Origin of the sequence: Solibacillus sp. FSL R7-0668, assembly GCF_038006205.1 — a bacterium.
GTDB lineage: Bacteria > Bacillota > Bacilli > Bacillales_A > Planococcaceae > Solibacillus.
The window spans coordinates 1-115,343 of the sequence record NZ_JBBOUU010000002.1 but is presented as its reverse complement, the minus strand read 5'-3'; the positions used below and the strand labels follow the sequence as shown (position 1 = coordinate 115,343).

Genomic DNA, 115,343 nt, shown 5'->3' with positions numbered 1-115,343 from the left:
TTAAAAAAAGAGTGGTTTAGCCCCATTCCATTATTTCACTACTATTTTCCCAACCATCCCCGACTCTTTATGCCCAGGAACTGTACAAATAAATTCGAATGAACCAGTCATTGTTGGAGTAAAACCTATTCTCTGTGTTTCTTTAGGCTTTGCGTGTAAATGAATCAAATTATCTTGCGCACGATGTTTATGCTCCAATTGAGAGTCATCGTTAAAATTTGGAATTATCACTTCGATATCATGTTCTACATTATCTTGATTGCTTAGTATTAGATTTACTTGTTGACCCTTTTCTAATACAATTTCTGTTGAGGAATATTTCATATTAATAGTCTGAATAGTAATATCCCTCGAATCTATGGCCTGTTTGTCCTCTGTTTTGGGCTGTGAATGGTTGTTATGTATTAATGGCTCTTTAATTTTGACCTGTTTCTCTGCAAATGTTACCCCTCCCAAAAAATAAGCTGTAATAAATATTCCAATTAATAAAGGTTTTAAAATTGCCACTCTGCTTTGCAAGTATTCTTTACCATTTTTTCTTGGAAGAATAGCAAATAAAAAGAGTGTTGAAATTGATAAGAAGAGGAAAATTCTCACTAAATAAATTGACTGATCTTCATTTATCATTTCTCCTAACATTGCACCCATCATGCCACTCATTAATCCAGTCATTATGCCCTCTAATACAGATAGCAAACTATAGTTCATACCAATTAATAACCCTACAACAGAACCTATTAGGCAAGCTAATATTGTTGAAAAAAATAAATCACCTTGAAATGAAGCACCAAAGAGGATCCCTACTGTTAAACCAGTGTTCATACTAAAAAACATTGTTATCATCATGCATTGCATCGAATTAATTTGTTTTTTTGCATTTCTAGATATCAGCAATACCAAAATTGTTAGTACTGTCAGTGAGGCTAAAATGAATATTTGATAAAATGCCATCAATCCACCCTTTCTAACTTCTTATAATTTTATACCCTTATATGGTATGCATGCATTTGTTATTTAATTAAAGATTCTTATGACTACAACAAGAAACTAAATAAATACAAGATTTATAGAGCAATTGAAGGAATTTAAACAATTATTTTGCATTAATCTGCATAATTTTGTTACCTAAATGAAAAATTAAACTTCTCTTTTCTGTGTTAATCTTACATTGTTCATATAAATCGGTGTTGCTGAGAGGAGTAAGGTAATAGTTGAAGAAAAAATGGTTACTACCAATTTTTGCATCCTTCATGATTTTCACAAGTGTAGGTGCACATAATACAGAAGCAGCAGCAGTATCTGACTTAACAACTACTGCAAAAAATTATCTTGGTGCTCCCTATAAACTGGGAGGAACAAATATAAATACAGGTGTTGATTGTTCGGCCTATACACAATTAGTATTTTCAAATTTGAGTATTTCCTTAGACCGAACTTCAAAAGCACAATATCAACAAGGTACTTCTGTTTCAAAGAGCGAATTAGTCGCTGGCGATCTCGTATTTTTTAATACTTTCGGTTCAGGTGTTTCTCATGTTGGAATATACATAGGAAGTGGCAAATTTATATCAGCAACACCAAGCTCGGGTGTTAAGATAGATAAAATAAACGACCCTTATTACTGGGGATCTCGTTACATTGGAGCCAAACGTGTTGCAGATTTCACAACTGAAGAAAAAGGTGAAGTTAAAAATGCTGAAATTGACTTCAGTGTTTATGCATCTCGTGGTGAAGTAGCTCTTCAACTTGCAAAAGCATTAGGATTAAATATCTCTGAGACAAGTTCATCATTCACAGATGTAAAACCAGCTTCTGAATATGCAGGTGCTGTAACAGTATTAAACAAGCTAGGTATATTTAGTGGTGATGCGAACGGTAAATTTAATCCTGCATCCCCTATTACACGTGTACAGCTTGCAAAAGTTTTAGTAGAGGCTTTCAATCTAAAACAACAAGGTGATGTTAAAAACTTCTCAGATGTTTCAACATCTCATTGGGCAAGTGATTATGTAGCAATTTTAGCTTCAAATCAGATTACAAATGGTAAAGATAATGGAGAATTTGGTGTAAACGATAAGGTGACTTTAAAACATTTAGATGTTTTTTTAAATCGTTTAACTAAATAAAATAACGAATAATGTATATTAGAAAAGAACAATAAGTCTATACAAAAATAATGCTTAGGGCAATGGATCCCCCCAAGCATTATTTTTAGTTTTAAAATCCCCAATAAGTAATTGTATCAAGGAAGCCAATGAAAATTAGCATAAATCCAGCAATCCTTTGAATGACTCTTCCAACCTTCATGCTCTTTTTCATGATTAAGCCTTTTACATCAAAATACCATATTAGCCCTAAGATAATAATAAGAGGAATAGATGTTGCAATCCCAAATATTGCAGGGAGCACTAGCCCGTAAGAAGTCGACACTACCGTAGGCATTAACCAAACGAAAAAGAGGACAAACATTGTTGGACAAAATGCAATGGCAAAACTTGCTCCTAAAAGGAATGAGCCTACCTTTCCCTTTTTCAAACTTTCTGGAATATGAAGAGTTAAGCGATCTAAAAATTGGAACTTTAAAAACCCTACCAGGACAAGTCCAGTAATAATTAATAAAGGACCAATTATTTTACGGAATAATGGAAAGTACTCCGTCATTTTTGTTTCAAACGATTGTCCGAAAAACCATGCTAATAATCCGATTGCGCTATAGACCATTACTTTCCCAATAATGAAAGAGGTAATTACCCCCCAACTATTGTTCATTTGAATCGTTCGGTTTCCATAAAGGGTTATTGCACTAATGTTTCCTGTCAACTGACATGGTGCAACAGCGCCAATTAACCCTAGAAGAAGAGCTATAAAAATTGGTGAATGATCATATGAATGTAAAAAAGTAGAGACTGGGTCACTTATTATTTGACTTATTTGAGACAAAAAACTATACATTTTATTGTCACCTTCTAGTTAGTTATTGGAAGTTAATTTACCATTGAAAGCTAGATTGTCCCAAGTTAATCCTTGATCTTTAGATTGGTATATATTTAAATTATTTGTAATTATAACAATCTCTTTTTCATTATTAGGATTTAGGGCGATAAAGATAATAGGGTCTGTCATTATTTCTTCAGGTAATTCTATATTCTTTTCTGAACCCTTCTCTAAAGAAAAAGACTTTAGATGTACTTTGTTATTATCAAAATTTGTATAATATCCGGCAGCCTCATTTAATGTAACGTACGTGACCATCTGATTTGAATTTAATATTGAAAAGTTTTGTCCATAATCGGTTGAAATATATATGCCCTCTTTACTACCTACTAAGAGTAATTCTTCTTTTGATGGGTGTGCAGCAAAATTTGATATATAAGTTGTACTAAGACCATTCATTGTTGCTTGGGTCCAAGTTTTTCCCTCATCTAGAGAATAATTTAATCCACCCTTTAATTTTTCAGTGGGTGTCTCATTGAATACATAGACAGCATTCGAATCATATCCCGCAGTTAAGTAATGAAAATCAATTTCTCCATAAAAAGCTAATTGTTCTAAAGTTGCACCTCTATCTGTGCTTTTAATAAGTCCCAATGGATTTTTAAGTTTTGATCCTTTCTCTGGATGCCCACTTGCATAAAATCCCTCTCGTACAGCAGAAAAGCCCATATAATCATGTTTTTCACTATTAGCTTCTTGCCAACCATCATTCCCGTACTGGTATAAACCATAATGGGTGGCAACGACGAACTCTTCTCCTCCATTTGTATAGCCTAAACCATGTACATGGTCAATTTGACTATTTTTCACTTCCTCAAAAGAGTATTTATCTTCAGAGTTACAAGCTGTTAAAATTGCAATGGCTGATAGTATTCCAATAAAAAGCTTAAATTTTTTCACAACTTTTCCCCTCATTTATATAAATTTTGACACCTTACCTTTTGTATTTCATTAGAACATACTTTAATGAAATGTGTTTAATCCCTAAATTAATTGCATTGTTGTGATACAAGTACCGTCATTTTCAAATGTAGAAAATTCGGATTCAACCGTTTTTCCTTGATGCTCAATTTTTATTTGAAACGATTGTTGACGGGGTAACCATAAATCAATAAACCCATTTGCTTCTGTTTTTAATGTGTCATCTACTAGGACATTACCTTCAGTATCCTCAATGTATACATCGAACTGTTCACTCACCATTTCACCCTGGCATCCGGTTAAACTGTGGTTTTCGCAAGGATGTGTTTCGTTTATGTAAGGGGCAATTGAAACAAAAAATTCATCTTTCGGAAGTTCATAAGCTTGCTCATTTCCATTATTATCTGTCACCAATAGTTGTTTGGATGTTATAGAAGCGGACTTAGCTGTAATAGTTCGTGCACTATAATCTTCTACTAATTCCTTAATCTCTCGAGTTTCTTTTTTTATGGAACTGTTTACCTCAATCTTATTTTCTTCACTACAACCTACCAGTAGAACAACTACAAAAATAGTACTAATAAGCATTTTTAATTTCATATTGTTTTTTACCTCATGTATTTTATTTAAATTAATTCCATTTATAACCGATCCCCCAGGCCGTCTTTAGAAATTCATTTGTAGGAAAGCCTGCTTTTTTTAATTTATCCCTCAAATTCCGAATATGTGAATCAACTGTTCGTATATCTGTTTCTGTTTCATAATCCCAAGCAGCATTGAGCAATTCTTCACGAATATAAATTTTAGAAGGTCTAGAAATTAGCGCTTTCACAATATAAAATTCTTTTAATGTGAGCTGGGCTTTCAAATTTCCGTAATGTAAGGAGTACTTTTCCGTATCTAAAAAAAACTTATTGTAAACAATATTTGCATTATTACCTTTTTCTTCTTCCGAAAATCTCCGTAAAATCGCATTTACTCTCGCAATCAATTCTCCCTCATCAAATGGTTTAGAGAGATAATCGTCAGCACCGATGTTTAATCCCTTTACTAAATTTTGTTTATCTGATCTTGCAGTAAGCATAATTATAGGGACTTGTGAAAACTCACGTATCTTTTTACAAACTTCCCATCCATCCATTTCGGGCATCATTACATCTAAAATAACTAAATTTACTTTTTCTTTTTTTAGTATTTCTAAAGCATTTTTTCCGCTTGTTTCTTTTATACATTCAAACCCTTGTGGGATTAGAAATAATTCAACTAGATCTAACATCCTTTGTTCATCATCCACTAAAAGAACGGTTTGCATTTACTCTCACCCCCTTTATATTATTATTTTAAATGTACTTCCTTGCCCTATTTTGCTTTTAACCTCGATGGTCCCTCCGTGCGCCTCTACTAACTCTTTCACAACAGCGAGACCAATTCCTGAGCCGCCGTATGCACGTGACCTTGATTTTTCAACTCGATATAATTTTTCAAAAATATACTCTATTTCATCTGATGGAATCCCAATACCAGTGTCAGTTACAGAAATAACTGTTTTGCCATCCTTTTCATATGCGTTTAAAACGACTTCTGAATTTTCACTAGAATACTTTAAGGCATTATCCAATAAATTTAGAATAACTTGTTCTAATCGAATAGAATCAGCATATATTTGAAAGTTGCTTTCACAAACAAGATTTAGTTTTATTTCTTTTATATCAAACGAAGGAAGAACAAACTTGTAAATACTTTCTAAAAATGGTTTGGCAAAAAAATGTTCTTTAGAAACGGTGAAGGAGTTTTCATCCATTCTAGCCAAATCTAATAAATTCTTCATTAGATCCTTCATTCGATCGGATTCTTCACCAATAATTTTCAGATAATATTTACGTTCCCCTTCACTCAATTCTTCTCTTATTGCAACTTTCGAATACCCTATCAAATATGTTAACGGTGTATTTAATTCATGAGCAATAGAAGCTAGGAATTCATTTCTTTCTTTCTTTAAGCGTTCTAAGTCTTTTGCTAATTTATGAATGGATTTTGATAAATCACCTAGTTCATCATTTCCTAAACGCGGTAAATTTACTTCAAAATCACCTTTACTTAATTTCTCAGTTGCTTCTTTCATTCGGATTAACGGTCTAGTTAGAACTTTAGATAGTAAGGCATACACAAGAAATAAAACAATCAAACCTATAATGCCTGATATGACAAAATGCATATTCATATCTTCTACCATTTGATTAATTGAATTTGTACTTTGAAACATAAGGACAAAACCTGATTGATTGCTCTCAACTTTGTAAGGATGTACGCTAACAATGTACGGTAGATTTCTCCAATCTGAAACTAATATTTCATCTTTATCCCTATTAAAATCATCTACAAAAAGTTGATACTCTTCTTGCAACATATAGGATTTATCGGAACTACCAATAATGGTACCTGTTTTGTCTAATATCATTACCTCTCGATTTCCATTCTTTTCCATCAACACGATATGTTTTATCGTTGTATCTGAATAATGTTCCATTAGCACGTCTCGGTGATTTGCACCATTTGCTAATAACAACGAAAACTCTTCTTCTATTTTATTATCAATCATATTTTGATGAAGGTAATACATCAAAAGCGACTCCATTATTAGCACCACTATAAAGAAGCATACTGCCAATTTTGTAGATATTTTATTCACTTTTATTTTTACTCTCCTCGCATCAAAAATCTTATAACCACATTTGGAATGGATCATTTTTATTTAAATTCAATTGGCTTTCTAAAACCCTGTGAATCCACCAAAAAAGGGTGTTAATAACGCAATAATTTTTGTCATCCAATCAAAATACAATAAAATTCCCATGATAATCATAATTATGCCACCTATTTTCATAAAAAGGTCGCTACGTTTTTGAAGAAACTTCATTTTTCCTATAAATAGGGACATGATTAAAAATGGGATAGAAAAACCAAGTACATAAAATAACATATACCACATGCCTCTATCTGGATCCGATATTCCTAAAGCAATAACTCCTGCTAAGATTGGTCCAGTGCATGGAGTCCAACCTGCAGCAAACCCCATACCGATAATGATCGTACCTAAATATCCCTTTGGTCTTTTTTTAAATAAAAACCTTTTTTCCGATTGAAGAAAATCAAATTTGAAGACTCCGAGAATTACTAAACCAAAAATGACAATAATAATTGCACCCACTTGTCTAAGTAAATCTTGATACTGAATGAACAGCGTCCCAATAAAAGAAGTTGAAAAACCTAATGCCATAAAGATGATAGAAAAGCCTAATAAAAAAAGTAATGTATGTAATAATGCTTTGCGATTAAATATGCCCTTTTCTTCTTTCAGTTCATTAAAGGAGATTCCTGTAATATAAGAAAGAAATGCTGGATATAGCGGTAGTGAACATGGAGATATAAAAGATAAAAGTCCAGCTCCAAATGCAAGAAATAGATTTAATTGACTAACCAAATATCTTCACTTATCCTTTCATAAAACCGTATTCATTTCTTTAGTAATAGTTCTTGTTATTTCTACGAAGCTAGTATAAGAAATAAATATGGAGAAATTATGCAGATTAATTGGACTGATCCTAGTACTATTTATATACAGATCAATAACTCTACATTATTTGCTACCCAAACCACTAGCCGATTTTATAATGTCAAGGGGAATATGATTACCAATGGAAATATCTTTGCAATATTAGGCTTCTTAAATATTACAAAGATATTTATTGCGTTTAGTTAATCGCTTTAGAAAATGAGAGATTGAAGATATAGGAAAAAGATATGCAAAATTTAAACCAGATATAGCAGCATTTATGACATGCTGTTTCATCTGGTTTATTAGTAAATATTTTTAAATAAAAGTTTAGGTAAATACAAAAAGGCTTAGGACCGCTGGTTTTCTGGAATTTTAAAACTCTTCTATAAACATTGGTTATACTGTTTTTATGACTTTCAATAAACTTCAGTCATAGTTGTTTTTCTACTTTAAGTGGTTTTGCAAAAATAATTGAGCTCTTCTACTTTGAGGATTACTAAAAAATTCCCTTGGTGAACCACTTTCAATAATCTCACCACTATCCATAAATACAATACGGTCAGCTACTTCTTTTGCAAAGCCCATTTCATGGGTCACAACAAGCATTGTCATATTTTCCTGCGCTAATTCTTTCATAACCTTTAATACCTCTCCTGTTAATTCAGGATCAAGGGCTGATGTCGGCTCATCAAACAGCAAAATTTTGGGCTTTAACATTAACGCTCTTGCAATCGCTACGCGCTGTTTTTGCCCACCCGATAGCTTTGCTGGATATTCGTTCGCCTTTTCTATTAATCCTACCTTTGTTAGAAGCTCTTCACTTTGTCTTTGAATCTCCTCTTTTGAGAATAATTTCAATTGCTTCGGAGTTAATTCTAGATTTTCACGCACTGTTAAATGAGGAAACAAATTAAAATTTTGAAATACCATCCCCATTTTAGCTGTGATTTGTTTCCTCGTTTGAGGTGTTGCATATGCCCCATTCTTCACTAAAGCCTGTCCATCAATGATAATATCACCAAAATCAATACGCTCTAAATTGACTAAGCTTCTAAGTAACGTACTTTTTCCAGAACCAGAGGGACCAAGAATGGCAATCACTTCATTTTTTTCTACCGAAAAGGAAATATCCTGTAGAACTTTTGATATGCCAAATGCTTTCGCCAAATTTTTCACTTCAATCATTGTACACACCTCTATTCGTATTTAAATCTTTTTTCTAAGCCTTTAAAGAACCATGTTAGTAGTAACGTCATCAGTAAATAAATCACACCGGCCACAAAATAAGGCGTAATCGTAAAGTCACGATTGACGGCTGTTTGCGCAAAGTGTAACAGCTCCGGTACTGCTACTGCATATAGAAGTGCTGTATCTTTTACTAAAGTCACAGATTCATTTGATATAGCTGGTAATGCTACACGAATCATTTGTGGAATAATTACTTTTGTCATCGTTTGAAATTTATTTAATCCAAGAACTTGTGCAGCCTCGTATTGCCCTTTATCAATCGATAGTAAGCCACCTCTAAAAATCTCTGCAAAATACGCTGCGTAATTTAAAATAAAGCCAATACATGCTGCGACAAATCGGTCTAGTACAAGGTATTCACCAATACCTGGAATCATCGGCAGACCAAAACAAATGATAAGTAATTGTAAAAGCAGCGGTGTACCACGCATGACATATATATACGTACTTGCTAACGCTACAACTGCTTTCCATTTACTTTGAACTGCTAATGTGAGTAAGAAACCGAGTGGAACAGCAAGTATAATGACGATTATAAATAGTAAAACGGTCATTTTTGCGCCTTCTAGCATTGGAAGGACAACGGTTTGAAAATCCATTACTTACACTCCCTCTCTATCATGAACAGAAAAAGATAAGAGCTTTTTAAATGAAGCTCTTACCTTTTGTCATTATTTTAAAATGCGGTCTTCGCCAAACCATTTCTCTGAAATTTTGGCTGCAACACCGTTTTCATTCATTATGTCTAACGCTGCCTGTAACTCTTCTAAAAGTTCCTCATTCCCTTTTTTCACACCAACTCCGTACTGCTCTGGCGCTAAGGCGTCATCTAAAATTTTGAATGTGTCTGGCTCCTGTGTCATGTAATATTCGCCAACGACTGAATCAATAATAACCGCCTGTGTACGGCCTGCCTTTAAATCTGTTAATGCTAATACGTTATCACCGTATTCAGATAAAGAAGCAATTTCATCTTTAACAGAATGCGCGTTAATCGCATCTACTGCCGAAGATAAGGCTTGAATCCCTACATCTTTTCCTGCTAAGTCTTCAATTGACGCAAGTTCAGAATCTTTCAGCGTCATTACAACTTGAGCATTTTCTAAATAAGGTTCCGTGAATAACACTTTCTCCTTACGTTCATCTGTAATCGTATAACCATTCCAAATTAAATCGATACGACTACTTGCAAGTTCTACTTCTTTAGTTTTCCAATCAATTGGTTGAAATTCTACCTCAACTCCCATTTGATCTGCAGCAGCACGTGCATAATCAATATCAAAGCCCACAATCTCATTGGTTTCATCTCTGAATCCCATTGGGGCAAATTTATCATCAATCCCAATAATTAATACTTCCTTCTCTTCTGTTTTACTCGAAGAAGTCGATTCCTCTGTATCGCCACAAGCAGCTAAGATTGTTGCTGTTGCAGCTAGACCCACTAATAATGTTGTAATTTTTTTCATGTCAAAGCTCCTAAACTCATTTAATTTAATTCCACTCACTAATACACTAGTGAACTAAAGTGTTTGTGCAAAAAAATGAATTGTTAAAGATTGGCCTTCTCTTTAACAATACTACTAAATCCACTTTATTAAGATGTGCGCTCTAGCGAATAATTGCGATTATAATATCGAAATGTGGAGAAAGTATGGAGAAAAATTAAAATGAAGAATTTTGATTTGTGACAAAATAATTAATTGAAAAATTTTTACTTGTCAGCAACATTTCTATGCTGTATATTTACACTCATTAAACGTAATCGTTACGATTTGAAAGGAATTAGAACATGAAAAAATGGTTAGCCCCCCTTCTAGTAACTAGTGGCTTATTACTAGCAGCCTGCGGGAATACTGAAGAAGAAAAACAAACAACTGAGAATACGACGGAACAAGTAAAAGTATATACAACGGTTTATCCGCTTACTTACTTCACTGAGGTTATCGGCGGTGAATATGTAGATGTCGAATCGGTTTACCCACCTGGTGCAAATGAACATTCATTTGAGCCAACTCAAAAAGACATGATTGATTTTGCCAATGCAGATGTGCTCTTTTATATTGGTCTCGGCTTAGAGGGCTTTGTAGAGAATGCGAAGGAAACATTAGCAAATGAAGATTTGCAATTTATTGCAACGACGGACAATGTTTCAGATGAAAAATTAGCGATTAGCACAGGCGAAGTGGATTCACATGAAGGCGAAACGGCTGAGGAACACGCAGAGCATTCGGAAGAGCCAAACACAGATTCACATGAGGATGAAACGGTTGAAGAAGAATCGGGCCATAAAGGTCATGGTCACGGTGAATTAGATCCACATGTTTGGCTATCTACAGACATTTCAAAAGACTTAGCCTTAGCGATTAAAGAAAATTTAGTCGAAGAAATGCCTGAACAAGCTGCTGTTTTTGAAGATAACTACACACAGTTAGTCACTGAATTAGAAAGCTTAGATACTGCCTTTGAAGAAATGACTACAAGTGTATCAAATAACACCTTCTTCGTTTCACATGCAGCATTTGGCTATATTGCAGGTGCCTATAATTTAGAGCAAGTAGCCATCTCTGGTCTAAACTCTCAAGATGAGCCTTCTCAAGCTGAGCTTGTCGAGCTTGTCAAAATGGCAAAAGAGCGCAATATCCAGTATGTATTATTTGAACAAAATGTATCATCAAAACTAACGGAAGTCATCCAAGAAGAGCTTGGGGCAAAATCGCTTACGCTGCATAACTTAAGTGTCTTAACCGATGAAGATTTTCAAAATAACGAAAATTATTTCACCCTAATGGAAAAAAATATCGAAACATTACGCCAAGCTTTAACAAAGTAATTGGCTTTTTCGAAGAACTTATTTAAGTTCTCCCTCTTTTTACATAAAAATATCCCCTGTCCTACAAGCAATTGGGGATACAAAATCACCGTTATAAAGCACTGCTATTGGTATGTGGGGTATCCGTATTTTAGGGGTATATTTATTAGGGATTTATTTAGAAATGGGTATCCTTGGTGTATGGTTATCCATTGCAATTTATTTGGTAATACGTGCCATTTTTCTTACATGGAAATATCATTCGCATTTCAAAAAACTACTACAAAAAATATAAATACTACACACTTTTCACAAACTTTCTCGTTATACTATCTTCATTGTTTTAACATTAAAGATTAGGAGAAATTTTTCATGCAATTATTTCAAAAATTCGGACCAGGAATTGGAATTGACCTAGGAACAGCCAATACATTAATTTATGTGAAAAACAAAGGTATCGTTTATAACGAGCCTTCTATACTTGCTAAAAATACACTTACAAAAAAAACGATTGCGGTTGGTCATGATGCAAAGGCAATGCAAGGTCGTACACATGCTGGAATTGAAACCATTCGTCCCATTCGTGACGGAGTAGTTGCAGATTTTCAGGCAACAACTGAAATGATTCAACATTTTATAAAGGCATTAACACAAAAAAGTTTGGTTGGACGAAAACCGTTTATAGTTGTCTCTACCCCAACGCATCTAACGAGTGTGGAGCGTAGAGCTGTAATTGATGCTACGATGCAAGCTGGAGCAAAAGAAGCCATTATCATTGAGGAAACTTTTGCTGCTGCCATTGGTGCAGGACTGCCCGTTTGGGAACCAACGGGCTCAATGATTGTCGATATTGGAGGGGGCACAACAGAAGTAGCCATTCTTTCACTCGGTGGAGTTGTTGTCTCAAATTCAATAAAAATCGCTGGGGATGAAATGGATCGCCTTATAACCAAGCATGTTAAAAATAATCATCAATTAGTTATTGGAGAAGCAACAGCTGAACATATTAAAATTAATCTCTTTAAAGAAGAAGAAAACGGGATACTTGATGTGCGTGGTCGAGACATAGTCACAGGTCTCCCACGTACAGTAAAAGTTACAGCTAGTGAAATTGCCTTAGTTTTAGAAGAGGCGATTGAGCAGATTAGTTTGGTTATTAAACAAACTTTAGAACAAACCCCGCCAGAACTTGCCTCGGATATTATTGAGCGTGGCCTAATATTAAGTGGTGGTGTGGCACTTTTACCACAACTTGAAAGAATTATAAGCGAAATCACTCAATTACCTGTAATTATAGCGGAAACTCCCTTAGAAAGCGTTGCTAAAGGGACTGCGAAAATTGTTGATGCGCCTAACATAATTAAGTGAAAAGGAGCGATTTGTATGAAAAAGATTTTAATCGTTGAAGACGAACAATATATGCAGGAACTCATGCAAATCCAACTTCAAAGTCAATTTAATTTAACAATTAGTGGTAACGGCGCAGATGCCCTGCAAATACTTGAAACACAAGAATTTGATCTCATTTTATTAGACGTCATGCTACCTTATATCAGTGGCTTTGATCTATGTAAGGAAATTCGAAATTCTTCAAACGTGCCCATTCTAATGGTTACAGCTCGCACCGATTTATCTGATACTGTAAAAGGGCTAGAGCTAGGGGCTGATGATTATGTTACAAAGCCTTTTGAATTTAAAGAGCTTATTGCTCGTATGAAGTCTCTCCTACGCCGTTCTGCCTTTAATGAAGATGAAAAAAGTGATACACAAATTTTATCGTTAAACAACAGAACTCTAGTTATCAACCTTGATAATCGCAGCGTGACGTTTGATCATCATCTAATTGAGCTTACAAGTAAAGAATTTCAGCTACTTGTACTTCTTGCTGAATCACCTGAACGCGTATTTACTCGTGAAAAATTACTTGAACTGTTATGGGATTATTCTGATGAACGTGAACTACGAGCCATTGACTCACATGTAAAAAATATTCGTTTAAAATTTAAGAAAGTGCGACCTGGTGCGAAAATTATTCAAACCGTTTGGGGTGTGGGCTATCAGCTAATCATACCAGAGGCACGGGTATGAAAAAAAATAGTGTTGTAACGAAGCTTGGCATCGTAATTATGCTACTATTCCTAAGCATCCTAATCCCATTTGCAATTTTAATCGATCGTATTTTCTTAAACGTCTATTCACTGTATTTAGATGAAAATGTTCGTGCTTTGGGCGATCGAATTGAAGTGGCAATTATAGAAACGATGAAGGATGATCCGAATGTGTATTCGAATATTGAGTCGCTTACTGATCATAATTTAGCTTTTTTTGATAAGAATGGCTTCATTCAGTCAGAAGGTTACCTTGAATACCATAAGGGCAGTAAAATCTCTGAAGACTGGCTTTCACGCATACAAGTGGAGAAATATTTAGCTGGTGAGCGCGTGATACCTGAAACAGAAGAAAATATTTATTATATTGTAAAGCCTTTCATGAAAGATGGAAACCTCAGTGGAGGTGTAATCATTTTTTCTTCGATTAGTGAAATTCACGACAAAATGCACGCCGTACGTGACTGGATTATTCGTACCATACTTGGTGCCATCATTTTAGCTTTAGGTTATACAATTTTCCTTTCATGGCGCTTGAGCCGTCCGTTAGTTGAAATGGAAAAGGCCACGCGTGAAATTGCCAAGGGAAACCTTAAAACAAAAGTAAACGTACCTTCAAGTGACGAAATAGGCTCTTTGGCGAAGGCCATTAATGACTTAAGTGTAGAGCTTAATGATTACCGGACCAACCGAAGTGAATTTTTAGCAAATATTTCACATGAACTTCGAACACCGACATCGTATTTAAAGGGCTACGGCGAAATTATTAAAAATAAACGCTATGAAACCCCTGAAGAACTCGAAAAATATGCTTCGATTATAGAAAGTGAAGCGAATCGATTAGCAAAGTTAATTCAAGAATTGTTCGAACTTTCCAAAATGGAAGAAGGTTCTTTCCAACTGTATAGGCAATATATCGATATTGAAGATTTAGTCGAATCCATTGTAGAAAAAGTAAATCTAAAGGTAAACAATACGAATAATCGTATAATTTTATGCTTACAACCGAACTTACCCGATATATATACAGATGGCCTACGTCTTGAACAAATTTTAATGAATCTCGTCGAAAATGCAGTTCATTACTCAGAAGATGGCGATATCAACATTCAAGTTTGCTTTATAGAAAAACAAATCCAATTTATCGTTCGTGATGAAGGACCAGGTATTCCCCAAGAGGATTTACCTTTTATTTTCAATCGTTTTCATCGTGTAGAAAAATCACGTGCACGAAATTTAGGTGGATCTGGACTTGGATTAGCAATTGTTTCTGAATTAACAAAACATTTATATGGTGAAATTGATGTGCAAAGTTCAATCGGCAAGGGCACTACATTTACTTTAAGTCTGCCTATTGACTTACCTAAAAATTAATAATATGCCATTAGATTCAAGGAAAACAATATTAGGAGGGGTTATTATATGAATGAAATCGTTATTTACGGATTTGCAAGGTTTTGAAAAAGCCTAGGCAACTTGTTGAAGCTGCTGTCTGGATTTTGCAGGCGGCAGCTTTTTTAATTTCATTGCCCACGATAATGATTGTAGTACGTCATGTAACTCTTGATTTCTCGTTATACTTCTTCTATTGTTCGAATCGTTTAGATTTATTTCGTCTTTAAAATGACCAAGAAGGATTCTTGAGGCGCAATGTCCCAACAGTTCCCTCAATGTGACATGGATTGGCCTAAATCCATTCGTTTCACCATTGCTGGGAATTGGGGATAGGATTACATTTCAATTGTTCCTGTTCTTTTTTCATAAAGTATCTTTTAGGCATTTCAATCCGCTCTCCATCTTCTTTCTCATTATAAACAAAATTACCCTATAGGATAGACTACTTTCAAAATGTCTATCTTATTAGGTACAGTTTATACTTTTCAAAAGTTTATTTTCTACATATTTTCTACAAATCCCTCCTCTATACTGTTGCTTATCAAGATTAATGAGGTGTACAAAATGTGCGGATTTGTAGGATTTATACATGGCTCACAGCCAATTCAATATAAAGAAACAATTGAACAAATGTTAAAAACAATTATTCACCGAGGCCCTAACAGTGACGGTATTTACTCGGATGACCGAGTTACTTTAGGTTTCCGTCGACTAAGCATTCTCGATTTAAGCTCAGCTGCTAGTCAGCCTTTTTCATCAGAAGATGGTGACGTAGTGCTTGTTTTTAACGGCGAAATTTATAATTTCCGTGAATTACGGGAAGAGCTGACACATTATGGATATACGTTTAATACGTCTTCAGATACAGAAGTTTTATTAAAAGGTTATCTACATTACGGGCTTAAAATCTTACAAAAGCTCCGTGGCATGTTCGCCTTTTGTATTTGGGATAAAAAACGAGATATTCAGTTCATTGCACGTGACCCTTTTGGCATTAAGCCACTTTATTATACACAGCAGACAACGGATCAATCGCTTCTATTTGGCTCTGAAATCAAATCGTTTCTTTCACATCCAACATTTAAAAAAGAATTAAATGAAAAGGCATTACGTCCATATTTAACATTTCAATATCCAGCAATGGATGAAACATTTTTCAAAGGCGTTTATAAGCTAACACCAGGTTCATATATGCTCATTCAAAATGGTAATATTCAAATAAAATCCTACTGGTCACATCAATTTATGACTTCAACAGACCCCTTGACGACACATGTTCAGAACATTAAAGAGGTCATACAGAATTCTGTCGAGGCACATACAGTAAGTGATGTTAAAGTGGGTTCATTTTTATCAGGTGGTGTGGATTCTAGCTATATCGCTAAGTTACTACAACCAGATATAACATATAGTGTCGGTTTTAAAGGTTATGAATCGATGTTTGATGAAACGTCTTTAGCGAAAGCCTTATCAGAGGAATTGCAATTTGAAAATAAGCATAAGCATATTACAGCAGATGAAGTATTTGAAGCCTTGCCTAAAATCCAGTGGCATATGGATGAACCAGATTCAAACCTTTCGTCACTCCCTCTTTACTTCTTAGCCGAGCTAGCGAGTAAGGATGTAACGGTTGTTCTTTCTGGTGAAGGGGCAGACGAATTGTTTGGCGGTTATGAGTGGTATAAGCCTTCTGTGAAAATGAATAAGTATACAAAAATCCCTGCACCTGTACGCCAAATGCTAGCAGCCATTGCAAAACCTTTACCGAAAAACCGTTACACAAACTTTTTAAACAACGGGGCAAAATCCATTGAAGAACGTTTTATTGGGCATGCCTTTGTTTGGCGGGAAGATGATGCACTTGCACTTCTTAATGAAAAATATCATAAAGGACCATCTGTTTGGGATATTGTAAAGCCGTATTATGACAAAATACAAGGTGCAGACGATGCAACAAAAATGCAGTACCTCGACTTACATGTTTGGCTACCGAGTCAGATTTTACTGAAAGCCGACAAGATGAGCATGGCCCATTCACTGGAATTACGCGTACCATTTTTAGATAAGGAAGTTTTTAATGTGGCAAGTAGTATTCCAACCGACTATAAAGTTACAACAGCTGATACAAAGATTGCACTTCGTAAAGCTGCTCTGGAAGAATTGCCTGAAGACTGGGCAAAACGTAAAAAACTTGGCTTCCCTGTTCCTATGCGTCACTGGTTACGGGAAGAAAAATACTTTCAAATGGTATTACACACATTTAAAAAAGCATATATCCATGAATTTTTCGATCAACAGCTTTTATTACACTACTTAGATGCTCACTATGAAAAGAAAGCCGATTATGGTCGCTACGTTTGGACAGTTTATGTATTTTGTATCTGGTACGAACAATATTTCCCTGAAAAATGTGTGGAGCTCGATTGGCCATATTAAATTAGCTATACTAAAGCTAAAACAACTTAAAGGAACTATTATGGATCAATTATTATTAGACATCATACAAAATGAAAGACCATTAGCATGGCTTTATCATTTTTTTCTGATGGTACTCGTTTCGATGATTCCTTTTGCGCCAATTCCTATACTGGCAACATTCATTGCAAGTAATCATGCGTTTTTGCCTGGTCTTGCAATTAATATGCTTGGGACAACGCTCGGGTCCGTCCTTTTATTTCTCTTAAGTAAAAACTTACTACGGCCTATCGCTCAAAAATATTTAATAAAGAGACAGTATTTAACGAAATACCTTGCTTTAATTGAAGAAAACGGGTTTTTAGCTATTTTGCTTGGTCGTATCATTCCAGTTTTACCTTCTGCGGGCATTAATTTAATTGCAGGTATATCAAATGTAAATCTCAGTGCCTTTTTCGCTGCAACATTTTTAGGTAAGCTACCAACTATAGTAGCCTTTTCCCTTGCTGGTCATCAAATAGCAGCCGGCAATTGGGATACTGTATTTATCATTGCGCTTTATATACTCGTACTATTTTTAATCGGGAAAAAGCTGAAGCAAAAGTGGCGCCAATAAACCTAGTCAACGCAAAATAATGGACTATCCCCTCTTTAAACAAATCATTTAAGGAGGGGGTTTCCTATCACCCTACTAAGGAGAACATCCGTGATTACAACACAGCTTATCATCATTGCTTTATTTATCTGTATGATTCATTCCATTGAAACACTCGCTTATGCTGTGCGATTATCTGGCGCAAGAGTCAAACTACTCGCTTCAGCCTTTGCTTTATTTAATATACTTGTGATGGTGTCACGGCTAGCGAATATGATGCAGCAGCCCTTTACAGGCAGTCTCATTGATTTGGCTCCAAAAGAAGATGCACTTACGTATGTAGAAAGTCAATTTCGTATCATTATTGGCGCTGCTTCTATTGGAACAATTATAGGTGCCCTATTGTTTCCAACATTTATTGCACTATTTTCTAGAGCCATTGTTCATTTGGCTAACAATCGTGGCTCAATGCCAGCATTGCTTAAAACCGTTTGTACGCGTAGCTATATTATTCAAAGTATAAAACATATACAAATCCCAAGTTTACAGCATTTTAAGGGGATCTCACTTAAAACCATACCTATTAAACTGATGCTATTTAACATACTGATAACTGCTATATATACAATTGGTGTTCTATCAGCACTGTATGCTGCATTACTCGTACCGGAGCGAGCTGCAACAGCTGTTATGGCATCTGGTTTAATTAATGGCATGGCAACTATATTATTAATTCTTTTCATTGATCCCAAAATTTCTATTCTAGCAGATGATGTACTGAATGGTCGTGGCAGTTATGTGCAATTAAAACAAACGACTATGTTTATGGTCATGTCACGTCTGCTTGGTACACTTTTTGCACAAGTGCTCTTTATTCCAGGTGCGCATTATATCGCATGGTTTACTAAATTTATAGCTTAACTTTAATCATACTAACGAGAGGACCAAATGGATAAATAAATGTACATATACTGTTTCACCATTTGCAGTTTAAATTTGGCTCTGTATACGTTTTACGTGGACATGTCATAAAAGCACGCTCCCTTAAGTTAGTAGTCTAATTTTACAAGCCCTAATTTAATCTGTCCAACTTAGTGTAGCCTATCCAGTTTGTTAGACCTATTAAGGAGATTGGCAAAACGGCACAGTCCAGGTGTTACGCCACATGCATGCCACAGAGCTCATTAGAAACGGCAGGGATGCCTGGACTTCTACTATAGTTGGAAAAGTAACAAATCATAAATAGGTATAAAAAACACCTGAAGTTAAATTACTCTTTTTCAAGTGTCCTAACCACAGGTATCATATTATATTATAAATTTTCAGGATGCATTTTTTAATTCAGTTTGTTCCAGTATTAGATGCAACTTTGTTCTCTAGAGGCACTTCTTGTAAAACAAGGGAAATCGCTCTAGAAAGTACTGATATGGTGCGATTAATCTCATCTTGAGTATTTTCTATCCCTCCAAGTTCAATTAATATCATATTTTTAGAAAGATCTTGATTATAGATACCGTCTACATGATCGCCCTTTTTCCCGATAACACCGCGGGATATTCCAGGTATCATTTCGTTCAATTTAGATGACAAGGTATCAGCCAATCCTTTATTTGAGGAATAATTCGGATTATTTTCGCCTACTACAAAATAAAGTTTTCCATAATTTACATTTTTGTGATTTAATGTTGTAATATCTCTCTTTGCGGAATCTCTGTGTAAATCAATGATAATATCATAGTTACTAGTTTTTATTTGTTTAAAAAGATAAGGACGAACAACTGCATATGCCTCTGAGAACTTGCGATTAGTTTTTTCCATTTCAGCCATTGTATCAACTTCAAGGAATTCCGTACGGATGGAATTAAGCTCAAAATCATTTTTAATAACATTTTCAAATTCCATAATGTTTGAGTTTGAATGGTAAACTGGTGTTTTGCCATATTCACTTTCTACCATAGGAATAAAAGTCTCGTGTGAATGTGTGAAAAGTACTAAAGCTAATTTAGATTCAGTTTGTTTAATACTAATAGAATCCATACTGTTGGAAGTTTGTTCAAGTGGTTTATTATCATCTTGCTCTGGGTGACTTTTATCCTGTTCTGCAACCACGTCTTTTTCAGCATTATTTTTACCCTGTTCTTGAACCACATTTTCTTGGAGGTTACTTGGTTCTACAATTGATTGTTCTAGATTACTTTCATATTGTTCAGCAACTACAATTTTTTCTTGATAAACATTACTAGTAAAATTGGCTACAATCATTGGTAATACAAATAATAGAAGCATATATCCTAAAAAAAATTGTACCTTATATTTCATATTAGATTCACCTCGAATAACTATATGTTAGAGGTAAATCTAATATTAAAATTTGAGCGTTTGTCAAATTAAGTTTAACAGTCTTCTCAAAAGCCTCCTACGCAGTTTCAAGGCATTTCCTTGGTCGAATGTTAATGAAATCGAGTGCTTGTTTCATCTTATCCGGTGCGACATTAGCGAAATTCGTTTTCTTGAATAGAACTCCCGCAGTAAGCCGTTCCCGTTTTCATCCATAATTCTAACAAGTAGGGAGCACTATTTGTATTTTAGTAACGATGGTAACCACTGCATAGATATATAGCAATGATTTTGTGATTCTATACGTTAACAAGCTTTTGGAAAATCAGTCACAGATTAATTGTCTTCTTCTAAATAAAGATGAATTGTACCATCTTGTTGAATTAGATTGTTTGGTTCTGGTAATTGGGACGTTACAATTTTCCCCTTTCCATGTATTTCAATTTTAAATGGATATTGCAATTTCTTAATTTGATCAACAGAATACCCCACTAAATTTGGAACTCTGTCTGTTAACGGGTCACCCCAACGATATTGCTTTTCAAGTTGACCTTCACGATCAACTTTAATACCAACCTTTGGTGCAATATCTTCAATTATTTGTCCAACAATTGGCGCAGCAATGGTACTACCAAAAACAGTAGAACTCTTCGGATTATCGATCGCAACATAAACAACCACTTTTGGATTATCAGCAGGTGCAAATCCAATAAATGATACGATATATTCTCCATCTTTATAACGACCATCTACTACTTTTTGTGCAGTTCCGGTTTTCCCTCCAATGCGTAGACCATCTCGATATGCTGCTCGACCAGAACCATTGGCCACGACTGATTCTAATGCAGCGCGAACTTTTGCAGAAGTTTCTTCGCTAATCACCGTACGTTTCAATTCTGTTTTATTTTCAAGTACGGTATTACCAGTTTCTAAATCAACTACTTTTGATACAACGTACGGGGTATATAAATTCCCACCATTTACTGCAGCCGCAACGGCTTGGACTTGTTGGATTGGTGTAACGGCAATCCCTTGACCAAACGAGGTCGTCGCGTGTTCCACTGGTCCAAATCCTTCTTCAGAAAATAAAATTCCTGAGGATTCACCAGTAATGTTCGAACCAGTACTTTTACCAAAGCCAAAATCTTTTATATATTGTAAGAGCTTCTTAGAACCAACACGTTGACCCATTTCAATGAAACCTGGGTTACATGAATCTTCTACAACTTCTAAAAATGTTTCACTGCCATGCCCTTCACGTTTCCAACAACGAAGCCTTGTTCCTTCTACCATTGTATATCCCTTGTCATAAAACATATCTTTTTCTAAATCTACAACATTTTCTTCAAGTGCTGCACTTAGTGTAATAATTTTAAATGTAGAACCTGGTTCATATGTCATCCATACAGGTAAATTTCGGTTATATATTGATTGGTCTACGTCTTCAAATTTAGCAGGATTAAATGTAGGATAGGATGAGAGCGCTAATATTTCGCCAGTATTAACATCCATCGCAATGGCTAAAGCTTGGTCAGCATTATATTTTTCCATTGCTTGCGATAATTCTCTTTCAACAACCATTTGCACTTCCAAATCAATGGTTAGTTCTATGGTTGCTCCTTGCTTACCCTCACGCTGTTCATCATCAACATGAGGTAAAGAATTTCCTTTTGCATCTGTAAATAGTCGAATCGCTGCATCTTTAGAAGTTAATGCTTTATCATATTGATATTCAATACCTGCAAGACCTTGAGTATCATACCCTGTAAATCCAATAAATCGAGATAATAAGTTTCCATATGGATACATTCTGATATAATCTACTCCACTATACAGCCCGTCAATTTCAAGATTTTGAATTTCTACAGCTTGCTTATACGTAATATTTTTTGCTTCTGGTGCAAGTTTAACTAAATAAGCGCGCTTGTTCATTTTCTCATACAATTTTTGAGCATCTAAATCTAACACCGAAGCAATTTGTTTTGCTGCTTCTTCAATATTATCGTTTTGTGAAGGCATAAAATAAAGTGTCGGCGCAAGTTCATTCGTAACAATAACTTCACCATTACGATCTACAATTTCACCTCTTTCAAAAGCAAACGGAATTTCTCTATCCCAGTTTTCTTTCGCAAGTTCTGTTAGTTCATCATGTTTTATAACTTGAACATAAAACAGTCTGATAACAACGGCTAACCCAAATAGAATGAATCCATAGATGATTAAATTTAAGCGTTTTTTTGAATTGGTTGCTATCCACTTCATTCGAAACTCACACCTCATTTTTAACAAAGTATGAATTCAAATAATTATCTATTCTAATACTTTGGTTAATCTTGTGGGGTATTCTTCTCTTTTCAACAGGTGTTTCTTCGAAAGTTCGAGATTTGTACAATTCTTCTGGTATCCATTGTTCCATAATAGATAACATTCAACATGGTAAGCTTACTGTGAACATCGGTGTTAAAATCTCAATAATAACGGTTTAAAATTCCCCAGAATTCACGGATAATCTATTTCCACTAGAGATAGATTGGAAGTGTTAGAAGAGCTTTTGAAAAGTAATACGGATAAAAAGAAATAAGCAGGTAGAGCTACATTCGTAGCTTCACCTGCTTTTCTATCAAATATATTCCAATACCAATTTGGGAATATATTCGGTAAATTATAGAAGAAACTCTGCAAAATTCAAAAGCGCTCAGACGTTTTTTGCAAGTTAGCGGGTAATCCCCATTTCGATTCGTCTGAACGCTCTTTTTTTTGAGATCATTGAGTATTGACGATATAACATCTATATCTATTCATATATACCTGATATACCTGATATATCATAGTCTTAGCGAGCCGATATGTTCCTAGGGTTTCGCCTAAAAGTCTTATTGCCCCCAAATCTAATTAGGTTTCCCTCCAAAATTTCCACCAGGACTTTTTCTTCTCTTCCTCTGTAGCTAATTGTCTTCTTGTTTCCATAGATTCTTTTATGGCCAACATTAACTTCTTATCTCTTTCATCAATACTATTTTCAATATAGTTTTGCTGCTTTTCTAATCGCTCCAACAGTTTCTGGTTGAACTGCATTTGATTATTTTTAAATGTCTCAAACTCTTCTAATAGCTTACTGTAATCAGGGTTTGCTATAGGTGCTGCATCTGTTATATCGTCTATATCAGACTCCAATATCGCTTTTACTGCTTCACTCAATGTTAACGATCCCGAATTTTTAAGCGTTACAATTTTCTTTATAATCTCTACATCTCTTGGAAAAAAAACACGATGCCCTACTGAATTTTTATTAAATTTATAGTGATGCTTTTGCATTAACGCACAATATTTTCTCAGCGTACTTTCCTGGACCCCCATCATTTTACTTACCGTTACAGTGTCATAAATAAGCTCGCCATCACTTGTTGTATCAGATATATCCGATATAAAAGTTATATTCGATGTATCAGACATAACCTATCACCCCTTTAATACTAACAATTCGTAAAAACTCACTACATTCCTTTATAAATCGTTCTACAAATTAAGACATATCAGATATAGCTGACGTAACTGATATATCCGACATATCTGATGTAACTGACATAACCGTTATAACTGATATAACAAGCACGTAGAGAAGGACCTGGTAGAAGTAGAACGAACGTATCAGACGAATTTACAAGCCCAAAATGACAAGTACAACGATAAAGTCGCTGAGATGCATGTAGAGGATGAGCGGATCAGACAGAATTACGAAAGCCGTTTAGAAACCTTTAATAAGGACAATAAAAAATAGGGGCATGCGTACACATTGAATACGAGGAAAAAATTATCCGTTTTTTACATTTAATGTTCCCAAACGTTAACAGGGAGCGTTTTTTATATGCCAAAAACCAGGGGTAATGTTTGAATTTTCTGCTTTATTTAATTATAATAAGGTTAACTTATAAAAACTAGGTTAACCCTTTGATAATACTAAATTTATTAGTTAACTATAAAGGAGGAAATAAAGATGGCTGATAAAACATTTGGTGTCAAAGTAAGCGAAGAAATGTATGAAAAGGCTAAAATGGTTATCGAATCAAGTGGTGTCTCTTCAAAAGATTGGTTTGAGAAGGCTGTTGCATTGTATGAATTGAATACCATTAAGCAAGGTTCAAGTGACTACACGCAAGATTTAACAGAACTTGAACACCATACAACACGCATGTATGAACTAATCGTTAATATGATTCAGCGTTCGGTCTATTTGAAGGATCATGCAGTAAAAGATATTAGCGATAAATTAGAGAGCAAAGAAGCCATCATCAGCGATTTCCAACATCAATTTTTACAATTTAAAGAAGAAATCAAATTGAAAACTGATATGATAAACTACTTGGAAGAACTAGAAAAAGAATCTAAAGAAAAATTAAAGGCCAATGAAACAACCTTGGAAAACAATCAGGCCCTAATTGCTGAATATAAAGAAAAAAATGATACGTTAAGCGGTCTGGTCGCGAAATATCAAGCTTTTGCGGACGAAAACGAACAGCTAAAAATTGCATTTAGCAAAGAAAAATCAGCATTAATCGAACAGGCAAATGCTGCAGAAGCAAAAGGCAATACGCTTCAGCAGGAACTTGCTGAAGCCCAAAAGACCTTAGCTACAGAAAAACAAAAGTTTGAAGATGCCCTCCAGCTATCCCTCGAGCGCAAAGATCTGGAACGTGAGAGAGCCCTAGTCGAACTGGAACGTCAGCAACAAGCCCAGCTAACAAAGGTAAACGAGCAGCACAATGAGCAGATTCAAGCACTTTATGCGGGAATCGCTGAACTGCGTAAAACCAACGAAGCCAATCGTGAGAAGTATCAGGCTGAGATTGAAGCGTTAAAAGCACAGGATGATAAATGAAAAACCGCTAAATCCTTTTTATTGAAAAAGGTTTAGCGGTTGTTTTTTCCTGTTTTACTTTTTACATCATTCTGCCAATATAAGAACAAATATTCCGTGATTTGGAGGCGATGAAATGAATAATAGAAACCGGGATCGCGGCACAATTTAATGGACAGCGATGATGCTGCCCGAGCATGTAAAACTGATACGTAAATGGTACGAGAAAGATCATTTTGTCGCTGAGCCACAGCTCGATGAATTTGACTTTGAAGAACTCGCCCAAACAGCCGTCCAAACGCATAGTATGGTCCTCATTCATTACTGGAACAATGGTGAATCATTCACAGTCGAAGGAACAATAAAAAAGCTGCCCGTGAATACACCTTATATCACAATTCAATCTCCTCAAGGGGACAAAAGGATTTATACCCCACAAATCATGAAAATTCATTTATATGACGTGTAAGACTCATTAATATTTAACCTAAACCTTTAATCCATTGAGAACCGATCTGAAGGGTTGTATCTCACTGACTCTTATCCATCTAATAGAAAAGCAGAAAGTACCATTGTCGCAAGTGATAAACGCCCATTGCAAGATAATGTAACGGATTTAATATCTTCATTTCAAGCCTCACTTGATAAAGCTCAAAAGCCTGCAAAAAACGCACAAAAAGCTGAGATGCATGCGGAGAATGAGCGTATTCGGGGGAGTTATGAAAGCCGTTTAGAAGCCTTTAATAAAGACACTAAAAAATAGGGGAATGCGTACGAGGAAAACGTTATTCGTTTTTTACACCTAATGTTCCCAAACGTCGGTTTGGGGACGTTTACGTAATAACTAATAAAGTCATTTAGTTCAATAACGCTCACTTAGTGGTAAAATATGTATATCTATAAATACTACTATCGCTAAGATGAGGTGTTGTGAATGGAAATAGCAATAACATTATTAATTACTGCAATTTATGTGATATTAATTCAAATCTTTTTTAACACAGAGAAACTTTTGCTATGGATAAAGCAACGGATGAAGAAAGTAGAACCTCTATTATCTAAAGCTGTAATTGATAATACGAAGATGGCAGCTCTAGTCACAATTCTTATGATAACAGTTGTGTTAATAATTACTTTTATAAATACAAGTGTAGAGATAGGGAACTATCAATAAGCAAACAATGTTACCAAACAACGCTTTGGGAATTTTATTAGGAATAAATACACTTCCAAAATATGTTACAATTAATTTGTGGAGGTGTAAAAAATGTTTAATAAGGATGACTTTAGAAAGATTGAAAAGAATAAAAATCATTTCTTGCTTTTTAACATCACCGTTATTTTATTTGTAAGTGGAATAACTTTCACAGCAGTTATTCCAAACTTAAAAGGTTTTGACTTAGCTACCTCATTTGTCACACTTGGATTTTATATTTTAATTGGAAATATTTTTGTAGGCATTTTTAAAAATAATATCGGATTAGTTTTTATTATTTCTTTAATATTATCTTCATTAGGAATGGGTTGGCGTTTATGGTTAGAGTGGGGCGAGTTTAGTTTAATCGAACATACAAATGTCGTCGTAATTATTGGATATCCTTGTATTTTAGCGTTTATTATCACTTTGATTTATTCTGTTTCTGAAAAATTAAAAACTAAAAAAATCATAATTGTAAATAGAGATTAGAATTAACATATTGCATACTATAAACACATCACATCAAAATAACGTTCCCAAATGACACTTTGGGAGTCTTAACCGAATTTATATAACAAAGGGGTTTAAGAATTTGAGTTCATGTACAAATATCTATTGTTCACTAAATTTCGTTAGCGATGAAATAGTTGATTTAAAAGAGTTTCGTAAGGATTTTCAGCTATATGAAAGGTTAACGTGGGTAAAAGGTGATTTGCAATTCCCAGAATATGATACATCAGCACGTTTAGAAAGCAGCATTACAATCCGTTCAGAGATTTCCGAGAATAACGATGGTGAATCTATTATAAACGCTTTTTTTGAAGATTTATCACAAAAAAAAGAAAGGCTTTTACAGTTGAAAGAAATATATAGTGGAGAAATATTTTTCGAAATTATTATAAACTTAGAGTCAGATGATTCGCCTATTGTTCGCTTACAGTCACCACATTTAGCTTTCTTAACTGAATTAGACGCAACGTTAGATAGCTATGTGTACGATTATAAAGAAAGAGCCTAATCATATTTTTCATTATTTATTGAGATATACAATCCCATACAAATAACGTTCCCAAATGAAAGTTAGGTAACTATACACCCCCCATTCATTATTTTGAATGGGGTATTTGTTTTGGGCTGCTTATGATTAGATTTTTAAAAGTCGTTAAAATAATTTAGCATTCTTTGTAACGAATCTTTGTTTCATTCTATATATAAGTGAGCTCTATTTAAGAATGTTGATTGAAGGGGGGATTTAGTGGAGGATTTAAGTGAAATCTATAAATCCTATGCAAATGAAGTGAAACTTTTTCTTCTTTGTTTGACATCAAGTGAGGATTTAGCAGAAGAATTAACTCAAGAAACATTTTATCAAGCGGTTAAATCTATTCATCGTTACAATGGCAAATGCAAAATTTCGGTTTGGTTATGTCAAATTGCTAAGCACAGCTATTTTGATTATTTAAAGAAGGCAAAGCATCGAAATCATACGAGTATTGATTATTTGACGAAAACAGGTGTTGATATACGTTCAAAGGAAGATTTGCCTGATATCGCAATGATTAAAGAAAGTACATTACGTGAAATCCATCAAGAAATTCGTCAATTACAAGAACCGTATGCTGAAATCCTTTTACTTCGAATAACGATGGATTTAAGTTTTAAGGAACTAGGAGATATCTATGAGAAAAGTGAAAACTGGGCAAGAGTTACATATTATCGTGCAAAATGTAAACTAGCAGAAAGGGTGAATTCAGATGAATTGTAATATTATAAAGGATTTAATGCCGTCCTATATAGATTGTATTTGTAGTAAAGAAACCGTTGCTGCAATTGAAGAACATATTGAACAGTGCCAAAAATGTAAAGAAACTCTGCAACTGATGCAGCAACCACCAGTGCAAATAGTCGAAACAAATGTGGAGGCTGCGAAAGAACCATTTAAGCTCATTAACAAAAAACGACGATATCAAGTTATTATAGCTATTTTGATGACTTTTATGATTACTACAATAAGTACTCTAGTAGTGCAAGATGTAGGGGTTGTTAATCAATTCTTTTTTCCAATGGCTATGGGAAATGCAGTTATAACGGATGACAATGAAGAATGGCAAAGTGTTAGCTTCTCGGATGATTTGATTAATTATCAAGAGTATGTGATATATGATAGTCTTTTTTGGAAAAAAGAGATCGTTAATCATGCGAATAATGAAAGTGAAGTATTACTAAGAGTAAAAGACGCAAAGGGTAATGTAATTATTGATGAAATTCTAATCCCCCCTGGAAAAAGTGTTGAATTAGAAGATTTGAAGAGAGGGGAAAAATATTATTTGGAAATAAAAGCTTCACCTGGGCATTTCACGATTAATGCGGTATAGGATGCATCTAATCCAAAGTTGCATATGTAATTCAAAAAACGTTCCCAAATGGAAGTTTGGGGGCATACCAAAAAGGTGAAAACGCTGTTACATCAACGTTTTCACCTTTTTTAATGGAACATTATTTATACAGGATTTTATGCACGTTTTTACAAAGCCACTAACAGCAATCGTTTAGGGGTGTTTTGGTGATGATCGCACTTCCCACAATCTTGCATAAAATCCTGCATATTTTAATAGCCCTTAGCGTACAAAATTTCCGAAATGTTGGCGATACCTTAGACAATAAAAATAAGCAGCATGACAATTACGCCATGCTGCTCTCACAAAAAGCGACAAAGTACTTCCCTAGTGTAGCATAGGATTACTCGATTCTTTACTTTTTGCATTAGTCTGACAAAATAGGAACAAATGTTCTTTTTTGGGGGTGAGCGTATGGAGTGTCGGAATCGAGATAGAGGGACGATTAAATGGACGGCGATGATGCTACCAGAACACGTGAAGCTGTTACGTGAATGGCACGCTGAAGATAACTACTTACCTGAGCCGCAGCATGATGAATACGACTTTGAAGAGCTGGCTCACCAAATACAAACGGCTGTACAAACAAATAGCTTAGTACACGTGACCTACTGGCAAAATGGTGAAGCGTTCAGTGTTGAATGTACCGTTCAAGCATTGCCGGTACAATCACCTAAGCTTGTTATTTTGTCACCATAGGGGTCGTACCAACAAAACGCGGAAAACATACGCTAAGGATTTATAACCCATAAAAAACAGGTACTTCAAATTTTGAAGTACCTGTTTTGACCTGTTTAGGAATTTTCTTTTCCTGCTGATCTTCAACAAACGCGCCCTTTAATGGAACAAAAAGATTTGAATTCCTGTTATAAAAAAAGGATCAATTTTGAACTCTCTCCCAAAGTTGATCCCTTAACGATTTAGAAATCCCTTTGAGAATGTTTATATACATTCAAGGTAACCAGCCAACTAATGACAATGATTCCTGAAAAAAGTAATAACAAATTACTATACAGATAAGTTGACTGATCAACTTCCATAGGTAACAACCTTTGATCAAGTAAGGGTATGGATAATAAACCACCTACAATTGCAATACCTGTTCCCTCTGATAAAAAGCTGGTAAAGTTAAGCAAACTCATTCCAGCACCAGCTTCCTGCTGTTTCAAGCTACTTGAAACAATTGTTGATATAACTGTTTTGGTGAACGAAAGCCCACCTAAAACAAATACGATTATAATTGTCATGAACCATGATGTTGTTTCTAAAAGAAAGGAAGCAGTTAAAAAGCTAACAGAAAGAAATGTAACTCCGATGTTTAACACGTATAAAGGACCTCTTCTATCAACAAGTATCCCACCAATGTAGCCGAAAATAATGACACTCATTGTTCCAGGGAAAATAATTACACTTCCGATTTCGGCAGTACTTAGCTGGTGAACATCTTTCATCATATAAGGAACCATAGAGACAAACCCTGCTACTGTTCCAAATATAATTCCCCCACAAAGAACTCCAATCATAAAAGGTATATTTTTCCCTAATCCGGGATCAACAAAAGGATCTGTTACTTTCCTGATATGTTTTACAAATATCAGGAATGACAGCACGCTAACGATAAGAAAAGAAATGCTATATGATGTTGTAAACAACATAAAAAATACAATGCCTACAGACATTAGTATAATTCCTTTGATATCAAAATGACCTTTTATCCTTACTTCTTTCTTTAATAATTTCATAAGAAACGGAACAGTGATAATTGTTATCATAGGAATGAGTAGAAGATAGGACCAATGAATATAATGGGCTATCATTCCACCAATCGCTGGACCGACTCCTTCTCCCATGGCTACTATCGATCCAATAAGACCAAATGCTTTACCCCTATTTTCCTTTGGAATATAGCGCGCAACTACAACCATTACGAGTGCTGGAAATGCAGCTGCACCAGCCCCTTGAATAAAACGAGCCATAATAAGTAAGGAAAAGAAAGAATGGCCAACAAACCCAATTACCGACCCGAAACAATTTATTATAATTCCAAATAGGAGTAACCTTTTGATGCCTAATTGATCAGATAGCTTTCCATATACAGCTGTTCCAATGGAAAAGGTTAACATAAAGGCTGTGTTCACCCAGTTTGTACTCGCAGGTGGTTTATTAAAATCATTTGCAATATCAGGTAATGAGACGTTCAAAACCATTTCATTTAATACGCTAAAAAAAGATAAAATGCAAAGCCAAATTAAAATTTGGTTGTGTCGTAAATTCGATTGTGAATAGGATGTATTCACATTTCACCCTCCAATAATGAGGGCAGACGTAGTTTATAGGGTTAATGATACGCTTCCCTCTTTTAATTGAACCCTGTTACATTCATTACACTTCATAATTAATTCCTCCTAAACTTGATTAAAACATTTTACCACATATAAACTAAGTTTTAAATTCAGTATTTCATCACTTATACAACAATATGGCCCGTTTGTTGCATTGCCACTAATCAACTTTAATTATACCAAACATCTTTATAAATGAACGTTAGCAAACTGCTAAATAGACGCCTACGAACGCTATAAATGGGTAATAAATCAAATCCACCTCACTATCCGTAAAAGTGTACATTTATGGAAAACCTCTTAACATAGGAAATATCGCATTTCATTGTGTAAAATTTTGCTTAGCGTATGTTTTCCGCGATTTGTTGGCAGTACCCCCCATAAGGCAATAAAGTCATTTATATCCCACACATTTTAAAATTACACCTGTACGACGCATAAAAGAGAAGTGGCAGCTCGCTACTTCTCTTTTGTTCGGTTTCGTTTCATTGGAATTTTTTCAATGCGTCCAAAACAATCGTCATCCGTAAACTCACTTAGTGTTAGCCCCAATCCTGAAGCAATTTGGTACACCGCCTGCATGGAAGGATTTCGACTCTTCCCTTTTGCAATATCCTGCACTGTTGATTGCCTTAATGCCGAGCGACGTGCTAATTCCGAAATCGTAAGCCCCTGTTCATTCATTAATTGTTCTAATCGTTGGCGAACAGCCTCCTGTATCGTAATCATTTCATAACCCTTCCTTCAAGCTCCTTATACCACTCTGCATCCTCTAGCTCAATCGCCAAATTTTGCAGCTCACCAATATCCTCTTCTAATAACCGAACCTCTTCACGAGACGACAGTAACTCAACCGGAATCCATTTCATATCGACCTCACTAGATAGCCCAAACTGTACTAAGCATTTACGCTCCTTGACGTTTTTCACTAAAATAAAGCCTAACGTATGCTGAAAACTCACCCATTCACCAATTGAAAAATGCATCAAAACCGCCCCCTTTTTCTACTTCTTTACCACAAAACTGATGTCAATAATCGTTAATTAAATAATTAATATATTAATCAATAAATATATTAATGAATTTACGCAGTAATTACTTAATAAACTAATGTATTTATATAGGGGATTTGTTATAATAAATATACTACTTCCATTTTGAGGAGCGTGAAACGAGTGGCAATCAAAATTACGTTAGGTAACAGTAAAGGAGGCGTTGGGAAAACAACGACAACCTGCTTACTGGCCATTTCACTAGCGAAGCATTTTAACCAGCGTGTCTTAGTCGTGGATTTCGATGCACAGGCAGATGCAACAGACTTTTTAATGCGTACATTTAAAAATAAGACAGACCTGAGTGATCACCCATCGATTTTCACAGCGATTAAAGACCCGAAGCTCTCAGCTGATACAGTCATCCAACTAGATCCAAACTTACATATCATGCCGAGTGGTCGTGAGCTTGCCGGGCTGGACCTTTTATTATTTGAAAAAGGAGCATTCGGGAAATTTGAAGCCGGTCTGTACCTTGACCTTGTCATTCAGCAGGTTGAAGCAAACTACGACTTTATTTTGTACGACGTTCCACCGACATCAAATATTCAAAACATCAATGCGATTGTGGCAAGTGACTACTATATCGGGGTTATGATGACGCAGGCAAAATCATACCGTCAAATGGCAGGCTTTTTAGAGGAATCTGCTAAAACAGCGACAAGTGCCAAAGCTTCTGGCTACGGCTACGAGGGCGCAAAACTACTTGGCATTTTAATGTATCTAGAAAATAAGAAGAGTAATATCGACTTTACCGTGATTTCAGCCGCATTAAAAACATACGGCGACAATATTCTTTATTCTCGCGTCTATGAGCGTGAGCGTGTCAAACGCTACGACCTGGTGCCACCAAACCCGAAAAAGTTTGACCACCATGACCGTAATATATTCTTTATGTATGATTCACTGGCACAGGAGATTTTAATTCGCACGGGCAAGCTACCAGAAGATACGACGAAATTACGCGTAGAGCAGCTGCTAGAGCTTGCGAAAGACGAATTGAATGGTAAAGACTATACTCGACTAGCAAATGCCTTTGACGAGGCTGTATTTTACCGTGACGAGGTATTAGAGGACCGTGGCTTTAATGCCGGACAACTTGCAGCAGCCTTACGTGATTTACTGAAGGACACGACACCACAAAAGCGTAAATCCCTTGTTTCAAAAATTGAGGCATGGATTCAAACAGACCAAGACCTAAAAACACTTGAAGCGGAACTGGTCAACTAGGAGGAAACAGTATGGCACGAAAAAATATTATTCAAACTGATGCACTAAATGAGCAAATCGGCTCAACAAACGAAAACCCACATCAAACAGCATTCGCTAGCCCGCAACCACGTGGACTTGCTGCAATGGGGCAAACAGAGACACCTGAAGTAGCAGCTCCTGTTAAAAAAGAAAAAGTAGAACGCCGTAACATTTTAGGTTCAGCAGATGCTCACTTCTACTTCAAAACAACGAGTGCTCAGCATGACGTAAAAATGCTTGAACTTGTAGACTTTGCTGTAGAGCAACTGCGTCAGATGGATCCAGAAGACCTTACTACAAAACTTAAAAGCTTCTTAAACAAGTAATATGTATGTGGCCACCTAAAACAATTAGGTGGCTCTTTTTCATTATCCGTATCATTTAAAACAACCCATGCTCCTTCAAACTATAAAATCCTGTATCATTCACAATTAAATGATCAATTAACTGTATCCCTAAAATCTCCCCTGCAGCTGCAAGTCGATGCGTCACATCAATATCTTCAGGTGACGGACTGAGCGACTGGCTGGGATGATTATGAAACACCAAAATCCCCGCACAGCTCATCTTTACAGCACGTGCGTACAACTCACGTGGATGTACGATACTCGCATTAAGTGAACCAATAAAAATCGTTTCAAAATGCTTCACTTGATTTTTCGTATCTAAAAACATTGCCACAAAGTGCTCCTGCTTCATACCTTGTAAATACTGAATCGCTACATTTGCTGCATCCTCAGGCGAACGAATTACCATATTCGGTATAAACGCTCCCTTTTGGAATTTACGCGTTAAACTAATCGCTCCCTTTAATTTATATGCCTGTGCTTTCGTTAATCCTAACGCTAACATTTCTTCAAAGGACAGCTCCATCAAATCCGTTGCTCCAAGCTGGGTTAACGCTTGTAACGCCTCTGCTTTCACAGATTGCCCTAATAATAAATAAAGCGTATCCTCTAATGATAGCTGCTCTGCTGATCCATAAAGCTCTGCTACTTCCTTTAATTTAATACGATTCATATTCCTTCCTCCTTTTAGGCATAATAAAAAAGCTACCAAATACCTTAGTAACTTTTACGCTACAGCTTACGAGACGTAAACCGCTTCACCGTTTTCACTTGTCCGTACTGACTAAGCTCCTGATCCTCCCAGCCAATCCGTTTTAAATCCTTCGCTGCAAAGGATAAAAAATCCCACGGGTTTACACCATCACTGGCTAACCGCTTCGCAATATCCTTTGTTGCCCCTTTATTAAATGACCAACTTTCTGCATGAATAAAATCCCAACGCTCATAGCTCGTTTCCACTGGCCCATTCTGCTCTACAAATTCCTTTAATAATCCCTTTGCTGCTTTCACTACTGCCTCCAAACGCTCAATCTCATTGGCAAGTACCACTGCTTCCTCATGCGTTGCTGGTACTGTACTTGATATCGTTTGCATACAGATTCCTCCTTTAACTTTTTATCCACCATTCTTCTTTAAAACACAAAAAAAAGCACAGAAAGACCCAATTGTCTTTTTGTGCTTTTAATAAATCTCACGAACGAGATCCCTCTTATGCTTTAAACTAACCAAAATATTTGACCGAATCTTTTCCTTAAGAAATATTCCGGCTATCCACTACTGTGGGAAGATTAATAGATGCCCCCTATTATACACTAGACAATTTAAATTATCAAAATATTAAAACTACTAATGTTAACTCAATTAACCAGTTAACCAATCTCTATTTGACATTCTATCTGCTTATATAACAATACATCCTCAAGCTCTTTTCCCCCAATATAACCAATAGCAATCGGATTAGGTGCACGAAAGGCCATATAATACAACACGTCCTCCCACTTCACCTCATAACGCGTAAGTAACTCTCTTAAAAGTTCATCCGTTATCTCAAATAAACAGTCCTCTGTTGACACATCTAATCCATACTTCCCCAGTACCTGCTTATAATGGCTTAAAAAATATGGATAAGCATACTGAGAATAATCCCTATTAAATAAAACTACCTGGTCTTCCCCATCATGCTGTAAATATACCTTCACCTAGATCCCCTCCAAGTAAAACCAAATACTATATAAAAACTAGATTATTAGTATATCTATGCCCAAAGGAGCACCCCCACCAAACGTAACTAGAAATATGTTAGGCAGAGTGGAGTATTAGTTTAACCAGAGCTATTTTGCTGTCTTTCGTGCGTCACCGATGGGGCTGTTCGTAAAAGCTTTACGAGTTTTGCTTGTAATTCACTAAAGCCCGCCACTGGCTCAAGCTCTGCTACTGTTTCCTCTACCATCGCTACTACTAAATGACGGTAACGTGCTTTTGCAGCTTGTAGCTCATGCATAACGTGTTGTAAGAAAAGTGTTACAGTCGTCCAGCCCGTTTTGGCTCCGCGACCTTTACCTGTTACTGTTTTAATCAGTTGTTTCGAGCGTTTTAATAGTTCATTTAACGAGCTTTGTGCAATGCCCACTGCTTCACACAGCTCTTTTTGTGTACGCCAAATAAACGGTCCTGAAATTTGTTTTTCAGCCGTGATGTATTCGATAATATCCTGTTCCCACTCGTCGTAGTGGCTGCGTGTACGGTCTTCACGCTCCTTTTTAAATTTGTACCAAGCCCGGTTGCCAAATGACACTGTAAACGAATCACCATTTTTCACATGATGTGCTAGTAAGCTTTCTACATATTCCTTACTTGGGCCCGAATACTTGCCTGAATACGCCGAGTTCAGTGTAGATTTTAAATCTGCTGCGTTCATTGGATAGTCCAAGCGACTATTGAACTCGTCTAAAAAGTTCTCTGTACGCTCCACTTCCCAGCCTTCTGCAAAGCCAATAAGAGCCAGTGTAAATAACGTATTGTTACGTCCAATGATGCCTGATTGCCCTTTTATGTTTGTTGTATGAATCAGTGCATCAAACCAGTCTGTACGCGTAAGATCCTGTACCTTTTGTGTTGGCACGACAAATAGAGGTCGCTCTCCGTCATCACGGCGCATCGACCACTGAATAAGCTCATGCATGGTATATGTATTTTGTAGCTCCATATATTTCACGTTCTCTATTGTTGGCATACGGAAAAAGCCAAAGTCGTTGCAGTAAATATCTGCATCCACGCACTTTAGACTACGTTTAATGTTGTCGCTAATACGCTTTGCGACCTTTAGTCCTTTGAAATTCTCTTTATTCGTAATAAACAGAGGCGTCTCAAGCACAAAATACAGCTGGTAGCCACGGTCACTTTCAATGATCCATGTTGGCAGACCAACCGATTCGTCTAAGCACGCCAGTAGTAAATCATTTACCGTATGACGCTTTGTGTCGATATCCACAACAAATGTGTTAATTTGCTGCAGGTTTTCCTCACTGAAGCCTTTAATAAACGAACGCTTTTCATCTGAGTACGTGCCGTAACGGTACACGTTTGGCGTAAAATGCGAAAGTGCACCAGCGTCCTCTAGTAAACTTTCTTTCGACGTTAAAATATAGCCCTTCACTTGGCCATTCGCAAAGTGTGCTTTTTCACGCACCGCAAATAGCACGCCCTGGCGATTTTGTTTATCCTTCTTCTCCGCCGCAACACGCTTTGGTAAACTAGCTTTAGAGCCAATCTTTTTATATGTTAAAAGTCCTTTTGGTAGTAATGTATCAAATACGTCGACTAGATTCATCTGGTGACACCTCCCCCGATTTTTTCATACCTACAGTATAAAAAATCGAAGGTGCCGCATATGCCGCTCTCTATAGAGAAAAATGCACCAAAATGCACCACCCTTGAGCCCAGTCGTAGCAAGGGTTTGACGAAATGTGTAAAAAAGTTTGCTATGGCGGGTTTGTCCGAAAAATTACAGGCACCCACACGTAAATGCACCACTCTCATGTCTCTCGTAAACTATGAAATCCCTTGCTATATCTAGCTTTCTCAAAGTTTCGGACTTTTCGTTACTACACGCCTTTGTCCCGCTAAAAAGTGTAGTGGTGCATTTTTTGTACACGCCTTCGGAAATGCACCACGAGAAAAATTGTTTAAAATGCACCATTTTCTAAAAAATACTGATTTATAGCGATTCCTTAGTACACACCTTTGTCTAGGTTGGTGCATAATCGTTTGAATACTACACGCCTTTGTCCCGTTTTTGTGCACACCTTTGTCCCAAATGACCGCTTTTCATGAAATGTAGTACTCATCTCTCAAAGTAGTACACTCTTTCTATACACTTTTGCACCAAATGAAGAAATAGAACACAATTTGCACCATCATAAGGCATAGATGTGGTGCAAAACATGAAAAGTAGGACAAGTGCGTGTAGTAATGTGTCAAAATGGTGCATTTTTTGGTGCACGTTTGAATAAAAAGTACATGGCTTTGCACCAAAAATCGTGTAGTGGTGCATTTTCTGTCCAATTTACTCGAATAAATGCATCACTTTATGGGCTACTAGACGAAGGTGTACACGATTGTTGGTGCGTTTTTATTAAAATGTACACGCGATTGTTCGACATTCCGTTATTTTTTGCACCAATCCACGAATACATGTGTACTTTTACCCGTGAAATGCACCAAGATATCAGAAGTGGTGCATTTCATCGGTATTTTCTTTATTCTGTGGTGCATTTTGCTATAATAAAAGGAACAAAACTCGTGGAATAGAGGTGGCCTATGGATTATCAAGCATTAAGTGACACAAAAATCTTAAACTATGAGCAGCGTAAAGTGGCTGTATTTGAGGAAGTGAAGGTGCTCTTTACAGAATTACCGTTTTTACTCGACTTATGGTACCAGGACGCCTACCTCACACAACCGACAGATAAAAACCAGCTCGCTCCGGGTGAAGAGGTTAGTGAAAGCTTTCGTTCCATCTATCATTTAATCATCGAAGAGCTGAGCGACTTTAAACGCTCAACAAAACGAATCATTCGTAACACCGTTGAAAACTTTGAAGATACGATCAAGGAGCACGTGAGTCCGTTTCTTGTAGAGCTCGTAGAACAAACAGCAGACATTCCACTTGCTGAGCGAGATTATATTTATGCCAACACCTCTACACCGTTTCATTTAATGCGAAATATCGTCACGAATAAAACGAACTTCTCAGAAAAGGAAACGGGCTTCATGGGTACAGAGCTTGTCGATAACCAAGGAACCTTGCACGGCTTTGCGGAGCTTCGACCTGCACCACTGTTTCAAACAGAAGCGGATCCTAGTCCAAATTACGGCATCGATTTACTTGAAACGACGCTTAGCTCACTCGACGAGCTAACAGCGGATATTTTTGACCTTGTGAGCTATCAGTGGATGACCGGCAAACGTGACACAGAGGGCTTTATTGAATTTCATAGCGATGACGCTTTACTCCTTCGTCACTACGAAAAAGGGGAAATTCCAGAGAAGGTAAAGTTTAAGGAACGCGACCGCTTCAACATCATGCGACGCGTGGCCGCCTTATCAAGTGTTTGGATTACCCTACATGACGGGCCAGAGCGTGTGAAGATTGTCAATGCGAGTGAGATTGATTCAAAGCTTTATAACTTCCAAGATTTTAAACGCATGTTTGATGTGGGCAGTGTACGGATTGCCTTTGATAAGAAGACAAATAAACCAAAAGGCATCTACGCACTTCAAATTAAACCGTCCACGCTCTTGCAGCCGTATTTAGATGGTACGAAGTCCTCTTTAGGCGTGCTTGATTTAAAGGTGTTTAAATACAGCTACGTGTCGCAGCGTGAGCATAAACGTTTAACACGCTATTTAAGTCGCCAATGGAAGATTCGCTCGATTAAGGGCACTGTGAACCAACCGTTTAAAATCGCAACTTTACTTAGTGAAATGAACTTCCCCGCTCGCCTAAACGGTGGACAGCTACGCGACCGCTTTGAAGAGGTGTTAGATGAATTGCAGCGTGATGAAGTCATTGCAGATTGGTCCTATACAGAGGAGATTGACGAAACGCGAGTGGGGAAACGTGGGTGGATACAAAATTATTGGAGCCAAATTAGTGTACAAATTACACCGCCATCCGTTGTCCTACTTGAAAATAAAAAGAAGATAAGTTTGCCAAATGCACCACTAGCTGAAAGTGCACCAGCCGAAACAAAGCCGTCTACAAACGAGCCGATTGAAGCTGAATATACAGAAGTCATTGTGGAAAAAACGGAGCAAACCGAATTTGTCTTTGAATCGCCAAAGAAAGTGCAGGAGCTAACACCTGAGATTATGCGTGCGAAGATTGATGAGCTCGGCTATTCGATTCGAAAGGCTGCTGAAGAGATTGGTATTAGCCATACAACGTTGTCTCGCTACATGGCGCGTAAAATTAAGCGTCAGAACCTAGATAACGATCAGAAGATGATTCATTGGTTGGAGATGAATTAAACTATCGATAAATAAACCAACTAACACTGATGGCTAGTTGGTTTATTTCATTTTACTATTATAATATAAGTAATTTTAATTCTTTTTCTTTAACAATTTTTCACCGTTGCTCATTTTCATTACAACATATTTAGAATAGAATGGCGGGAATTTTCCCTCTCCTGTTGTTAAAATGACCTGAAATGGTAAGGTGCTATTAATTGAAACTTCATAATTCCTTTCATGTTCTAAATACACTAAGTTTAATAAGCCTATCCCCTTATTTAATTTGTCATCATCAATTCCTAAATTCTCAGGTGTATCTATTAATAAAAATTTCGGAAACAATACATCCGAATCTTTAACTGAAATTAATAGTAATGAGATGTAAAATGCAATTTTTCTCAAAACTGCTAAACTGGCTTCTTTATAAGTACCATTATTAATAATCGGTAAATAATCATCATTTAAATCTACATGATTAATACTATCTTCAATCGCCAATAAGCTGTCCGAATAAATAGATTTAAATTTTTCAACTTGGGTACTAAAATCATTATTAACTTGGGATTCTAAAATAAATAACTCCTTTTGTTTTAATTTTGTTGCCTTATCTTTTCCATTAAACTCCTTGTTGATTTTTTCAAATTGACTATAAAATTCTAGTTTATTTTGGATTACTTCTATTGCTGACTTTATTTTAAACAAACTTTCATTCACACCAACTAAATCCGAATCAATAATTTTTGTCTCATCCGATTCTAATTTTTCAATTTCGGCGATTAAATCATTTACGCTTTTTTTTGAAAATACGAGTTTAGATTTCACATTTTCCAGTTCAACTTTACAACTTTCAATAGCATTATCAATTGTATTTATAGACTTCTTTTTTGATTTTAAAATAGTTAAGTATTCATCTGTAGTATAGAAGAATTTTTCATATTCTCCTTCTTCTAAATCATTACCACAAATACACTTATTTTCCTGCTTACTAATTTCTTTTAAACAGCACGGGCAAGTATTAATGGAAAAAAGCATTAATTTATCATGAGTTAATAAAATTTTTTCTATTTGATTAATTTCATCAATTAATGTGACCTTTAATCTCTGTAAATCGTTTAGTTCTCTTAATAAATTTTCATATTCTATTTCTAATGACATATTTGCTTTTTTTACTGAGTCGAACTGTGATTTTAATTCATCTAAATATTTATTTGTATTTTTAATGCTATCTGGTTTAGCAATAATACTTTGTTTGTATGCATTCAATCTTTTTTCTCTAATATTTAAATTTTGGAGTTGTTGAGTTTCATTGTTTTTATCAAATTTTTCAACATCAATCCCCATCTTCATATACGTTTCTTTAATATTTTTAAGAGCTAAGGCTAAACTTTCTTTTTCTTTTAAAAGTTTATTCAATTCTCCTATTACTTTATGATATTCAGCAAATCCTTTACCTAAAAGCACTTGAAAAATAGTTTGTCTAACTAATGCAGAATCAGAAACAAAATTATTTGAATTTCTATGCTCTTTAAAAATTTTATGTACTAATGAAGATTGATCATAATATATCAACCTTGATAAATCCCAAAAGTTAATCTTGAAATTTTTACTACCTTGATATATATCAAAAATGGGTATTCCTAGTTTATTTAATAACCAATCAGAGAAAATTATGTTACCGTCATTTCTATAAACATCAAAACTTTTAGTTGCACCATTTTCTTCTACTAAAATAATATTTGAGGTATTTCCAAAAAACCTTTTAATAATATATTCTCGATTGTTAATGTCAATTAATAACTGTACGTAATTATTTTGATCCTGTTTTATCTCACTATGGTGTTCTTCCTTATCACTATTGAAGTTGAACTTTGGAACATAAATACCCAAGCCAAAACTAATCAACGAGCTAAATGTTGTCTTACCCGAACCATTTTCAGCCTCAATTATTTGTAGGCCATCAGAAAAACGTGGAGATTCAAAAGAATAGTTATCCCCTTCATATATTACTTTCCTAATTTTTATACTTCCCATATAATCACCCCATTCTTTTTAAATATTGCTTCAATAATTGAATCTGTTTTCATTGTTCGAACTCTCGGTATTAGTCTTTTAATTTCCTGATAATGGTTCCTTTCTGTTAAAAAACTATCCATATTCAGAAATTCAATAGTGTCCTCACTTTCTAACCAAATGTCCAATGAGTGTCTTACTTCATTCTTTTTAATTCCAACAATGCCTTTATTCTTCAAAACCAATAATAAATTTATAACGACGTGCATTTTGGTTATGGCATTATAAGAATGTAAGTTATGGCGGTTAATTTATGTATGAAAAAACCACTTGCCAACAATCCCCAATAAAAGTAAACTCCTCGTTGGACCAACAACGTTTAACAGGAGGGATTGGAGATGTTAGAAGTGGTAGAAATCCATTATATCAGACATGAAGTAAACCAAAAAGGCAAAACTTATGCGGAAGTGGCACGACAGGTGCAGCACGATCCACGTACGGTAAAGAAATATGCCAACCAAGAGGAATTTCCTCAAAAACAGAAGCAAACGAGAAAAGCACCGGTTATGGATCGAGTGAAGCCAATCTTAGATGAATGGATTCGCGAAGATTTAAAAATGAAAAAGAAGTATCAACGAACAGCGCAGCGTATGTTTAATCAGCTAGTACAGGAGCATAACTTTGAAGGAAAGGCGCGTACCGTTCGCGAATATGTTTCAAAAAGGAAAAGAGAGCTTACAGCAGAAGCTGAAGGCGCAACATTACCTTTGGAAACGATACCTGGAACAGCACAAGTTGATTTTGGGAAGGCACCATTCAAATACTTAAATGAAATCATTGAATTACCCTTCTTGGTGATGTCATTTCCACACGCAAATACCTTTTATTTTCAAGTATTTCCTTCGGAAAATACTGAGTGCTTACTAGAAGGCTTACAACGTATATTTCAGCATATGGGTAGCGTACCGAAAACGATTCGCTTTGATAATTTGAAGCCCGCTGTGAAAAAGGTTTTCGCAAAAGGTGAACGCGAATTAACGGATATGTTTGAACGGTTTGTGTTGCACTATGGCTTTGAATATGAATTCTGTAATCCAGCCCAAGGAAACGAAAAGGGTCACGTTGAGAATATGGTAAAATATGTGAGGAATAACTTTTTATTGCCGGCACAGACGATTGTAGATTTAGAGGATTTTAATGAAACCTTATGGGCATTAGCCGAAGACAATCGTAATCGACTTCACTATGAAAAGGAAATTGCCTTAAACACTTTACATAAAGAAACATGTACGGCCCATCTTGTGTTACCCGAGAAATCATTCCTTTGCGCTCGATTGATGGAAGCGAAAGCAGATAAAAGTGGATTAATCCACTTAGAGACAAAGGTATACTCTACCTCGCCACGTTTCGCCCAAAAGAAGGTAATGGTACAAATCACTTATAATGAGGTGCAAATTTTAGATGAACACCAGCAGGTGATTGTTACACACCCTCGCTTATATGGCAGTAATGCCAAATCTATGGTTTGGCAGCCTTATTTGAAGCTTTTATCACAACGGCCCCGTGCCATTAAATATTCAGGTGTATACGATCATCTACCCGTAGATTGGCAAGTCTATTTAAAGGCTTGTACGGAGGAAGAACAAAAAGAAGGCTTCGCCCTTTTAGCAGATTTAATGAAATCAGCGACGTTTGAACAGCTGACGCAGGCATTAAAGATTGCCAGTAAAACCGGACATCCAAAAGCGGAGCACATTCATCAAGCTTTTAATTCGCTTATCTTCGATGGCGCAATGCATCAGCCGATTACACCAGCAGCAGAGTTACCAGCACTTCCGAATATTGAGCGTAGTATTTCCCGGTATGACACGCTTTTTGAGGAGGTGAGTTCCTCATGAGTGAACGATTACAGGAATACGCCAAACGACTAAAATTAAGTCATTTACGTGCGAATCACATGAATTTCACCCCTGAACAGGTGACGTTTTTAGAACATATTTTTGAAGAGGAAATCGAGCAACGTGAAACATCAAGAATTAACCTCTTATTAAAACAGGCGAATCTACCGAAGTGTGGCAATGAGCCTTACGTTTGGCAGCATGTGCAATTGCCAAAGACAATTACATCAGAAGAAATACTAAGCGGTCAGTTCATTGCCGAAAGGGAGAATCTGATTTTATATGGTGGGGTCGGAGTAGGAAAAACCTATTTGAGCCGTTTGATTGCCTTAAATGCCATAACTAGTTTTGGCTATAAAGTACGCTTTTATACGGTAGCTGGCTTAGTCAATCAATTGATTGATGCCAATCAGAAGGGACAATTGACGAAGCTGATGAATCAGATTGAGAAGTTAGATTTACTAATTTTAGATGAGATGGGCTATCTCCCACTCGGTAAAGAAGGAGCAGAGCTTCTTTTTCAAGTAATTTCCATGTGTTACGAGCAAAAGAGTATTATCATCACGACCAATTTACAGTTTGGCCAGTGGAATCATGTATTTGGCAATCAGATTTTGACAGAGGCAGTAATTGATCGACTTATTCATCATTCACATCTCGTGATTTTTACAGGTGAAAGTCATCGTTACCGTGCATCGACAGTAAGAAATTAACGAAAAACGGGGCTGTTGGCAATACATACAAAATTAAATACCAAAAACGTCATTTTTTGATTGCCAAATCCATGCATTTTTAATCTACTCTCATAAAATGTTCTAGAAAGTAGTTCCAGCTCTTCAGTTTCTAAATAAGTATTGTCGAAATCATTTATTTTTTTTAATATTTTTGCCAGATTTTTATTTGCAACAAATGGGTACAAATATGCTAACTTAGTAAAATCGATACATTTAGACGAACTATTATTGCATTTCATTTCTTGCATTAAAATCAGAATATTATATAAAATATAATAAAAATCTTCCTGTTTTTCGTACATTATTCTTCTTTTTATTAAAAAGGGGTCTTCGGAATATATAGTGGAATTACTTTCTTAATAGTTTAAAAACAACTGGTGTTTAAATCGGATTTTCTGGTGGGATGTTAGGATAATCAATAGTATTATATAAAAGTATCAATCACATACGAGTGATACTTTGGGAAAAAAATAAAATAGTCCAATTTACTTGACCGTGTACTATGGTACACGGTTTATAATATTCATGGGGTGAAATAAGATGATTTATCGCATTAGTGAGTTTGCAGATAAATGTGGAGTTAATAAAGAAACGATCAGATATTACGAGCGAAAAAATTTATTACAAGAACCTCACCGAACGGAAGCTGGTTATCGGATATATTCATATGATGACGTTAAGCGTGTTGGGTTTATTAAACGAATACAGGAACTTGGTTTTTCTTTAAGCGAGATTTATAAATTACTTGGTGTTGTAGATAAAGATGAAGTTCGTTGTCAAGATATGTTCGAATTTGTTTCTAAAAAACAAAAGGAAGTGCAAAAACAAATAGAGGATTTAAAACGAATTGAAACTATGTTAGACGACTTAAAACAACGATGTCCAGATGAAAAGCAATTACATTCGTGTCCAATAATAGAAACATTAACATGAGAGATTAATTAACGAAAGGAGCTTTTTTATGAATAAATTTAAGGTAAACATTTCAGGAATGACTTGTACGGGTTGTGAAAAACACGTAGAATCAGCACTTGAAAAGATAGGTGCTAAAAATATTGAGTCTAGTTATCGTCGTGGTGAAGCAGTATTTGAACTGCCCGATGATATTGAGGTTGAAAGTGCAATAAAGGCGATTGATGAAGCAAATTACCAAGCCGGAGAAATTGAAGAAGTATCATCACTAGAAAACGTGGCGTTAATTAATGAAGACAATTATGACCTTCTTATTATTGGTTCTGGTGCTGCTGCCTTTTCTTCGGCAATTAAAGCTATAGAATACGGTGCAAAAGTTGGAATGATTGAGCGTGGAACGGTTGGGGGAACCTGTGTGAATATTGGCTGTGTTCCGTCAAAAACTCTTCTTAGGGCAGGGGAAATCAATCATTTATCAAAAGACAATCCGTTTATAGGTTTACAAACATCCGCTGGAGAAGTGGATTTAGCTAGTTTAATCACGCAAAAGGATAAATTGGTGAGCGAACTTCGGAATCAAAAATATATGGATTTAATTGATGAATATAATTTTGATTTAATTAAAGGTGAAGCAAAATTCGTTGATGCTAGTACGGTTGAGGTCAATGGGGCAAAGTTATCTGCAAAACGCTTTTTAATTGCAACAGGTGCATCGCCTTCGTTGCCCCAAATTTCAGGACTTGAAAAAATGGACTATTTAACTAGTACAACACTTCTTGAGTTAAAGAAAATACCAAAACGATTAACTGTAATTGGTTCAGGATACATTGGAATGGAGCTTGGACAACTATTTCATCATTTAGGTTCAGAAATAACGCTTATGCAAAGAAGTGAGCGACTTTTAAAGGAGTATGATCCTGAGATTTCAGAGTCAGTTGAAAAAGCGTTAATTGAACAGGGTATAAACCTTGTCAAAGGGGCAACTTTTGAGCGTGTTGAACAAAGTGGAGAGATAAAAAGGGTTTACGTAACAGTAAATGGCAGTAGAGAAGTCATTGAATCAGATCAGTTACTTGTTGCCACTGGAAGAAAACCAAATACGGATTCTTTAAATTTAAGTGCAGCAGGTGTTGAAACTGGAAAAAATAATGAAATCCTGATCAATGATTTTGGTCAAACAAGTAATGAAAAGATTTATGCAGCAGGAGATGTGACTTTAGGACCACAATTTGTATATGTAGTAGCCTATGAAGGTGGAATTATTACTGATAATGCTATTGGTGGATTAAACAAAAAAATAGATTTATCGGTAGTTCCTGCTGTTACGTTTACGAATCCGACGGTTGCAACGGTTGGTTTAACAGAAGAACAAGCAAAAGAGAAAGGGTATGATGTGAAGACATCTGTATTACCTTTAGATGCTGTTCCAAGAGCAATTGTAAACCGTGAAACAACCGGTGTATTTAAACTAGTAGCAGATGCAGAAACACTAAAAGTATTAGGGGTTCATATTGTATCTGAGAATGCAGGAGATGTCATCTATGCAGCATCATTAGCTGTTAAATTTGGCTTAACGATAGAAGATTTAACAGAAACCCTAGCACCATATTTAACAATGGCTGAAGGGCTAAAATTAGCTGCACTTACGTTCGATAAAGATATTTCGAAATTATCTTGTTGTGCAGGCTAAGGGAACTTTTTTACAACTCCCTATTCAAGTGAACCAGCTAATGCTTTAAGGGATTTTCTAAGTGCATTTGTGGTCACAAAAATAATTTAACACTGATGATTTCGACATCAAATCTATAATTGATACCTTAACACCGCAGAGTAATAAAGGATGAATAATATGTCAGACTTATTATCCCTACCAGACATTAAAACAATAGAACCGCCACAAGAAAATGAAACCGATATGATGTTTAAAGTTGAAGCAGTCGGACCACCTGAACGTTGTCCTGAATGTGGTTTTGACAAGTTGTACAAACACAGTTCAAGAAATCAACTAATTATGGATTTGCCCATTCGTTTAAAGCGAGTGGGCTTACAATTGAACCGTAGACGATACAAGTGTCGTGAATGCGGATCTACCTTCTGGGAACGCCTAATATCTGTAGATGAAAAGCGTAGTATGACCAAAAGGCTTTTAAAGTCCATTCAAGAGCAATCCATGTCTAAGACCTTTGTAGAAGTCGCAGAAAGCGTTGGTGTTGACGAGAAAACCATTAGGAACGTTTTTAAGGACTATGTGGCACTCAAAGAACGTGAATACCAGTTTGAAACTCCTAAGTGGCTTGGGATAGACGAGATACATATTATCCGTAGACCTCGGCTTGTATTGACTAATATTGAACGCAGGACTATTTATGACATCAAGCCTAACCGTAACAAGGAAACAGTCATCCAACGTCTTTCAGAAATCAGTGACAGGACTTACATTGAGTACGTCACAATGGATATGTGGAAGCCCTACAAAGACGCAGTGAACACTATCCTTCCACACGCTAAAGTTGTCGTAGATAAGTTTCATGTAGTTAGAATGGCTAATCAAGCCTTAGATAACGTCAGAAAGTCTTTGAAAGCCCATATGAGCCAAAAAGAAAGACGTACCCTTATGCGTGAAAGGTTTATCCTTCTAAAGCGTAAACACGATCTAAATGAACGTGAATCATTCCTCTTAGATACTTGGTTAGGTAATCTTCCTGCTTTAAAAGAAGCCTATGAACTCAAAGAAGAGTTTTACTGGATATGGGATACTCCTGATCCAGATGAAGGTCATCTTCGTTATAGTCAATGGAGACACCGTTGTATGTCCAGCAACTCTAAAGACGCATATAAAGACCTCGTGAGAGCCGTAGACAACTGGCATGTCGAAATATTCAACTACTTTGATAAAAGGCTCACTAATGCTTATACGGAGTCAATTAACAGCATTATTAGGCAGGTAGAGCGAATGGGTAGAGGTTACTCGTTTGATGCCTTACGAGCCAAAATCCTTTTCAATGAGAAGCTCCATAAAAAGCGTAAGCCACGATTTAATTCAAGTGCTTTCAATAAAGCTATGTTATACGATACTTTCAATTGGTATGAAGTGAATGATCACGACATTACAGACAACTTTGGTGTCGATTTTTCCACACTTATTAAGAATTTGGAGAAGGGTGATTTATAAGCCCTTTTCCACCATAAAATCCGAATACCCTTAAAAAGTTCTTATGTTTATCGTTCTCCATAAAAAGTCTATACCTCCTCAAATTGCAAGTAACAGCTATCAAAAAGTTCTAATATAGTATTTTGCAAAGAATCTCTATTTTTCAAGGGAATTGTATAGTCTTTGGACTTATCATCGAGTACGTCCTGTACATGGGTGAACAAACTAGATATCCATGCTTTAATCATATCTTCATTAAATTCTTCTATTCTGTTATCCTTCAGTTCGAATAACATATCATCACTAGCTGAAAAAACTCTAAACATGTATGCTTTATAACCAATCCGATCTTTAAGATTTAAATCACTTAGCTCTAATTTTACAGTAGCAACCTTTCTTTCATACCTAGCTATACGCTGCAGACTAAAATCTGGACAGACATCTAAAATCTTTTCTTTAATTATTCTTGTATCATTAGGCTTATCGATTTGATCCCATAGTTCCCCTATCGGATCGGAATGTTTGTAATTATTTGTCGCTACTTCTAAAAGAATTCTACGAAAAATGTCATTCGTAACAAACCTAGTATATAAATCTGGAAGTGTTTGTTTTTTTTCAAATTCGTCTAGTAGAGCAGAAACAACCAAATGTTCCTTTCCTTCAATATTTAAAATTGGAGAGTTAAAAGTTTTAATTTTTTCAATTAAAGTCACTAGCGTCGCATTAAAATAATCCAACACGCTAGATTAAACTGAATTTTCTGTAATGTAATCCAAACACAAAAAAATCCTTTATAATGGTTGGGCGGTAGGTAACCATCCAAATCCAATACAAAGGACCATAAACATGGATAAGTTTACACGAAAAACATCATTTGAACAATGGTTTTCACCGATTTCCTCAAGAAAACTTGAGGAATTGGTGGAAGCCTATCAATTAAATACCTATACAAAGAAGCTACACATCGCTTCATTCTTGAAATTATTCGTATTCGCGCAGCTCAACGAAACCGAAAGTCTGCGTGCGGTTAGTGAGACCTTGTTTTCTGAGGATCTTCAAAAAGCAACGGATTTAGAATCGATTAGCTTTTCTCAACTAGGACGCCGATTGAATCAAGTTCCAACTGACGTATTTCAAGTGCTCTTTCTCGATTTGGTTGCACAAATTCATCACAAAACGCATTATGCACAGCGCCGAAAAACGACAACACCACTGAACATTATTGATTCGAGTACGTTGCCACTCAACTTAAACAATCACAAGTGGGCGGAGTTCCGTAAAACAAAATCCGGTATCAAGCTTCATTTGCGCCTTGTTTACGTTGAAAAAGGCTGTTCGTATCCAGATAAAGCCGTGCTGACGAACGCGAAAGAACATGATCGTGGCCAACTGGAAGTACTCGTTGATGACAAGGAATGCATGTACGTGTTTGACCGTGGTTACTTGGATTACGAGCGATTTGACCGCATGACGGATGATGGCTATTTCTTCGTCTCACGCTTGCGAAAAAACGCTGTCACGCATTCCATCGAAACATTCCATCTCCCAAAAGAATCCTCCGTTTTATCGGATGAAATGATTTCTTTAGGCACGGCACAAAGTCTGGCTGGCAATGAGTTTCGTTTACTAAAAGTGATGGATTCAAAAGGAAATGAACTGCATCTGATTACGAATCGCTTCGACTTGAGTGCTGATGAAATCGCCGAACTGTACAAATCACGCTGGGCAATTGAGTTGTTTTTCAAATGGCTGAAGCAGCACTTGAATATCAAAAAATTCTACGCACAGAGCGAACAAGGCGTACATAATCAAGTGTACATTGCGATGATTGTCTATTGCCTGCATGTGCTAGCGCAGTTAAACACGAATAGTTCAAGAACGTACTTACAAATCAGCCGCTTATTGAAAGCAGCACCTTGGAAATCCGCTCATTTATGGCAACGAAAAATCGCTGGAAAAGCGGTCCCATAAAGGGTTTCTTGTTTCTGTCGCACTCGTCAAAGGTTATAGTAAAAAAATGGATGTTCACTACCTCTGTTCCAGTGTCTTCGTTTTTCTTCTCAAACGGAAAAATAAGAAAACAGAAAATTCAGTTAAAATTTATGCGACGCTAGTGAATTAAAGTATCTTCTAATTCTTTTTCATCTTCTTGCCCAAATTGCCAGTCAATTGATTCTAAAAAGTTTAGATATAAATCCTCATCAAGTGTCTCTAGTATTTTTAAATTTCCCTTGCTCTCTTTTCCTTCATATTGACTAGTGTACTCTTTAACCAAAATAGCCTTTGTAATTTCCAATACATTTATATTTACTTCCTCATTGTTAATTTGTTCTTTAAATTTATACTCTTTATTAATCAAACATCTAATTAATGATTTACTTGGCAACTTTAACCCTAACTCTTTTACTATGCCTACATTTCGTTCTTCACCAATACCTATATTAGTATAAAAGCAAAAATACAAAGATTCTTTTCTCTTGCCACATTCGACCCATGTATCAAAAAAGCTTACGATACTATTTCTAACTTCTTTAGTAGCAAAAGTAAATGTATCACGAGAAGAATAGTTTTTATCGCTTTCAGCAACCTCTTCTACTTCATGCATTGTCACAGATTTTATATACACGTCATCTAGGTGTTCCGTTGCAACATAGACTTCTCTCCCTTCTAAAATTTTATCAATTAACAACTTTATAGCCCTCAATCTTTGCAATCGAAATCCTTTACCTTGAGCACCAACCTCACGATTTATTATCATTAAGACACCTCCAAATGAACCACAAAAACCCTTTTATATAATTATTATACATTTTTTTGCTTTGTATTTTGTTAGTTAAATATTTAAAAAATCTAGAAATTCGCTATTGCATTTATATGTTTTCAAATTTTTCTATTCTCTCTGAAAACAATTAAAAAGCTACCAGTAATTATGGTAGCTTTTCATATCTCATATCTTATTTAAATAACATTCAATCGAAAACGGACACGTCTTACACCGTGATGACGGCCGAGCTGGGAACAATACTTGCTCTAAGTTCGGCTGCTTTTTTAGCTGATCCAGTGCCCAGTTGATTTCACTGGCTAAGCCAATCGCCCACATGCGTGCTGCTTGTAGGTCACTATCGGTAAAAATGGTCGTTCGCTCCTCGTTAAAGCGAAGAAATGAAAGTGTACCACGCACTTTTTCAAATGCATAATACTCATTCACCGCCCATGCATACAAGGCGAGCTGCTTTGTATCACGGATGTCATACATCTTGCGATTTGTCTTCCAGTCCACAATCTCCCCGTCTATGGTAATGAGATCTATCACTCCGCGAAACGTCAGAACGTTTGTTAAAGGCAGCTGAAACGAAAATTCCACTGCCTCTAGTTTGCCGAGGTACCGGTCTAGCTTCACACGACGAGTTAACTTCTCAACTTCAGAAAAGCTCAGTTCCTTGTGAAAGTTCGCCTCCTGAAAGCCACGTGCGATACTAGCGCCCTCTGGAAAGCCCTTTAACCGCAGTTCAATCGCTTTATGCACTGCTTTTCCAAGAGCGAGTGGCAAGGTAACATTTTCTTTCTCCTCGTCCACATGTACCTTTTTAAAGCGGTACGGGCACTGCTCGTAGAGACTTAATCTTGAATATGAAAAAATCATCCATCTCACATCCTTAAAAAAGGTGGCAAATTGCTTCGCCACCTTCATCAGTTAAAACGGTAAGTCCTCACTCATCACTTTTTCCTTACGAGGGCGTACACGTTCTTTTTTCTCAGGCTCGGCACTCACCACTTTTGGCTCTAAAAACTGCACGGAATCTGCGACAACGGTCGTTGTGTAGATGCGTGTGCCGTTTTTTTCGTAGCTCCCTGTTTCGATGCGTCCTTCAACCCCGATTAATTGTCCTTTTGTCATAAAGTTCGCTAAGTTTTCTGCGGTTTTACGCCATGCGACACATGAAATAAAATCAGCCTCCTGCTCCCCGTCCTTATTTTTAAATGGACGGTTCACTGCGACCATAAAACGTGCACGGGCAATACCTGACTGCGTGTATTCAAATTCAGGGTCCTTAGTTAAGCGACCCACAATCGTTACATGATTCATCATAGAAAAAACCTCGCTTCTGTTTGGATTTTTACGTTCAGTGCGTGACCAAATTTTGTTTGAAACTGACCACGCTGCCACAGGTCCTTTTCATCTACAAGTGTATAAAAAAGCAAAAACGAAACGTTTTTCACAATGTCTAAGAGCTCAAAATCACCCGTTTCCTTGCAGACGGAAAACGCCATGTCTGCTAATAACTGTCCTTCTTGTTGCCACCGGGCATCTTGCTGCATGCCACCGATTAACGTTGACGCAAGCAGTGGGATTTCCGTACGCCGCACCTCTTCGTACCACCAAGCGACAAGCTCGTTTCGTCTTACGTCATCATCAATGAGTAAAATGACAGACAAGTACGCGAAGTATTTACGGCACATGAAAAACTGGTACGTTTCCCATTCTGCCTTTAATTGGGTGATTTGCTTTTTATACGTGTCCTTTGGAATTGAAGTATGGCCAAGCTTTTGTCGTTGCTTGGCGTTGGGGGAACTCTTTGATTTATAGGGGAAATACTGCTGTTTGACTTCTGTAAAGGTTTTACCGGTGAGCTTTGCCTCAAACTCTAGCACCCCACCAGACTCGCCGCAGTGCCAGCACTTAAACACATTTTTCGCTGGGTTTAACGAGAGCTTCGGGTTATGGTGATGGCAAAATGGACAGCGGTAGTAGACTTCCTTTTTACTGCGTGTCCGCTCAACACATTCTAGACCTTGATCGTCTGCCACATCGAGAATGCTCGGTAACATGTTATACCTTCAGGGCTTTTAAGAGATTAAAGTTATTACGCTTAGCGACGACGGCTAAAATGTCGGTATCATCCTCCAGTTGACTCACTTCAAACGCAAGATCCCCTTTCGCGATTACCTCAATCTCATCACCGTCTTCGTCTTCTAAAATACACGTAAAGTACCAGTCGCCGTTTTTCGATTCATTTTCCGTTGCAGATACAAATACATACGGCTTTTCATCTGCGAACGGACGCTCTTCACGACGAGGTGTTTCCTCACGTTTCTCAGGCTCTGTTACACCTGCTACTTCCTTTGCTTTTTCAAGCCAAGACTGAAGACGTGCCTTCATTTCTAGCACCTCTGGCTCCTTTAATGCTTTTAGCTCGTCTCTTGTCACACCAAACTGCTCCCACACACGTAGGACATCCGTTTCCCGTAGGTCAGCAAACGCTTCAGCTAACTGTTCAAGTTCACGTAGCTGCTCATTCGAAACCGGTGCAGCTGGCTTTGTTTGGGCTACTTGATCCTGGAAACTATCCGGGTCCTGTGCGTCTGTAGCGATGACAAACTGCGATAAGAAGAAGTTCTTCGTCGCATACGTCAATGCCTTACCGACACCCTTTTCACCCCCGATTTCCATCCCTTGTGAATAGAACGGAATTTCGAGCGTGTCCCCGCTTTCTACATCAATAAACGTGTACAGTAAATCGAGCTCCGTTGTTAAAGTTAACGTGACCTTTTCGTTGCCGTACTTGTCCTTATTGCGGACCTCATCATAGCGTACGGATTTATCGACAATTTTCGTCACAAGTAACAACCCAACACGATCAAGCTCTGGACGCACCGCCCCAAACACCTGCGAAGCGGAAACGTAACTGTACTGATGCCCACTATTGTTCTTCTGTAAATACGGCACCGCCTTGCGTACCTCTACTAACTTTTGATACACACGATTCGTTGCTGCCATAACACTTCACTCCTCTTTTTAAAATGTAATCCATTCCCCTTCTACACACTATCCACCGACTTTTAGGCAATAAAAAAACGTAACAAAATAAGCATGTAGCTTAATCTGTTACGTTTATAGGACTGTCACGAGGACAGTAAAGACTATTCATTTTGATGAAACCAAGGTTTCGCTCTTACCGAGTGTGTTTGACCGAACCTTTCTCAACAAAGAGAATGCGACGGCGACTTCATATGAAATGAAGAGGGAATTGATTATTACAGAATATTATAATAATTATCAGGGTATTTTTCAAATGAAAGCATTTATACCGAGCGTATATCCTTACTGATTCTTTTAAAAGACATCTTTCCAGTAGTTTTTCTGCCTGTAAAGTAATGACCTTCTAAAGTTAGATTGCCATTTGAATCCTTACATACTCTTAATTTTGCTGTACCATCATGATTAGGATTATTGTCTCGATTATGATCCGCATCATTATAATATGTGTAACAAAGATATTTTCTATCCGCTTCGTCAGTCCAAATGTCACTCACATAGCTACTACTAAAACTTTGCCCTGTTTCTAATTTTACTTTAACTGAATCAAAATCGTGTTTAATTTCTAATTTAGCAGGTATCGGGTCACCTTTTTGCCCTGTATCTGGATAAATATAATCAGAATGTAATTCGCCTTCCCATGTTCCACCTAAATGTGGAATAGAACATAACCAAGGGTAAAACCAATCCGGTTTCTTTTTCCAAATAAATTGTTTGAAAATCAAAGCCTCAATTAATAATGTTGCCCCTCCTGCACTTACAGCTGATAAAATGAGGCCAACATTAAGCGAAAAGCCTTTTATTAAAAGGGTTGCAAAGAAAATTAAGATACCAATAGTAATCCATATTCTCCAATACAGTGTAGTATTAAACATTTACTTATCCTTTCTTATCGATACCCGTAAAATTGACGAAGATCGTTTATGAAATTTTTTATATTAGTCATAAATTCTTGAGTAGGACATAAATCTTTAATACCGTTAGCTTCTTTATAAGTTGCAAGATTATACTGATTTGAATAAAGATACTCTATTAAGTTATCAAACATATATACTTTTCGATAATCCTTGAACTCCAAATATTTTTCATTCGGTATATTCCACATTAAAGATTCCAAAGCAAATGAGCTCACTTTATCTGCTGAATCAATACCTTGTTCACACATTAAATATTTCATTTTCTTTATGATACGGACCATCTTTTTATAATAAAAATTCGTTGCTGTATTTTTTTCTTTTCCATTTTTAATATGCTGCTCTGGGTAATTGATTATTCTTTCACCAGAATCAGCGATTATAACAATGCCTCCAACATAGTTATTCGGGTCATTACCGAAATCCCACCTAAAATCCTTATGTCTTCTACATGGAACACCGTCAGCATCTTTTCTATAAGTGTTGCCATTGATTTTTATAGATTTATTTTTTCTTTCTACATCTGAACCGAATTTACTTTTTAATGCGTCTTCCACTTCATCTTTAAAAGTTTTCGTTCTAGGGCTAGCAGTAACAAAACCATAATTAGAATCAGTAACACCAGAACGATAAGCTGTTTGGAAAATATCTTCTTCAACAACAGCAATATCTACATCACTTTGAGTTCGAACATTTGTATTATTAGCATAAGAACCCTGTAAGAACACTTTTATTTTCCTACTACCGTAGTTTGATTTTAATTCTTGGTAGTAAGCGTGAGATTCACCATACATTCGCTCAACAGCACTTCTTGTTTCACTAAATCCTAAAGGCTTAATTGCGTCAATTACCATCCTAATAGCATTTTGACATTGTTGATCTTCTGTCGCACTCAAAGGTTGTGCATAATTATTTAGCATATCCTCAGTAAACACCATTTTATTTCCGTTTAAAGTTGAGTTCATTTTCATAAATTCCATCAACCTTTCTGTGGATACGGATCGTTTCCGTAACTATTTTTCTCACGAATTTTGCCTTCACGATTATGAATAACAACTTCGCTTTTTTGATTCTTTGCTATGCCTGTTGCAATTTTTATTGCCTCTTTTTGAGTTGAAACATTAACTGTTGCTTTAGCATTCCCAGCCCCTTTAACATTCCAACCTCCATTTTTATTAAGTGTTACATGTTGATTTTTTCCCATTTAATTCGCTCCCTTAAAATATTATTTAAGAAGAGCTATCCGTCCACTACTAGCTCAATATATTAATTATTTGTCATTCGCTACTTCATCACTCGTATTTTTCGTTTCATTTTTTTGCTTTTGAAGTGCTTTTTTAGCCAAATACGCTTCGTGTTTCTCTCTAGTCACGTACCAGCAAAAAGCTTTTAAACCATAGTCTGTCGCATATTTCCGAACTCCGTTACGTGTGATAAATGGACTACAAACCTTAATGTTCTCTTGCATTGTATCCTCTCCTTAAGTTTTGATAAATTTCTATCATTTCCTTGCAAGAGAGGTCTAAATATGTTAAGATTCAGATAATTTTCATTTAAAAACTCTACTATCGCTTCTGCAAAAGCGATGTGGGCGGAAGTAGTTGGTACTTCTGAATCTTAGACTGTAGTTGGCTCCCTGCAAGGAGTCCATCTACAGTTTTTTTTCGTTTTTACCCCCATTGCATCACTCCTTCCAACTTGAGATAATTTAATAACAGATAAATTTAAATAAAATTTATATTCTGATTTTTCAAAGCGTAATTTGCATTATACTGAGCTCATTTTTAAAATGCAAGTAATTTCACCAAACGTAAGTTCCTATCAATAGTATAAACTATTTTAAGAAATAAACCCATAAAAAACAAGTCGCTAAACACAATATTTAGTGTTTAGCGTAAATTTAAATACTATATATAGTTATTATACCAAATAAGGAGCATTTTACAAACTTGAAAAAAATACATTCAACAGTACTTAAACTAACCAGATTAGATTTTTTATCAAAAACCGAGTTAGTTCTTATCTTTTTACAAGCAGTTGCACTAATATTAATTTCAGTACCCATTATATCTGGGGAGATAAGAGTATATGCTCTGTTAATTATTTTGTCAATATCTCTAATAAAAATCACAATTTTCTTCTTTAGATGCACATTTTCTAATTATAACATGAAATATAAAATATTATTGGTTTTATATGTCGTCCAAATTTTCTTGTTTATTTACCTTATTGTTGTCCTTGCACGAATTGAAACATCTATTTTTCTTCAAAATATTTTAACTGTTAGCGTATTAATTTTACTTAGTATAATTGGGTTTCTCAATTTAACTATTGTGATAAAATACGGATTCTACTGGCACCTAAAAAGGATTTTTCCGACTCACGGCGATCAAGATCATTTCGTCTCTATAAAGTTGAAAAATTTAGCTCCCCTTATGTCACTTGAAAAACAAGGGACTTATTTAGTTCTTCATTACGGAATCCACATTACAATTTATGGATTTTATTTATATGTTTGTTTATTAGCTTTTAAATCATTAGATTTTGCTTCATGGCCACTATTTGAACAGGTACATGCCTACATTAAAAATTGGGCATTTATTAATTCTTCAAATCTAATTGGATTATTTTCAATTTTTTTAGCCATTCTAACTATTTGCATTCCTATACAACGGAAAATCCTGAGTGAAGCTGAAATGAAATATATCTCAAAATTAAGCTCTACTAAATAACTTGATAGAGCTTTTCTTAGGATTAAATGAATAACCAATAAATTAGGAGGAACTTATGATTAATTTGAGGAATGAAAACTGGGTAGTAAAACATATAGAAAAGCCGATATACTTAATGGTTAACCATAAATGGGCATTTATCATATGGGAGTATAACAAAATCAAAAAGTTTATTAAAGAGCATGCTTGCTTAGTGCACGTAGATACACATTTAGATGATGTACCTGAATTAGTTCTCAATCAAAATGTAATATTAGCCTCTACACCACAAGATTTAGTTGACATTGTAAATTATGAGCAAGGTGAAGACAGGTATGAACCTGAACTTCGTATGGATAATTTTATAATCCCTAGTTTTTTAAGAGGAACTATACAAGACATTATTTATGTCAGCAATCCTGAAAATAAAAAAGAGGCAACAACTAAAGAAATTACGGTTGAAGATATGTCTGAAGATGCAAATGAGCTAATGCTTTTCAAATGTTTTAAATTAATTAATGGGCAAGAAAAGTCAATTTCACGTTTTATGGGTGTACAAGATTTTATTTCAAAAACTGTTTCCTTTAAAGAAAAACAGCATGAAATTTTGGATTTAGACTTAGACTATTTTAACAATTCTCTTCTTTATCGTACCGCTGATTTAAAAAATGAAGACGTCATTTTTTCAGATTTAGCCGCTTTAAAAGCATACACAGATTGGGATTTGATTACAGTGGCACTTTCTCCCGATTTTTGCGGTGAAGATCAAGATTGTTTATATCTTTTAGAGCTATTTTTAAAGGTCTTTGATTTAAATTTAAGTGAATTTAAAGTATGGTCAATTTAAAATCCTAATTTAGGAGCGTCATTACCTATGTGATAACGCTCCTAAATTAATTTTCAAGCCAATAATTAACCTGATATTCCCCCAAATCCAAAATTACTGCTCCAAATGAGGACAACGTATAATACGTGATACCATTCACCAAATGCTTCAGGATTTTTTCATCACGAATGAGTCTTGAGATTTGTTTCTGATGTAAGTCATATAATTTCATTCCCTGTGATTTCGACAAACACCCGTAATACCACAAATCCTCCAAAAAATTATGCACGTTTTTCTGCATTTCGCGTCTAGCCATCTTTAAGTACGGCGATTCTTTAAATTCGTCTGAAAGGTAACGGTGGAACTGGGTATCAAGTGCCCAGTCCACCTCTACATTACTTGCTTGAATCTTTTTAAGCTGCTCCATTTACGTCCCCACCTTTACAATGCGTGAGACGATACGGCGCTCCTTACGGTCAATATGACGAATCCGTACGAGCACTCGGTCATTCATTTTCACGTGTTCAAACTTTAAATGCGGTGCAATTGCATCTACACCTTGTGCTAAGTTAATGAAATTCCCGAAATCCGCTGTTCCTGTGACACGTCCCATGTACTCGTTGCCGACTTTAAAACGATCAATCACATCCGATTCCCACGGGTCCTGCTGCAACGCTTTGGCACTAACTGTCACTCCGGTATCCGTTACCGCTAACACTTTTACTTCAATTACGTCACCGACCGAAAGCTCCTGCTGAATCGACTGAATCCAGCCATGGCGAATTTCCATAACGGGTAGGCTTACTTCAATACCACCAATATCTAAAATCGCCTCTTTGGCTAAAATGCGACGCACGACACTTAAAATGACGTCCCCTTCTTTTAGCTTACGACGCGTAATTTCCGCTTTTTTCGCAAGTGCCTCCTTACGTGAGCCGATGACAACGCCCTTGTCCTGATCAAACTCTTTGACGATAAAGCTAATTCGCAGCCCTGCGTATTCACGAAATTCCTTATACGTTGCGTAGCCTGACAACTCCACCGGGATTAAAATACGTATGTTATCTAAGTACGCCACACCGCATGTTTTTTCTGAAATCTTTTCAAAGCCTTCTAGCTCTGCCTCTAAAATAAAGTCATTTTGATAAGAGTTGAAAATTTGTGACCAATCCTGCTCCTGTTCTTCTTGTCCCAAGTGGCGAATACGCTTCGGGTCAAAGCCCTCTAATAAGCGTCCTTGTGTTGTATGCTCTGTCATGGTCCTCATCCTTTCTCATTTTTAATTGGATTAATTCATAAATGTATTAACCTTTTTATTAGTTAACTCATTAATTCATTAATATATTTATCTATTCAACTTTTCCAAAAATCCTCATCCTCTAGCTTCACGTGTGGTTTCTTCTTACGCAGCAGTGGCGTTGGGTCCACAGTCCGCATATCAGGATGCTCGTCCTCGATTTCATAATTTGGTCGCTCTAGTGCTTCCGCTTGTAGCTCCTTTGGTTCATTACTTGTTTCAGTTTCCTGTACAGGTAGTTCTACTGAAGCAAGTGGTTCGGTTACCTCTTCCACTACAGGTTCTAAAGGAGGTTCCACAATTGGTTCTTCAATTTTTTCAGCTAGTGGCTCTGGCTGTTCGGCAGGGACACCTCTTTTTCGTCTAAACAAACCCTTAAATCGAGCCCATTTGCTCTCCCAAGAACGCCTCTTTTGCCAGTTCGCCGGAATAAACTCTCCACGTGCGACGCCTGGCTTTTGCGGGACACCACCGACCATTAGCTTATGAATGTATTCAAAGCGACCTAGCCCGTCTGCGATATCGGTTGGATCAAAACGAAATTCCTCTGCCTCTTGATCACGGTAGCTTTTAGGGAAAAAGCTTGGTATCAATAAACGATGCTCATACATTGACTGCCTGAGCGTCACCTTATCCTTTCCGAATTCTTCCGCAAATTCTTTTGCATCTTCCATAGATACACCGCCAAAGCAAATTTTGCTACGGCAGTTCGTCAAAATGGAACGTTTCATATTTTGGGCAGACAGCTTACCCGATTCCACGGCTAGCTGCCCAAGTGACTGAATGGCGAGTGTCGCTGAAACCTTATATTCCGCTGCAAGAGATAAAAAGATCTCCACATCTGGGTTCATGTAACGCGAATATTCATCAATGATTAAAAAGTGAGGCATACGCGAGCGTTCACTGCCCTTTCGTCTAAACGTGCCGTTTTGCAAATGCATCGTGACAAACTGGCCAAATGCATCCCCGCTTGTTCGCAGTAGTCCGAGGGCTGTATTCACCGCTAAGACCCCGCCTGTTTCAAAATGCGTATCAATATCAATCGAGGATTTCCCCGTCATGATTTTGCGTAGGTTGTGGTTTGATAAAATATTTTCAAGCTGTGCACGTAAACCTAAAATAAACTGTCTGTACACCTGTGCCTGCTTTTCACTACCGAGCAGCTCATTTTCAAAGAAATGCACAAGGTCATGGGTTGGGTCTTTCTCTCTCAATTCGCGTACACGTTTTTTTAAAATTTTCTCATCTCGTAGTGTTAGCAGTACATCACTAATATCGAGTTCGTCATCATACAGCGTTTTTAACAGCTTTGTGACGTTACGCGTCGATAGCTCTTGAATCGTCGCAAAGAACGCTTCCTGTCGTCCAAACAAGCCCTTTAAGACGACCACAGCTGCCTCCGCCACGTCCTCAATATTGCCCTCCATAACGTTAAAGCGCGCTGAATGTTCTTTCGTTGGGTCAATGTGTGTGTAATCGAGCCCCATCACCTCACAGCACTCCACGACAAAATCAGCGAGGTCGCCCTTAGGTTCGATGACCGATAAGCCGACCTCAACGCCACGTGCCTTCTGTCTTAAAATTTGAAAGATTTGCTGCTTGATGATGGTGGCACTTTTCCCGGATCGTGTGGGTCCGCAAATGAGTAAATGCGTAAAGCAATCACTTCCTCCCCATATGACCGGCTCGCCGGCACGTAATGTATCCACCCTCCTCACTCCTTTCATTAATCGATTAATGTATTACCTAATAAATTGATTAATATATTAATGAATTTCTCTATAAATTAAAAAACACATTTACCGGTTTCTAGGTAAACGTATTTCTACACAAATGTATTACTTTATTAATTCGTTACTATCTAAATTAATTAACATTTTAATCAATAAATATATTAATTGATTACTTTATTAAAACTACCGTAACGAGTCCGAGCCTCTGTTTGCAATGCTTGTAAGAAGGGCGAGTGATTCGTGCTTATTACGAGCTGTCCGTTTTCTAAAACAACAGGCTCTACATAACGCTCCTTCACACTTGCGTCATACGCTTCACTCGTACCTGCTACTAATTCAATCATGGACGCGTGTAACGTCGCATCTTCACAGCTACATAGCTTTTGAAAGAGGGCGTCATCTGAGAGTAGAAAATCTTGCTCTGTGATGATGCCAAGTTGCTGGGCGAGACTCAAAATACTTGTGAACTTACCGTATGCCCAAATATTACGTTCATCTAAAAAGAGATCAAACACTTGTTTGTAAAACGTTTCGACAAACCACTCAGCCTGCGTCATGTTCATAATGACCAGCTGCTGATTCACGACACCAACAGCGGCTAAAAACCAGTGAGCATCGAGTAGGTCAATAAAACCGTACTGAACCATATCCCGCAGTGTGTAATCAAGTCGGTCTACCGATAAATGCGGGCCGTCGATTTCAAGTAACGGGCTTTTCATGAACGGTGCCGCATCTAGCTCATACTTTTGCAAAATGAGTGGGATGGTAGACTGATAAATCACGTCCTTAAAAATCAATTCATGATAGTTTTCTTCTTCTAGCCGGTACACGTGATCGACAACATGGGAAAAGGCGGTATGCGACACATCGTGTAGTAGGGCGTGAATTTGTACATCCAGTGGCTGCCCGAGCATCTTCATACAAAGCATCGTGCCAATCGAATGCTCAAAGCGGGTGGTGTTCCATTTCGGATTCGCAAAAATCGTCGCACCGCCCTGATGTACCCTTTTCAGTCGCTGCATTTCCTTCGTTTCAATTAATTCCTGTAAGACGGTCTCTAGCTCATAGCTGCCGTATAAGTCATCGGTTAGCCTCACTTTTCTCACATCCTCTCACATATTAATGAATTAATATATTAATTGATAAACTAACTTATTGATTAATAGCTTCGTATAAACATAAATAAAGCGAGTAAAATAAAATAACTAAAGAATAGTAGCACGTTTAATACAATGAACGATGTGGCTCGTGCCTTGTACGCAAAATACGCACCGATTAATCCAAGCGGAAAGGATAATAGCCACAGAGGACTTGGTACTTTGAGTAATGTCGGTACCCAAACGAGTGCACCGATCACTAAGGTGAGCATGGCGAGTTGTTTCTTTCGCTCAAGTGTCAGCTGCATCAAATCACTCCTTTACTTGATTAATATATAAATCTATTAATATATTAATTTATTTACGTTCTACTGATTGCCCGAGTATAAGATTTAACTCCCCACGTTTCGGACGCTTTTTCTTTTGCGTGTGCAGGCGACTGTTGGTCCGTTTCGTTTTATGGGCACGCTCTAAGCGAATCCATGTTAGCTGTAAGAAGACGGACAAACAGAATAAGACTGCCGCAAAACCGTATGCCACTAGTTCAGCCTTTAAAAAATTTTCATAGGGCCACCATGTATAAATAAACTGTGCACTGGTTATAATAAGTGCACTTAGTAAAATAAAACGCACGAGACTATTTACGATACTACTTTTCCTTTGATTGAGTAGTAGCGTAAGAACTGCCAGTAGCACCGATCCAGTTGCTACGATATACAGCTGCTTTGAAACTAACGTCTGGCTAATAAAGCCACATACTAGAATCACAAGCAGTAGGGTGCTACCTGTTATACTTACAAGTTTCAAAGGCTACACCTCCAAATTAATAGATTAATTGATAAAACGATTAATTGATTAATGAACTAATTCATTACATTCTTTAAATAGCCGAGTGGATTTTGCGGCTCACCGTTTACGCGTGTTTCAAAATGCAGGTGGGGACCTGTTGATTTCCCAGTACTGCCCACATAGCCAATAACCTGACCTGCCTTTACCTTTGTGCCAACTGCAATGCCCGGCTTGATCATATGTGCGTAAATTGTATGAAAGTTATTTCCGTGGTCAATGCGAACATAATGCCCCCAGCCGAGCTCCTTCCCGTTTGGTAGAACCTCATAGTGATAGGCGGATTTGATGACCACACCGTCCATAAACGCCACAATTTCTGTTCCGTTAATCCCTGGTGCTGCCACATCTAAGCCGTCATGATTATTCCTTGACGGGTCATGATAAGTCGATGTAATCCGCTGCGTGAACGGGGCTGGCCATGCTTGGTTACCAATGACCACTGCGCCGATACCTTGTTTCTTTTCAATAAAGCCGTCTGCGTACAGTACAAAACGGTCAAATACCTCCTGTACATATTCACTCGACTTGTTATAAATAAAGAGAGCGTTTTTAATCTTTTCATTTTCTGTTGCGCCTTTTAGATTTTTCGAAATGTAGTGGGCTGTTGAATGAATCGCATCCTCTACGTCCCACGGGTCTGCTTTGCCGTCACCATTTGCGTCCACCCCGTAGCCTCCGTATTTTTTAATCTCAGCAGGGGAGGTAAGAACACTTTTCGGAATCCCACCATTACCGAGCCCGCCACACGTCGGGTAGCTCCATCCAACAAACGTACAATCCATGAAGTAGAGTAAGAACCCAGCGCCTTGGCATATTTCTATGCTAGGTTTCCAAGAACTCCTCCCCGAACCGTACGTACACCTCTCAGCGTATACGGCTCTCCACCTATCAGTCTAATTTACCGTTGTGTAAGTCAACGTGGCATTTCTTGCATAGTGCCATCGTCTTACGGTTTCTTTCAATCATACGCTTTTCCCATCGTTTTTTGCCCTCGAGGTCTTTTAACTTCTTAATATGATGAATTTCTAAATCCACATTTGTGGCATGGCACCATTCACATTCCTTTGCTACAAGTCTTTCAATAAGCCCTGTTCGGTTGTAAATAATGTTTCTTGTCTTAGAAATAACATCAACATCGGCATATGAAGATGGTAATAGTTTCTTTTTGAATCCATCTTTGTAGAAGAAAGCGATTTTACTGCCGTTGGCAGTTTCATATCTAACCGCAAAATCTCCGTTAATACTGTATTTTCTATGGATTTTTCTAACGCTTGATTTATATTTGTTTGCGAATGTTTTATACATGCTATATTCCATAATGAATTTAAAGCCATCTAGTTTATAGACATTGTTCGCTAACTTGTAATAATTATATAAACCTCTAATTTCCGCATTGTAAATCATCAATATTTCAAGGTCATCGTTTTGCAGAAGATGCGCTCGATGCGTGGACTTCCATTTTTGTGTCTTTTGATCTATTTCTAACGCTTTATATTCGATTAATTTATTTCGCCATACTTCATGTGGCAAAAGAAGTTCACAGCTCATTGTACGTGTTCTTTGTTTATGTCCACTTGCTGTATACTTTGTCGTTTTATTATCATGACTGATTTTAATATCATATCCAAGAAATCTTGCTCTTTTACTTGAATGCGTAATGAGCGTCTTTTCTTGTGATAATTCAATTTTCAGTTCTTCACTTAGGAAAGTGCTGATGTCATGTTTTATTTGCTGACAATCTTCTTTACTACCGATTACACCGATTATGAAATCATCGGCATATCGCACATATTGTATTCGTTTGTAGTTTTCATCCATTGGGTCTTTATAGGGCAATTCCATCATGTGATTTTTCAACTCGTCCAAGTGTTGAAGTGCTTGTTCCTTTTCTTCCTCGTTCATTTCTTCCCATTTTTCCTTATATCTAGCATTAGCTCTGTATAATCTGGCTTCTCTTGTGCGGTATTCCGTTAAGCGTTTTCTCCCTTTACCTCTATCAAACTTTTCTTTATAAGCTAGTACAAAGTTATCTAATTCATTTAGATATATATTTGAGAGAATCGGGCTAATGATGCCGCCTTGTGGTGTACCACTGTACGTTTTGTGATATTGCCAGTCCTCTAGAAAACCCGCTTTCAGGAATTTCCAAATTAAATCGATGAATTTTTCATCGTTAATTCTTCTTTTAAGGATTTCTATTAGTTTGTGATGATTAATGTTATCAAAGAAACCTTTAATATCACCTTCCACAAACCATTTAGCGCCAGTAAATCTGTCTTTTACTTGCATGAGTGCAGTATGACAGCTTTTTTCCGGTCTGAAACCATGGGAATGGTTCGAGAAAGTTTTTTCATACATTGCTTCCAGTAGTGTTCTTACAACTTCTTGAACTAATTTATCTTCGAAAGATGGTATACCTAATGGTCTTTTACCACCGTTCTTTTTTGGAATGTAAACCCTTTTGGACGGTTTTGGTTGATAACTACAATCTTTTAGACTTTCAATTAATCTTTCAATGCGTTCTAGACTCATACCATCAATAGTTTGTCCGTCGACACCTTGTGTCATATTGCCTTCTTTCGCGTAAATCTTTGCGTAAGCCATTAAATAGAATTCCACGTTATACAGATTTCGATAGATTCGTTCGAATTTGTAATCTTCGCGCGTTGATTGTTTTGTTAGAATGTCTAACACAGTGTTTGGACTTCTCATAGAGCCTCACGCTCCTTTCCAATTTTAGTTAGACGAGATAAGCTGTTCCCCTTCGCCATGTAGTGGGCTTTCCCCACCTCGGACTACTACGGGAACTCCGTTACCATATCAGATATTCAGATACATATTTATCATAGCTCTTATACATAAGCGTTCTGACGTAGGTAATCACCATTTAGCACATATAAGAACAAGCACGATGTAATGTCGGATATGACGTTCGCCCTTTACCATTTATTATAGTTGGTCAGCGATAGACTACGCACTTTTGACATGCAGTTAATCAAAGTGTATCCAGAGATGGTCTCCAATTCCCCATTCTGTTTCGCTGTATGACGTAAATAATCATCTTCCGTCATAGGTGGGACAATAACCCCCTCGGACTGTCATTCAGGCAGTTTAGCTTTTATCCTCGTTTACATCTTTTCATTTTGCTATTCAGTCGTATCGTGATGATTCGATAACTCATAGCTTTCCCAACATGCTACACTCCCCGATATTTGGTTTCCCTCACGGATAAGTTGGGTAATGATAGGCATTGTAGTCTCGCCTACTCCTTGCTAATGGAGATTTCTTATATGACCTTATGGTCGCACCTGGGTATGCCCCACAGCACCGGCTGAGGACACCGCAACGTTCTGTGAAAAGTTCGTTTCCTGACGATGGATCGAAGCGAGTAGGAGCCAGTTGACCCCGTATTTCGTACCCGCTGCTTGGTAGTACGGAATGAATTCACTTGGGATTTCATTTTCTGCAAGCTCTGACATATCAAATGAATACATCGGGGCTTCGTTTTGATTCCCGCCAATAATTGCCCCTAAAAACATGACACCGACAAATAATAGGCCGATGACGAGAAAAGGGGACAGTAAAAGCAAAATAGGTGGTAGCCATTTTAGTTTGTTCAAATCGCCTCAACTCACTTTCTGCGGCTGCCATTTTGTTATCCAAAGACGATCGCTACTCGATAAAAACACATGATAGTCATAGGTAACCGTTTCAAGCTTCTGCCCGTTCTGCGTAAAAACGTCACCGCTCACACGCACGACCCAGTGGATTTTGTCTTGCTGATCATATGCCTCAAATATTTCGAGTGAGGTTAATGTACGCGTTGCACGGGCATTTGTGACGCGTCCACTCAGTACGGCTTCATATACATCCTTGCTGACAAAGCCCTGTATTTCCGCTGTGTCCTTCGGCTGCTCGTCATATGGAAAAGCCCAGCGTACAAATTGTTCAGCGAGCTGTTTCGACTGCTTAATCGTTGCTTCGTCATATTTAGCTGCAAGGGTCGTGACCGGCTCCGTATTTTTTAGTTCAAATGCTAGCTTTTTTTCTGCCTCAGAAGTACTTGAAGCGTTGGTATCACTAGGGGTTTCATGTGAAACATCCTGTGAAACATTTCTAACTATTCTGTCATCTGAAAACATACTTTTTCCGACATTGATTGCGATAATGACAATTGTTACGTAAATGATGTACTGAATAATGCGCTGTTTATTCATCTGCCTCCCTCATTCATTTTTTATTTTTTCGACTTAGCTCTACTTCAATTAGAAAATGGACTTCATCTCGAAAGACTTCACGAAAGAGCTGATTTAGGTACAGCTGCTCTTTTTCCGTGAAATGCGTTCGAATTAAGTACACGGCTTTGGGGCTATTGGCGATTCGCATGACTTCGTCTAATTCTGTAATTAAAGGGTACACACATTCTCACCTCCCGTATAAATTGATTTATACGTTAATTAATAAATATATTAAGCAATTACTCTATTTATTGTTTAATGGACTGCTCTCTTTTCTGTAAAATGCTCCTCAATAATTTCTTCTTCCATTAGTTGAAAATGCACATGCTTTAAATGTCCGAGTAGCTGGTGATGTACACTGACGAGCTTTGGTGTTGTAAAGACTTTAAACCCTTTGATTCGCTCTAATTGGTAATCGGTATACGACAACATCTCATGCACCTTGACTAAATCGGTATCGAGTAAATTCACGGCAATGAATCCATCCTCTGTGATCCATTGCTCAAAGAGATGGGTGGTTTCTCTCTTTGTGACGGGATAGCCAATTGCTTGTAAAAATGAAAAAAATTCTTCATCGGTTGACATGTAACGTACATAGGCCTCGACCATAAATTGTGGGAGGACTTTGCAGCTTCCCAAAAATCGTAACAGGCTTTCCTCCTCCTTGAAGAACTCTACAATGGCTTCAAGGGCTGGCATATCCTTTGTGAAAATTGCTTTATCAAAATAATTTCCACTTGCACTTTCCATCTCTTGCTTAAATTTCGCGAGTGTCGATTTATTCACATGAGATAACGTCACAAAAAATACCCAATTCACACCTGCTGGGGAAGTGAGCATTCCTTTTACTACGCCTTGTCGATTTAAATTTAACCTTGCTTTGTAATAGCGAGATTGCTCAAATTGCCACCCATGATCGCACAGATAAAATGCTAAATCATAGCTCGTTAATAAGTAAGGTAACTGCGCTTTAGGAATTCTTAGGGCATCAGCATTTAACGTAATGTCATGTCCATGCTTTCGAAGAAGACTCACGCCCTTTCCTGTAATTGAATAGGCTTTCCTTTCTTCAAGTTGTCCTGGAGGTGGTTGGTAGCCACCTGTAATAGCATTTGCTTGTAAATAGCCTGAATCAATTAACAGCTTCTTTTTTCGCCTTGAGTAATATTCTGTTAGGTCTACAAAACGCCTAACTTGTAGCAGTGTTAGAACACGGAATTCATGCGTACAAAGCAAAAAGCCAATATCTTTTTCTGTCGGTTTTTTAATCACTTGCACCGGTTGTTTTTTCATCTTTTTCCCCATAGGTATCCTCCTTTTATCATCAGGTTGACTGATACGTTTCGTATTGTCGTAGATGACAACACTCAACATATCTTCTCTAATTGGTATGAAAAAACACTATTCGTTGAAAATGCATTAAATTCAATACTATCAATGGTTTGTGTGCTAGCTTCATGTACTTTTGACGTAATATATTTCATGTACTTTTCAAAACACATCATCTTTTGCCAAAAGTACATGAAATTAATGTGAAACGAACCTACCTTGAAGTAAAAAATATGGGAAATTTTCCTGCTCCATCACGAACACCTCTACATAGCTTTTCTCTGATAACACCCCTTCCTCATAGATAGCACATTGCTGCCAATTATCATCTGAAATAACTTGATTGTTCCGCAGTGCATCTATTAATAATTTACGATTTCGGTTATCTAAATCCCGAATACTTAAGTCCGAAAAATGGTGTTTGATGAACACCACTACTTGTTTCAGTTTGGCGATTTCTCCTCTCGTCCGAAGAGAAGAAGTCGTCCCTGTTTCGTATCGTTTTCGAAGCAGCTTTCGATACGCACTATGAGCATTTTTTTGCGTCGACTCAAAATAAGGAGGCAATGCACCCTCGTACAAAATGCGAAAAACAAAAAATACCTGCTCACCATTTTCGGTGGAAACAGGTACTTTCATTTCTTCAACATTGGGTAACGGGTACACAACAGCATGTTTATATTTGTCTTGGTCCTCGTCTAATTTTACGAGCTCTAGCATCATAAATTCCTTCAAATCCTCGAGTGCATAAAAGGCTGAACGTAGCTTTTGAAAATTACGCATCGTCTCACTCCCTGATGAATTTACATATAAACGAACTAACGAATAAATATTTTAATATATTAATTTGTTAATTAATTTATATGTTTATAGACTAATTAATTGTTTTCTAAAACAGTTTTATTTTCAAAATCTGAAATGCCTAAACCCTCTCTATCTTTCCAATCTAATGCAGTTACTATAAATTCAAATGTTTGTACATCAGATTTTTTTCCGTCAGATATTTCAACAAAGTCAACTTTATATAAAATATGGACTTCTGGTGCATCGAACCCCTGTATAAAATCCGATTCGATGTTTTGTACTTCATAATCTTTGTTAAAATCCAGTACCCCAACATAATTTTCAAATTTTGATTGTGCTCCTACAACTAATTCCTCTTTAACTTCACTATAAAGAGAATCATCAAGCTTACTAAAATAAACATACATTAATTTCTCGCCGGTTACTTTTAACGCATTTAGCTCACTTTCAGTATGGTGCTCTAAAAATACTTTGTAGTCCTCGTCCAATTCAGTTTCTGGATTAACTACTTCGGTTTGCTCTTGCTCTACTTCAACCTTTTCATCATCAGCAGTTTCCTCTGCATTACAGCTCGCTAAAAGTAAGCCTGCCACCAATATACTTGAAAATCGCCTCATATCCGTTCACCTCATTATTTGTCTTCAAATAACTGTACGATTGATTTAGCCTGACTATTATTAATTTGTTCGCCTTGTACAACATGCATATTAACTGTTGTTAAATCATTAATTTGCGCCTGTTTTGCTAAACGAGTTGCCCCTTCAAGCGTTACCTCAGCCTCTACATCGTTTGTATTAATGCGTGCTCGCTGATGAAGCTCACCATAACTATCGACAACAATATTTGTTTCAGGGATTGCTTGGTATTTACCCTTTGATACCACATTATAATTCCCTAACTTCACACCACCACTACCATTTTCTTCATACAATCCTTCATATTTTTCTGAGCGTTGGTTACCTTGTAAGGTTGAAAGAATATATACATGTGGATCCAGCTTATTATTATCCTGTGCAGCCTGTTGCATCGCAGGACGTACAGCAGCTGTAACATCTTGCGTACTTAAATTATTCAAGCCTTGTCGACGCATTCCAAGCAACGTTTCATTAGCTGTTGACTCGTCAAAACCAAGTTCCTTTAATGCTGCATGACTTTCTTTTTCGTTTGATGACATATTTGCACTAGCCACCTGCTGAAAGAAATTCGGCTTTACTTTATTTCCAAGCTTATCGACTTGCTGGCTATCCATCGACTTTTTCATGGCATAGGCTGTAATGGAGGCACGTTGAACGGATTCGCCAACACCAGCCTGTCCAGTTATCGCCTTACCCGCAGTGTTCCCAATATTAGCTCCAAAAATGGCTCCTTGAGGACCGGCGATAACACCACCTGCTACTGCACCCGCTAATGTACCTGCTCCCTCTACGGATTTCTTCACAGGTGATAGCACCTTTTCCTTGCCGCTCGCAAAGCTTTCACGCATTTGACTAAGCTGCACAGAGCCCTTTGAAAAAATACTGAATATGCGTTTACGCATGATGAAAAGTGTTAAAAGCATCATAAACTGAAGTACACCCGCAGTAATAAATCCAATTAAGTTTCCATCAAGTGTATTCAATCCATATATAATCTCCGTTAATCCGAATAAAAAGATGGTCATAATAACGAGTCCAATCTTAATAAATAACGGAATACAAAGCTCGAAGAAATACCGCTTTAACACACCAAACTGTTCAGGAAGAGCTGACCAAAGCAATGCAAACGGTGCAACCATCGCGAGTAGCATGAACCAAAACTGGCACATAATAATACTGAGTGCAAGTAGTAAAACCGGTATTGAATTGAATGCATTAATAACTAATGCAATACATACAAAAATCAATCGTTCAATTAAATTTGTAGAGTGCAGTGTAAAGTTTCCGTATTCTTCAATTTCCTTTTTAGCAACATCATTTCTTTCTTTTGCATTAGGTTTTTTTGAAAGAAGTTCATTTATTCTTCCCTCACCAATTTTTGACTCATCGGTTGTAGAATACTGCAACATTAGGTACGGGACATGAACAAATGAATTAAAAATATTATCATACATTAAAGTTTGAGTAGTAACTTCTTCATGATTATTTTTAGGTAACAATAATAACGATAAGTCATTACTCATTGAATTCATTCCTTGCAGAAAACCTGTAAAATTCGAAAAAATGAGTAGTGAAATCGTAAAAGCTACAATAGATTGTGCTATTGTACCAAATGCCGCTATTTTTTCGCGTTTCGTAACAAATTGCCACAATGCATAAATTACAACAATTAAGCAAATCACCCCTATTGTGCCTCCAAAAATACCTGAAGAAGAAAACTCACCTGCACTAATTCCCGTAAATGAGGTAACAGTAACGCCAACTTTTTCTATTAGTTGATTTAAAATATCAGCACTATTTAAAGAAAAATCCATAATGCCTATTAATACGTTAGTTAGAAATATGTTCACCTTGAATAAGCCTTCTACAAATTTAAAAAGAGCTAAATCAATTAACTTAGCTCCTTCTCCACTCAATGTATCAAACGGATTGAACATCCAATCCGTGACACCAGTCTCTTCGCTGTCCACAATTATATCTAAATCGTAATAGACCTCTGTTCCTTTATAGTGCCCATAATTATTTGTATCATAGACATTATCTTCCGGCGTCTTATCCTCATATTCCGCAGCCTGTACTTGATAGGGTAGCAATAAAGTAAACATTAGAAATCCCCATATATACGCTTGTTTCATGCAGCTCCCTCCATGAATTACTACATTTATATTTTTATACACTTATATTTTTATAGTTTAATTGATTAATATATTTATTTATTTTGTTCTCGTAAACGCTCCTCTTCACTCGCTGTTGAGGAATCAAATGCCCGCTCGAACTCAACAAAGACAGGATCAATATAGATAGTTGTTGTGCGTCCGTAAATGTCTTGGAACAAGCAGTGCCCTTTTTCAAGCGTTCGAAGCTTTTGTACGTTTGTATCCGTTTCTGGTAAGTTTAAAAATTTCAGCATTTCCTTCGCTTCCTCGGATTTCCTTAGACCAAATGAAAATTTCATCCCGACATTGGCCACGTCATTGCCATGGTCCGTTGCATTTTGTGAGCCCTTTAGGAGCGTTGTGTTGTAGTAACGTCCTTTACGGATAATAAAGTCCATCATCCGCCTGCCAGACGGGTTTGCGTCAATCGAGCTTGCCTCATCCTGCAAAATGATTTTATGGATGCTGCGGTCTTGATTAAACATATACTGCTGCGTAAACGCCGTAATGGAAATCATAATGGCCTCAGACAGCTTTTGAGAAGGTAAGAGCTTTCTAGTTTGTGACTGATCACTATCTGGTAAGTTTAAATGCTCCACCATTAAAATCTGCATCGGCTTGTCGACCTTTAACACCTTAAAGTCCTGCCCAACCTCACCAAATAATAAAGAGGCGAGCTTTTCATTTTTAAGAGAGTGGAATACATCGACTAGCGTTTCGATTGCCTGCTGCTTTTTCTGCGACATTTTATATTCCTCTGCCACGAACATTTCCTCTAAATGCGTAATGACCGCTCCGATGCACGGGTCCTCCTCTTGAGACACTGCCTCAACGGCAAGGGCAAGCATTTGATACTCGGTATCCCGCAAATCGACATCAACTAAATACGCCAAAATATCCTTCGCTGTTGCTTTGGCATTTTCAATAGAATCTGCCGTGCGAAACGGATCCAAGCAGCCTCTATCCGCTAAATCACTACCGAGCGTCCACTTTGAAATAAACGCTTTATCGATTAACGGGAGGCTTTCCCAGTGCTTTCTATCGCCTTTGGGGTCCACAATGAGTGCCTGTGAACCCGTTAAGACGGATAGTGTCGTATAAAGATTCATGAAATAACTTTTCCCTTTCCCCGTTGCCCCAGCAACAATCGCTGAAATACTATCCTCCAAATTGCCGATATCATACGCTTTAGCTGCAAGATCTGGCTGAATAAAAACAGGGCGACGGAGCCGATCGGTATAACCAATGTAAAAGCCACGGTTATCGCCAACTGAAGTGGTTGCCCCGAACATCATCGCAGCTAAGACACCTGATTCCACTTCAATTTTGTAATCCGTATTAATTTGCCTTGAACCAAGTAGCTTTTCCATCGCCAGAGCAATTTGCTCGCCAAAGGGAGCGACAATCTTCATGCCGTATTTTAAAAGCTCCTGCTTCAGCTGCTCTGCTCGCACGTTTACTTCCTTTTGACTCGTTGCTCCGACCTTGAAGATAATGGAGCAGGCGTACGCTGGCTGCCCGCTTTTTTGAAAGTAGGCTTCCGCTTGAATCGCCCCTTGCTCGGATTGATGTAGAGCTAAATCTGTATCTGCTCCTGCTTTATAGGCTTCCTGCTTTTGGTCAATAAATTCTAAGCGTTTATTTGAGAGTCTTTTGACAATCCGCTCATTCGTTTGATGATAGGCACGAATACTTGTCGACACAGGAAATGAGAGCCGTGATTGTAATAAATAAAGCCACTCATTATGTGGAAAGCTCATTTCACTATCCATCGAGTGCACGACTAAATATTTTGTGAAATACGTGTTCTCGTTATCTGCTGCGTCCAGCTTGGTAAGCTTTAAAGAGGTCGCTGTATGCTCCTCAATGTTGGTACCTTGCAGCTCTAAAAAGTCACGTGGATTCGTACGCACCGTTTGATACGTAATCTCTTGGCCGTCTACTAGTTCTGTGCCTTCTACAACCTCACCGCTCCTAAATTCTTCTCGGCTCTGTACGTCGGCATTACTCGACGTCACCGAGAACTCCTTTTCAAGTAAATATACGCACTCTGCTGTACGGGCCTTCTCGACCTTACATAAAAAGCCCGATTGCAGCTGCTCCTTCAGTAAATCTGCTTGGTCATGCCATGCATTAATTTCTGCTTGCAATAAATCCTGGGACGTGAGCCCGACAGAACGATTGACCTGTGCACTTAAGCCATTCCATAATTCCTTTAACGACTGAAATAGCGTGACGCCAATATTACCATCACGGTATTTATTTTTCGTTGGATCTAGCTGCACACCGATGTACTGAATATACTCGCTCGTTTCCTGCGTCATTTTTTGCTCCTCAAAATACGTGCTCAAATATTGAAAGTATTGTAGCCCTGCCTCCTTGAGTGGATAGCTCTTCCTCTTAATACTCGCAATCGTATCCGCTAAAATAAGGTCGATATTTGTAGGAAACGGCTCCGAGATAAAATGTAGGTCATAACGATTATTAAATAAAAAGGCAAGCTGTGAATGAAACGGGATAAACTTGTCCTCATGGTCTAAAAATTCATAGTTAAAGCCGGCAAGACGGTAGTACGCTGTTACACTACCGTCATGACTAAAGATTAAATTACCGTCAATGTGCTTCACTGGATAATCGAGTAATGCCACCATACTAATCTCCTTCCTTCATACGAACCGTTAACAGCAGCTGCTTTTCTTCCTTTAATGGTGTTAAGGCTGGCTGCTCGGTCGGCTGACTCATTGGTACCTGTGGCTGTGGTGCTAGTTTTACTTGCTTACGTTTCGCCTTTTGCTCGCGTTTAGCCATGACCTTTTCCACTGCCTGTGCTCTTATTTTCGTGTACGGGTCTAGCTCTTGATGACGCACAGAAATGATTTCCTTAAAGCGATACACCTTTGGCTTTGTCACCTCACGCCCACGGCAATACGTCACCTGCTTATTCCATCTAAGCACATACTGCACGACAGAACGAAAATAATGGACAGAGGAACGCCCCTCAGTCGCAATGTCTGACAGTAAATAGGCAATGGAAAACGGAACAATTAATAAAAACACCTCAGGTAGCATTTTTAAAAAGCTTGATACCCCAGGCACAAAAAATAGCAGTAGCTCCGCCGCTAATGCTAAAAAGAAATACACAATCGTTTTTACTTTAATGGCACGACCGAAGGAAAAGCCCATGAACTGATAGATTTTTCGGTCGAACTTTAAATAGTCATTTAATACAAGTAGCGACACACGCTCTTTTCCGTTCATGCTTTCACCTCTTATCCGCCTAAATTCACCTTGTCGTTTAACCAATTTGACATCGTTTTGATGATTTCTGGATTCAGTACGAAAATCCCGATAAACGCAATCGCAATAATTGCTCCGATCATTGCTGTCCAGCGCCGTTGTGCAGCAGTTACTAAAATAATGATAATCCCAATAATCATCAGTACGTAGCCTGCCTGTTCCTTTAGCCATTCAAATAATGTTGATAAATCCATCTTCTCACGCTCCTTTAATTGGTTAATATATTAATAGTTTTATTGATTAATATTTTAATGGATTAATTCACTTCTAAGCTCTCATAATTATTAAAGCCACTAACGACTAATTGATTGGTCGCAGCCTGTTTAATTTCAAGTTGATACGTTGTTTCTACTGGGATATTCGTTTTTGGATCGAGTAGCTTCACCGTTGCAAATACAAGCCAGCCCTCTTCTAACACATACGCTTTTGTACTTCTTACCTCTTCAAAAATCATCGATTCCTGAAGGCTAATGGCAAGGTTGTCGGTTTCAAGTAAATAGTTTAGCTGCTCCTGCTCATCTGTTGTGTACGCTTTAAAGAAGGTTGGTAAAAATGCTTGAATATCCTGCATCACTTCAATCGGTGCCTCCTTTAAATTGCCGACCGTCACAGAGGAAGAAATATCTGGCTCCTCAACATACGTAAACATGGGATTGCCGTACACGAAAAATTGCTCGTCATAGCCGACTGGCACAACGAGATATTGAACGATGTTTTCCGTTGTTTGCTCTTCTTTTGGTATGTCTGTTATGCCTTGTTCACCTGCTTTTTTCACCGCTGTCAGCTGCTGCGTTGCCTTTACTGTAATATGTGACGTTCTCTCTGATAGCTGCTTTACATCGAGTATTTCTGTTGCGACTACGCTCGACTGATACAGTGAGCTAAGTACATCTAGCCCTGCAAATGCCTCGACGTTGCTTGCTAAAAATGGCTGCAACGCTTTTTCACGTGTCGTTGCTAAATCATCCGCTGGGGTAAAGGTGAAATACGCACGTGTGAACCGTTTCGCAAATTCTGTCGCTTCGATCGACGTTACCTTTACAATACTTGGTGCTTGCTTGTCCTCACTCGTCACCTCGTCTGTTTTGAAAAAGCTATTCCCGATGATTAAAAGCACACATAAAAAGGCTAGCCAAAACAATGCTACCCCTAGTTTCCTTAACCAATATCCCTTTGGCTTCACGCGTGCCTTTTTCATATTCTTTCGTTCCTTTGCAAGCTCGTAATCCTGACGTACTGCCTGTGTGACGTCTGTTGGCAGCTTTTTCGCCCTGTTCATCCACTTCACGTCTCTCACCTCCTACCGTTTATTCAGTGACGTTGCTGCCAGTGCTAAAAGTCCAATTGCAATGACGCCCGCTGCTAACGCCCCGTATTCAACCTTCACCTCGTTATAGGTCACAGCAACAAGGGATTTAAATTCATTCCACACAGGCTGTAAGGTCGGGAAGGTTTCGAGTAAAATTACGCCCACAAAAATGAAGGCAATGAGCCCAAAGATAAATAGAAACAACCCTTTAAACATAACCTCACCCTTTCTATATAAATTGATTAATATACTAATTGATTAATGCATTACTATCATCCAGACCATATTCGATTAAAAACTGCCGTAAATAAGCAACTTGCTGATCAATGACCTCTAGCTCTGCTTGAATTTGTCTAGCATGCTGCTCGATGCACTCTGTAGATGGAATAAGCACCTGCTGCTGATTTAAATACACCGCCATGCGTTCAATATCTTCTAATTTTGCATAGCCTTTTTGAAATAAATAAAAGCTATCCATCAGTTGTCGGTACGCTACTTGCTGTAAAAGTAACTGCCGAAACTGATGGATAGCTGCGAACTTGGGTGTTTGCATCCTAACCACCTCACTATTAAATTTAGACCGTGCTCCGCCATCCCCGAATATGAAACTTTTCAGGAAATTTTCCTATAGCCTGTGACGAAGCCGACCGACCATTCGAATCACCCCGCGAGACTTAAGCAACCGTCAGACAAGCCGCTTTCGGATAAATTGACGCAGTGCTGTACTCCACACTAAACGCACACTCTCCACCTGTGACATAAAACGGGTACTAATTGATTCTTGGATGAATGGTCCTACTATTCGCTTGGCAAATGACGCAATAAAGACAAACGGATTGTACGTAAAGAACGTCACAATTTCCGCCTCTGGAATGGCTAAATCAGAAGGAATATCGATTACATACGGAATATCCTTAATTAAATGCCATGTATCCGCCGAAAGCTGCTCCTCCTCAGCAAGCTCAATTAAAACATAGCCCTGTAAAAGCGACGTACTTGTTTCCCGCTGCTGACGAAACGCCTCCGTTAATTCGTGCAATGCCATACGGTAGCCTTGCAGCAACTGACGTGTATCCACATCCTGATCACATGCAGCCGTACGCATTCTTTGCATAAGTTTACGCATTTCACCTATCTGTAGGTAGTCACAGCTATTCACTTCAATTATCTCTTCAGAAGGGCACCCTTGAAGAATAGCCGTGAAGCGATCCAACGTAAAAATCGATTCAAGCCCTGGAATACGACGTGAAATTAGTTCCTCCGTGACTGCCTGCTCCTTACCGGTTTGAACCCAAACTGCATAAAATGCCATCCTTCTCACCCCTTTTATTAACTAATTGTTAATTATAGCTCCTACCAACCAAAATAAAACGCATAATACTTAATAATAATTTGATAATTTTGAATTATAGATTAATCGAAAGTTACTGTCAACAAATAATGTACACAGAAAATTAATTATTATTTAATTTTAATATTTGTTACACGGCTGCAACTCCTGTAAACTATTGTTACAATATTCTGACTTGTTGGAGGTTTTCTATGAATGGGATTGTAGATATTGAAGCGGTGAAGGCTGCTTTGCGTAAAAATCTAAAGGAATCAAGACAGCATGTAGGCATCCGTACGCTCGACGTTGCCTTCTTTTTAGGCATGAGTCCCTCTGCCTATTCTTACTATGAATCTGGTCGCAGCATCCCCACGCTTGATAATCTCCTTAAACTCGGTGCTCTCTATAATAAAGGCATTGACGAACTGCTCGGCTGGCAGGACATTGTGCTAACCAATAAAGCCTACAATCGCTACAACGCCGAGCATCTACACGCGATGGAAAGAGCCCATGAATATGAACTGCTCTATAAGGAAAAGTTAAATAACATTACAAACGAGCCACTGCGTGAGTGGATTGAGGACGAGCTAGAAGACTTAACTGCGAATCAAGTGCAGCAGCTAAGGCTGTTATGGGAAATTTTGAAATTGAAGGAACAAGAGAATAATAATTAATTAATATATTAATGAATTTAAATATTTATTGGTTAATTTATTATTCTAATCCGATCATCAATGGATTCATTAAAGAAAAATCACACCACCCTAAACGGCGATGTGATTATCGTTACTTATTTATTTTGCTGCTCTCTCGCTAGCTCAAACAGCAGCGTGACGTTCGTTACACGCTTTAAGGAATTGACCTCTTCACTTAAGTAGGTCCAGCTTTCTTTATAGGCCTGCTCCGTCAATTCGTCTTGCGAGATGGCACTGTATGTCCAAAGAAACTCTTCTAACGTGCATTCAAGCGTTTCAATAAATTGTTCAGCCTTCCTTGTTTTTTGATGCTGCAATTCATTTCGCTCATCCCAGAGCACATGATCTAAATTAGTAGAAAAATAATAAATGTTATACGGTATTTTCACACGCTCTAAATTAAAGTGACTCGTTGTAGACAAGACTTTCATGTTTTTCGCTTTTTTCTCATTTCGCTGCTCAATTTGTCTTTTCTTCTGGATATCACTTACGAAAATAGCAGATTCATCGTAAAAGAGCCCCTTTTGCTCATCTACTTTTACATGATCATTTGCAATAAAGACACCGTCACTATCGGTAATTTGGAATACCCATTTTAAATCAGATGCTCTAAATTTGGTCTTCTTTAAGTATGCCTTTATGACATCACCAATTGCATTTTTTACGTTTTTATCTTGATTCCAGTCTGCCAATACATCGCCATTTTGAACATCAATAAATACTTCTTGATCCCCAAACACTTCTTCTAAATACTCCGTTAAAACCGTTTCCTCCGCTTCCCCTTCTACTAATACTAAAACAACCTTTTTAGTCATTTTTTACACCAGCTTTTCGGAATGCTCGTTTAATTTGGAACGTCTTCGTCTTTTGGTAGATTTCTTCCTCTTGACCACCAAGCTGAATCGCTCGTAAATAAACGTCTCGCATATTATTCATCTTTTTAATACCTTTTAATTGGATGTAGCGATTATCCTCATTTACTGTTGTAAACCATAAATCCTTTGGCGTTAACACCTCTAAAATACGCAGGTTATGTGATGTGAAGATGAGCTGACCTTGACCACCTTCTTTAATGACCTCTAAAAGCTCACCTAATAAAAATTCAAATACACCCGCATCAATTTCATCTACAACGACACAGGCATTCGGATTGTTGTACGTAGCAATTAGCACACTTAAAATCGAAATGATTTTTAAAATCCCTTCCGACTCAGTACGTAGTGGCAGTTCGACATCCCCACGCTTTGATAAAAATTCAAAGCGTACACTCGGTTCACCTTCATCGTTCGTTTCCTTATTAATTTCGTGTATTTTAATCTCAAGCCCTGGAATAATCGCCTTTAACACTTTATTACTTTGTTCAATGACATCGCGTAATGTATGAAAGAGTACTTCTGGCAATAATGCCGGCGCATCTAAATCATACGGAATCGCACCACGCTTTTTTTCTAAATGAATACTAAACGGCATAATCATCTTTGTCATGAGTAAGCCGATGCTTTCATTATTCACAATGTGTAAATCTCGGTTAAACTCCTCAGCTAAGCAACGCACTAAATCATATTCAACTGGCTCTAACTGCTCCTTCAAAAGCTCCTTCACATCTTTGTGGAATATAAACGATGTTTCGGGCTCCTTTGACAGCTGATTCACGACTTTTAATTTTACGCGTGTGTCTTCATTGAACATGCTTAATGTTTTCGTTCTAATTTGAACATCCTCATGATTTTTTTGGATGAGTAGCTTTGGCTTTTTATTTTTCTCATTTTCTTTATAGCTCATTCTTTCTTGCGTAACAAATAGCCCTTCCTCACCCAACGAAAGCTCCACAAAATAGTTTACAAAGTACTGGCCAAACGTATTTTGAACAAGAAAGTCAAATTCTAATGTAGCAGTTGGCTGATCAAAGCTGAGTAGCTCCTTATGCTTTTCACGTAGCTTTAAGCTTTCAGGTACATTCTTTTTAGGAATCCATCCACTAATTAATATTTTTAGCAGGCTAAAAGCTTCAACAACCGTTGTCTTGCCCGATCCGTTTTGTCCATATAAACCAACCAAATTCGATTGGTGCAGTTCCTCAAAGCTAACAGGAATTGAAATCTCCCCATGCTTCACATTTTTTATATTATGAATGTAAAAAGACTTTACTTTTACGATGTTGTTCACGTTAATCATCCTTTAAAAACGATTTTTGATAAAAATTATACCGATTTTTATTTTATTATATAATAAATAGAGCCTTTATTTCTATATTTATGTCGTATCTATTCTATTTTAAGCTTTTTATGTAATTTTATTCATCATAGCAAGCTTGCTTTATCGTTAATGAACGTGCTAGCCTATGCCTCAGAATAGATTCATCAAACAAAAAGACATGAAACATGCATTGAACGTTTCATGTCTTTTCTTGTACAGTATTTTATTATTTAATATATTAATAAATTTATATATTTATATATTTATATATTTATATGTTAATTGATTTTCTTTAGTACTTGTATCGCTCCTTTATCCTTTAAATTTTGAATACTCATTACTTCATCACAAAACCGCTCAAGTGACGTCGTATTTTGCATACCAATCAAGATGCCATACGTATGAAAGCCACGTTCTTTTTTTAGCTCGTGGTATCTTGTTAAAAACGCTTCACTTACATCTGCTTCACCGTCTGTAATAAACACAATATCTGCCTTTTGAAAGCGACTCGTCTGAATTTGCTGCATCGCTTCCGTGAGAGGTCGCTCAAAGTTCGTGCCACCACCCATAAAGCTTGTCGCAAACTGTACGAGCTCACTTGCAGAAATTTGCCCTTTTTTATACGTATGCGTTACTACTTGGTCGTCAAAACGAATAATGGCGACGTCACGCTTTTGCTTTTTTGCCTTTAACAAAAGTGACAGGCAGTACGCTTTCGATTCCTCCTGAGACCCATTCATCGAGCCAGATTCATCAATACAAATCACCATTGGTCCCTGCCCTGCCGCTGCTTGTCCTTCATGCTTAAACGTCAGTAAATTTCCTTCAACAAACTTTTTTTGAAACACTCGCTTTAGTAATGGATGACGCAGCGTGACGAGCTCACTACTTAGCACATTTTCAAGCTCTGTACCTAGTGTAATATCTGCCACACCGGGTGCCTCTTCCACACGTTTCTTTCGAAAACCGCCTGACAATAGTTGAAAGCGACCAATTTCACTGGCGATGCGTGAGAGCTTGGGATGTTGCATTAACAGTTCTGCTAGCTCTAGTTTTTCAGCTAGTGGCACTTTACTGTCCATATGCCCGTTTCCTGCTAGGAGTGCCTTCACACCGGCTTCAATCGGCTTTGATTCGTCTGGTATCCCACTCAAGCTAGGTGTGCCATTCTCCGCCTCTTGTTGAATGGCCGTCGCAAGCTGCTCAAGCGCCTCCTCTTTTTCCTCACCGTATGCCTGCTGCAAATGCTCGTATGCCTGTTTCACTGGCTCACTTTCTTTCATTTCATCAAGCCACTGTGATACTTTTTCCGTAAATAGGAGTGACGAGATGGCTGCTGTGAGCGTATCTAATGTCGTTTTTGGTTTCGCCTGGCTATACGCCTCGTCTGTCATCACCTTTTGCATTAAGCTTTGATTACCGACTAGCTCTGGGGCGACTTCGGCTTCAATTTGTGGGTTCACCTTATACAAGCTACTCCACATATCCTGCTGCAACGCCCGAAAGTATGGGTATTCCTGCTTTTTTGTAATACTTTGTAGTTTCTTTGAGGATTGATAAATTTTGTCGTACGCATAATCATCAAAGAGATCCGTATTGAGTACCGTTTCACGTTTCATGCTGCTTCCTCCCTTTAATCCCTATCTTCTTTTTACATATAAATTGGCGTAGTATTCAAAGTCGCTTAAATAAATGAAAACATTCGCTTCCTTCATATGTGAAAAGAGCACATTTTGATAAAAGGAATCGTAGTAGCTAAATGTGTACCCTTCCGTTTCAACTAACTCTGGGACACAAACGCCATAATTCATAGGCTCCTTTGTATAGACACACGCTACCTTAAATGCTTTTCTAAGCTCGATTAACTGGATGATAAACGAAACAAATGAATACACAGGAATAAAAAGCTGTATATCCCGTTCAACATCTTCTTCTGTCACATCAAATTCACCGTTTGCACCAATCCACACATGTTGCTTAAAAACCGATGCCCTGTAGCTTATTTCCTTTAGCACGGGGCTCTTTGTCAGCTCCGCCATTTTTTCAACTGTTGAAAATTCCATGTATGTCACTCCCTTTCAAGTAAAAAAAAAGGGGCTGTTACACCCCTTCAATGTCTAATGTGGCAGCAGCCAGACTCGCTTGAAACGCTTGAATGTCTGTAAGTAGCTGCTGTGACTCTGTTTCAATTTCAGGATTACTTTTCATCAGTGCCGCAACTCGCTGCGTCACCTCTTTTAGCTGCATATTACCTTCTGCAATTTCCTCGTCTGTTACATTCAATGTACCCATAACGCCGTATTTCTGGTGAAGCGTTTGGTACACCGACGCTAACTTCTGCAATTCCTGTTCACTTTTTAGTAGACAATGACTCTCGAGTACATCCTTTACGAGCCCCTGCTGCTCAGGTGTTTCCCACAGGGCATGCTGTAAAAGCAGTAAATCCGATAGCCTTACCTCTGCACGTCCCTGTAAATACGCACGAGCTTGTAAAATCGGTAAACTCTGCTTATAACGACGATCCGATGCCTGCACCCCTTCATTTTTTAAGTCCCCACGCACCACGACTAACTTTTCAAGTACGTGACGTGGAATATCAATTAAGCTCACCGCAAATTGCTCATCTTCAAGCTCTTCTAAGGTCATTTTCGGCACAATTAACTTTTTACTTGGCGCTAGTAGCTTTAAAAACGTTTGATCCGACTGAATATAACGCGTTTCCATACGCAGTAGGAACCTGTCAAACAACGCTTCTAGCCCCTCACTTTCAGGATACTCATTTGACGCACCAATAACCGTCATCAATGGTGCCTCTAGTACATCGCCCCCGTTATAAAAAATGCGTTCATTAATGAGTGTCAGTAATGCATTTAATACTGCACTGTTTGACTTAAAAATTTCATCAAGAAACGCCAGATGCACGGTTGGCAACTTCCCTTCTATATTTCGCACATACTCATCACGCTCAAGCCCCGCTAGTGACAGTGGACCAAATACCTCTTCAGGCGTCGAGAACTTCGTCAGTAACCACTGGAAGTAAGAAAGCCCATCAATACAACGATGCAGCTCACTCGCGAGCGCTGACTTCCCAGTGCCTGCTGGTCCAATGAGTAGCGTATGCTGCTTCGCAAGGACTGCTGTTAAGATTGCCTCAACCTCCGCTTCACGCTCCAAGAACTGTGCATTTAAATAGTCTTTAATCTCCGTGACATTGCCCATTTATATCCGCTCCTTTTCATTTTTTTAATTAACCATCCGTTTTTAAACGCAAAAAAAGCCGAACAGACAAAATGTCCATTCGACTTACAGGCACGCCAAAATAAGCGTGAGTACTATTTATTTTTTTGCCCTAAAGGCGTGGGTGTTGCGTTTATCACTGAATCTTCTCGTGGGAGATCTTTCAGCTGCTACTTAGTGTAGTGGATTGATTAATTAACACTATTATAAAAAACAATCAAATAATTATCAATATATAGTGCTTTTACGTCATTTCTGTACTTTATTATGTAATTAATTAAAATAAGGGTAAGCTCAGCCCTGTTAAAAACTTTAACAGGCCGGCCCCCCCCTAAATCTACTCACTTATTTTCACAATAATTTTAAATCAATACAAAAGCTTTTCAATCATTGGTAACTATCATTTTTTGTGGATCCAATTATCTATATACTCTGCCCATACATGTAACATAATAATTCCTGTCAGCAAAAGAGCTGCTATAAATTTAATAACTTTATCCTTCATTGTAGTATCTCCTCACCTATACGTGAGCCTACAATTTAGAGGTATTATTGTGATTGTATCATTTTATGACCTAACAAGAAAAAAATTACCTTTTTAATTACCCTCAGCTGGTATCCGTTCGTCAAACTCAGCTAACAACTCTTTAAATCTCTCTGGATTAGTCGTTTTCAATTCTATATTCGCAATCTGATAGAATTTCCTTACATCTTTTCTTGGCAATGCTTGTCCTTTTACAACGAGCTCACAAAAATCAAGTAATCGATGGTGCTTAATAAAGATGGGCTCTTGCTCATCGTCCCCGTCCTTAAAAATATGTAGTGGCACCTCATGAATTACGATTTCAATCGAATAATCATTGCTACAAATAATTTCTGCATTTAATAAATACGCAGCTGCTAAAGAGGCAATTTCCCCTGTACCGGCGCTGCCTTCTTTGCCGCGACGCTTGTCTACCTCAATAAGCTTAGCTTGTACCATATTCAGTGCTTGCTGATAATCTACGTAAATGTCTTTAAATGTTTGCAGTGGCTCTAAACGTACCCATTTTTGCTCCTCGCATTTCATATCAACAAAGCTTTGACTTGCATGACTCAGCTCTTTATACACTTCCTCATGAATATAAATACGCTCATACACTTGTTCAATGATATTGATAAAGTCACCCTTGGATTTGAGCTTTTCAATATAGAAAATAATATTCGCATCGATAAAGCAGCTAGAGGGAATCGGCAGTATGATGTCCTTCATTCGATTCCCTCCATTACTCGTCTAATTCATCCCACAGTGCATCGATGTCCTGTGCACTGGCAGACTTTTCATAATACGTTTGTGCTAAGGCTGGATTCAAATCCGCTAAAATTTTCGCTGCCTCAATACTTGGTAATGTACCTGCTGCCTCACGCACAATCACCTTTTCCTGAAACTGCTCAAACTGTTTGCGCTTTGGTGCCGTATCTAAAAGCGACTCGCCCAGTAAATCTTCACGTAACTGTATAAATTGTTCTTCTGTAAAATTCGCATACGCTGTCACATCCCAGAGCCCTAACTCTTTTATACGGCGAACAACACTCACATAGGGCACTTTGAAAATATCCGCTAGCTTATAAATTTTCTTTTCAATTGCTTGCCCGCCAATGATTTCAAAATATGAAATAAATGCATCTTTATTCATTAAAATGGTCGCTGCAAAGTAATCACCTGCACGCTCCAATACATCATTTGAAGAAATATGGATATCATATTTCTTTAAGTCCTCCGATTCTAAAATGTAATGGAACCATTCATGTGCGAGTGTGAAATGTTGCGTTCGTGCCGAATCGAGCTGATTAATCACGATTTTGGGCTGCACGCTTGAGTCCACATGTTTTAAAAACATCCCATTTAATAAACGACTTTCTTCATCTAGCTTTGGCAGCCGTATATAAATGACTTCAATACCTTGCTGGATGATAATATCCTCTAGTACATCCGCAATGACGAGCGATGTTTTATCTGATATATACTTTTTATAATAATCTTCCGCTAAGCGTTCGACTTGTTGTAATAATTGGTCCATTGATTCAACCCCGCTTATTTAAAGGTTTCGTATGCGTTTAACAGCATCGCGACCTGTTGAATTTGGTGCTTATTTGCCACCGACAACTCCGTTCCACCACGTGGAATGACACTATAGCCCGCAAACAGTTCCTTTTCAGATAAGCCTAAAAGTGTGGCACGAGGGATGTTTGTTACTTCTGCAAATTTCGTTAAACGATCTGACGTAATCCGACGATCGCCCTTTAAAATAGCACGCAGTAACCCTTCACTAATCCCAACCATGTCCGCCATTTTCGTCTTAGACACTTGATTTTCCTGCATCCATTCAAGAATCACTGTTGCTGTATGTTTGAAATCCATCTCTTTCACCTCAATTTTAGTATACCATATTTCGTACAAAATATACTTCCCGATTTTAATTTTGTACGATTTCATGTATAAAAAATACCGAATAGACCCATGTCCCTTCGGCTTATAAGTAAACTAATATAAGCTTGAATATTACGTTTGTTATCTATCCTATAGATTAAAACAGACCGCCGACCAAATACAGACCACTTCTAAAAATAATATATTTATCTTACTAAATTATTTAAATTAAGAGTCCTTTCGTGATACCTCTAATAGTTATTTTTAATCACTATCTATAGTATTTTAACGTTCTTTCATTTCATTTTAAGTAGCATTAACATTTCAATTAATTACAATTTCAACTAAAAAAGTTTATATGTTACAATAAATTAACGTATGTCGATTTAAAAACAAAATTGAAATATTTGAGGGATGTAAATGACAAACCTAACTCCACAAGCTGAAGAGGTATTAATTAAAAGACTTGTGAGCCTTAACCTAAACGACACTCAATTTAATAGTCTTGCAAGGTCTATTGGTGTTGCACCACTCGATATATTTTCCAGTCAATTTACTAATCTACAAAAAGCAGAGGCATTAGTAACTAAGGCTAATCAACTAGGTATTCATTATAATCTTGAAAATGAAATAGATAATAATCTTTTTAAAACCTATAATTCGAAGTCTGTCTCCACACTTTTTGATAACCATTTGGCTTATGACTTTGGGCTGTTGTATAGAGATTTATTACATTCATTAGAAACCACTCAAGATACTCAAACTTATGATAATAAATTTTTTCACCATCTTGAGTTTAAAGCTAAATTAAAATTTAAAGCTAAATTTAAACCTTCAACTAGAAAAACAGCAATTATTTATAAAAATGACAACTCTGTTTTACAAAGAAAAGCACAAAAGTTAGGATTTCATTCTTATCATGAAATTGATCTCAAAGTTAGCCAATTATATCAAGAAGTCTTAGCAGATTACCCAGTTGAACAATTTCCAGCCGAAAAAAGGCTAAGCGTGTTGTTAGATAGACTCTATGGATCTCTATCCCAAAATCAGATAAATAAAAATACAATCAATTATCTTTATGGGATAATCTTCGGAACAACAGCTCAATGTCTGATATTTAACGAATAATGAGGTATATGATATGACCAGAGATTTTAATTATGAACATAAATTATATGAAATCGAGGATAGCCCTGAGCTTAATGGTTATATTTTAATGAATTTACTTTATAATCTAAAAGCTTGTTCTGTTGAACAATTAGCAATAGCCTTTTATCTGTATAGATTTCCTAAAGTTTCGATACAAATATTAGGACGTAGCGATTCCCAGATAGAAAATCTGTACCTCTTTAATGAGTATGAAATGTTTAATTTAGACATATTATTAATGCCCTTATTATCTGAAAAGTATAATGTTAGATTTAAGAATGGTTTTAAACATCTGTTATCATATTCACTTCTTAATATTAAACAGGACTTGATTACCTTAAATACCAACTATCTGGAACAGATAACTCATCAACTAGAAAATTCAAATAGTATTATGACATCAAAAGTTAAGGTAGCCACAATAATTATTCAGGCTTACAACATTAATGAACTCAATTATATGATTAATAAAATAGCAGGTGAGATTAATAATGGTTAAATTATACATAAATTATATTGGTACACTACCTATAAAAGGTAAAGCTGATGTTACATTACGCAGAGGACTAAATGTTGTTTTTGCAGAGAAAGTAATAGTCGATGAAGATGATGGCCCTCGTAACAGTTTAGGTAAATCAACTTTTATTCGACTAATTGATTATGGATTAGGTAGTACTAATTTCTTTCAAAAGAAGCAAACTAGAGCTCGACAAAAACTAAATAATCATTATTTATTGATGGAAATAACTATAAATGAAACTAATTTCACTCTATGCCGAAATCTAATAAATAATGATGAAAACTTTATTTATAAGGGTTGGGTAAAGGAGAGACTTACTAAAAATGATAGTGTCTCATATATAAGAGGCCCTTCCTTGGAGGATTACAAAGAATTCATTGAAGAATCTTTGCTTCAAAAAGAAAATTATATTAATGATGAAAAAATTATTTCTTTAAGAGGCTATCTACCTTTATTAATAAGAAATCAACTAGATGGTTTTTCTAATATCTATCAACCTTTAGGTATGAGCGAAGGGCAACCATTTTCTAGACTCCGTACTGAATTTTTTTCAGGTTTAAGCACACATAAAAAACTAGTCTTAGAACAACAATTTAATAAAGCTGAAGAAAAAAGAAAACAAGCGTCTCAAGATTTAAATACTTTAACTAGATATTTAAAAAAGAAAGAATTGACGATAAATTTTGAAGAACATCTCTTAAACTATGAAAGTGAATTTGAAACTCTTTCTAACGAAATAAAGTTAATTAAAGAGCGACTATTAACCCGAAACAATGAAGAAAGTTTAATTCGAAAACAGCTCGATTTAATTGAAATTAATATATCCAAACTAAACTCTGATATCGATTTTAATGAATCTAGAATATTAAATTATCAAGCCACAATCAATGATATTTATAAAGAATTAGACTCATTAAACCTATTCATAACAGCTGAAAATTTTTTTAAAGAACTTAATTCTAAAAAATGTCCTACATGTTTACAAGATTTTGATTTAAATAATATGACACAAGAGAAATATGAAGAAAAATCCACTGCATCTTTATTGATTAAAGAAATCTTAAGTAATGAAATTAGTGACTTGACTACTGCAATAGATGATTTAAGAACTAGTATTCATTATGACAAAGTTAATTTGATAGCAGAAAATCGCAATAGATTAACCCTTCTAGAAAAATTAAATACATATACAAAAGATTTAGTTTTAGAACTAGATACCAAAGAAAACATTTTAAACACTCTAAAACAACAGCATGCTGATGTACTGTATTTGAAAAGTATCCAAGAAGATATAAAAGATTATAGTAATAATATGAAGTCACATGTAAAAACTAAACAAACAATAAAAGAAAAAATAGATAATGCTAACTTAGAAATTGAAGATAACAAGTCAAAATTAAAAATAATATATGATAATGTTGTTAGACACTTATATAACAACACCCGCCAAGGTATTCTTAAATTTAGTCCTAAAGCCAATAATATTGAAGTTGATGTAGCGTACTTAGATTCTGAAAATAATATTGATAGTGGCGCAGCTGCACAAAACGTTAAGGTTATTGCCTTTGATTTAGCTTTATTAGAATTAAGCCTTACTAATTCAACATATCACCCAAGATTTTTAATACATGACTCTCCAAACGTAAATGACATAGATTTAGATGTATATTATAGAATCTTCACGTATATTCTCAAACTTGAAGAATCTGAATTACAAAACAAAGGCATTGTAGATTTCCAATATATTATCACTACAATTTATAAACCTGAAGAAGTGCTTGAACAGCACATTATTTTACAATTAGAAAGTGGAAATGAAGGAGGAAAATTATTTGGATTCACTTTTTAAATTATCCTACGAAGATCAAGACAAAACCATAAATTTTTTAAATTCAAAGTATTCCGACACAGAGATTTTGAGTATTATAAGACAATTAGGTATTGATAAAGATACTATTTATACGCCTTACTTGCCTAAAAAAAACAATTGTGTAAATCTTGTTGAAACAATATTACAACAAGATCTTTCTTCAAAATTCTTATTATTACTTCAATCGGAACAATTTTATAGACCTAGCTTTGCACGTGAATTTAGCCATTTAAAATTTGTTATTACCGAAGATCTTGTTCAAAGTAAAGTTTCTAAAATACAAAATACTCATAAACCAATTTCTTCTCAAGATTTAAATACATGGCTTCAATCTTGTAAAAAGAATACAGTTTTAATCCTAGGTAAAGATTCTCCTGACGAATGTATGACACATTTAAAAAATATCGCAAAAATTATTGAACAAAAAGGTTACCAAACAATTCTTATTAAAATGCAACCCGAGATAGACTCTATTTCTAATGAAGAAAAGATGCTTGCATACGCTGCTATTTCTCGATTTATTCTAATTGAAAAGTCTGAAGCAGCTGGACAAATTGATGAAGCTAAAATTTGTGTATTTAATCGCTTACCAGCTATTTGGCTACAAAAAGAGAACTGTGGTGATACTTGGATGCAAGGAGATTATGATATGGATTTTAAATTTATCAAGACTTTTAAATATACTGATATTACTCTTGAACAATGTATATCCACGGGAATTGACTGGGTAGAGAATTACATCAACGATAAAACATCAACTCTTAATACTTTATATCCATGGCGTAATTAACCTAGTAACAATTTGATAAATAGAAATTTCAAGCTATTATACACTTTATCTATAATACGGAGTACTTTACCTAACTAATCACAAATACTCCTCCACATCCGCATTATCCACTTCTAAATAATGTTGGGTGATTGTTTGTAGCGACTTATGCCCCGATTGCTTGGCGATTGTGGCTAAGTCTGCTTTTTTTCGGTGCATATGGGTAATTTGCGTTTTGCGTAGCGTGTAAGGTGCAAAGCCTAGCCAATCATGAATGAGCCGGTTGTAGCTGCGTTCGGTGATCATACGATTTTTATAATTGCCCCACTTATCTGCTGCCCCCACGAAGTAATCATCTGGTGCTAGCCCTGATGTTTCAATGTATTTTTTCACCGCAAGCACACAGTCTAGCGTTAGCCGTTTCTCCTTCATATCGCCCTGCTTTTTTAACATGACCCATACTGTCTTATTCTCTAAATCAAAATCACTGACCTTTAGTCGTACCATTTCTGATGGACGATTGGCCGTAATGAGATTCACAAAGCAAATGGCACGCTTGCGGATATCTGCTCGCTTACTTGTATCGTACTTATTAATAAGGGCAAGTACCTCGTCCTGTTTCTCTGCTCGCACACCACGCATCGGCTTCAGGCGTAGGTATTCCTCTGTATTGTATAACTGACGGATAATCTGTATTCGTTTCTTTTCATCCTCTGTTTGCTTTAAGCCCAGTACATCTTTAAGGAAGAACTGTACCCCAGCTGCACGACGATTAAAGGTCGAATACTTCACACGTTGCTCGGTGATAGAATGATGTAAATATTTTTCAAGTGCGTCAAAATTAAGCTCACGTCCTTCTTCCTCACAAAAACGAACGAATTGATCAAAGTCGGGCTGATACATCTTCTTTTTTTGCTCAAGTACCGCTTCAATCGATGCATTGACCTTCTGATTCGTGGCTAAGGTGTTCAACCGAATGATTTTCGGATTTTCTGCTCCTAACATCTCGCACTTCCTCCTCCGTAATAAATTAATATATTAATTGTTTAATACTTTTATTTTTTAATTTATTAATACGTTTACATTTTATTATATAAACTAATAATATAACTAATATACTTATATTTTAATTAATAAATATTTAAAATAATAAATTACTTTATGTATTAATATTTTAATATGTTTATTTATTAATTGATAAATATGCTAATTCATCAATTTTATGCTTATTATTAGTATAATTTATCAACGTCTAAAAAGGAATCTTTTTTGTCTTTGAAGCATTGTTCATTTTTTGATTATAACTAATTTATAAGTAATTATTATTTAATATTTATACTCATTAATCAGTAAATGATGTATGAAAAATTATTAATAGGTTATAATGAATAATAGATAACTATCCATAACTTAAAAATAAGGACTGATAATTAATGAATAATGAACTAATTAAAAGTAAAACCATCAAAGTTTCGGCGCAGCGTCATTTAGTGATCCCGAAAGAATACTATGACACGCTAAATATTGGTGAGGAAGTAACAATTGAATTACATGAGGGTCAGTTAGTGATTAAACCGGTTTTCAAAGTGGATGAAGACTTTGCGGAGAACTTATTAGAAGAACTAATCGCAGCTGGTTTTAATGGCGAAGAACTGGTAGCCAAGTTTAAAGAAGTAAAGCAGCAGGTACTGAACGGTGAGAAACCGTATTTATAACACTATATATAATAGAAGAAACTCATATTAAGTGATGGGTATTTAGAATGTGTAAAGCTTGCTGAGGCTTCCTGAAATTACGTTCAACGGACAATTACCTTACTCAATTTGTCTCACAAGCCTTCTAAAATAGAAAAATTCGTCTCTCACGATGAAAGACGAATTTTTCATTCAATCTAGTGGCCATAATTCTTCACTAAATACTTTCTTCGCCCAATCACGACTTTGTTCTTTCCGTGACGGGTCAAAGTTCGCAACAAGCCAAAGCATTTGGCATTCTTTTCGTTTATATCCTGCTTCTTTTAAAGCGAGAATGAAATCTTTTAAGCGAATAATTGTAATACTATGTTGCGCATCTGTATTCAAATATTCATCTGCTAGTGCTTGCAAGCTTTTTTCATCTGATAAAAAATACGGGATACCACTGACCTTTGCGTAAGCCAGTGATACCGTTTCGCCCCAGTTCTTACCGAGTTCCTTCGTTTCAACATCTGCTGCTTTTAGCAAGGTAACCATCTCATGATACAGTGATTTTTCAAGTGGTGAAGGCAGTGTACTTAAATCAACAATTTCTGCTTTTCCTTTCGTAATTAACCGATCAATTTGCTCTTTTACACTACGTGGCGTTAAAATTTCTCGCTCGTAAATATGGCGGTGCATATAAATTGTCCCGACTAATTCACCCACATAGTCTTCAATAACATTCATATTCGTCAATTGCCCGAGCTTAAATGAAAAATCTGCATCTAATAAGGCCTTCTCCCATTTAATCATCGCAGTCCTCTAATAACATCGCAAAATCATCTGCTGTCATTTCTGGATAGCCAAAATCACCTGGCGTTTGATTCGCTAATGCTAAATACTCTCTTAACTCCGTATAGGAGATTTTTTCATCATTATACGCTTCAACCACATGTTCAATATAGCCATCGAGCATAATGATATTTGAGCGTTGCTGTGAATCTAATGGCAGTTGAGAAATCTTCATTTGATACACCACACCTTGCGTCGCATCACGGTCTGGAATCGTTAAAAATTGCTGGCACTGTTTTTCACGAATGAATCCAATTTCAAAAAGACGCAGGACGACCGTTTTATAAGGAACTTGGAAGATAGGGATTAACTTCACAATATCCTTTAAGGCGATTGTTTCACGGTCAATTTGCAAGGCACTTAATTGCTGGCGTAACACAAGCTCCGGTACAAGAAACATGGCTGCAAAGCGATTCGCCATTTTCTCACTTCGCTCTGCTGGCTCTTCTTCAAGCGTTTGATTCATTAAGACTTCGACTTCATTTAGTCGTTGTTCTTCATACCAAATATGGTACAGCTCATGTGCTGCTGCGAAAATTTGCTTATCATGCGGTATATAGCTATTAATATAAGAAAAGAGGCGCCCTTGCTTTTGACAAACAAATGCACACAGCTCATCGTCTTCGATTGGATATTGCATAAACGTTGTTTCATTTTGCAAAATACGAAAAACTTGTTCCCTTACAATTTGGTTTGTTAATTGTAATCGACCCAGTTGTTCATTCACACGTTGGTCAAGAAGCTTAATATCCTCTATTGTTAATTCGTTCATCATTTTATCTCCTTACTTCGCAATTTCTTCGATACGAAGCATTTGATCCATTACATGGTCTAAAAAACGTAACTTTTCTTTTGTTTGCTCGTTTTCTGTTTTGCCCACCATGAAGAGTACAGGATCTGTAATCGGCTCATTCGGCTGCACCTCGCCAACAAGGTCATTTGTTGAAATGGAAAGAGCATTCGCAATTTGTTGAATTTCTATTGCATTAATTGCTTTTTTACCTTGAATAATCTTATTCATTACTTGAGGTGATACATTAATTTGCTCAGCAAACTCTTTTTGAGATATTTTTAATTGAACTAAATAGTTTTGAATGCGTTCTCCAATAACAACGTATAATGATTTCATATAAATCATCCTTTCCTATCTGTTCTTCTATTATATGCAATTACCACGAAAAATACACGTTTTATTAATTATCATTTATTTTTTAGTGATAAAATATCCATTTCGTTTATTTTATTGTATTTCTAATCATTACATCATAATAATTAAACCTAGTTTATAATTGTAGAAATCTGAAATTATCTTTGGCGTTTAATTGTTAGATAGACCTTTCCTCCGATAACGGAATATCTAAAAAGCAGCATGATTAAAAATCATGCTGCTCTCACAAAGGTATTCATGTACCTTTAACTTATATCTGTTTATTTCACAATTAATGCAGGGCATTGTACACGTTTCATCACTTTATGACTTACGCTACCCAGAACCATCTCTTGTAAGCCATTTAACCCTCGGCTACCGATCACCACGATATCTACTTTATTTTCATTAGCATACTTCACGATTTCAGGACCCGGTGTGCCATGCAAGATTGTTAATTTAAAGTGCTTGTCAGCTGCTCGTAGCACTTCCTCAACAGGTGCTATTTTACGTTTACGTTCTAGCAGTAAACTTTCACTAGACCCTGCATGTAACATTTCCGTTTTCGCTTTGTCGAAATCAGCGACATACACCATTTCAATTAATGAATCATTTGAAGCAATCTTTACCGCTTCCTTTGCCGCACGTACAGCATTGTCAGAACCGTCGACGGCTAATAAAATGTGTTGATACATCCATAATCCCCCTTTAATGTGCACTACTCATGCCAAGTAATTGTTTATAGATTTTTTCACTAGCAGGATTCATTCCAATCACTTGAACTGTTTTCCCTTGCTCTTCTAGCTTAGTAACGACCTTCACAACAGCGCCTACCGCTGATTCGTCCCATAAATGGCTACTTGATAAATCAATCGTCACGTTCGTTTCTTTCGCTTCCTCAATCGTTTGAATAAAGTTTTGTGTCGATGCGAAGAATAAAGGTCCTTCCACTATAAACACACCGTTATTCTGTTGAATGCGAACCTTTGAAATGGATGCTACGAAGAATAAGGCACTTAAGATGACGCCGAGTACTACACCAATCGCTAGATTATGTGTATAGACTACTGCTGCAACTGTTACAAGCATCACAATGGCATCTGTTCGAGGTGCTTTTGCCACGTATTTAAATGAACCCCAATCAAACGTACCGATACTTACCATGATCATAATACCGACTAATACAGGCATTGGAATATCAATAACCACGTTTCCAAGCACTAAAATTAAGAACATTAAGAAGATCCCGGCAACAAGTGAAGATAAACGACCTCGTCCACCAGATTTGACGTTAATAATCGATTGACCAATCATCGCACAACCAGCCATCCCACCAAAGAAGCCTGTTACAACATTGGCAATCCCTTGTCCACGAGCTTCTTGATTTTTATTTGACTTCGTATCCGTCATATCGTCTACAATTTGAGCTGTCATCAGTGATTCCATTAAGCCAACTAACGCAAGTGCTAATGCGTAAGGGAAAATAATGGCTAATGTTTCAAAGTTAAATGGTACGTCTGGTATAAAGAAGCTCGGTAAGCTTTGTGTAATCGACCCTAAATCACCAATCGTTTTCATTTCTAAATTCATCATAATTGCGACAGCTGTTAATAATACAATCGCAATCAAAGGAGCTGGAATCGCTTTAACATAACGGGGCACGACATAAACAATGACCAGTGTGATTGCTATAAAAATATATGTTAGCGTTCCCTCTTCTAGAAAATGTGGTACCTGTGCCATAAAAATTAAGATTGCTAGTGCATTCACAAAACCAATCATAACGGCATTTGGGATAAAACGCATTAACTTCGCGATACCAAACACGCCGAATAACACTTGAAGTATCCCTGTTAAAATCGTTGCAGCTAATAAATACTGTAAGCCATGATCTGCTACTAAATCGACAATGACTAAAGCCATTGCACCCGTTGCAGCAGAAATCATTCCCGGTCTTCCCCCAACAAATGCTATAATAACAGCAATTGAAAAAGATGCATAAAGACCAACCATTGGGTCCACACCGGCAATAATGGAAAAGGCAATAGCTTCTGGTATCAGTGCTAAGGCGACGACAATCCCTGACAAGATGTCCCCTCGCACGTTACCAAACCATTGTTGCTGTAAACTTTGCATGATATTCACCTTCTTATCTAAAATAAAATCCTTGAATATCATAGCACACTTTTCCTAAAAAGGAACCTTTATGAAACTAAAATGGAGTGAAAAATATGATTTACGGCTATCAACGACCATTATATAACGATGAAAATATGCAAAAACAAACAGAAGCACTACTGAAATGTGATCGTGTTTTCACTGAGGCTCATGGCCGAGCAAAGAAACGCACGGCTTTAGAAGAATTACTTATGGAAATAAAGGCTGGCGATACGATTCAAGTACTTTGCTTTTTTAGCATTGCAGATACAACTAAGCATTTAGAGGAGCTTTTAAAAATTTGTAAACGTGACAAAGTCGTTCTGCACTTTTTAGAAGAAAATATGACGTCAACTCAAATCCTTGAAACATCACTTGAACAAATACTTGCATTTTTTATCTCTTTCCAAAGTGATATCGTGAAACAGTCTACAACACTAGGCATGGCTGAAGCCAAAGCAAAGGGAAAATCATTTGGACGCCCTAAAAAATCTGATGACAACGTCAAAAAAGCCATTGAAATGTATCAATCGGGCAAGTTTACATTACTTGATATTAAAAATGAAACAGGCATTAGTAAATCGACACTTTATCGCTATTTAGAAGCATTAGAATCGTAACTTAACAAAAAGAACGGATACCAACGTGGATGCGTTCTTTTTTACATTTTATTTCATACTCAAATAAATATAGGTTTTAAAAACACTATTCATTACTTGCATTTTACAACTATTTTTGTTTTACTTATAAAGAGAGGTGATTCCATGGAAAACAAACGTGAGATCTTTCATATACTAACAAGACGATTTGGCTTACTTAATAAAAATTGTTGTTCTGTTGGTAGCTTTGAAATTTCTACTGTACAGAGCCATATTTTATACGAAATTGATAAACAACATACACCTTCCATGCAACAAATTGCAGAAACGTTAGCTATGGACATTACAACATTCAGCAGACAAATTCAAACGTTAATTAAAATGGATTTAGTGAAAAAAACAGCCTCTGAACAAGATAAACGAGTGTCTATTTTAGATTTGACAACACAAGGAAAGTTCATCGCTACTTCAATCGATGAATCGATGAACGCCTATTTAGAAGAAGTGTTCTCTCATATGAATGATTTTGAAAAAGAAACGGTCCTTCGGTCAATTCAGCTTCTAAATGAAGCCATGTCTAAATCGACGGTATGTTGTACCCCGATTTTCTAAGCAAGAATTCTCTTGCTTTTTATTTATCATATAGTTGCAAAATACAAGTATTTTAGGAGGAATTTAAAATGAATATACCATTAACAATTAAAACGCAAAATATAAGCTGTTGTGCACCTGCACCTGAGCCAACTACTTCTTGCTGTGGGCCTGTAGAAGATACACAAAAAGAGTCACTTCCTAAAGAAACACCTTTTAAATTAAATAAATCGTATCCTGTTGCGATCCTTGGAGCGGGTCCAGTCGGTTTAGCTGCTGCTGCTCACCTTTCATTAGCAAATGAAGCATTCATTGTGCTTGAAAAGGGCGCTGAGGTTGCTGAAAACATTAAATCTTGGCAGCACGTTCGTCTATTTTCACCATGGCAATACAATGTTGACAAAGCTGCTAAACAATTACTACTGAAATCTAGTTGGACGATGCCAGAAGAAGACCTCCTACCAACAGGTCAAGAAATTCGTGAGGCGTATTTACAGCCACTAGCCAATTTACCTGAGATCAAACCATTTATTTCGTTTAATACAACAGTTGTAGGCATTAGTAAAAAAAATCATGATAAAATGAAGTCTGCAAATCGTGAATCTGCTCCGTTTGTACTTTATACAGAACAAAATGGTGAAACAAAGCGTATTCTTGCAAGTGCTGTCATCGATGCGACGGGTACGTGGGCAACTCCGAATCCTGTTCACGCTGACAACGTGTGGACATCAGCTGAACAAAAGCTTACTGACAAAATCTTTTATGGCATTCCAAATGTTGAAGCATTAAAAGAACGCTACACAGGCAAACGCATCGCTGTTATCGGTGGTGGACACTCAGCTATTAATACGATTTTAGAGTTAGAGAAGCTTGAGGACGTTGAAATTACATGGATTTTACGTAAAAAACGTGTAGAAGATGCGTATGGTGGTGAAGAAAAGGATGCACTTGCTGCTCGTGGCGAATTAGGCAGTCGCATTCATACATTAGTTGATAATGGTAAAGTAAAGGTCTTTACCCCATTCTATATCGAGGAACTTAAACAAACATCAGCTGGTATCATCATTAAAGGTGAAGGCGTAACGGGTGAACAACGCCTTCCAGAAGTAGATGAAATCATTGCGAATACAGGTAGTCGTCCAGACTTCTCGTTCCTAAAAGAAATTCGCTTATCGATTGATGGGGCCGTTGAAAGTATCGAAGCATTAGCACCCCTGATTGATCCAAACGAGCATAGCTGTGGTACGGTTCGTCCACATGGCGAGCTCGAATTACGTCACCCTGAAACTGGCTTTTATATTGTCGGTATGAAAAGCTACGGGCGTGCGCCAACCTTCTTAATGGCGACTGGCTATGAGCAAGTTCGTTCTGTGGTTGCGTACCTTACAGGTGATATTGAAGCTGCTCGTAAAGTAGAGCTAGACCTACCGGAAACGGGTGTATGTAGTTTAGATTTAAATAGTAATAGCACTTCAAATTGCTGTTAAAAATACCCCCTTGAAGCCACTTTCAAGGGGGTATTTTTATTAATCACGTAAAACGACATTTGGAATCAAACGTATGTATAGGAGCTCACCTATTATTTCGACAATCGTTTGGGTCACAATAATTGCTGCAACAATTGTGCTCACCTCGCTCGGTAAAGCTAAAGCAAATGGCAAGACCACAAGTGAATTTCGTGTCGAGCCGCTAAAGATTAACGCACGACCTGTTTTCACGTCAAGTTTCATCCACTGCCCAATTAACTTAGAGATGAAAGGCATGATCACCATAAATGCGATATACAGAGGAATGACTGTTACAATCCATTCAACTGAATCTGTTAACTTATTGATTTGTGAAGCCACAACAACAAAAAGTGTAAGGGCCATAAACGGAACAGGTAGCCATGCTGAGATTTCTAGCAGTTGATTCCCGAATTTCTTCTTCTTCGCTAGTAACTGAATACCAATTGCAACCCCTAACGGTAACACAATTAATCCTAAAAATGCTTCGACAAAGGGTGTCACTTCTATCAACTTCGATGCTTCCTCCCCAATAAATAACCATAAATAAATGGGTAACAGTAGCATTTGGGTAATAAATAAAATCGGTGTCGCAATGAGCATCGCTTTTTCATTCCCTCGCCCTAATGCTGTAAAGACAATCACATAATCAATACATGGTGTTAGCAGCACAAGGTATACCCCTAATAATAGTGGTGAATACTCTGGTAAAAATAATGCTAATAGCCATACAACTATTGGTACCGCTATATAATTTACAATACAAAGCGCTATCATAAAGCGACGATTAGAAAGCGAATCCTTTAGTGACATAAAAGGAATTTGTGAAAACATACTGTACATTAATAAACCAATGACAACCGAAATTGTCACATCAAGCATACTTGAACTATTAGGTGCCAGTAATCCAAAGCCTACAGCGATAAGTAAAGTAAAGATATAGACGAATACTTGATTATTTTCTAGTTTTTCTCTTGAAAGCATTGTAAAATCCCCTTCAAAAATAATTAAATTCACTGCAACAAAGAAAGATTGAAATAGCCACCTCTCCATAGAGGTGGCTTTCTGGCTTATTTAGACTGACTTTTTATCTGATCCATAGCTTGTAAAAATTGCTGGCGAGTCGACTCTCCATACACAAGCGGATCATCTTTAAAGAAAAAATCTTCCATAAATTGTTGTGTTTCTTCTACCGATAGTTCTCGGCTGTTCATCACAAGTTGTGCATAATTAAAGAAGTATTCAGCAGTTAAAGTACTCGAATGATGTAGTCGCATATTAGCAACTTTTTTGCTCGTAGCCCAGTAACACTAAGCCAAGCTGACCATTTTCTTCTTCCGCATGAATCGTTACATCTGCTAACTGAGACGCAATTTGTGGATCTACGGCGATGTTCACACCTTCAACCGTTTCGACTGTATCTGCTTCTTGTGCTTGTGCTATTTCTGCACCAAGATTCATTCCACAACAACCTGCTACACCGTAAAAACGTAATGTTGCACCTTCTGCTTGTGCTAATACTTGCTCTACAAATTGTTTACCTTCTGGACTGATCTTCACTTTATTATCTCTCCCTTTAATGCATGTAATCCGTCTTTCCCAACGGGTGCTTCCTTTACCCAAGGGATTGTCACAAAACGGTTATGACTAACTTTCTTTACTTCTTCTAGCCATTTCACTTCTGCTTGCTGTTTTTGTGTAAGAATAGGACTGGTTAACGGTACATTTGCAAATGATTGATTGATTACCCACCAATCCACATGTAAACCTGCTCGTTCTAAATCCACTTGTAGACGCGTCGCTTCATATACAGGTGTTGCTTCTGGTAATGTCACAATCGCTACACTTGTATAATCTTTATCACGTAATCGTGGTAATAATTTCGATACAGATACGGGTACTTCCCCTTCTGAACGGGAAATTTCCTTGTGATAGCTTTCTGTTGCATCAAGCAATAGTAACGTATGCCCTGTCGGCGCTGTATCGATGATAATCACTTCATCTTGATGCGTTTCAACCAAGTTTGCAAATGCTCGGAATACGGCAATTTCTTCTGTACAAGGTGAAGCCAAATCTTCCTTTACAAAAGCAAGCCCGTCTTCATTCATTGTCTCACTCACTTTTGCTAACACCTCTGCCTCATAATTCGCGATTTCTACTTTCGGATCAATCCGACTAACAGTGACGCCTTCTTGCTCTTCTTGCCCGAATGTCCAATTTAAATGAGCTGCAGGATCTGTCGTTGTTAAATGGACACGCAACCCTTCTTCAGCCATTCTTAGTGCAATATAAGAGGCAACCGTGGTTTTCCCTACGCCACCTTTTCCCATTGCAAAAATAATTTTTGGCTTACGTGCTACATAGTCCACAATCATTTCTTCAAGTTCTGGGGTATTTAAATACATTGGCTCATTCGTAATTGTTTGGGGCTTCGTGTCTGTCATCCACGCTTCCATTCGCTCAATACTTGATAAAGAATAAGGTACGAATGGTAAGTAAAAATGTTTAAACGCTTGTAATGATTCTGGCATCTCTTTTAAAGCGACCGTTTGACGTTCATAAATTGCCTTTTCAATCGGGTCATCACTTTCTGATTGTAAAAAGCCGTTAACGATTAACTGCTGATTACGTAGACCAATCTCAAATAATTCCTCTGATGCACGTGCTGCTTCTTTTAACGGATTCGCTTCGGGTCGTGTGACAAGCATCAGGGTTGTTTGTGCCTCATTCGTTAACTGTGCAACAGCTTGCTTATACACTTCACGCTGTGGCTCAAGTCCTTTTAATGGACCTAAACAAGACGTACCTGTTGTATTTTCATCTAAAAAGGTTGACCATGCTGACGGTAACTGTAATAAACGAAGTGTATGACCCGTTGGTGCCGTATCAAACACAATCGTATCAAACTGTTCTGTATATGCGTCGTTTGTAAGTAGCATCGCAAATTCGTTAAAGGCTGCAATTTCAACGGTGCAAGCACCCGATAATTGCTCCTCCATATTTTGAAGCACGACTTCGGGCAATTTGCCACGATAAGGACCAACCATCTGCTCCTTATAGCTAGCTGCTGCTTGCTCTGGATCAAGATTTAGCGCATAAAGATTTTCAGCACCATTTATTTTCGTTGGTTCATTTTTTAAGTCCTGACCGAAAATATCCTGTAAGTTTGAAGCAGGGTCTGTGCTGATTAATAGCACTTTCCTTCCTTCTTTCGCTAACGCAATGGAAAGACTACTAGCAGTCGATGTTTTCCCAACACCGCCCTTTCCTGTAAAGAAAAGAAACGGTGTTGTCGGGAAATGTTCACGTGTGAAACGTTCCATTATTGATTCACTCCGATTGATAGACGTACTTTCGGCTTTTTCACAAGCTCATCTTCACTTATTCCTGACCACTGTGCAAACTGAGCTGTTGTCGGGTAGCTTCCCTTTAATACCAGTTCACCATCGACGAATGTCGCTGGCAAGCTATCCATACCGTCTGTCATCAACAAATCATTAACAGCCTTATTATCAATGAACATATCTGGATTATTTGTTAAATTGAAACGCTCAGCTGATACGCTTGTATTTTTTAAGTTATTCAGTATGAAAGACATGCGTAGTAACTCTGGATCAATTGCTGGCCCACATACACCTGTTGGACAGCACATCGCTTGCTCAAAAATTTCAATTTTCTTCATGTCGGTCCCTCCGAATACTTATTTTTTCAATTCTTCATTTACGAACTGCTCAATACGTGCCCCAATTGCATCACGTACTTGTTGAAACACAGCCCATTTTTCTTCCTCTGTACCTGTAGCTTTTGCTGGATCTTCGAAGCCCCAATGCTCACGACGTACGCCTGGAGGTGTCATTGGACATTTATCTGCTGCATCCCCACAAAGTGTCACAACTAATGTTGCTTTATTTAAAATTTCTTGGTTAATTAAATCTGATGTATGGTGAGAAATATCAATCCCTACCTCATTCATTGCCTTGATGGCATTTGGGTTAACACCATGTGTTTCAATACCAGCCGAGTACACTTCCCAGTCTTCCGGTAAGTATTTTTGAGCCCATCCATCTGCCATTTGTGAACGGCATGAGTTACCTGTACATAAGAAATAAAGTATATTTTTTGTCATTTGAATAAACTCCCTTAATTAAAAAATTAGTAATGTAATGTAAAGACCAATTAACGTAAAGATTAAAATTGGTATCGTTAGGACGATCCCTGTTTTAAAGTACGTACCCCAAGAAATTTTTACACCTTTCCCTGACAGTACATATAACCAAACAAGTGTTGCAAGTGAACCAATTGGCGTAATTTTTGGTCCTAAGTCTGACCCGATCACGTTTGCGTAAATTAAAGCTTCACGTAACGTGCCATCCGTCGATGTTTCAGCAATAGCCAATGCGTTGACCATCACTGTTGGCATGTTGTTCATAATCGATGATAAGAAGGCTGCAATAAAGCCCATTCCAACCGTTGCGACGAACAAACCTTGCTCTGCTGTCCATTCAATCACGCTAGCTAGAGCAGGAGTTAAACCTGCATTGCCAAGTCCGTAAACAACAACGTACATCCCAATGGAGAAGAAGACGATATTCCAGGGTGCACCTTTTACAACGGCTTTTGTATCCACGACTGCACTACGCTTCGCCATGAATAAGAAGAAAATCGCGATAATGCCAGCCACAAGTGATACCGGTACACCGATAAATTCACTTGAAAAATAACCAACAACTAAAATCGCTAGGATGAACCAAGACAGCTTAAACATTTTCATATCTTTAATCGCTAGACGTGGTTCCTTTAACATCGATTCATTGTATTCACGTGGAATCGACTTATTGAAGTAAATGAGTAACACAACAATTGTTGCTACCAGTGAGAATAAGTTCGGGATGAACATACGTGAAGCATATTCTACAAATCCAATATCAAAGAAATCTGCTGAGACGATATTCACTAAGTTACTCACGACAAACGGTAAACTCGTCGTATCCGCAATAAAGCCACTCGCCATAATAAACGGGAAAATCATTTTTTCGCTAAACTGTAAATTACGCACCATCGCTAACACGATCGGCGTTAAAATCAGTGCAGCCCCGTCGTTTGCAAATAATGCAGCAACGACAGCTCCGAGTAAGCTGACATACACAAACATTTTGACACCGTTGCCTTTTGCAGCACGTGCCATATGTAGTGCAGCCCACTCGAACAAACCAATTTCATCTAATACTAATGAAATTAAAATAATTGCAATAAATGATAACGTGGCGTTCCATGTAATATCTATTACTGTCCCGACATCGTTAAAATCAACAACACCAACAAGTAACGCAATCACAGCCCCTGCCATTGCCGACCAGCCAATATTCAGTCCCTTTGGCTGCCAGATGACAAAAATCAGTGTTACGATAAAAATGAGTGCCGCAATGACAAACATATTCAATTTTTAGCCCTCCACACATTCACAGTCAATTTTACAACCACATGTCCACTCTTCATCAACTGAAGCAAGTACACTCTGCATTAACAAAGTTTGATTCTCTTGAATACGATAATGCTTCCACGTACCTACTTTTCGTTCTGTAATGATGCCTGCTTCTTTTAATTTACGTAAATGCTGGCTCACAGCAGGTTGTGAAATATTCAGGACATCCGTAAAATCACATACGCATACTTCACCTTTTTTTAGACAGGCTAAAATGCGTAAACGATTCGCGTCCGCAACAGCTTTCAATTGTTTTTCCATTAACTCAATCTCCATCTCTATCCCTCCATCGCTATATAACAATATACTTATATTATAGTGAAATAAAAACGGATGCAAGTTCCTACTGATACTTTCCTTCCAGTACACGTATTAATTCATCACGTACATTGATTTTTTCACGAATTGTTTTTGCCATCTTCACAGCTTCTTTTAAATTGGCTGCTTTTCCTAATTCAAGTAATGTGGCTGTTGCAACGGCACCTGTACGATTGCTTCCACTCTTACAGTGGAAGTAAATATTTTGCCCTTCATGATACGCACTGACTACTTGATCGATTGCACGATAAACAGATTCATTTTGCCCTTCAATTCCTTCAATAATTGGCAAATGAATTGCCTTTTCATGTAACACTTTTGTTTCTCCACGTAAATCAATCACCATATCAATTTTCTCATTCTCTAATACACTTGGTACATCCTCTGCACCACCAATATAAATACGACCATCTACTAATGCATGATAATTTTTTTCCATTATACTCGTTCCTTTTCTTTGAAAGTTAATTCTTCTAAATAACGTTCTGTGTCTAATGCTGCCATACATCCTGTACCCGCTGCTGTAATGGCTTGACGGTACTTGTTATCCTGCACATCACCACATGCAAAAACACCCTCAACATTCGTTGCCATTGAACCCGGTGTCACCTGAATATAACCTTGTTCATCCGTATCAATTTGACCTTCTAAAAATGCCGTATTTGGTGTATGACCAATGGCTAGGAAGATACCATCAGTTTCAATTATTTCATCTTCACCAGTTTCATTATTTTGCACTTTTAAACCCTTAACATTCATGCCATTATCCAAAACTTCTAAAGGTGTTTTATTTAAAGCCCATGAAATTTTTTCATTTTCTTTTGCACGTTGTTGCATAATTTTAGAAGCACGTAATTCATGACGACGATTGACAACGATGACTTCACTTGCAAATTTGCTTAAAAACATTGCTTCTTCCATCGCTGAATCACCACCGCCAACGATAACGACACGTCTACCTCTAAAGAAGAAACCATCACATGTTGCACAGGTACTAACTCCACGGCTTACATTTTCTTTTTCTCCGGGAATTCCTAAAAATTTTGCCGATGCGCCTGTTGATAGAATTAAGCTATCCGTGACAACTTCACCAAAACCTTCCACATGTAAAACAAATGGCTTTTTCGATAAATCAACCGAAGTGACCCATCCGTTCATAAATTCTGCACCAAAGCGTTGTGCTTGTTTTTTCATATTATTCGTTAACTCTGCACCATCAATGCCTTCAATGAAACCAGGGAAGTTTTCAATCTCTGTCGTGAGGGTTAATTGCCCACCAGGTTGAATCCCTTCAATTATTAGTGGCTCCATATTAGCACGCGCTAAGTAAATAGCAGCTGTTGCTCCAGCTGGACCTGTACCTAAAATGACTACTTTTCTTCTCAAAATAACTAACCTCCAAACATAAGTAAATACTTATAATATAAACATCGTTATATAACGATATACTTATATTATGTTTTACAGGATGTTTTTGCAACTATTAAATTCTAATTAACAAAATTGTAACAATAAATAGGAATGTACTTCCAAAAAGTGTATGGGGGACACTTTTCAAAAGGGGTGTCGAGATGATTACAGGCAAAGGTTGGTTTCATTGATAATAGTGCCGATAATAACCTTTTTGAAACTAAATTTGATGTTATTGTTGATGGAATTACAAAAGCAATTATTACTAGTGTAAATAAGATCGATCAGTGCCCAACTTGTGGTCAGAAAATAAATGCATAAAGATAGCATAAAAAGGCAGCTGTCAGTTTTATATTGAGGTTGCCTTTTCTATTCGCAATTTCACATGACGTAGCCCGCATGGTGGCCTCGGTGGGCAGAGCCGGCTATTTTTCCCCAGCTGAGCAATCTCTTTTTTGAATTAATAGCTATGTAAGAATAACAATAAAAGAATCCCTTCACATCACATTAGTGAAGGGATTCTTTTATTTACTAAATAAGGTTTCATTATTTCTTAGAATTTATCCCAATGGTGAAATTTCGCTTTCTGTTACCCATTTATGATGAGTTACTTCTTGACCAGTTTCAGTATCCGTATAACTCACCATATATACTGTTGTTTGCTCAGCCGAATCGATAGTAGCCGATGCTCCATCCATTCCTTCCATATGGTCCGCATTTAATACAACTTTATCTCCAGATTTGAATGGTTCTTCACTAGCCTCTTCAAGTTCTTCATGAATTACCCATTTGTGATCTTCAACTGGTTCACCGCCTGTTGGCGGGGTATATGAAACCATATAAACAGTAGTATCAAATGCACCCGTAATAGTAGCTACTGCGCCATCCATACCTTTCATATGATCCGCATTTATCGTTGCTTCACTACCAACTGGATATGTAGGATTTTCAGCCTCCGCCAATCCTTCTGGAACTTCACCTGAACTTGAATGATCCATTTCTTCCATAGAATTAGACTCTTCTTCATTAATGTTTTTTTGAGATTCAGTACCAGTATTAGTACCATTATTTGGAGCAGCTTCTTCATTTCCACCACAAGCCATTAAAATCAGAGTTGTAATTAAAGCAAGCATCCCTATTATTAATTTCTTTTTTTTCATAGCTAAATTTCCTCCCACTTTTTTTATTTTAATTTCCTTTCCTACTATACCCTCCCCGATATTTATTAACCTTAATAAATATCGAGGAATCTGTGAAGGTCATCGATTTTAGTTTAATGGAACAAATAATGGGAATACTATAATGTGTGGAATTAAGAAAATATTATTAGGAGGAATTGGATATGTCACATGAACAACATCAAGAATTGCTGCAAATCTTACATGAATGTATGGTGGAATGTAATCATTGTTATAATGTATGTTTGAAAGAGGAAGACCTTAAGATGATGGCCGAATGCATACGTTTAGATAGAGAGTGCGCAGATATGTGTAACTATTTAGAACAAGCACTTTCAAGAGGTACACCATTTATTTCTGAGTTAGCTTCCGTTTGTGCAAAGATTTGTGAAGCATGTGGAAACGAATGCAAAAAGCATGAGCATGAACACTGTCAGAAATGTGCTGAAGCCTGCTTTAAATGTGCAGAAGCATGTAAAAATGTTGCCTAAGAATAAATGTGAAAAGTTGCTCAAAGCAGGTTAATTAACTCATTGAGCAACTTTTTAATCTAATTCTCTCTTCAACTATTCTACAGCATTAAAGTCTCTATAATTTTTGTCCCGTTTATTGGTGACATTCCAAAGCTAACTCTTAAATAAACATTAGTTTCCTCAATAACATTGTTTCAAATATATTTATTTAGGCATTATCTGTTTCATATAACTCAGAATGCTTTCATCAGTCATTTCACCGGTAATAATTTTTTCAATTTTTCCTTCTGAATTAATTAAAATTGTTGTTGGTAAAGGTTTAATATTGTAAGCCCCCATAACGCTCCTGTATCTGTCTATTAAAACCGGGAATGTTAAACCCTTTTGTTCTATGTATTTATTTACTGTATAATCCGGTTCCGCGATGTTTACGGCTAATACTTGAACACCTTCATTTTTATAACCTTGATAATATTTTTCCATAATCGGAAATTCCCTTTCGCAAGGTTTACACCACGTTCCCCAAAAATTTAAAAAGACTCCCTGTCCCCTGTACTCTGATAATTTATGGGCTTCCCCATTCATATCCACGAGTTCAAAATCGGGTGCAGTATCACCTACTTGTATTACTTCTCTCTTCTCTTTAGTAAAACTACTGTAAAGAGTAAATACTATTGCACCACTCATTATTATCAAAACGAACAGACGAATAAAATATCTCTGCCTTTTTTTATCCATAAGTGAACTATTCCTTTCTACAACGATTATGATTTATAGGCTAGTATAAATCATAAATATAGAAAAAATATGCAGAAACTAATTATTCAGAATTAATATCACGATTATTTTTTAATTTCAGCTATATCCAAAATTATTTATGCCAATAATAATCACTTAACACTTCTGCTAGGGCCTCTGTTGATCGATGAAGTTCTTCTACCTTATTATCTACACCCCCAATTTCGATAATTAAAGCGTTAGGAGAAAGATCTTGGTTGTATACGCCATTCCCTTGATTACTACTTTTTTGAATAATACCTTTTGATAAAGACGGATATTTATTTTCTAAAAGCGTATGTAAATCATTTGCGAACTGGAGATTTTTTTCGAAATCTACATGACCAGTTCCAACTACGAATAGTAATTCGGCAAATTTTTCTCCATTTATTTCAGCAGTAGTATTCTCTTTACGCAAAGAATCACGGTGTATATCTATTAAATATTCAAGATTTTTATTTTCACTTTGCGCTAACTGTACTAGTTCTCTTGAAATATTGTAAGAACTTGTATAATCTAAATTTCTTGAATCTAGTATTTGTACAACATCTGTTGTGTCGACTTGTGTCCCCATTCCTCTTTGTTCCATTGCTCTCCCAAGCATTTTCCCAACCAACGTTATGTTAGCTAGTGAGTGGTAAGCTTCTTCTGGCCTGATTGTATCTTTTAAATAAGGTAAAAAGGATTCCCTACTATGGGAATGATAAATATAAACGACTTCTTTCCCAAAAGTGGAATGGATATCCGATATTTCTTGAGGCGATTTCATACTTCCAAAAATAGTCTCTATATTTTCGAATTGAAGAGGTCGGACTTTTAATAATGTTTCCATAGATGGCTCTAATTCGTCTCCATCTAGTTTGCCAGAAGTATTACCTTCTTCTGAATCCTTAATAGAGAGATCAATACCAGGTTCTTTTTTATTAGAAACATTAGTAATTGATTCAGTTTCTTTACTTTTTATAAAATCATCGCTATTATCTGATTCATTATTTAGTTTATAGGTCGTTGCCATCCAAATAGTAGCCATCGCCCAGATAATAAAGAGGAAGATTGCAATATACAAAAATAGTTTTGCTCTATTTTTTCCCTTTCTTTTGTTCTCATCTTCTTTTAATTTAGGAGACATTTAGACCCTTCCCTTGCTATATTTATTAATTAAAAAATAAGTATCTAAAAACACCTTCAAGTTAATCTCAATTCATTACTTGAAGGTGTTTAAATTATTTATATTGGGTAATCTCTTATTTCAATAGCAGTATTAGTAATTTAATTTAGATTACTTCTACTTGTCCCATCATACCATTTTCTTCATGTTCAAGCACATGACAGTGGAACATGTAGATACCTTTATTATTAAATTTTACAGCTAATTTTACAGTTTGCCCAGCTTCAATTGAAATTGTATCCTTCCATCCCTGTAGGTTTACGGGTGGCTCATTCCCATCAATTGAAACAACTTTAAATTGAGTACCATGAATATGGAATGGATGGATCATACCACCCATCGCATCTGGCTTATTGTAAATTTCCCAAATTTCTGTTTCACCTTGCTTCTGCGTAAAATCAATTCGGTTCATATCAAATTGCTTATCATTAATATAAACCATTTTCCCCATACCGAAAAGCTCAAGTTTTTTCGTTACTGGTAATTTTCTCTCTTCATCAGTTACTGCGTAATCATTTAGAGTTGTTGAAACTTCTATTGAATTTGATTTTTGCTCATCAATATTAAATGGTAATAAAATTGCATCGTCTTCATTCAAAAGTGCAATTTCACTTTCCGAATCGTATTGTGAAAAGTCAACAATAATTTCTGCTCGCTCACCAGGTGTTAGCGTAATTTCACTCATCTCAATTGGTTTATTTAAGAATCCACCATCAGTTGCTATTTGTAGGAATTTATCGCCTGTATTTAATTTAAATGTGTAGTTTCGTGCATTCGCTCCGTTTAATAAACGAAGTCTCACTTTTTCTTTTCCGATTGTAAGTTTTGGATTTAATGTACCATTAACTAATAATGTATCTCCAATTGTACCATCATCATTCCGTACTGCTTGATAATCAAATTGTTTTTCCTTAGTGAACTCTCTATCTTGGAATACTAATGGAAAATCATTTACTCCATATTCTTTCGGTAAATCTAGATTTTTAGAGTTATTATCTTCAATATATATTAAACCTGCTAGACCTTTATACACTTGTTCAGCTGTAGCACCTTCTGGATGAGGATGGAACCACAGCGTTGAAGCACCTTGACTAACAGTAAACTTCACGTCTTCCATTGCGCCTGGTTCTAGAAGCTGATGCGGACCACCGTCACCTTCACCCGGTATATCTACACCATGCCAATGAAATGTTGTTGGTTCAGCTAGTTCATTTTTTGTTCTGAATGTTACAGTTTCTCCTTCATTCACCCGAATAACCGGACCTAAAAACGAACCATTATATCCAAATGTCTGAGTTTGAACTCCCTCAAAAATTTCAGTTGTCCCTTGTTGAGCATTAATAGTAACAATTCCATCTTTCGGTTCAATTAATTGTGGAAGTGCTAACTCATTTTCCCCAGTTGAGTTATTTAGTGCAATTGGATTTGTATGACTTGCATGACCGTTTTCCATATCCATTTCTTCCATCTCTTCATCGGTCATGTTGGAATGGTCCATACCTTCCATGTTTGCCATTTCTTCATCCGTCATGTTCGAATGATCCATTGTCTCATGTTCGTCAGATTCTGAACTAGTTGCACTACAGCCTGCAATAATAACACTACTAGCTAGTAATGTAGTAACTAATAATTTAAACTTCATTATATTTCCTCCTTGTGTTTCATTACAAATATACTGTAACAAATAAATATGAAAAAAATATGGAGTTTTAAATCATAAATGAAACATGAGGAGAACGCAACGTCAGTAAAAAAAAGTTATTGACATTGCTACTAAATTTATTGGTTTATTAATATTCTGATTTTAAATTAAGTTTGTGAAGAATGTACTATAACTAAGGAGGTTATTTCTATCTAGTGGCGTTATATTTCCATATGTAAACGTTTTATTCCACAGGAAAGAATCTATTCTTGTATCACTAGAAGCTGAATCTGTTTTCAACAAGATTCAGAAAATGTATTAGGAAAAAAAGTATGTAAAAAAGCAGTTTTGGAGAATATAACTCCCAACTGCTCTTTTTTACTTTTCAACTACTTCCCTATTTTTTCCCTTAACAATTAATAGGTATATTGCATATATCCCTGCTAGACCAACTATTGCACAAACTAACCTATCGAACCCAGACATTACTACAGTTGGAGAACCAAATATAGAACCTATAAAATCAGATCCGAAAAAGCCTATTATTCCCAATCTTATAGCAGCCGCAGTAACTAACCACCATGTTAATGTTCTCATTTTAGTTTCACTCTCTCTAAAAAGATGAAATACGAATAATATTATGTGTTAAATTATTTATTTTATACAAAAGTCAGAATTTTCATATCAAGGGCAACACTTTTAGGAAAGATAAATCACACAGTTGATTTTTAAATTTCTATACCAACTGTCGGTCTACCGACAGTTCTTATCAATAATGAAAATGTTATATATGTAGTTTGAAATCGTTATATTATAAGGAAGTATATTACAAGAACAACTTGACAATCAGTATTGTGGTTTAACTCAATCTCAATGTAAAATGTAATTGGATATTTAGGTTAATTATTTAGGGGATACGAGTAAATGCTCATAAAACTACAACTATAATATTGCCCATTCGTCCCGTTGCATCATAAAATGATGATTTTTGAGGAAAGTAACGTTATGTAAATTAGAAGAGGAAATATACATTTCCCTAAATATAAGATGTGATGTTTAATCTCAAAAAAATTGTTAATAATAAGTCTGATTATAAATTTGAAAGGAGTTTTTTACTAATGGGTGTTTTATCATCTTCTCCAACTAATATGGACCATTGCATTGAATTGTGTATTAAATGTGCAAGAGCTTGTGAAGAATGTCTAACTGCTTGCTTACAAGAGCCTGATATACAAGCGAGAGTACATTGTATGCAAATGTTAAATGATTGTGCTGAAATTTGTTTACAGGCTGTCAGTTTATTGTCAAGAAATAGTGCAATTTCAAAACAATACTGTCAACTATGTGCAGAAATTTGCGAATCATGTGCATCGCATTGTGAAAAATTCCAAGATGCACATTGCCAAGAATGTGCAAAAATTTGCCGTGAATGTGCAGAAATGTGTAGAAAAATGGCTCAATAATTGATTAAAGCCCTTCTTTCGAGAAGGGTTTTTCTTTATTAAGCCCCTACACAATGAGAATATTACCGAATTATTTTGCCGATAGATCACTTTCAATTAACCACTTATGATTTGTAACTTTTTCTCCTGTGGTAGAAGTATAATCTACCATATACACAGTTGTATCATACGCACCTACAATTGTAGCTTCAGCACCCTTCATATTAGGCCTATGGTCAGCATTTATAATAGCTTTACTTCCTATTGGGAAAGCGGGATTTTCAGCTACTTTTAATCCTTTGGGAATTTTTCTTGAACTCGAATGATTCATTTTTGTATTGTCCATCATCAACATATTTTGAAGCCAAGTTGCATGTAGTTGTTCGTCATATGAGGCATGCATGAAGTGCATCTGAACATGATGAGTTGTTGCTCTTGACGAGATATTCTGATAAAAAGAATATGCTTCTATTTCTTTTTGAAATGCTTTTTGGACACCTTCTTTAAAATTTCTTGGTATTTCCCCAAAAGGAATTTGTGGTTGTTGTCCACCCATCATCCTTAAAATCATTGTAAACCAATGATAATGTTTCATTTCATCTAGCTGTATTCTAAAAATAATCTGTCGAAACTGTTCATTGGGAGTTAATTGAACTAATCTTTGATAAAAGTTATAAGCTTGAACTTCTAAAATAATAGCTCTTGAAACGTCTTCTTTTAGATGAGCGTCACTAGTTAAATTCATTCTCATTCCCGTCGGAGTACTACCAAAATCATTTTGCATATTAGTATTCAAAAAATTCCTCCAATCAAATTTTTAAGCTAGTATACGATTGCCTAGTCAATATGTTTGTTTTTTAGCCTAAACTTTTTTAATATCCTCATGATATTCTACTGAAAAAGCAAAAGAGACAGTAGAAGAATGAGGAAAAACAGGGTATTCTAAACTAAAAGCCACGAGAGAGGTCCTCTGCGGGATTCGCTTGTTATTGAGTTATTGATTATATTATTGTTAATACAGAAATCATTATATCTTCGTATTTTTAAATTTTATTTTCGTTAAAAAAGAAATATATTTTAGGTTTTTCCCCATTATTAGTGTTCGGTATATTAACCATCGAGGAATAAAGAAGTTTATATTGAAGATTTCACCTAAATAAATATATGAAAAAATCCCGTTCATTTTTTATAAGCG

General features: G+C 36.8%; 124 protein-coding genes and 1 pseudogene. 39 read left to right on the top strand and 86 right to left on the bottom strand.

The features are described 5' to 3' along the window. Window positions 1-30: 30 nt before the first annotated feature. A complete protein-coding gene (locus MKX47_RS20665) occupies window positions 31-951 on the bottom strand; it encodes a plastocyanin/azurin family copper-binding protein (RefSeq protein WP_340778222.1) in 921 nt (306 codons plus the stop codon). A 260-nt stretch (window positions 952-1,211) separates the two neighbouring features. On the opposite strand from MKX47_RS20665, the gene MKX47_RS20660 reads away from it, so the two are divergent. After that, window positions 1,212-2,126: a C40 family peptidase gene (locus MKX47_RS20660; protein ID WP_340778221.1), complete on the top strand. Its 915-nt coding sequence runs from the start codon at window positions 1,212-1,214 to the stop codon at window positions 2,124-2,126. A gap of 91 nt (window positions 2,127-2,217) precedes the next feature. Here MKX47_RS20660 and MKX47_RS20655 read toward each other — a convergent pair whose 3' ends face one another. The 9 genes from MKX47_RS20655 to MKX47_RS20615 form a co-directional block, all read right to left on the bottom strand. Beyond that, window positions 2,218-2,952, bottom strand: coding sequence for an urease accessory protein UreH domain-containing protein (locus tag MKX47_RS20655; RefSeq protein WP_340778219.1), 735 nt, complete (start codon window positions 2,950-2,952; stop codon window positions 2,218-2,220). Between the two features lie 18 nt (window positions 2,953-2,970). Then, complete coding sequence (locus MKX47_RS20650) at window positions 2,971-3,894, bottom strand: F510_1955 family glycosylhydrolase (protein WP_340778217.1); 924 nt, start codon at window positions 3,892-3,894, stop codon at window positions 2,971-2,973. A gap of 84 nt (window positions 3,895-3,978) precedes the next feature. Next, complete coding sequence (locus tag MKX47_RS20645; RefSeq protein ID WP_340778215.1) at window positions 3,979-4,515, bottom strand: CueP family metal-binding protein; 537 nt, start codon at window positions 4,513-4,515, stop codon at window positions 3,979-3,981. A 31-nt stretch (window positions 4,516-4,546) separates the two neighbouring features. Next, entirely contained in the window at window positions 4,547-5,227 is a 681-nt protein-coding gene (locus MKX47_RS20640) for a response regulator transcription factor (RefSeq protein ID WP_340778211.1), read from the bottom strand. Window positions 5,228-5,242: 15 nt separating this feature from the next. Beyond that, complete coding sequence (locus MKX47_RS20635) at window positions 5,243-6,535, bottom strand: sensor histidine kinase (protein ID WP_340778209.1); 1,293 nt, start codon at window positions 6,533-6,535, stop codon at window positions 5,243-5,245. Window positions 6,536-6,685: 150 nt separating this feature from the next. Next, window positions 6,686-7,396, bottom strand: a complete 711-nt coding sequence (locus tag MKX47_RS20630; RefSeq protein ID WP_340778207.1) for a cytochrome c biogenesis CcdA family protein — start codon at window positions 7,394-7,396, stop codon at window positions 6,686-6,688. 519 nt (window positions 7,397-7,915) lie between these two features. Continuing rightward, window positions 7,916-8,656, bottom strand: coding sequence for an amino acid ABC transporter ATP-binding protein (locus MKX47_RS20625; RefSeq protein ID WP_340778205.1), 741 nt, complete (start codon window positions 8,654-8,656; stop codon window positions 7,916-7,918). Window positions 8,657-8,667: 11 nt separating this feature from the next. Next, window positions 8,668-9,318, bottom strand: a complete 651-nt coding sequence (locus MKX47_RS20620; protein WP_340778202.1) for an amino acid ABC transporter permease — start codon at window positions 9,316-9,318, stop codon at window positions 8,668-8,670. A gap of 72 nt (window positions 9,319-9,390) precedes the next feature. Continuing rightward, entirely contained in the window at window positions 9,391-10,185 is a 795-nt protein-coding gene (locus MKX47_RS20615) for an amino acid ABC transporter substrate-binding protein (protein ID WP_340778200.1), read from the bottom strand. Window positions 10,186-10,508: 323 nt separating this feature from the next. Between MKX47_RS20615 and MKX47_RS20610 the strand changes: the two genes are divergently transcribed. The 7 genes from MKX47_RS20610 (at window position 10,509) to MKX47_RS20580 (ending at window position 18,962) form a co-directional block, all read left to right on the top strand. Next, window positions 10,509-11,549 (top strand): metal ABC transporter solute-binding protein, Zn/Mn family, encoded by a 1,041-nt coding sequence (locus MKX47_RS20610; RefSeq protein WP_340778198.1) that lies wholly within the window; start codon window positions 10,509-10,511, stop codon window positions 11,547-11,549. A gap of 351 nt (window positions 11,550-11,900) precedes the next feature. Further along, window positions 11,901-12,896 carry a rod shape-determining protein gene (locus MKX47_RS20605; RefSeq protein WP_340778196.1) on the top strand — a complete coding sequence of 332 codons (996 nt, stop codon included), beginning with the start codon at window positions 11,901-11,903 and terminating at the stop codon, window positions 12,894-12,896. Between the two features lie 15 nt (window positions 12,897-12,911). Then, window positions 12,912-13,616 (top strand): response regulator transcription factor, encoded by a 705-nt coding sequence (locus MKX47_RS20600; protein ID WP_340778194.1) that lies wholly within the window; start codon window positions 12,912-12,914, stop codon window positions 13,614-13,616. Beyond that, window positions 13,613-15,010 (top strand): sensor histidine kinase, encoded by a 1,398-nt coding sequence (locus MKX47_RS20595; protein WP_340778192.1) that lies wholly within the window; start codon window positions 13,613-13,615, stop codon window positions 15,008-15,010. The genes MKX47_RS20600 and MKX47_RS20595 overlap by 4 nt, the downstream gene beginning before the upstream one ends. Window positions 15,011-15,595: 585 nt before the next feature. Continuing rightward, on the top strand, window positions 15,596-17,467 hold the full coding sequence (asnB, locus tag MKX47_RS20590) for an asparagine synthase (glutamine-hydrolyzing) (protein WP_340778190.1): 1,872 nt from the start codon (window positions 15,596-15,598) through the stop codon (window positions 17,465-17,467). A 40-nt stretch (window positions 17,468-17,507) separates the two neighbouring features. Then, complete coding sequence (locus MKX47_RS20585; RefSeq protein ID WP_340778188.1) at window positions 17,508-18,062, top strand: TVP38/TMEM64 family protein; 555 nt, start codon at window positions 17,508-17,510, stop codon at window positions 18,060-18,062. A gap of 132 nt (window positions 18,063-18,194) precedes the next feature. Further along, on the top strand, window positions 18,195-18,962 hold the full coding sequence (locus tag MKX47_RS20580) for a lipid II flippase Amj family protein (protein ID WP_445683623.1): 768 nt from the start codon (window positions 18,195-18,197) through the stop codon (window positions 18,960-18,962). A 420-nt stretch (window positions 18,963-19,382) separates the two neighbouring features. Here MKX47_RS20580 and spoIIP read toward each other — a convergent pair whose 3' ends face one another. The 4 genes and pseudogenes from spoIIP to MKX47_RS20560 all read right to left on the bottom strand — a co-directional run bounded on the left by spoIIP (window position 19,383) and on the right by MKX47_RS20560 (window position 23,831). Then, on the bottom strand, window positions 19,383-20,360 hold the full coding sequence (gene spoIIP / locus MKX47_RS20575) for a stage II sporulation protein P (RefSeq protein ID WP_340778186.1): 978 nt from the start codon (window positions 20,358-20,360) through the stop codon (window positions 19,383-19,385). Window positions 20,361-20,457: 97 nt separating this feature from the next. Beyond that, window positions 20,458-20,591, bottom strand: a pseudogene (locus tag MKX47_RS20570) (IS30 family transposase); the annotation flags it as partial. A 123-nt stretch (window positions 20,592-20,714) separates the two neighbouring features. Beyond that, window positions 20,715-22,640 (bottom strand): penicillin-binding transpeptidase domain-containing protein, encoded by a 1,926-nt coding sequence (locus MKX47_RS20565; protein ID WP_340778183.1) that lies wholly within the window; start codon window positions 22,638-22,640, stop codon window positions 20,715-20,717. 630 nt (window positions 22,641-23,270) lie between these two features. Next, complete coding sequence (locus MKX47_RS20560) at window positions 23,271-23,831, bottom strand: DUF3967 domain-containing protein (RefSeq protein WP_340778182.1); 561 nt, start codon at window positions 23,829-23,831, stop codon at window positions 23,271-23,273. A gap of 541 nt (window positions 23,832-24,372) precedes the next feature. Here MKX47_RS20560 and MKX47_RS20555 point away from each other — a divergent pair. The 9 genes from MKX47_RS20555 (at window position 24,373) to MKX47_RS20515 (ending at window position 29,526) form a co-directional block, all read left to right on the top strand. Beyond that, entirely contained in the window at window positions 24,373-25,254 is an 882-nt protein-coding gene (locus MKX47_RS20555) for a hypothetical protein (RefSeq protein WP_340778180.1), read from the top strand. Between the two features lie 160 nt (window positions 25,255-25,414). Further along, window positions 25,415-25,702: a YolD-like family protein gene (locus MKX47_RS20550; RefSeq protein WP_340778178.1), complete on the top strand. Its 288-nt coding sequence runs from the start codon at window positions 25,415-25,417 to the stop codon at window positions 25,700-25,702. A gap of 126 nt (window positions 25,703-25,828) precedes the next feature. Beyond that, window positions 25,829-25,996, top strand: coding sequence for a hypothetical protein (locus MKX47_RS20545; RefSeq protein WP_340778175.1), 168 nt, complete (start codon window positions 25,829-25,831; stop codon window positions 25,994-25,996). A gap of 171 nt (window positions 25,997-26,167) precedes the next feature. Beyond that, window positions 26,168-26,407, top strand: coding sequence for a hypothetical protein (locus tag MKX47_RS20540; protein ID WP_340778174.1), 240 nt, complete (start codon window positions 26,168-26,170; stop codon window positions 26,405-26,407). Between the two features lie 93 nt (window positions 26,408-26,500). Further along, the gene (locus MKX47_RS20535; protein ID WP_340778172.1) at window positions 26,501-26,920 is read left to right on the top strand and encodes an ABC transporter permease; all 420 of its coding nucleotides are present in this window, start codon (window positions 26,501-26,503) and stop codon (window positions 26,918-26,920) included. 103 nt (window positions 26,921-27,023) lie between these two features. Further along, complete coding sequence (locus tag MKX47_RS20530; RefSeq protein ID WP_340778169.1) at window positions 27,024-27,449, top strand: DUF4279 domain-containing protein; 426 nt, start codon at window positions 27,024-27,026, stop codon at window positions 27,447-27,449. A 237-nt stretch (window positions 27,450-27,686) separates the two neighbouring features. After that, window positions 27,687-28,196: an RNA polymerase sigma factor gene (locus MKX47_RS20525; protein WP_340778167.1), complete on the top strand. Its 510-nt coding sequence runs from the start codon at window positions 27,687-27,689 to the stop codon at window positions 28,194-28,196. Next, window positions 28,186-28,806 (top strand): zf-HC2 domain-containing protein, encoded by a 621-nt coding sequence (locus tag MKX47_RS20520; protein ID WP_340778165.1) that lies wholly within the window; start codon window positions 28,186-28,188, stop codon window positions 28,804-28,806. The genes MKX47_RS20525 and MKX47_RS20520 overlap by 11 nt, the downstream gene beginning before the upstream one ends. A 435-nt stretch (window positions 28,807-29,241) precedes the next feature. Continuing rightward, window positions 29,242-29,526: a YolD-like family protein gene (locus MKX47_RS20515; RefSeq protein ID WP_340778163.1), complete on the top strand. Its 285-nt coding sequence runs from the start codon at window positions 29,242-29,244 to the stop codon at window positions 29,524-29,526. A 221-nt stretch (window positions 29,527-29,747) separates the two neighbouring features. Here the strand turns inward: MKX47_RS20515 and tet(L) are convergent, their stop codons facing one another. From tet(L) to MKX47_RS20500, 4 genes are all read right to left on the bottom strand, one after another. Further along, the gene (tet(L), locus tag MKX47_RS20510; RefSeq protein ID WP_001574277.1) at window positions 29,748-31,124 is read right to left on the bottom strand and encodes a tetracycline efflux MFS transporter Tet(L); all 1,377 of its coding nucleotides are present in this window, start codon (window positions 31,122-31,124) and stop codon (window positions 29,748-29,750) included. Between the two features lie 33 nt (window positions 31,125-31,157). After that, window positions 31,158-31,220, bottom strand: a complete 63-nt coding sequence (locus tag MKX47_RS21460; RefSeq protein ID WP_012779615.1) for a tetracycline resistance efflux system leader peptide — start codon at window positions 31,218-31,220, stop codon at window positions 31,158-31,160. Window positions 31,221-31,628: 408 nt separating this feature from the next. Next, window positions 31,629-31,898, bottom strand: coding sequence for a helix-turn-helix domain-containing protein (locus MKX47_RS20505; RefSeq protein ID WP_340778161.1), 270 nt, complete (start codon window positions 31,896-31,898; stop codon window positions 31,629-31,631). Continuing rightward, complete coding sequence (locus MKX47_RS20500; protein WP_340778159.1) at window positions 31,895-32,155, bottom strand: hypothetical protein; 261 nt, start codon at window positions 32,153-32,155, stop codon at window positions 31,895-31,897. The genes MKX47_RS20505 and MKX47_RS20500 overlap by 4 nt, the downstream gene beginning before the upstream one ends. Before the next feature lie 189 nt (window positions 32,156-32,344). Here MKX47_RS20500 and MKX47_RS20495 point away from each other — a divergent pair, with 189 nt between their 5' ends. Further along, entirely contained in the window at window positions 32,345-33,451 is a 1,107-nt protein-coding gene (locus MKX47_RS20495) for a ParA family protein (protein WP_340778157.1), read from the top strand. A gap of 11 nt (window positions 33,452-33,462) precedes the next feature. After that, window positions 33,463-33,798 carry a hypothetical protein gene (locus MKX47_RS20490; RefSeq protein WP_340778155.1) on the top strand — a complete coding sequence of 112 codons (336 nt, stop codon included), beginning with the start codon at window positions 33,463-33,465 and terminating at the stop codon, window positions 33,796-33,798. Between the two features lie 55 nt (window positions 33,799-33,853). Here MKX47_RS20490 and MKX47_RS20485 read toward each other — a convergent pair whose 3' ends face one another. The 4 genes from MKX47_RS20485 to MKX47_RS20470 form a co-directional block, all read right to left on the bottom strand. Further along, the gene (locus MKX47_RS20485; RefSeq protein ID WP_340778153.1) at window positions 33,854-34,492 is read right to left on the bottom strand and encodes a JAB domain-containing protein; all 639 of its coding nucleotides are present in this window, start codon (window positions 34,490-34,492) and stop codon (window positions 33,854-33,856) included. A gap of 59 nt (window positions 34,493-34,551) precedes the next feature. Further along, window positions 34,552-34,914, bottom strand: coding sequence for a hypothetical protein (locus MKX47_RS20480; RefSeq protein WP_340778151.1), 363 nt, complete (start codon window positions 34,912-34,914; stop codon window positions 34,552-34,554). 275 nt (window positions 34,915-35,189) lie between these two features. Next, complete coding sequence (locus MKX47_RS20475; RefSeq protein WP_340778149.1) at window positions 35,190-35,519, bottom strand: hypothetical protein; 330 nt, start codon at window positions 35,517-35,519, stop codon at window positions 35,190-35,192. Between the two features lie 122 nt (window positions 35,520-35,641). Next, window positions 35,642-37,150 (bottom strand): primase C-terminal domain-containing protein, encoded by a 1,509-nt coding sequence (locus tag MKX47_RS20470; protein ID WP_340778147.1) that lies wholly within the window; start codon window positions 37,148-37,150, stop codon window positions 35,642-35,644. 989 nt (window positions 37,151-38,139) lie between these two features. Between MKX47_RS20470 and MKX47_RS20465 the strand changes: the two genes are divergently transcribed. Then, window positions 38,140-39,852: a hypothetical protein gene (locus MKX47_RS20465; protein WP_340778144.1), complete on the top strand. Its 1,713-nt coding sequence runs from the start codon at window positions 38,140-38,142 to the stop codon at window positions 39,850-39,852. A 75-nt stretch (window positions 39,853-39,927) separates the two neighbouring features. Here the strand turns inward: MKX47_RS20465 and MKX47_RS20460 are convergent, their stop codons facing one another. Continuing rightward, window positions 39,928-41,868 carry an AAA family ATPase gene (locus tag MKX47_RS20460; protein ID WP_340778142.1) on the bottom strand — a complete coding sequence of 647 codons (1,941 nt, stop codon included), beginning with the start codon at window positions 41,866-41,868 and terminating at the stop codon, window positions 39,928-39,930. A 377-nt stretch (window positions 41,869-42,245) separates the two neighbouring features. Here MKX47_RS20460 and istA point away from each other — a divergent pair, with 377 nt between their 5' ends. Both istA and istB read left to right on the top strand, forming a co-directional pair. Further along, window positions 42,246-43,745, top strand: coding sequence for an IS21 family transposase (gene istA, locus MKX47_RS20455; protein WP_340776037.1), 1,500 nt, complete (start codon window positions 42,246-42,248; stop codon window positions 43,743-43,745). Further along, window positions 43,742-44,458, top strand: coding sequence for an IS21-like element helper ATPase IstB (gene istB / locus MKX47_RS20450; protein ID WP_340776034.1), 717 nt, complete (start codon window positions 43,742-43,744; stop codon window positions 44,456-44,458). The genes istA and istB overlap by 4 nt, the downstream gene beginning before the upstream one ends. Here the strand turns inward: istB and MKX47_RS20445 are convergent. Next, window positions 44,455-44,781, bottom strand: coding sequence for a hypothetical protein (locus MKX47_RS20445; protein WP_340778140.1), 327 nt, complete (start codon window positions 44,779-44,781; stop codon window positions 44,455-44,457). The two genes, istB and MKX47_RS20445, sit on opposite strands and share 4 nt — an antisense overlap. Window positions 44,782-45,019: 238 nt before the next feature. Between MKX47_RS20445 and merR the strand changes: the two genes are divergently transcribed. From merR to MKX47_RS20430, 3 genes are all read left to right on the top strand, one after another. After that, window positions 45,020-45,412, top strand: a complete 393-nt coding sequence (merR, locus tag MKX47_RS20440) for an Hg(II)-responsive transcriptional regulator (RefSeq protein WP_001863748.1) — start codon at window positions 45,020-45,022, stop codon at window positions 45,410-45,412. Between the two features lie 28 nt (window positions 45,413-45,440). Continuing rightward, window positions 45,441-47,081: a mercury(II) reductase gene (merA, locus tag MKX47_RS20435; RefSeq protein WP_340778138.1), complete on the top strand. Its 1,641-nt coding sequence runs from the start codon at window positions 45,441-45,443 to the stop codon at window positions 47,079-47,081. A 159-nt stretch (window positions 47,082-47,240) separates the two neighbouring features. Then, complete coding sequence (locus MKX47_RS20430) at window positions 47,241-48,563, top strand: ISL3 family transposase (RefSeq protein ID WP_009374086.1); 1,323 nt, start codon at window positions 47,241-47,243, stop codon at window positions 48,561-48,563. Window positions 48,564-48,631: 68 nt separating this feature from the next. Here the strand turns inward: MKX47_RS20430 and MKX47_RS20425 are convergent, their stop codons facing one another. Continuing rightward, window positions 48,632-49,255, bottom strand: a complete 624-nt coding sequence (locus tag MKX47_RS20425; protein WP_340778132.1) for a hypothetical protein — start codon at window positions 49,253-49,255, stop codon at window positions 48,632-48,634. 133 nt (window positions 49,256-49,388) lie between these two features. Here MKX47_RS20425 and MKX47_RS20420 point away from each other — a divergent pair, with 133 nt between their 5' ends. Further along, complete coding sequence (locus tag MKX47_RS20420) at window positions 49,389-50,513, top strand: IS4 family transposase (protein ID WP_340778130.1); 1,125 nt, start codon at window positions 49,389-49,391, stop codon at window positions 50,511-50,513. A 139-nt stretch (window positions 50,514-50,652) separates the two neighbouring features. Here MKX47_RS20420 and MKX47_RS20415 read toward each other — a convergent pair whose 3' ends face one another. The 9 genes from MKX47_RS20415 to MKX47_RS20375 form a co-directional block, all read right to left on the bottom strand. Further along, window positions 50,653-51,300 carry a hypothetical protein gene (locus MKX47_RS20415; RefSeq protein WP_340778127.1) on the bottom strand — a complete coding sequence of 216 codons (648 nt, stop codon included), beginning with the start codon at window positions 51,298-51,300 and terminating at the stop codon, window positions 50,653-50,655. Between the two features lie 189 nt (window positions 51,301-51,489). Continuing rightward, window positions 51,490-52,185, bottom strand: a complete 696-nt coding sequence (locus MKX47_RS20410) for a RecB family exonuclease (RefSeq protein ID WP_340778124.1) — start codon at window positions 52,183-52,185, stop codon at window positions 51,490-51,492. A gap of 51 nt (window positions 52,186-52,236) precedes the next feature. Continuing rightward, a complete protein-coding gene (locus MKX47_RS20405; RefSeq protein WP_445683621.1) occupies window positions 52,237-52,632 on the bottom strand; it encodes a single-stranded DNA-binding protein in 396 nt (131 codons plus the stop codon). Further along, window positions 52,629-53,372 carry a CHC2 zinc finger domain-containing protein gene (locus MKX47_RS20400; protein WP_340778121.1) on the bottom strand — a complete coding sequence of 248 codons (744 nt, stop codon included), beginning with the start codon at window positions 53,370-53,372 and terminating at the stop codon, window positions 52,629-52,631. Before MKX47_RS20400 ends, MKX47_RS20405 begins: the two co-directional genes overlap by 4 nt. A 1-nt stretch (window position 53,373) precedes the next feature. Further along, a complete protein-coding gene (locus MKX47_RS20395; protein WP_340778119.1) occupies window positions 53,374-54,321 on the bottom strand; it encodes an ERF family protein in 948 nt (315 codons plus the stop codon). A 305-nt stretch (window positions 54,322-54,626) separates the two neighbouring features. Then, entirely contained in the window at window positions 54,627-55,235 is a 609-nt protein-coding gene (locus MKX47_RS20390) for a Cap15 family cyclic dinucleotide receptor domain-containing protein (RefSeq protein WP_340778117.1), read from the bottom strand. Between the two features lie 14 nt (window positions 55,236-55,249). Next, window positions 55,250-56,245 carry a nucleotidyltransferase domain-containing protein gene (locus tag MKX47_RS20385; RefSeq protein ID WP_340778115.1) on the bottom strand — a complete coding sequence of 332 codons (996 nt, stop codon included), beginning with the start codon at window positions 56,243-56,245 and terminating at the stop codon, window positions 55,250-55,252. An 8-nt stretch (window positions 56,246-56,253) separates the two neighbouring features. Next, on the bottom strand, window positions 56,254-56,478 hold the full coding sequence (locus MKX47_RS20380) for a DUF2188 domain-containing protein (protein ID WP_340778114.1): 225 nt from the start codon (window positions 56,476-56,478) through the stop codon (window positions 56,254-56,256). A 66-nt stretch (window positions 56,479-56,544) separates the two neighbouring features. Further along, a complete protein-coding gene (locus MKX47_RS20375; RefSeq protein WP_340778112.1) occupies window positions 56,545-56,742 on the bottom strand; it encodes a hypothetical protein in 198 nt (65 codons plus the stop codon). Window positions 56,743-57,223: 481 nt separating this feature from the next. Between MKX47_RS20375 and MKX47_RS20370 the strand changes: the two genes are divergently transcribed. Both MKX47_RS20370 and MKX47_RS20365 read left to right on the top strand, forming a co-directional pair. Then, window positions 57,224-58,006: a hypothetical protein gene (locus MKX47_RS20370; protein ID WP_340778110.1), complete on the top strand. Its 783-nt coding sequence runs from the start codon at window positions 57,224-57,226 to the stop codon at window positions 58,004-58,006. A 55-nt stretch (window positions 58,007-58,061) separates the two neighbouring features. Further along, window positions 58,062-58,832: a UPF0489 family protein gene (locus MKX47_RS20365; RefSeq protein ID WP_340778108.1), complete on the top strand. Its 771-nt coding sequence runs from the start codon at window positions 58,062-58,064 to the stop codon at window positions 58,830-58,832. A gap of 46 nt (window positions 58,833-58,878) precedes the next feature. Here the strand turns inward: MKX47_RS20365 and MKX47_RS20360 are convergent, their stop codons facing one another. From MKX47_RS20360 to MKX47_RS20255, 22 genes are all read right to left on the bottom strand, one after another. Next, window positions 58,879-59,238 (bottom strand): hypothetical protein, encoded by a 360-nt coding sequence (locus MKX47_RS20360; protein WP_340778106.1) that lies wholly within the window; start codon window positions 59,236-59,238, stop codon window positions 58,879-58,881. Continuing rightward, window positions 59,239-60,069, bottom strand: a complete 831-nt coding sequence (locus MKX47_RS20355) for a S1 RNA-binding domain-containing protein (RefSeq protein WP_340778104.1) — start codon at window positions 60,067-60,069, stop codon at window positions 59,239-59,241. A 95-nt stretch (window positions 60,070-60,164) separates the two neighbouring features. Next, window positions 60,165-61,817, bottom strand: coding sequence for a type IV secretory system conjugative DNA transfer family protein (locus MKX47_RS20350; protein WP_340778102.1), 1,653 nt, complete (start codon window positions 61,815-61,817; stop codon window positions 60,165-60,167). Window positions 61,818-62,002: 185 nt separating this feature from the next. Continuing rightward, window positions 62,003-62,938: an HD domain-containing protein gene (locus MKX47_RS20345; RefSeq protein WP_340778100.1), complete on the bottom strand. Its 936-nt coding sequence runs from the start codon at window positions 62,936-62,938 to the stop codon at window positions 62,003-62,005. A gap of 62 nt (window positions 62,939-63,000) precedes the next feature. Next, window positions 63,001-63,246, bottom strand: coding sequence for a hypothetical protein (locus MKX47_RS20340; RefSeq protein WP_263082565.1), 246 nt, complete (start codon window positions 63,244-63,246; stop codon window positions 63,001-63,003). A gap of 49 nt (window positions 63,247-63,295) precedes the next feature. Beyond that, complete coding sequence (locus MKX47_RS20335; protein ID WP_340778094.1) at window positions 63,296-63,745, bottom strand: hypothetical protein; 450 nt, start codon at window positions 63,743-63,745, stop codon at window positions 63,296-63,298. A 56-nt stretch (window positions 63,746-63,801) separates the two neighbouring features. Next, window positions 63,802-64,569, bottom strand: a complete 768-nt coding sequence (locus MKX47_RS20330) for a M23 family metallopeptidase (protein WP_340778092.1) — start codon at window positions 64,567-64,569, stop codon at window positions 63,802-63,804. A gap of 106 nt (window positions 64,570-64,675) precedes the next feature. Beyond that, a complete protein-coding gene (locus MKX47_RS20325) occupies window positions 64,676-66,499 on the bottom strand; it encodes a reverse transcriptase domain-containing protein (protein ID WP_340773723.1) in 1,824 nt (607 codons plus the stop codon). 584 nt (window positions 66,500-67,083) lie between these two features. Continuing rightward, complete coding sequence (locus MKX47_RS20320; protein ID WP_340778088.1) at window positions 67,084-67,407, bottom strand: hypothetical protein; 324 nt, start codon at window positions 67,405-67,407, stop codon at window positions 67,084-67,086. Window positions 67,408-67,413: 6 nt separating this feature from the next. Continuing rightward, entirely contained in the window at window positions 67,414-68,004 is a 591-nt protein-coding gene (locus MKX47_RS20315) for a hypothetical protein (RefSeq protein WP_340778087.1), read from the bottom strand. 13 nt (window positions 68,005-68,017) lie between these two features. Continuing rightward, the gene (locus tag MKX47_RS20310; protein WP_340778085.1) at window positions 68,018-68,206 is read right to left on the bottom strand and encodes a hypothetical protein; all 189 of its coding nucleotides are present in this window, start codon (window positions 68,204-68,206) and stop codon (window positions 68,018-68,020) included. A gap of 74 nt (window positions 68,207-68,280) precedes the next feature. Continuing rightward, window positions 68,281-69,330, bottom strand: a complete 1,050-nt coding sequence (locus MKX47_RS20305; protein ID WP_340778081.1) for a hypothetical protein — start codon at window positions 69,328-69,330, stop codon at window positions 68,281-68,283. 222 nt (window positions 69,331-69,552) lie between these two features. After that, window positions 69,553-70,137 carry a hypothetical protein gene (locus MKX47_RS20300; protein WP_340778080.1) on the bottom strand — a complete coding sequence of 195 codons (585 nt, stop codon included), beginning with the start codon at window positions 70,135-70,137 and terminating at the stop codon, window positions 69,553-69,555. 95 nt (window positions 70,138-70,232) lie between these two features. Continuing rightward, entirely contained in the window at window positions 70,233-70,775 is a 543-nt protein-coding gene (locus tag MKX47_RS20295) for a hypothetical protein (RefSeq protein WP_340778078.1), read from the bottom strand. A 14-nt stretch (window positions 70,776-70,789) separates the two neighbouring features. Then, complete coding sequence (locus MKX47_RS20290) at window positions 70,790-72,928, bottom strand: CD3337/EF1877 family mobilome membrane protein (protein WP_340778076.1); 2,139 nt, start codon at window positions 72,926-72,928, stop codon at window positions 70,790-70,792. A 74-nt stretch (window positions 72,929-73,002) separates the two neighbouring features. Then, the gene (locus tag MKX47_RS20285; RefSeq protein WP_340778074.1) at window positions 73,003-75,597 is read right to left on the bottom strand and encodes an ATP-binding protein; all 2,595 of its coding nucleotides are present in this window, start codon (window positions 75,595-75,597) and stop codon (window positions 73,003-73,005) included. Window positions 75,598-75,601: 4 nt separating this feature from the next. Next, window positions 75,602-76,207 (bottom strand): TcpE family conjugal transfer membrane protein, encoded by a 606-nt coding sequence (locus tag MKX47_RS20280; protein ID WP_340778071.1) that lies wholly within the window; start codon window positions 76,205-76,207, stop codon window positions 75,602-75,604. Window positions 76,208-76,218: 11 nt separating this feature from the next. Beyond that, complete coding sequence (locus MKX47_RS20275; RefSeq protein WP_263082555.1) at window positions 76,219-76,440, bottom strand: TcpD family membrane protein; 222 nt, start codon at window positions 76,438-76,440, stop codon at window positions 76,219-76,221. 62 nt (window positions 76,441-76,502) lie between these two features. Next, window positions 76,503-77,525: a conjugal transfer protein gene (locus MKX47_RS20270; protein WP_340778238.1), complete on the bottom strand. Its 1,023-nt coding sequence runs from the start codon at window positions 77,523-77,525 to the stop codon at window positions 76,503-76,505. A 21-nt stretch (window positions 77,526-77,546) separates the two neighbouring features. Then, a complete protein-coding gene (locus MKX47_RS20265; RefSeq protein ID WP_340778067.1) occupies window positions 77,547-77,771 on the bottom strand; it encodes a hypothetical protein in 225 nt (74 codons plus the stop codon). 34 nt (window positions 77,772-77,805) lie between these two features. After that, a complete protein-coding gene (locus MKX47_RS20260; protein WP_340778065.1) occupies window positions 77,806-78,108 on the bottom strand; it encodes a hypothetical protein in 303 nt (100 codons plus the stop codon). A 132-nt stretch (window positions 78,109-78,240) separates the two neighbouring features. Next, window positions 78,241-78,867, bottom strand: coding sequence for a hypothetical protein (locus tag MKX47_RS20255; RefSeq protein ID WP_340778063.1), 627 nt, complete (start codon window positions 78,865-78,867; stop codon window positions 78,241-78,243). Between the two features lie 230 nt (window positions 78,868-79,097). Here MKX47_RS20255 and MKX47_RS20250 point away from each other — a divergent pair, with 230 nt between their 5' ends. After that, window positions 79,098-79,559 carry a helix-turn-helix domain-containing protein gene (locus MKX47_RS20250; RefSeq protein WP_340778061.1) on the top strand — a complete coding sequence of 154 codons (462 nt, stop codon included), beginning with the start codon at window positions 79,098-79,100 and terminating at the stop codon, window positions 79,557-79,559. Window positions 79,560-79,675: 116 nt separating this feature from the next. Here the strand turns inward: MKX47_RS20250 and MKX47_RS20245 are convergent, their stop codons facing one another. From MKX47_RS20245 to MKX47_RS20210, 8 genes are all read right to left on the bottom strand, one after another. Then, window positions 79,676-80,395, bottom strand: a complete 720-nt coding sequence (locus tag MKX47_RS20245; protein ID WP_340778059.1) for a hypothetical protein — start codon at window positions 80,393-80,395, stop codon at window positions 79,676-79,678. Continuing rightward, window positions 80,388-81,746 carry an AAA family ATPase gene (locus tag MKX47_RS20240; RefSeq protein WP_340778056.1) on the bottom strand — a complete coding sequence of 453 codons (1,359 nt, stop codon included), beginning with the start codon at window positions 81,744-81,746 and terminating at the stop codon, window positions 80,388-80,390. The genes MKX47_RS20245 and MKX47_RS20240 overlap by 8 nt, the downstream gene beginning before the upstream one ends. Window positions 81,747-82,054: 308 nt before the next feature. Next, a complete protein-coding gene (locus MKX47_RS20235) occupies window positions 82,055-83,395 on the bottom strand; it encodes a vWA domain-containing protein (protein WP_340778053.1) in 1,341 nt (446 codons plus the stop codon). A 21-nt stretch (window positions 83,396-83,416) separates the two neighbouring features. Further along, window positions 83,417-83,839: a hypothetical protein gene (locus MKX47_RS20230; protein WP_340778052.1), complete on the bottom strand. Its 423-nt coding sequence runs from the start codon at window positions 83,837-83,839 to the stop codon at window positions 83,417-83,419. Between the two features lie 37 nt (window positions 83,840-83,876). Next, window positions 83,877-84,995, bottom strand: coding sequence for an AAA family ATPase (locus MKX47_RS20225; RefSeq protein ID WP_340778049.1), 1,119 nt, complete (start codon window positions 84,993-84,995; stop codon window positions 83,877-83,879). Between the two features lie 616 nt (window positions 84,996-85,611). Continuing rightward, window positions 85,612-86,265 (bottom strand): hypothetical protein, encoded by a 654-nt coding sequence (locus MKX47_RS20220; RefSeq protein WP_340778047.1) that lies wholly within the window; start codon window positions 86,263-86,265, stop codon window positions 85,612-85,614. Window positions 86,266-86,278: 13 nt separating this feature from the next. Further along, window positions 86,279-87,073: an ImmA/IrrE family metallo-endopeptidase gene (locus MKX47_RS20215; protein ID WP_340778045.1), complete on the bottom strand. Its 795-nt coding sequence runs from the start codon at window positions 87,071-87,073 to the stop codon at window positions 86,279-86,281. Between the two features lie 14 nt (window positions 87,074-87,087). Beyond that, window positions 87,088-87,414, bottom strand: coding sequence for a helix-turn-helix transcriptional regulator (locus tag MKX47_RS20210; protein ID WP_340778043.1), 327 nt, complete (start codon window positions 87,412-87,414; stop codon window positions 87,088-87,090). 429 nt (window positions 87,415-87,843) lie between these two features. Here MKX47_RS20210 and MKX47_RS20205 point away from each other — a divergent pair, with 429 nt between their 5' ends. Genes MKX47_RS20205 through MKX47_RS20190 form a run of 4 tightly spaced genes read left to right on the top strand, consistent with a single transcriptional unit; the run spans window position 87,844 to window position 91,752 of the window. After that, window positions 87,844-88,551 (top strand): hypothetical protein, encoded by a 708-nt coding sequence (locus MKX47_RS20205; RefSeq protein WP_340778042.1) that lies wholly within the window; start codon window positions 87,844-87,846, stop codon window positions 88,549-88,551. A 13-nt stretch (window positions 88,552-88,564) separates the two neighbouring features. Then, on the top strand, window positions 88,565-89,071 hold the full coding sequence (locus tag MKX47_RS20200; protein WP_340778039.1) for a hypothetical protein: 507 nt from the start codon (window positions 88,565-88,567) through the stop codon (window positions 89,069-89,071). Further along, a complete protein-coding gene (locus MKX47_RS20195) occupies window positions 89,064-90,941 on the top strand; it encodes a DUF2326 domain-containing protein (protein ID WP_340778036.1) in 1,878 nt (625 codons plus the stop codon). The genes MKX47_RS20200 and MKX47_RS20195 overlap by 8 nt, the downstream gene beginning before the upstream one ends. Continuing rightward, complete coding sequence (locus MKX47_RS20190; protein WP_340778032.1) at window positions 90,925-91,752, top strand: hypothetical protein; 828 nt, start codon at window positions 90,925-90,927, stop codon at window positions 91,750-91,752. Before MKX47_RS20195 ends, MKX47_RS20190 begins: the two co-directional genes overlap by 17 nt. Before the next feature lie 78 nt (window positions 91,753-91,830). Here the strand turns inward: MKX47_RS20190 and MKX47_RS20185 are convergent, their stop codons facing one another. After that, window positions 91,831-92,736: a tyrosine-type recombinase/integrase gene (locus MKX47_RS20185; protein WP_340778029.1), complete on the bottom strand. Its 906-nt coding sequence runs from the start codon at window positions 92,734-92,736 to the stop codon at window positions 91,831-91,833. A 428-nt stretch (window positions 92,737-93,164) separates the two neighbouring features. Here MKX47_RS20185 and MKX47_RS20180 point away from each other — a divergent pair, with 428 nt between their 5' ends. Then, on the top strand, window positions 93,165-93,446 hold the full coding sequence (locus MKX47_RS20180) for an AbrB/MazE/SpoVT family DNA-binding domain-containing protein (protein WP_340778027.1): 282 nt from the start codon (window positions 93,165-93,167) through the stop codon (window positions 93,444-93,446). Between the two features lie 171 nt (window positions 93,447-93,617). Here the strand turns inward: MKX47_RS20180 and MKX47_RS20175 are convergent, their stop codons facing one another. From MKX47_RS20175 to MKX47_RS20155, 5 genes are all read right to left on the bottom strand, one after another. Further along, window positions 93,618-94,220: a hypothetical protein gene (locus MKX47_RS20175; protein ID WP_263082533.1), complete on the bottom strand. Its 603-nt coding sequence runs from the start codon at window positions 94,218-94,220 to the stop codon at window positions 93,618-93,620. Then, window positions 94,213-95,031: an ImmA/IrrE family metallo-endopeptidase gene (locus MKX47_RS20170; RefSeq protein WP_263082532.1), complete on the bottom strand. Its 819-nt coding sequence runs from the start codon at window positions 95,029-95,031 to the stop codon at window positions 94,213-94,215. The genes MKX47_RS20175 and MKX47_RS20170 overlap by 8 nt, the downstream gene beginning before the upstream one ends. Before the next feature lie 12 nt (window positions 95,032-95,043). Next, window positions 95,044-95,388, bottom strand: a complete 345-nt coding sequence (locus tag MKX47_RS20165; protein ID WP_263082531.1) for a helix-turn-helix domain-containing protein — start codon at window positions 95,386-95,388, stop codon at window positions 95,044-95,046. Window positions 95,389-95,687: 299 nt separating this feature from the next. Beyond that, the gene (locus MKX47_RS20160) at window positions 95,688-96,101 is read right to left on the bottom strand and encodes a universal stress protein (RefSeq protein ID WP_263082530.1); all 414 of its coding nucleotides are present in this window, start codon (window positions 96,099-96,101) and stop codon (window positions 95,688-95,690) included. Between the two features lie 13 nt (window positions 96,102-96,114). Further along, entirely contained in the window at window positions 96,115-97,542 is a 1,428-nt protein-coding gene (locus MKX47_RS20155) for a SulP family inorganic anion transporter (protein ID WP_396631724.1), read from the bottom strand. A gap of 95 nt (window positions 97,543-97,637) precedes the next feature. Here MKX47_RS20155 and MKX47_RS20150 point away from each other — a divergent pair, with 95 nt between their 5' ends. From MKX47_RS20150 to MKX47_RS20140, 3 genes are all read left to right on the top strand, one after another. Continuing rightward, window positions 97,638-98,183 carry a recombinase family protein gene (locus tag MKX47_RS20150; protein ID WP_263082529.1) on the top strand — a complete coding sequence of 182 codons (546 nt, stop codon included), beginning with the start codon at window positions 97,638-97,640 and terminating at the stop codon, window positions 98,181-98,183. Between the two features lie 144 nt (window positions 98,184-98,327). Next, a complete protein-coding gene (locus tag MKX47_RS20145) occupies window positions 98,328-98,774 on the top strand; it encodes a MarR family winged helix-turn-helix transcriptional regulator (protein ID WP_263082528.1) in 447 nt (148 codons plus the stop codon). A 68-nt stretch (window positions 98,775-98,842) separates the two neighbouring features. Continuing rightward, the gene (locus MKX47_RS20140) at window positions 98,843-100,240 is read left to right on the top strand and encodes an NAD(P)-binding domain-containing protein (protein ID WP_340778016.1); all 1,398 of its coding nucleotides are present in this window, start codon (window positions 98,843-98,845) and stop codon (window positions 100,238-100,240) included. Between the two features lie 39 nt (window positions 100,241-100,279). Here the strand turns inward: MKX47_RS20140 and MKX47_RS20135 are convergent, their stop codons facing one another. The 11 genes from MKX47_RS20135 to MKX47_RS20085 all read right to left on the bottom strand — a co-directional run bounded on the left by MKX47_RS20135 (window position 100,280) and on the right by MKX47_RS20085 (window position 108,628). Then, a complete protein-coding gene (locus tag MKX47_RS20135; protein ID WP_263082611.1) occupies window positions 100,280-101,242 on the bottom strand; it encodes an arsenic resistance protein in 963 nt (320 codons plus the stop codon). Window positions 101,243-101,328: 86 nt separating this feature from the next. After that, a complete protein-coding gene (locus MKX47_RS20130) occupies window positions 101,329-101,535 on the bottom strand; it encodes a hypothetical protein (RefSeq protein ID WP_263082526.1) in 207 nt (68 codons plus the stop codon). Between the two features lies 1 nt (window position 101,536). Continuing rightward, window positions 101,537-101,818 (bottom strand): Fe-S cluster assembly protein HesB, encoded by a 282-nt coding sequence (locus MKX47_RS20125; protein WP_263082525.1) that lies wholly within the window; start codon window positions 101,816-101,818, stop codon window positions 101,537-101,539. Further along, a complete protein-coding gene (gene arsA, locus MKX47_RS20120) occupies window positions 101,815-103,581 on the bottom strand; it encodes an arsenical pump-driving ATPase (RefSeq protein WP_263082524.1) in 1,767 nt (588 codons plus the stop codon). Before arsA ends, MKX47_RS20125 begins: the two co-directional genes overlap by 4 nt. Next, complete coding sequence (arsD, locus tag MKX47_RS20115) at window positions 103,581-103,940, bottom strand: arsenite efflux transporter metallochaperone ArsD (RefSeq protein ID WP_263082523.1); 360 nt, start codon at window positions 103,938-103,940, stop codon at window positions 103,581-103,583. Before arsD ends, arsA begins: the two co-directional genes overlap by 1 nt. A gap of 18 nt (window positions 103,941-103,958) precedes the next feature. After that, entirely contained in the window at window positions 103,959-104,384 is a 426-nt protein-coding gene (gene arsC, locus MKX47_RS20110) for an arsenate reductase (thioredoxin) (protein WP_263082522.1), read from the bottom strand. A gap of 18 nt (window positions 104,385-104,402) precedes the next feature. After that, a complete protein-coding gene (locus MKX47_RS20105) occupies window positions 104,403-105,692 on the bottom strand; it encodes an arsenic transporter (RefSeq protein ID WP_263082610.1) in 1,290 nt (429 codons plus the stop codon). A gap of 9 nt (window positions 105,693-105,701) precedes the next feature. After that, window positions 105,702-106,016, bottom strand: a complete 315-nt coding sequence (locus tag MKX47_RS20100; protein ID WP_263082520.1) for an ArsR/SmtB family transcription factor — start codon at window positions 106,014-106,016, stop codon at window positions 105,702-105,704. A 67-nt stretch (window positions 106,017-106,083) separates the two neighbouring features. Then, window positions 106,084-106,497, bottom strand: coding sequence for a protein-tyrosine phosphatase family protein (locus MKX47_RS20095; RefSeq protein ID WP_317633676.1), 414 nt, complete (start codon window positions 106,495-106,497; stop codon window positions 106,084-106,086). Continuing rightward, a complete protein-coding gene (gene trxB, locus MKX47_RS20090) occupies window positions 106,497-107,444 on the bottom strand; it encodes a thioredoxin-disulfide reductase (RefSeq protein WP_263082519.1) in 948 nt (315 codons plus the stop codon). Before trxB ends, MKX47_RS20095 begins: the two co-directional genes overlap by 1 nt. Window positions 107,445-108,028: 584 nt before the next feature. Then, on the bottom strand, window positions 108,029-108,628 hold the full coding sequence (locus MKX47_RS20085) for a YdhK family protein (RefSeq protein WP_340777988.1): 600 nt from the start codon (window positions 108,626-108,628) through the stop codon (window positions 108,029-108,031). Window positions 108,629-108,810: 182 nt separating this feature from the next. Between MKX47_RS20085 and MKX47_RS20080 the strand changes: the two genes are divergently transcribed. Continuing rightward, window positions 108,811-109,137, top strand: coding sequence for a four-helix bundle copper-binding protein (locus tag MKX47_RS20080; protein ID WP_340777986.1), 327 nt, complete (start codon window positions 108,811-108,813; stop codon window positions 109,135-109,137). Window positions 109,138-109,323: 186 nt separating this feature from the next. Here MKX47_RS20080 and resA read toward each other — a convergent pair whose 3' ends face one another. The 4 genes from resA to MKX47_RS20060 all read right to left on the bottom strand — a co-directional run bounded on the left by resA (window position 109,324) and on the right by MKX47_RS20060 (window position 113,303). Continuing rightward, window positions 109,324-109,857, bottom strand: coding sequence for a thiol-disulfide oxidoreductase ResA (resA, locus tag MKX47_RS20075; RefSeq protein WP_340777983.1), 534 nt, complete (start codon window positions 109,855-109,857; stop codon window positions 109,324-109,326). A 133-nt stretch (window positions 109,858-109,990) separates the two neighbouring features. Next, window positions 109,991-111,025 carry a stage II sporulation protein P gene (locus MKX47_RS20070; RefSeq protein WP_340777980.1) on the bottom strand — a complete coding sequence of 345 codons (1,035 nt, stop codon included), beginning with the start codon at window positions 111,023-111,025 and terminating at the stop codon, window positions 109,991-109,993. A gap of 145 nt (window positions 111,026-111,170) precedes the next feature. Continuing rightward, window positions 111,171-112,706, bottom strand: a complete 1,536-nt coding sequence (locus MKX47_RS20065; RefSeq protein WP_340777977.1) for a multicopper oxidase family protein — start codon at window positions 112,704-112,706, stop codon at window positions 111,171-111,173. A gap of 378 nt (window positions 112,707-113,084) precedes the next feature. Next, a complete protein-coding gene (locus MKX47_RS20060) occupies window positions 113,085-113,303 on the bottom strand; it encodes a DUF378 domain-containing protein (RefSeq protein ID WP_340777974.1) in 219 nt (72 codons plus the stop codon). A gap of 521 nt (window positions 113,304-113,824) precedes the next feature. On the opposite strand from MKX47_RS20060, the gene MKX47_RS20055 reads away from it, so the two are divergent. Next, on the top strand, window positions 113,825-114,169 hold the full coding sequence (locus MKX47_RS20055; RefSeq protein WP_340777972.1) for a four-helix bundle copper-binding protein: 345 nt from the start codon (window positions 113,825-113,827) through the stop codon (window positions 114,167-114,169). 70 nt (window positions 114,170-114,239) lie between these two features. Here MKX47_RS20055 and MKX47_RS20050 read toward each other — a convergent pair whose 3' ends face one another. Continuing rightward, complete coding sequence (locus MKX47_RS20050) at window positions 114,240-114,944, bottom strand: DUF1541 domain-containing protein (RefSeq protein ID WP_340777970.1); 705 nt, start codon at window positions 114,942-114,944, stop codon at window positions 114,240-114,242. Window positions 114,945-115,343: the final 399 nt, after the last annotated feature.

Bases quoted from the DNA above. Each gene is read 5' to 3' on its own strand.
- MKX47_RS20665 (WP_340778222.1), bottom strand. From the start codon at position 951: ATGGCATTTTATCAAATATTCATTTTAGCCTCACTGACAGTACTAACA.
- MKX47_RS20655 (WP_340778219.1), bottom strand. From the start codon at position 2,952: ATGTATAGTTTTTTGTCTCAAATAAGTCAAATAATAAGTGACCCAGTC.
- MKX47_RS20645 (WP_340778215.1), bottom strand. From the start codon at position 4,515: ATGAAATTAAAAATGCTTATTAGTACTATTTTTGTAGTTGTTCTACTG.
- MKX47_RS20640 (WP_340778211.1), bottom strand. From the start codon at position 5,227: ATGCAAACCGTTCTTTTAGTGGATGATGAACAAAGGATGTTAGATCTA.
- MKX47_RS20635 (WP_340778209.1), bottom strand. From the start codon at position 6,535: ATGTATTACCTTCATCAAAATATGATTGATAATAAAATAGAAGAAGAG.
- MKX47_RS20625 (WP_340778205.1), bottom strand. From the start codon at position 8,656: ATGATTGAAGTGAAAAATTTGGCGAAAGCATTTGGCATATCAAAAGTT.
- MKX47_RS20620 (WP_340778202.1), bottom strand. From the start codon at position 9,318: ATGGATTTTCAAACCGTTGTCCTTCCAATGCTAGAAGGCGCAAAAATG.
- MKX47_RS20615 (WP_340778200.1), bottom strand. From the start codon at position 10,185: ATGAAAAAAATTACAACATTATTAGTGGGTCTAGCTGCAACAGCAACA.
- MKX47_RS20610 (WP_340778198.1), top strand. From the start codon at position 10,509: ATGAAAAAATGGTTAGCCCCCCTTCTAGTAACTAGTGGCTTATTACTA.
- MKX47_RS20605 (WP_340778196.1), top strand. From the start codon at position 11,901: ATGCAATTATTTCAAAAATTCGGACCAGGAATTGGAATTGACCTAGGA.
- MKX47_RS20600 (WP_340778194.1), top strand. From the start codon at position 12,912: ATGAAAAAGATTTTAATCGTTGAAGACGAACAATATATGCAGGAACTC.
- MKX47_RS20595 (WP_340778192.1), top strand. From the start codon at position 13,613: ATGAAAAAAAATAGTGTTGTAACGAAGCTTGGCATCGTAATTATGCTA.
- asnB (WP_340778190.1), top strand. From the start codon at position 15,596: ATGTGCGGATTTGTAGGATTTATACATGGCTCACAGCCAATTCAATAT.
- MKX47_RS20585 (WP_340778188.1), top strand. From the start codon at position 17,508: ATGGATCAATTATTATTAGACATCATACAAAATGAAAGACCATTAGCA.
- MKX47_RS20580 (WP_445683623.1), top strand. From the start codon at position 18,195: ATGATTCATTCCATTGAAACACTCGCTTATGCTGTGCGATTATCTGGC.
- spoIIP (WP_340778186.1), bottom strand. From the start codon at position 20,360: ATGAAATATAAGGTACAATTTTTTTTAGGATATATGCTTCTATTATTT.
- MKX47_RS20565 (WP_340778183.1), bottom strand. From the start codon at position 22,640: ATGAAGTGGATAGCAACCAATTCAAAAAAACGCTTAAATTTAATCATC.
- MKX47_RS20560 (WP_340778182.1), bottom strand. From the start codon at position 23,831: ATGTCTGATACATCGAATATAACTTTTATATCGGATATATCTGATACA.
- MKX47_RS20555 (WP_340778180.1), top strand. From the start codon at position 24,373: ATGGCTGATAAAACATTTGGTGTCAAAGTAAGCGAAGAAATGTATGAA.
- MKX47_RS20550 (WP_340778178.1), top strand. From the start codon at position 25,415: ATGATGCTGCCCGAGCATGTAAAACTGATACGTAAATGGTACGAGAAA.
- MKX47_RS20540 (WP_340778174.1), top strand. From the start codon at position 26,168: ATGGAAATAGCAATAACATTATTAATTACTGCAATTTATGTGATATTA.
- MKX47_RS20535 (WP_340778172.1), top strand. From the start codon at position 26,501: ATGTTTAATAAGGATGACTTTAGAAAGATTGAAAAGAATAAAAATCAT.
- MKX47_RS20520 (WP_340778165.1), top strand. From the start codon at position 28,186: ATGAATTGTAATATTATAAAGGATTTAATGCCGTCCTATATAGATTGT.
- MKX47_RS20515 (WP_340778163.1), top strand. From the start codon at position 29,242: ATGGAGTGTCGGAATCGAGATAGAGGGACGATTAAATGGACGGCGATG.
- MKX47_RS20505 (WP_340778161.1), bottom strand. From the start codon at position 31,898: ATGATTACGATACAGGAGGCTGTTCGCCAACGATTAGAACAATTAATG.
- MKX47_RS20500 (WP_340778159.1), bottom strand. From the start codon at position 32,155: ATGCATTTTTCAATTGGTGAATGGGTGAGTTTTCAGCATACGTTAGGC.
- MKX47_RS20490 (WP_340778155.1), top strand. From the start codon at position 33,463: ATGGCACGAAAAAATATTATTCAAACTGATGCACTAAATGAGCAAATC.
- MKX47_RS20485 (WP_340778153.1), bottom strand. From the start codon at position 34,492: ATGAATCGTATTAAATTAAAGGAAGTAGCAGAGCTTTATGGATCAGCA.
- MKX47_RS20480 (WP_340778151.1), bottom strand. From the start codon at position 34,914: ATGCAAACGATATCAAGTACAGTACCAGCAACGCATGAGGAAGCAGTG.
- MKX47_RS20470 (WP_340778147.1), bottom strand. From the start codon at position 37,150: ATGAATCTAGTCGACGTATTTGATACATTACTACCAAAAGGACTTTTA.
- MKX47_RS20465 (WP_340778144.1), top strand. From the start codon at position 38,140: ATGGATTATCAAGCATTAAGTGACACAAAAATCTTAAACTATGAGCAG.
- MKX47_RS20460 (WP_340778142.1), bottom strand. From the start codon at position 41,868: ATGGGAAGTATAAAAATTAGGAAAGTAATATATGAAGGGGATAACTAT.
- istA (WP_340776037.1), top strand. From the start codon at position 42,246: ATGTTAGAAGTGGTAGAAATCCATTATATCAGACATGAAGTAAACCAA.
- istB (WP_340776034.1), top strand. From the start codon at position 43,742: ATGAGTGAACGATTACAGGAATACGCCAAACGACTAAAATTAAGTCAT.
- MKX47_RS20445 (WP_340778140.1), bottom strand. From the start codon at position 44,781: ATGTACGAAAAACAGGAAGATTTTTATTATATTTTATATAATATTCTG.
- merR (WP_001863748.1), top strand. From the start codon at position 45,020: ATGATTTATCGCATTAGTGAGTTTGCAGATAAATGTGGAGTTAATAAA.
- merA (WP_340778138.1), top strand. From the start codon at position 45,441: ATGAATAAATTTAAGGTAAACATTTCAGGAATGACTTGTACGGGTTGT.
- MKX47_RS20430 (WP_009374086.1), top strand. From the start codon at position 47,241: ATGTCAGACTTATTATCCCTACCAGACATTAAAACAATAGAACCGCCA.
- MKX47_RS20420 (WP_340778130.1), top strand. From the start codon at position 49,389: ATGGATAAGTTTACACGAAAAACATCATTTGAACAATGGTTTTCACCG.
- MKX47_RS20415 (WP_340778127.1), bottom strand. From the start codon at position 51,300: ATGATAATAAATCGTGAGGTTGGTGCTCAAGGTAAAGGATTTCGATTG.
- MKX47_RS20410 (WP_340778124.1), bottom strand. From the start codon at position 52,185: ATGATTTTTTCATATTCAAGATTAAGTCTCTACGAGCAGTGCCCGTAC.
- MKX47_RS20405 (WP_445683621.1), bottom strand. From the start codon at position 52,632: ATGATGAATCATGTAACGATTGTGGGTCGCTTAACTAAGGACCCTGAA.
- MKX47_RS20400 (WP_340778121.1), bottom strand. From the start codon at position 53,372: ATGTTACCGAGCATTCTCGATGTGGCAGACGATCAAGGTCTAGAATGT.
- MKX47_RS20395 (WP_340778119.1), bottom strand. From the start codon at position 54,321: ATGGCAGCAACGAATCGTGTGTATCAAAAGTTAGTAGAGGTACGCAAG.
- MKX47_RS20390 (WP_340778117.1), bottom strand. From the start codon at position 55,235: ATGTTTAATACTACACTGTATTGGAGAATATGGATTACTATTGGTATC.
- MKX47_RS20385 (WP_340778115.1), bottom strand. From the start codon at position 56,245: ATGAAAATGAACTCAACTTTAAACGGAAATAAAATGGTGTTTACTGAG.
- MKX47_RS20380 (WP_340778114.1), bottom strand. From the start codon at position 56,478: ATGGGAAAAAATCAACATGTAACACTTAATAAAAATGGAGGTTGGAAT.
- MKX47_RS20375 (WP_340778112.1), bottom strand. From the start codon at position 56,742: ATGCAAGAGAACATTAAGGTTTGTAGTCCATTTATCACACGTAACGGA.
- MKX47_RS20365 (WP_340778108.1), top strand. From the start codon at position 58,062: ATGATTAATTTGAGGAATGAAAACTGGGTAGTAAAACATATAGAAAAG.
- MKX47_RS20360 (WP_340778106.1), bottom strand. From the start codon at position 59,238: ATGGAGCAGCTTAAAAAGATTCAAGCAAGTAATGTAGAGGTGGACTGG.
- MKX47_RS20355 (WP_340778104.1), bottom strand. From the start codon at position 60,069: ATGACAGAGCATACAACACAAGGACGCTTATTAGAGGGCTTTGACCCG.
- MKX47_RS20340 (WP_263082565.1), bottom strand. From the start codon at position 63,246: ATGCAGCTGACACTTGAGCGAAAGAAACAACTCGCCATGCTCACCTTA.
- MKX47_RS20330 (WP_340778092.1), bottom strand. From the start codon at position 64,569: ATGGATTGTACGTTTGTTGGATGGAGCTACCCGACGTGTGGCGGGCTC.
- MKX47_RS20325 (WP_340773723.1), bottom strand. From the start codon at position 66,499: ATGAGAAGTCCAAACACTGTGTTAGACATTCTAACAAAACAATCAACG.
- MKX47_RS20315 (WP_340778087.1), bottom strand. From the start codon at position 68,004: ATGAATAAACAGCGCATTATTCAGTACATCATTTACGTAACAATTGTC.
- MKX47_RS20305 (WP_340778081.1), bottom strand. From the start codon at position 69,330: ATGGGGAAAAAGATGAAAAAACAACCGGTGCAAGTGATTAAAAAACCG.
- MKX47_RS20300 (WP_340778080.1), bottom strand. From the start codon at position 70,137: ATGCGTAATTTTCAAAAGCTACGTTCAGCCTTTTATGCACTCGAGGAT.
- MKX47_RS20295 (WP_340778078.1), bottom strand. From the start codon at position 70,775: ATGAGGCGATTTTCAAGTATATTGGTGGCAGGCTTACTTTTAGCGAGC.
- MKX47_RS20290 (WP_340778076.1), bottom strand. From the start codon at position 72,928: ATGAAACAAGCGTATATATGGGGATTTCTAATGTTTACTTTATTGCTA.
- MKX47_RS20280 (WP_340778071.1), bottom strand. From the start codon at position 76,207: ATGAACGGAAAAGAGCGTGTGTCGCTACTTGTATTAAATGACTATTTA.
- MKX47_RS20275 (WP_263082555.1), bottom strand. From the start codon at position 76,440: ATGGATTTATCAACATTATTTGAATGGCTAAAGGAACAGGCAGGCTAC.
- MKX47_RS20270 (WP_340778238.1), bottom strand. From the start codon at position 77,525: ATGAACAGGGCGAAAAAGCTGCCAACAGACGTCACACAGGCAGTACGT.
- MKX47_RS20265 (WP_340778067.1), bottom strand. From the start codon at position 77,771: ATGTTTAAAGGGTTGTTTCTATTTATCTTTGGGCTCATTGCCTTCATT.
- MKX47_RS20260 (WP_340778065.1), bottom strand. From the start codon at position 78,108: ATGCAAACACCCAAGTTCGCAGCTATCCATCAGTTTCGGCAGTTACTT.
- MKX47_RS20255 (WP_340778063.1), bottom strand. From the start codon at position 78,867: ATGGCATTTTATGCAGTTTGGGTTCAAACCGGTAAGGAGCAGGCAGTC.
- MKX47_RS20250 (WP_340778061.1), top strand. From the start codon at position 79,098: ATGAATGGGATTGTAGATATTGAAGCGGTGAAGGCTGCTTTGCGTAAA.
- MKX47_RS20245 (WP_340778059.1), bottom strand. From the start codon at position 80,395: ATGACTAAAAAGGTTGTTTTAGTATTAGTAGAAGGGGAAGCGGAGGAA.
- MKX47_RS20235 (WP_340778053.1), bottom strand. From the start codon at position 83,395: ATGAAACGTGAAACGGTACTCAATACGGATCTCTTTGATGATTATGCG.
- MKX47_RS20230 (WP_340778052.1), bottom strand. From the start codon at position 83,839: ATGGAATTTTCAACAGTTGAAAAAATGGCGGAGCTGACAAAGAGCCCC.
- MKX47_RS20225 (WP_340778049.1), bottom strand. From the start codon at position 84,995: ATGGGCAATGTCACGGAGATTAAAGACTATTTAAATGCACAGTTCTTG.
- MKX47_RS20220 (WP_340778047.1), bottom strand. From the start codon at position 86,265: ATGAAGGACATCATACTGCCGATTCCCTCTAGCTGCTTTATCGATGCG.
- MKX47_RS20215 (WP_340778045.1), bottom strand. From the start codon at position 87,073: ATGGACCAATTATTACAACAAGTCGAACGCTTAGCGGAAGATTATTAT.
- MKX47_RS20210 (WP_340778043.1), bottom strand. From the start codon at position 87,414: ATGGATTTCAAACATACAGCAACAGTGATTCTTGAATGGATGCAGGAA.
- MKX47_RS20205 (WP_340778042.1), top strand. From the start codon at position 87,844: ATGACAAACCTAACTCCACAAGCTGAAGAGGTATTAATTAAAAGACTT.
- MKX47_RS20200 (WP_340778039.1), top strand. From the start codon at position 88,565: ATGACCAGAGATTTTAATTATGAACATAAATTATATGAAATCGAGGAT.
- MKX47_RS20195 (WP_340778036.1), top strand. From the start codon at position 89,064: ATGGTTAAATTATACATAAATTATATTGGTACACTACCTATAAAAGGT.
- MKX47_RS20185 (WP_340778029.1), bottom strand. From the start codon at position 92,736: ATGTTAGGAGCAGAAAATCCGAAAATCATTCGGTTGAACACCTTAGCC.
- MKX47_RS20180 (WP_340778027.1), top strand. From the start codon at position 93,165: ATGAATAATGAACTAATTAAAAGTAAAACCATCAAAGTTTCGGCGCAG.
- MKX47_RS20175 (WP_263082533.1), bottom strand. From the start codon at position 94,220: ATGATTAAATGGGAGAAGGCCTTATTAGATGCAGATTTTTCATTTAAG.
- MKX47_RS20170 (WP_263082532.1), bottom strand. From the start codon at position 95,031: ATGAACGAATTAACAATAGAGGATATTAAGCTTCTTGACCAACGTGTG.
- MKX47_RS20165 (WP_263082531.1), bottom strand. From the start codon at position 95,388: ATGAAATCATTATACGTTGTTATTGGAGAACGCATTCAAAACTATTTA.
- MKX47_RS20160 (WP_263082530.1), bottom strand. From the start codon at position 96,101: ATGTATCAACACATTTTATTAGCCGTCGACGGTTCTGACAATGCTGTA.
- MKX47_RS20155 (WP_396631724.1), bottom strand. From the start codon at position 97,542: ATGCAAAGTTTACAGCAACAATGGTTTGGTAACGTGCGAGGGGACATC.
- MKX47_RS20150 (WP_263082529.1), top strand. From the start codon at position 97,638: ATGATTTACGGCTATCAACGACCATTATATAACGATGAAAATATGCAA.
- MKX47_RS20145 (WP_263082528.1), top strand. From the start codon at position 98,328: ATGGAAAACAAACGTGAGATCTTTCATATACTAACAAGACGATTTGGC.
- MKX47_RS20140 (WP_340778016.1), top strand. From the start codon at position 98,843: ATGAATATACCATTAACAATTAAAACGCAAAATATAAGCTGTTGTGCA.
- MKX47_RS20135 (WP_263082611.1), bottom strand. From the start codon at position 101,242: ATGCTTTCAAGAGAAAAACTAGAAAATAATCAAGTATTCGTCTATATC.
- MKX47_RS20130 (WP_263082526.1), bottom strand. From the start codon at position 101,535: ATGCGACTACATCATTCGAGTACTTTAACTGCTGAATACTTCTTTAAT.
- arsA (WP_263082524.1), bottom strand. From the start codon at position 103,581: ATGGAACGTTTCACACGTGAACATTTCCCGACAACACCGTTTCTTTTC.
- arsD (WP_263082523.1), bottom strand. From the start codon at position 103,940: ATGAAGAAAATTGAAATTTTTGAGCAAGCGATGTGCTGTCCAACAGGT.
- arsC (WP_263082522.1), bottom strand. From the start codon at position 104,384: ATGACAAAAAATATACTTTATTTCTTATGTACAGGTAACTCATGCCGT.
- MKX47_RS20105 (WP_263082610.1), bottom strand. From the start codon at position 105,692: ATGTTTGTCATTGCGGCACTCATTTTTATCGTAACACTGATTTTTGTC.
- MKX47_RS20100 (WP_263082520.1), bottom strand. From the start codon at position 106,016: ATGGAGATTGAGTTAATGGAAAAACAATTGAAAGCTGTTGCGGACGCG.
- MKX47_RS20095 (WP_317633676.1), bottom strand. From the start codon at position 106,497: ATGGAAAAAAATTATCATGCATTAGTAGATGGTCGTATTTATATTGGT.
- MKX47_RS20085 (WP_340777988.1), bottom strand. From the start codon at position 108,628: ATGAAAAAAAAGAAATTAATAATAGGGATGCTTGCTTTAATTACAACT.
- MKX47_RS20080 (WP_340777986.1), top strand. From the start codon at position 108,811: ATGTCACATGAACAACATCAAGAATTGCTGCAAATCTTACATGAATGT.
- resA (WP_340777983.1), bottom strand. From the start codon at position 109,857: ATGGATAAAAAAAGGCAGAGATATTTTATTCGTCTGTTCGTTTTGATA.
- MKX47_RS20070 (WP_340777980.1), bottom strand. From the start codon at position 111,025: ATGTCTCCTAAATTAAAAGAAGATGAGAACAAAAGAAAGGGAAAAAAT.
- MKX47_RS20065 (WP_340777977.1), bottom strand. From the start codon at position 112,706: ATGAAGTTTAAATTATTAGTTACTACATTACTAGCTAGTAGTGTTATT.
- MKX47_RS20060 (WP_340777974.1), bottom strand. From the start codon at position 113,303: ATGAGAACATTAACATGGTGGTTAGTTACTGCGGCTGCTATAAGATTG.
- MKX47_RS20055 (WP_340777972.1), top strand. From the start codon at position 113,825: ATGGGTGTTTTATCATCTTCTCCAACTAATATGGACCATTGCATTGAA.